Annotated in this window: 92 protein-coding genes and 1 riboswitch (1 of these 93 cut by a window edge); of the genes, 30 read left to right on the forward strand and 62 right to left on the reverse strand. The window is 73.0% G+C overall.

Annotation, left to right across the window (positions count from 1 at the left end):
* The first annotated feature begins 919 nt into the window (after positions 1-919).
* On the forward strand, positions 920-2,569 hold the full coding sequence (gene nadB / locus D3A59_RS05730; protein WP_119153949.1) for an L-aspartate oxidase: 1,650 nt from the start codon (positions 920-922) through the stop codon (positions 2,567-2,569).
* 103 nt (positions 2,570-2,672) lie between these two features.
* Here nadB and D3A59_RS05735 read toward each other — a convergent pair whose 3' ends face one another.
* From D3A59_RS05735 to D3A59_RS05770, 8 genes are all read right to left on the reverse strand, one after another.
* Positions 2,673-4,736: a bifunctional 2',3'-cyclic-nucleotide 2'-phosphodiesterase/3'-nucleotidase gene (locus D3A59_RS05735; protein WP_240635956.1), complete on the reverse strand. Its 2,064-nt coding sequence runs from the start codon at positions 4,734-4,736 to the stop codon at positions 2,673-2,675.
* 122 nt (positions 4,737-4,858) lie between these two features.
* On the reverse strand, positions 4,859-6,739 hold the full coding sequence (locus D3A59_RS05740; protein WP_119153950.1) for a bifunctional metallophosphatase/5'-nucleotidase: 1,881 nt from the start codon (positions 6,737-6,739) through the stop codon (positions 4,859-4,861).
* A gap of 65 nt (positions 6,740-6,804) precedes the next feature.
* Positions 6,805-8,016 carry a glycerophosphodiester phosphodiesterase gene (locus D3A59_RS05745; protein WP_119153951.1) on the reverse strand — a complete coding sequence of 404 codons (1,212 nt, stop codon included), beginning with the start codon at positions 8,014-8,016 and terminating at the stop codon, positions 6,805-6,807.
* A 130-nt stretch (positions 8,017-8,146) separates the two neighbouring features.
* Positions 8,147-9,781, reverse strand: a complete 1,635-nt coding sequence (locus tag D3A59_RS05750) for a Ppx/GppA phosphatase family protein (protein ID WP_119153952.1) — start codon at positions 9,779-9,781, stop codon at positions 8,147-8,149.
* A gap of 98 nt (positions 9,782-9,879) precedes the next feature.
* A complete protein-coding gene (locus D3A59_RS05755; protein ID WP_240635957.1) occupies positions 9,880-10,446 on the reverse strand; it encodes a hypothetical protein in 567 nt (188 codons plus the stop codon).
* Positions 10,447-10,620: 174 nt separating this feature from the next.
* Positions 10,621-11,487 carry a carboxylating nicotinate-nucleotide diphosphorylase gene (gene nadC / locus D3A59_RS05760; protein ID WP_119153953.1) on the reverse strand — a complete coding sequence of 289 codons (867 nt, stop codon included), beginning with the start codon at positions 11,485-11,487 and terminating at the stop codon, positions 10,621-10,623.
* Positions 11,488-11,572: 85 nt separating this feature from the next.
* Positions 11,573-12,685: a quinolinate synthase NadA gene (gene nadA / locus D3A59_RS05765; RefSeq protein ID WP_119153954.1), complete on the reverse strand. Its 1,113-nt coding sequence runs from the start codon at positions 12,683-12,685 to the stop codon at positions 11,573-11,575.
* Positions 12,686-12,861: 176 nt separating this feature from the next.
* Positions 12,862-14,139 (reverse strand): hypothetical protein, encoded by a 1,278-nt coding sequence (locus D3A59_RS05770; RefSeq protein ID WP_119153955.1) that lies wholly within the window; start codon positions 14,137-14,139, stop codon positions 12,862-12,864.
* A gap of 222 nt (positions 14,140-14,361) precedes the next feature.
* On the opposite strand from D3A59_RS05770, the gene D3A59_RS05775 reads away from it, so the two are divergent.
* Positions 14,362-15,612 carry an MFS transporter gene (locus tag D3A59_RS05775; protein ID WP_119153956.1) on the forward strand — a complete coding sequence of 417 codons (1,251 nt, stop codon included), beginning with the start codon at positions 14,362-14,364 and terminating at the stop codon, positions 15,610-15,612.
* A gap of 22 nt (positions 15,613-15,634) precedes the next feature.
* Here D3A59_RS05775 and D3A59_RS05780 read toward each other — a convergent pair whose 3' ends face one another.
* The 16 genes from D3A59_RS05780 to D3A59_RS05855 all read right to left on the reverse strand — a co-directional run bounded on the left by D3A59_RS05780 (position 15,635) and on the right by D3A59_RS05855 (position 31,453).
* Positions 15,635-16,276, reverse strand: a complete 642-nt coding sequence (locus tag D3A59_RS05780) for a histidine phosphatase family protein (RefSeq protein WP_240635958.1) — start codon at positions 16,274-16,276, stop codon at positions 15,635-15,637.
* Positions 16,269-17,105 (reverse strand): adenosylcobinamide-GDP ribazoletransferase, encoded by an 837-nt coding sequence (locus tag D3A59_RS05785; RefSeq protein ID WP_240635959.1) that lies wholly within the window; start codon positions 17,103-17,105, stop codon positions 16,269-16,271. The genes D3A59_RS05780 and D3A59_RS05785 overlap by 8 nt, the downstream gene beginning before the upstream one ends.
* 5 nt (positions 17,106-17,110) lie before the next feature.
* Complete coding sequence (cobT, locus tag D3A59_RS05790) at positions 17,111-18,175, reverse strand: nicotinate-nucleotide--dimethylbenzimidazole phosphoribosyltransferase (RefSeq protein ID WP_119153957.1); 1,065 nt, start codon at positions 18,173-18,175, stop codon at positions 17,111-17,113.
* A complete protein-coding gene (locus D3A59_RS05795; protein WP_119153958.1) occupies positions 18,172-19,626 on the reverse strand; it encodes a cobyric acid synthase in 1,455 nt (484 codons plus the stop codon). The genes cobT and D3A59_RS05795 overlap by 4 nt, the downstream gene beginning before the upstream one ends.
* Entirely contained in the window at positions 19,623-20,681 is a 1,059-nt protein-coding gene (locus tag D3A59_RS05800; RefSeq protein WP_119153959.1) for an aminotransferase class I/II-fold pyridoxal phosphate-dependent enzyme, read from the reverse strand. The genes D3A59_RS05795 and D3A59_RS05800 overlap by 4 nt, the downstream gene beginning before the upstream one ends.
* Complete coding sequence (gene cbiB, locus D3A59_RS05805; RefSeq protein ID WP_119153960.1) at positions 20,678-21,655, reverse strand: adenosylcobinamide-phosphate synthase CbiB; 978 nt, start codon at positions 21,653-21,655, stop codon at positions 20,678-20,680. Before cbiB ends, D3A59_RS05800 begins: the two co-directional genes overlap by 4 nt.
* Complete coding sequence (gene cobO / locus D3A59_RS05810; RefSeq protein ID WP_119153961.1) at positions 21,655-22,224, reverse strand: cob(I)yrinic acid a,c-diamide adenosyltransferase; 570 nt, start codon at positions 22,222-22,224, stop codon at positions 21,655-21,657. The genes cbiB and cobO overlap by 1 nt, the downstream gene beginning before the upstream one ends.
* A 27-nt stretch (positions 22,225-22,251) precedes the next feature.
* Complete coding sequence (gene bluB, locus D3A59_RS05815; RefSeq protein WP_419187236.1) at positions 22,252-22,956, reverse strand: 5,6-dimethylbenzimidazole synthase; 705 nt, start codon at positions 22,954-22,956, stop codon at positions 22,252-22,254.
* Positions 22,957-23,121: 165 nt separating this feature from the next.
* Positions 23,122-24,438 carry a cobyrinic acid a,c-diamide synthase CobB gene (locus D3A59_RS05820; protein WP_119153963.1) on the reverse strand — a complete coding sequence of 439 codons (1,317 nt, stop codon included), beginning with the start codon at positions 24,436-24,438 and terminating at the stop codon, positions 23,122-23,124.
* Positions 24,435-25,223, reverse strand: a complete 789-nt coding sequence (locus D3A59_RS05825; RefSeq protein WP_119154132.1) for an ABC transporter ATP-binding protein — start codon at positions 25,221-25,223, stop codon at positions 24,435-24,437. The genes D3A59_RS05820 and D3A59_RS05825 overlap by 4 nt, the downstream gene beginning before the upstream one ends.
* The gene (locus D3A59_RS05830; RefSeq protein ID WP_240635960.1) at positions 25,220-26,209 is read right to left on the reverse strand and encodes a FecCD family ABC transporter permease; all 990 of its coding nucleotides are present in this window, start codon (positions 26,207-26,209) and stop codon (positions 25,220-25,222) included. The genes D3A59_RS05825 and D3A59_RS05830 overlap by 4 nt, the downstream gene beginning before the upstream one ends.
* Complete coding sequence (locus D3A59_RS05835) at positions 26,206-27,111, reverse strand: ABC transporter substrate-binding protein (protein WP_119153964.1); 906 nt, start codon at positions 27,109-27,111, stop codon at positions 26,206-26,208. The genes D3A59_RS05830 and D3A59_RS05835 overlap by 4 nt, the downstream gene beginning before the upstream one ends.
* A gap of 73 nt (positions 27,112-27,184) precedes the next feature.
* On the reverse strand, positions 27,185-27,757 hold the full coding sequence (locus D3A59_RS05840) for a bifunctional adenosylcobinamide kinase/adenosylcobinamide-phosphate guanylyltransferase (protein WP_119153965.1): 573 nt from the start codon (positions 27,755-27,757) through the stop codon (positions 27,185-27,187).
* Positions 27,748-28,569, reverse strand: a complete 822-nt coding sequence (locus D3A59_RS05845) for a cobalamin-binding protein (RefSeq protein ID WP_119153966.1) — start codon at positions 28,567-28,569, stop codon at positions 27,748-27,750. Before D3A59_RS05845 ends, D3A59_RS05840 begins: the two co-directional genes overlap by 10 nt.
* 38 nt (positions 28,570-28,607) lie before the next feature.
* Complete coding sequence (locus tag D3A59_RS05850; protein ID WP_240635961.1) at positions 28,608-30,488, reverse strand: TonB-dependent receptor; 1,881 nt, start codon at positions 30,486-30,488, stop codon at positions 28,608-28,610.
* 145 nt (positions 30,489-30,633) lie between these two features.
* Positions 30,634-30,866: riboswitch (cobalamin riboswitch) on the reverse strand.
* 41 nt (positions 30,867-30,907) lie between these two features.
* Positions 30,908-31,453 carry an NUDIX hydrolase gene (locus D3A59_RS05855; RefSeq protein ID WP_119153968.1) on the reverse strand — a complete coding sequence of 182 codons (546 nt, stop codon included), beginning with the start codon at positions 31,451-31,453 and terminating at the stop codon, positions 30,908-30,910.
* Between the two features lie 126 nt (positions 31,454-31,579).
* Between D3A59_RS05855 and D3A59_RS05860 the strand changes: the two genes are divergently transcribed.
* From D3A59_RS05860 to pgeF, 3 genes are all read left to right on the forward strand, one after another.
* Positions 31,580-32,284 (forward strand): fumarylacetoacetate hydrolase family protein, encoded by a 705-nt coding sequence (locus tag D3A59_RS05860; RefSeq protein WP_119153969.1) that lies wholly within the window; start codon positions 31,580-31,582, stop codon positions 32,282-32,284.
* Between the two features lie 130 nt (positions 32,285-32,414).
* Positions 32,415-33,053 (forward strand): maleylacetoacetate isomerase, encoded by a 639-nt coding sequence (maiA, locus tag D3A59_RS05865; protein WP_119153970.1) that lies wholly within the window; start codon positions 32,415-32,417, stop codon positions 33,051-33,053.
* Between the two features lies 1 nt (position 33,054).
* Complete coding sequence (gene pgeF, locus D3A59_RS05870; RefSeq protein ID WP_170162305.1) at positions 33,055-33,846, forward strand: peptidoglycan editing factor PgeF; 792 nt, start codon at positions 33,055-33,057, stop codon at positions 33,844-33,846.
* On the opposite strand, the gene D3A59_RS05875 is transcribed toward pgeF, so the two are convergent.
* Complete coding sequence (locus D3A59_RS05875; protein ID WP_119153971.1) at positions 33,763-34,065, reverse strand: hypothetical protein; 303 nt, start codon at positions 34,063-34,065, stop codon at positions 33,763-33,765. The two genes, pgeF and D3A59_RS05875, sit on opposite strands and share 84 nt — an antisense overlap.
* Positions 34,066-34,197: 132 nt before the next feature.
* Between D3A59_RS05875 and phaC the strand changes: the two genes are divergently transcribed.
* The 3 genes from phaC (at position 34,198) to phbB (ending at position 38,004) form a co-directional block, all read left to right on the forward strand.
* Positions 34,198-35,949, forward strand: coding sequence for a class I poly(R)-hydroxyalkanoic acid synthase (phaC, locus tag D3A59_RS05880; RefSeq protein ID WP_119153972.1), 1,752 nt, complete (start codon positions 34,198-34,200; stop codon positions 35,947-35,949).
* 44 nt (positions 35,950-35,993) lie between these two features.
* Positions 35,994-37,172 carry an acetyl-CoA C-acetyltransferase gene (locus D3A59_RS05885; RefSeq protein ID WP_119153973.1) on the forward strand — a complete coding sequence of 393 codons (1,179 nt, stop codon included), beginning with the start codon at positions 35,994-35,996 and terminating at the stop codon, positions 37,170-37,172.
* A 94-nt stretch (positions 37,173-37,266) separates the two neighbouring features.
* Positions 37,267-38,004, forward strand: coding sequence for an acetoacetyl-CoA reductase (gene phbB / locus D3A59_RS05890; protein WP_119153974.1), 738 nt, complete (start codon positions 37,267-37,269; stop codon positions 38,002-38,004).
* Between the two features lie 69 nt (positions 38,005-38,073).
* Here the strand turns inward: phbB and mnmH are convergent, their stop codons facing one another.
* Both mnmH and D3A59_RS05900 read right to left on the reverse strand, forming a co-directional pair.
* Positions 38,074-39,180, reverse strand: coding sequence for a tRNA 2-selenouridine(34) synthase MnmH (gene mnmH, locus D3A59_RS05895; RefSeq protein ID WP_119153975.1), 1,107 nt, complete (start codon positions 39,178-39,180; stop codon positions 38,074-38,076).
* A 42-nt stretch (positions 39,181-39,222) separates the two neighbouring features.
* Complete coding sequence (locus D3A59_RS05900) at positions 39,223-39,873, reverse strand: arylesterase (RefSeq protein ID WP_119153976.1); 651 nt, start codon at positions 39,871-39,873, stop codon at positions 39,223-39,225.
* Here D3A59_RS05900 and D3A59_RS05905 point away from each other — a divergent pair.
* Both D3A59_RS05905 and rlmB read left to right on the forward strand, forming a co-directional pair.
* The gene (locus tag D3A59_RS05905) at positions 39,857-40,597 is read left to right on the forward strand and encodes an ABC transporter ATP-binding protein (RefSeq protein ID WP_419187237.1); all 741 of its coding nucleotides are present in this window, start codon (positions 39,857-39,859) and stop codon (positions 40,595-40,597) included. The two genes, D3A59_RS05900 and D3A59_RS05905, sit on opposite strands and share 17 nt — an antisense overlap.
* Positions 40,594-41,325, forward strand: coding sequence for a 23S rRNA (guanosine(2251)-2'-O)-methyltransferase RlmB (gene rlmB, locus D3A59_RS05910; RefSeq protein WP_119153978.1), 732 nt, complete (start codon positions 40,594-40,596; stop codon positions 41,323-41,325). Before D3A59_RS05905 ends, rlmB begins: the two co-directional genes overlap by 4 nt.
* 30 nt (positions 41,326-41,355) lie before the next feature.
* Here rlmB and D3A59_RS05915 read toward each other — a convergent pair whose 3' ends face one another.
* Positions 41,356-44,025: a PAS domain S-box protein gene (locus D3A59_RS05915; RefSeq protein WP_119153979.1), complete on the reverse strand. Its 2,670-nt coding sequence runs from the start codon at positions 44,023-44,025 to the stop codon at positions 41,356-41,358.
* A 379-nt stretch (positions 44,026-44,404) separates the two neighbouring features.
* Between D3A59_RS05915 and upp the strand changes: the two genes are divergently transcribed.
* Both upp and D3A59_RS05925 read left to right on the forward strand, forming a co-directional pair.
* Positions 44,405-45,031, forward strand: a complete 627-nt coding sequence (gene upp / locus D3A59_RS05920) for a uracil phosphoribosyltransferase (protein ID WP_119153980.1) — start codon at positions 44,405-44,407, stop codon at positions 45,029-45,031.
* A gap of 124 nt (positions 45,032-45,155) precedes the next feature.
* Positions 45,156-45,968 carry an AraC family transcriptional regulator gene (locus D3A59_RS05925; protein ID WP_119153981.1) on the forward strand — a complete coding sequence of 271 codons (813 nt, stop codon included), beginning with the start codon at positions 45,156-45,158 and terminating at the stop codon, positions 45,966-45,968.
* Here the strand turns inward: D3A59_RS05925 and D3A59_RS05930 are convergent.
* From D3A59_RS05930 to D3A59_RS05950, 5 genes are all read right to left on the reverse strand, one after another.
* Positions 45,965-46,354, reverse strand: coding sequence for a DUF2834 domain-containing protein (locus D3A59_RS05930; protein ID WP_119153982.1), 390 nt, complete (start codon positions 46,352-46,354; stop codon positions 45,965-45,967). The genes D3A59_RS05925 and D3A59_RS05930 overlap by 4 nt on opposite strands.
* Before the next feature lie 96 nt (positions 46,355-46,450).
* Positions 46,451-46,984 carry a chromate transporter gene (locus D3A59_RS05935; RefSeq protein ID WP_119153983.1) on the reverse strand — a complete coding sequence of 178 codons (534 nt, stop codon included), beginning with the start codon at positions 46,982-46,984 and terminating at the stop codon, positions 46,451-46,453.
* Positions 46,981-47,580, reverse strand: a complete 600-nt coding sequence (locus tag D3A59_RS05940) for a chromate transporter (protein ID WP_119154135.1) — start codon at positions 47,578-47,580, stop codon at positions 46,981-46,983. The genes D3A59_RS05935 and D3A59_RS05940 overlap by 4 nt, the downstream gene beginning before the upstream one ends.
* A 44-nt stretch (positions 47,581-47,624) precedes the next feature.
* A complete protein-coding gene (locus D3A59_RS05945; RefSeq protein WP_119153984.1) occupies positions 47,625-48,812 on the reverse strand; it encodes an MFS transporter in 1,188 nt (395 codons plus the stop codon).
* A gap of 43 nt (positions 48,813-48,855) precedes the next feature.
* Positions 48,856-49,863: a D-2-hydroxyacid dehydrogenase family protein gene (locus D3A59_RS05950; RefSeq protein WP_119154136.1), complete on the reverse strand. Its 1,008-nt coding sequence runs from the start codon at positions 49,861-49,863 to the stop codon at positions 48,856-48,858.
* A gap of 329 nt (positions 49,864-50,192) precedes the next feature.
* Between D3A59_RS05950 and D3A59_RS05955 the strand changes: the two genes are divergently transcribed.
* Entirely contained in the window at positions 50,193-51,215 is a 1,023-nt protein-coding gene (locus tag D3A59_RS05955; RefSeq protein ID WP_170162306.1) for a tyrosine-type recombinase/integrase, read from the forward strand.
* Positions 51,212-52,315, forward strand: a complete 1,104-nt coding sequence (locus D3A59_RS05960; protein ID WP_119153986.1) for a hypothetical protein — start codon at positions 51,212-51,214, stop codon at positions 52,313-52,315. The genes D3A59_RS05955 and D3A59_RS05960 overlap by 4 nt, the downstream gene beginning before the upstream one ends.
* Before the next feature lie 76 nt (positions 52,316-52,391).
* Here the strand turns inward: D3A59_RS05960 and ilvD are convergent, their stop codons facing one another.
* Both ilvD and D3A59_RS05970 read right to left on the reverse strand, forming a co-directional pair.
* Positions 52,392-54,239, reverse strand: a complete 1,848-nt coding sequence (gene ilvD / locus D3A59_RS05965) for a dihydroxy-acid dehydratase (RefSeq protein ID WP_119153987.1) — start codon at positions 54,237-54,239, stop codon at positions 52,392-52,394.
* Between the two features lie 63 nt (positions 54,240-54,302).
* A complete protein-coding gene (locus tag D3A59_RS05970; protein ID WP_119153988.1) occupies positions 54,303-55,433 on the reverse strand; it encodes a site-specific integrase in 1,131 nt (376 codons plus the stop codon).
* Positions 55,434-55,536: 103 nt separating this feature from the next.
* Here D3A59_RS05970 and D3A59_RS05975 point away from each other — a divergent pair, with 103 nt between their 5' ends.
* On the forward strand, positions 55,537-56,589 hold the full coding sequence (locus D3A59_RS05975) for a DNA-binding protein (RefSeq protein WP_119153989.1): 1,053 nt from the start codon (positions 55,537-55,539) through the stop codon (positions 56,587-56,589).
* A 19-nt stretch (positions 56,590-56,608) separates the two neighbouring features.
* Here the strand turns inward: D3A59_RS05975 and D3A59_RS05980 are convergent, their stop codons facing one another.
* On the reverse strand, positions 56,609-57,706 hold the full coding sequence (locus D3A59_RS05980; RefSeq protein ID WP_119153990.1) for an alpha/beta hydrolase: 1,098 nt from the start codon (positions 57,704-57,706) through the stop codon (positions 56,609-56,611).
* 81 nt (positions 57,707-57,787) lie between these two features.
* Complete coding sequence (locus D3A59_RS05985) at positions 57,788-59,647, reverse strand: RNB domain-containing ribonuclease (protein ID WP_170162307.1); 1,860 nt, start codon at positions 59,645-59,647, stop codon at positions 57,788-57,790.
* 134 nt (positions 59,648-59,781) lie between these two features.
* Between D3A59_RS05985 and D3A59_RS05990 the strand changes: the two genes are divergently transcribed.
* A complete protein-coding gene (locus D3A59_RS05990) occupies positions 59,782-60,342 on the forward strand; it encodes a 3'-5' exonuclease (RefSeq protein WP_119153992.1) in 561 nt (186 codons plus the stop codon).
* Between the two features lie 435 nt (positions 60,343-60,777).
* Positions 60,778-61,263: a universal stress protein gene (locus D3A59_RS05995; RefSeq protein ID WP_119153993.1), complete on the forward strand. Its 486-nt coding sequence runs from the start codon at positions 60,778-60,780 to the stop codon at positions 61,261-61,263.
* 23 nt (positions 61,264-61,286) lie between these two features.
* On the opposite strand, the gene D3A59_RS06000 is transcribed toward D3A59_RS05995, so the two are convergent.
* The 6 genes from D3A59_RS06000 to mltG form a co-directional block, all read right to left on the reverse strand.
* On the reverse strand, positions 61,287-61,958 hold the full coding sequence (locus tag D3A59_RS06000; protein WP_119153994.1) for an ankyrin repeat domain-containing protein: 672 nt from the start codon (positions 61,956-61,958) through the stop codon (positions 61,287-61,289).
* The gene (locus D3A59_RS06005; RefSeq protein ID WP_119153995.1) at positions 61,955-62,758 is read right to left on the reverse strand and encodes a TatD family hydrolase; all 804 of its coding nucleotides are present in this window, start codon (positions 62,756-62,758) and stop codon (positions 61,955-61,957) included. The genes D3A59_RS06000 and D3A59_RS06005 overlap by 4 nt, the downstream gene beginning before the upstream one ends.
* 100 nt (positions 62,759-62,858) lie before the next feature.
* Positions 62,859-63,254 carry a PilZ domain-containing protein gene (locus tag D3A59_RS06010; protein WP_119153996.1) on the reverse strand — a complete coding sequence of 132 codons (396 nt, stop codon included), beginning with the start codon at positions 63,252-63,254 and terminating at the stop codon, positions 62,859-62,861.
* Positions 63,251-64,246: a DNA polymerase III subunit delta' gene (holB, locus tag D3A59_RS06015; RefSeq protein ID WP_119153997.1), complete on the reverse strand. Its 996-nt coding sequence runs from the start codon at positions 64,244-64,246 to the stop codon at positions 63,251-63,253. Before holB ends, D3A59_RS06010 begins: the two co-directional genes overlap by 4 nt.
* On the reverse strand, positions 64,243-64,845 hold the full coding sequence (tmk, locus tag D3A59_RS06020; protein WP_119153998.1) for a dTMP kinase: 603 nt from the start codon (positions 64,843-64,845) through the stop codon (positions 64,243-64,245). The genes holB and tmk overlap by 4 nt, the downstream gene beginning before the upstream one ends.
* Positions 64,846-64,850: 5 nt before the next feature.
* Positions 64,851-65,840, reverse strand: a complete 990-nt coding sequence (gene mltG / locus D3A59_RS06025; protein ID WP_240635962.1) for an endolytic transglycosylase MltG — start codon at positions 65,838-65,840, stop codon at positions 64,851-64,853.
* A 100-nt stretch (positions 65,841-65,940) separates the two neighbouring features.
* On the opposite strand from mltG, the gene ygfZ reads away from it, so the two are divergent.
* From ygfZ to D3A59_RS06040, 3 genes are read left to right on the forward strand one after another with little or no spacing between them, the layout of a single operon-like run.
* Complete coding sequence (ygfZ, locus tag D3A59_RS06030; RefSeq protein ID WP_119153999.1) at positions 65,941-66,885, forward strand: CAF17-like 4Fe-4S cluster assembly/insertion protein YgfZ; 945 nt, start codon at positions 65,941-65,943, stop codon at positions 66,883-66,885.
* Between the two features lie 20 nt (positions 66,886-66,905).
* On the forward strand, positions 66,906-67,199 hold the full coding sequence (locus D3A59_RS06035; RefSeq protein ID WP_119154000.1) for a DUF4936 family protein: 294 nt from the start codon (positions 66,906-66,908) through the stop codon (positions 67,197-67,199).
* Positions 67,187-68,026: an NRDE family protein gene (locus D3A59_RS06040; RefSeq protein WP_119154001.1), complete on the forward strand. Its 840-nt coding sequence runs from the start codon at positions 67,187-67,189 to the stop codon at positions 68,024-68,026. The genes D3A59_RS06035 and D3A59_RS06040 overlap by 13 nt, the downstream gene beginning before the upstream one ends.
* 30 nt (positions 68,027-68,056) lie before the next feature.
* Here the strand turns inward: D3A59_RS06040 and D3A59_RS06045 are convergent, their stop codons facing one another.
* Positions 68,057-68,914, reverse strand: a complete 858-nt coding sequence (locus D3A59_RS06045) for a YbgC/FadM family acyl-CoA thioesterase (RefSeq protein WP_119154002.1) — start codon at positions 68,912-68,914, stop codon at positions 68,057-68,059.
* Positions 68,911-69,858 (reverse strand): alpha/beta hydrolase, encoded by a 948-nt coding sequence (locus tag D3A59_RS06050; protein WP_240635963.1) that lies wholly within the window; start codon positions 69,856-69,858, stop codon positions 68,911-68,913. The genes D3A59_RS06045 and D3A59_RS06050 overlap by 4 nt, the downstream gene beginning before the upstream one ends.
* Positions 69,859-70,038: 180 nt before the next feature.
* On the opposite strand from D3A59_RS06050, the gene D3A59_RS06055 reads away from it, so the two are divergent.
* Positions 70,039-71,175, forward strand: a complete 1,137-nt coding sequence (locus tag D3A59_RS06055) for an iron-containing alcohol dehydrogenase (protein ID WP_119154003.1) — start codon at positions 70,039-70,041, stop codon at positions 71,173-71,175.
* Positions 71,176-71,238: 63 nt separating this feature from the next.
* On the opposite strand, the gene hmuQ is transcribed toward D3A59_RS06055, so the two are convergent.
* The 3 genes from hmuQ to D3A59_RS06070 all read right to left on the reverse strand — a co-directional run bounded on the left by hmuQ (position 71,239) and on the right by D3A59_RS06070 (position 73,956).
* Entirely contained in the window at positions 71,239-71,541 is a 303-nt protein-coding gene (hmuQ, locus tag D3A59_RS06060) for a heme-degrading protein HmuQ (protein WP_119154004.1), read from the reverse strand.
* A gap of 100 nt (positions 71,542-71,641) precedes the next feature.
* Positions 71,642-72,679, reverse strand: coding sequence for an SDR family oxidoreductase (locus tag D3A59_RS06065; RefSeq protein WP_119154005.1), 1,038 nt, complete (start codon positions 72,677-72,679; stop codon positions 71,642-71,644).
* The gene (locus D3A59_RS06070; protein ID WP_119154006.1) at positions 72,676-73,956 is read right to left on the reverse strand and encodes a nucleotide sugar dehydrogenase; all 1,281 of its coding nucleotides are present in this window, start codon (positions 73,954-73,956) and stop codon (positions 72,676-72,678) included. The genes D3A59_RS06065 and D3A59_RS06070 overlap by 4 nt, the downstream gene beginning before the upstream one ends.
* Positions 73,957-74,391: 435 nt before the next feature.
* On the opposite strand from D3A59_RS06070, the gene D3A59_RS06075 reads away from it, so the two are divergent.
* The 9 genes from D3A59_RS06075 to D3A59_RS06115 all read left to right on the forward strand — a co-directional run bounded on the left by D3A59_RS06075 (position 74,392) and on the right by D3A59_RS06115 (position 96,453).
* Positions 74,392-88,152: a non-ribosomal peptide synthetase/type I polyketide synthase gene (locus D3A59_RS06075; protein WP_119154007.1), complete on the forward strand. Its 13,761-nt coding sequence runs from the start codon at positions 74,392-74,394 to the stop codon at positions 88,150-88,152.
* Between the two features lie 5 nt (positions 88,153-88,157).
* A complete protein-coding gene (locus D3A59_RS06080; protein ID WP_170162309.1) occupies positions 88,158-88,967 on the forward strand; it encodes an alpha/beta fold hydrolase in 810 nt (269 codons plus the stop codon).
* 10 nt (positions 88,968-88,977) lie between these two features.
* Entirely contained in the window at positions 88,978-89,964 is a 987-nt protein-coding gene (locus D3A59_RS06085; RefSeq protein ID WP_119154009.1) for a serine aminopeptidase domain-containing protein, read from the forward strand.
* A 37-nt stretch (positions 89,965-90,001) separates the two neighbouring features.
* Complete coding sequence (locus D3A59_RS06090) at positions 90,002-91,126, forward strand: glycosyltransferase (protein ID WP_119154010.1); 1,125 nt, start codon at positions 90,002-90,004, stop codon at positions 91,124-91,126.
* A 155-nt stretch (positions 91,127-91,281) separates the two neighbouring features.
* A complete protein-coding gene (locus D3A59_RS06095; protein WP_119154011.1) occupies positions 91,282-91,956 on the forward strand; it encodes a 4'-phosphopantetheinyl transferase family protein in 675 nt (224 codons plus the stop codon).
* Between the two features lie 409 nt (positions 91,957-92,365).
* Positions 92,366-92,998 (forward strand): serine O-acetyltransferase, encoded by a 633-nt coding sequence (locus D3A59_RS06100; RefSeq protein ID WP_119154012.1) that lies wholly within the window; start codon positions 92,366-92,368, stop codon positions 92,996-92,998.
* Between the two features lie 197 nt (positions 92,999-93,195).
* A complete protein-coding gene (locus D3A59_RS06105) occupies positions 93,196-94,509 on the forward strand; it encodes a hypothetical protein (RefSeq protein WP_119154013.1) in 1,314 nt (437 codons plus the stop codon).
* A gap of 9 nt (positions 94,510-94,518) precedes the next feature.
* Positions 94,519-95,289 (forward strand): YdcF family protein, encoded by a 771-nt coding sequence (locus D3A59_RS06110; protein WP_119154014.1) that lies wholly within the window; start codon positions 94,519-94,521, stop codon positions 95,287-95,289.
* Positions 95,290-95,376: 87 nt separating this feature from the next.
* Entirely contained in the window at positions 95,377-96,453 is a 1,077-nt protein-coding gene (locus D3A59_RS06115; protein ID WP_119154015.1) for an AI-2E family transporter, read from the forward strand.
* A gap of 13 nt (positions 96,454-96,466) precedes the next feature.
* On the opposite strand, the gene D3A59_RS06120 is transcribed toward D3A59_RS06115, so the two are convergent.
* From D3A59_RS06120 to D3A59_RS06185, 14 genes are all read right to left on the reverse strand, one after another.
* Complete coding sequence (locus D3A59_RS06120) at positions 96,467-96,958, reverse strand: GDP-mannose mannosyl hydrolase (RefSeq protein ID WP_119154016.1); 492 nt, start codon at positions 96,956-96,958, stop codon at positions 96,467-96,469.
* Between the two features lie 164 nt (positions 96,959-97,122).
* Positions 97,123-98,418 carry an O-antigen ligase family protein gene (locus tag D3A59_RS06125; protein WP_119154017.1) on the reverse strand — a complete coding sequence of 432 codons (1,296 nt, stop codon included), beginning with the start codon at positions 98,416-98,418 and terminating at the stop codon, positions 97,123-97,125.
* A gap of 12 nt (positions 98,419-98,430) precedes the next feature.
* Entirely contained in the window at positions 98,431-99,465 is a 1,035-nt protein-coding gene (locus D3A59_RS06130; RefSeq protein ID WP_157991412.1) for a polysaccharide deacetylase family protein, read from the reverse strand.
* Between the two features lie 171 nt (positions 99,466-99,636).
* Complete coding sequence (locus D3A59_RS06135; RefSeq protein WP_170162310.1) at positions 99,637-100,848, reverse strand: glycosyltransferase; 1,212 nt, start codon at positions 100,846-100,848, stop codon at positions 99,637-99,639.
* Positions 100,849-100,859: 11 nt separating this feature from the next.
* Positions 100,860-102,053 carry a glycosyltransferase gene (locus D3A59_RS06140; RefSeq protein WP_119154020.1) on the reverse strand — a complete coding sequence of 398 codons (1,194 nt, stop codon included), beginning with the start codon at positions 102,051-102,053 and terminating at the stop codon, positions 100,860-100,862.
* A complete protein-coding gene (locus D3A59_RS06145; RefSeq protein ID WP_119154021.1) occupies positions 102,037-103,218 on the reverse strand; it encodes a glycosyltransferase in 1,182 nt (393 codons plus the stop codon). Before D3A59_RS06145 ends, D3A59_RS06140 begins: the two co-directional genes overlap by 17 nt.
* The gene (locus D3A59_RS06150; protein WP_119154022.1) at positions 103,215-104,402 is read right to left on the reverse strand and encodes a glycosyltransferase family 2 protein; all 1,188 of its coding nucleotides are present in this window, start codon (positions 104,400-104,402) and stop codon (positions 103,215-103,217) included. Before D3A59_RS06150 ends, D3A59_RS06145 begins: the two co-directional genes overlap by 4 nt.
* Positions 104,399-105,904 (reverse strand): lipopolysaccharide biosynthesis protein, encoded by a 1,506-nt coding sequence (locus tag D3A59_RS06155; protein ID WP_119154023.1) that lies wholly within the window; start codon positions 105,902-105,904, stop codon positions 104,399-104,401. The genes D3A59_RS06150 and D3A59_RS06155 overlap by 4 nt, the downstream gene beginning before the upstream one ends.
* A gap of 33 nt (positions 105,905-105,937) precedes the next feature.
* Entirely contained in the window at positions 105,938-108,214 is a 2,277-nt protein-coding gene (locus D3A59_RS06160) for an XrtA/PEP-CTERM system-associated ATPase (protein ID WP_119154024.1), read from the reverse strand.
* 9 nt (positions 108,215-108,223) lie between these two features.
* On the reverse strand, positions 108,224-109,918 hold the full coding sequence (locus tag D3A59_RS06165; RefSeq protein WP_119154025.1) for a TIGR03016 family PEP-CTERM system-associated outer membrane protein: 1,695 nt from the start codon (positions 109,916-109,918) through the stop codon (positions 108,224-108,226).
* Positions 109,902-110,828 (reverse strand): XrtA-associated tyrosine autokinase, encoded by a 927-nt coding sequence (locus D3A59_RS06170; protein WP_119154026.1) that lies wholly within the window; start codon positions 110,826-110,828, stop codon positions 109,902-109,904. The genes D3A59_RS06165 and D3A59_RS06170 overlap by 17 nt, the downstream gene beginning before the upstream one ends.
* Positions 110,829-110,866: 38 nt before the next feature.
* Complete coding sequence (locus D3A59_RS06175; protein WP_119154027.1) at positions 110,867-112,495, reverse strand: XrtA system polysaccharide chain length determinant; 1,629 nt, start codon at positions 112,493-112,495, stop codon at positions 110,867-110,869.
* 218 nt (positions 112,496-112,713) lie between these two features.
* Positions 112,714-113,352: an XrtA/PEP-CTERM system exopolysaccharide export protein gene (locus D3A59_RS06180; RefSeq protein ID WP_119154028.1), complete on the reverse strand. Its 639-nt coding sequence runs from the start codon at positions 113,350-113,352 to the stop codon at positions 112,714-112,716.
* Positions 113,353-113,417: 65 nt separating this feature from the next.
* Positions 113,418-114,121, reverse strand: the 3' portion of a protein-coding gene (locus D3A59_RS06185; RefSeq protein WP_119154029.1) for a TIGR03013 family XrtA/PEP-CTERM system glycosyltransferase. 700 nt of this gene lie beyond the right edge of the window; 704 of the gene's 1,404 nt are visible here — the last part of the coding sequence; its start codon lies beyond the right edge, outside the window; its stop codon occupies positions 113,418-113,420.

A 114,121-nucleotide genomic window follows, 5' to 3' on the forward strand; every position in this document is an offset into this window, starting at 1 on the left:
CGCTGTCAAGCCACGCCCCGCCCGGCGCCCTCGCTGCCATTTGTGCAACAAAGCCTGCCAGATCCACCAGTACTCCCCTAAGTTCGACAGGCGCGTCTTCTCTAATGGTAATGGGTGCTTCGACATTTTGGCGAAAGCCATGTCGTTGAGAGAAATTATTGTTCATATAAAAACGGGATGCTGAGTTTGTTTGGGGAAATATTTTCCGCTTGTCGAATATTAAGCTAAGAGGTTAATTTGGAATTTGCATTTTTGGCCTAGCGTTAATTAGATTGCGGATCCCTTGTCGCGCTCTGCAGCCTAAAAAATTGTGAACCATTGTGAAGTGTCCCTTCTTCCCTGGGAAGACTCCCTAGTTCTAGGGGGCGAGCGTGCCTGCGTTAGGCTGCCTAAAATTTTGCGGATGGAGTTGGCATCGCAGACACCTGCTGCCGCACTTCCCCGTCTACTGGAATGTCGATGAACCGGATTTGCGCCACTGGAAACTGAGCCGGGCCTGGGCTGAAGCGGGAGCACGGGGCACCCGGTCACGGCTACGAAATGTCCAAATTTGACAGGAGGGTGGTGGGGACGGACGCTGCGCCGCCTTCGGTAAGCCAGTGCGGGCCTTACTCGATGAGCACATTCTTCTTTGACCACACCAAGCGTTGCGTGTGGCAGACGAGGCGCTTGGTCGGACTGGCGAACTGACTTCGCGCCAGGCTGTTGTGGCGCTCACCGCTCGGTGCCCCCTGCCTCCTACATCAGCATGGCCGGGCCCCAGAACCGCAGCGCCCGGCTTTTTTCCTTGCGCAACCGCTTCCCGTGATGTGGAAGGCACTGCCGGCGGTCACCGGACCGCGGCCGTAGAATGGCCGCCTTCCGTGGCCGGCGGCTCTTCCCGGGCCGGCCTCGCTTTCCAGCAGAGCGGGCGTTTTCGATGCAACAGACGCAAGATGTGAACGGGGGTGCCGAGGCACCGGTGGTGATCGTCGGGGCCGGCCTTGCCGGGCTGACGGCGGCGCTGCACCTGGCCGACCAGCGGCCGGTGATCGTGCTGGCCAAGCGCAACTTCGAGGAGGCGGCGACCGCCTGGGCGCAGGGCGGCATCGTCGGCGTGCTCGGCAGCGACGACAGCATCGAGAGCCACGTGCGCGACACGCAGGACGCCGGCGCCGGCCTCGTCGACGAGAACACCGCACGCTTCATCGCCGAGAACAGCGCACAGGCGATCGAGTGGCTGGTCGGGCGCGGCGTGCCCTTCTCGCCCGATCCGGAAGGGCCGCTCGGCCTGCACCTGACGCGCGAGGGCGGCCACGCGGTGCGGCGCATCGCGCACGCGGCCGACGCCACGGGCAAGGCGATCCACGACGTGCTGCTCGACCAGGTGCGCCGCCACCCGAACATCCAGCTGCGCGAGCGCTGGATGGCGGTGGACCTGATCACCTCGCGCCACCTGCGGCGCACCGAGGCGCCGCGCTGCTACGGCGTCTACGCGCTCGACATCGACCGCCAGCGCGTCGAGACGCTGCCCGCGGCGGCGGTGGTGCTCGCCACCGGCGGCGTCGGCAAGGTCTACCGCTACACCTCGAACCCCGACACCGCGACCGGCGACGGCATCGCGATGGCCTGGCGCGCCGGCTGCCGCGTCGGCAACATGGAGTTCATCCAGTTCCACCCGACCTGCCTCTACCACCCGCAGGAGCGCAGCTTCCTCATCACCGAGGCGCTGCGCGGCGAGGGCGGGCAGTTGAAGCTCCCCGACGGCACCCGCTTCATGGCCGCGCACGACCCGCGCGGGGAACTGGCGCCGCGCGACATCGTCGCGCGCGCGATCGACTTCGAGATCAAGAAGCACGGCATCGACCACGTGTGGCTCGACGCCACGCACCTCGGCGCCGACTTCCTGAAGGAGCACTTCCCGACCATCTACGCGCGCTGCCTGTCGCTCGGCATCGACATCACGCAGCAGCCGATTCCGGTGGTGCCGGCCGCGCACTACACCTGCGGCGGCGTCGTCACCGACCTCAACGGCCGCACCGACCTGCCCGGGCTCTACGCGGTGGGCGAGACCACCTACACCGGGCTGCACGGCGCCAACCGGCTGGCGAGCAACTCGCTGCTGGAATGCGTGGTGGTGGGCCGCACCTGCGCCGACCACATCCTCGCCAGCGCCGCGCACGCGGTGCCGCAGCCGCCGGCCTGGGACGAGAGCCAGGTCGAGGACGCCGACGAGGCGGTCGTGATCTCGCACAACTGGGACGAGCTGCGCTCGCTGATGTGGAACTACGTCGGCATCGTGCGCACCACGCGGCGGCTGGAGCGCGCGCTGCACCGCATCCTGCTGCTGCGCGGCGAGATCGAGGACTACTACGCCAACTTCCGCGTCTCGCGCGACCTGCTCGAGCTGCGCAACCTCGTCGACTGCGCGGAGCTGATCGTGCGCTCGGCGCTGGTGCGCCACGAGAGCCGCGGGCTGCACTACAGCCGCGACTTCCCGCACACGCTGCCGGTGAGCTTCCCGTCGGTGATGGTGCGCTCGGCGAGCCGCAAGTCCGGACCCGGCGACACCCAGGCGCTCTGCGGCTGAAGAGGCTCGCCGCCCGAAGGGGGCGAGCAGGCCCGCCGGGAGGGCCTGCCGACCGGAGCCGGGATCGAGGAGCGGCTTGCGGCCGCCCCTGCGGCCCAGGCCCTCACTTCGAGAGGTCGATGGCGTAGACCGCGAGGCCCTTGCCGCTGCCGTCGTCGGCGCGCAGCTGGCTGACGTTGGCGATGCCGGCGTCGAGCGCGAGCTGGAGCTTGCCCGGCGCCGAGCTGAAGACCACCGGGCCCTGCGTCGCGACCTGCGTGAAGCGCCAGCTGCGCGCGCTGCCGTTGGCGGCGCGGCTCAGCGTCTTGCGCGCCTTGATGTAGTCGATCAGCACGTCGCGGTTCGCGTCGGGGGAGATCCAGATCGTCTTGCTGCCGTCGAGGCCGGGGAAGCCGCCGCCGCCCGAGGCGCGGTAGTTGTTCGTCGCGACGACGAACTCCGCGGCCGCGTCGATCGCCACGCCCTTGTAGTTCAGCGCCTTGATGCGTGAGCCCTGCGGCTGCGTGACGTCGATCTGGTAGCTCAGGTCTGGGCTCGTGAAGACGTCGAAGTTGTAGCCGGGGAAGGTGGAGACGAGCTTCTGCTCGGCCGTGACCGTCGGGTCGATCCGGTTGTAGCGCGAGGCCGCCTTTTCCAGCCAGGCCTGGATGTCGGCGCCCGTGACCTTCACCGCGTACACCGTGTTCGGATAGAGGTAGAGGTCGGCGGCGTTGTTGATCGCGATGTTGCCCGCGGCGACGTCGGTGAAGTCGCTGCCGCCGGCGAAGCCGCTCTTGAAGGGCGCGCTCACCGACAGCACCGGCAGGCCCTTGTACTGCGGCAGGTTGGCGTCGATGTACTTCTTCACGTAGTCGGCCTGCGCCTCGTTGACCACCTGGATCGCGGTGACGTCGCCCACGTCGGCGAAGTAGGTGGACATCGGGAAGTCCGAGGTGCCGATCGGCGTCTTCACGTACTGCACGGCGGCGTCGTGCTCGGCCTGCACCAGCGGGGCGATGGCCGCGTCGGCCGCCACGTACTCCTTGCTGACCGGGTCCTGCGTCTTGCGCAGGCTCACCGCGGTCTTGGAGGTGTCGATCGTCCACTTGCCGTCCTTGACGACGAGCGAGTAGCTGATCTGGCCGATCGCCTTGCCCCAGAAGCTCGGCATCACCGCGGGCACGCCGTTGAGGCTGCCCTTGACCTTGTCCACGCCCGGCGCGTTGCAGTCGCTCGTGTTGCAGGCGGGGTTCGGGAACTCGCCGTGCGAGTGGCCCATCAGGATGCCGTCGATGCCGGGCACCTTGGAGAGGTGGAAGCTCGCGTTCTCCGTCGCCGGGGTGTAGGCGCGGGTGTCGAAGCCGCCGTGCGAGGCCGCGATCACGAGGTCGGCGCCTTCGGCGCGGGCCATCGGCACGTACTTCGCGGCGGCCTCGACCACGCCCTGCACCTCGACCTTGCCGTCGAGCCAGCGCTTGTCCCAGGACAGGATGGCCGGCGGCGTGAAGCCGAGCACCGCCACCTTGAGGTTGGTCTCGAAGTTCTTGCCGTCCTTGTCCTTCGCGCTGATCTTCTTGGTGACGATCACGTAGGGCTTGAAGAGCGGCTTGCCGTCCTTGAGGCTCGTGACGTTCGAGAGCGCGAGCGGGAACTTCGGGCCGACGCAGTCCGGCTGTGCGGCGGGCTCGGGCATGCCGGCGACGTTGAACTTCGATCCGGTGACCTGCGCCAGGTAGGGCAGGCCGTAGTTGAACTCGTGGTTGCCGATGGTGCCGGCGTCGAAGCCGATCGCGTCCATCGCCTTGTAGATCGCGAGCTTCTGGCCGCAGGCCAGCGGCGAGACGAGCGCCTGGTGGTCGGACAGCGCGGTGCCCTGGATCGTGTCGCCGTTGTCGATCAGCACCGTGTTCGGGAACTCGCTCCTCGCCTGCCGCAGCAGCGTGGCGGTGCGCTCGAAGCCGACCGCCTTGTCCTCGGCGAGCTTGAAGTAGTCGTAGCTCAGCACGTTGGCGTGCAGGTCGGTGGTCTCCAGCACCGTCACCTGCGCCGTCGCGCCGGCCGGCAGCGCCGTGGCGGCCGGGGCGGGCGCGGCTGCCGCCGCAGGCCTGTCGTCGTCGCTGCCGCAGGCGGCCAGTCCTGCCAGCAGGGCCATGGCGCCGAGGGTGCGCATGCGCGAATCGGGAATCATCGGGAGTCCTCTTCCTGTCGTTTTTCGAAGGGTGCAGCCCGGCGCGGAGCGCCCGGGCAGGGTCGGCCCGGCGGCGCCGCGCGCGGCGGCGTCACCGGGGAACGGGGCGGAGCGCGGCGCGCTCAGGGCAGGTCGGTGAAGGCCTGCGTGCTGTAGTCGGCTACCGGCAGCCTGGCGAGGGCCTGGCCGGGCTGGCGCTGGAAGTACTTCAGCAGCGCCTCGGCGTAGTCGAGGCCGACGTCGCTGCGCCGCGGCGCCTTGATCGTGGCGAGCGTGGCGTAGTAGTCGCCGCCGTCGGCGAGGAAGTTGGTCGTCGCGACGCGGTAGCTGCGCGCGGGGTCGAGCGCCTGGTAGCCGCCGTCGGCCTGCCGCAGCTGCAGGTTCGACAGGCGCGAGCCCTTGGCCGCATCGAGGTTCACGTCGAAGCGCAGCCCGCCCGCGTAGGGATAGCCGCCGGTGTTCCTCAGCGTCACGACCGCGTCGACCGCGTCCTCCAGTGCCGCCTTGATCTCCGCGCCGGTGGCGTTCAGCTGCACCAGCGTGTTCCGGAAGGGCAGCACGGTGTAGACGTCCTTGACCGTCACCGGGCCCTGCCGGATGTCGGCGCGCACGCCGCCGCCGTTCTGGATCGACAGGTCGGCGGCGAAGAACTCGCGCGCACTCTGCAGGAAGGCCTCGGCGACGATCTGCTGGATGTCGCCGCCGTGCGCGATCACGCCCGCGTCCTTGTTGCAGGCGTCGCCGAGCGAGGAGCGCGTCGGGTCGAGCTTCGTGCCCGGCACGCGGCGCAGGCACAGGTGGGCGCTCGCCTCGCCCACTGTCTGGGCGCCGAAGGCGGCCTTCTGCTGCGCGTAGGGTGCGAGCAGGGCTGCGGCGGCCGCGTCCGGCGCGGTCACGCGCAGCGCCCGGGCCGCGCCGATGTCGGCCCGCATCGCGGCGCGGTCCGCGGCATCGACCTCGGTCGCGCCGCGGCGCAGCGAGTCGCCGATCAGCAGGTGCGGCGTGCCGCTGCAGGCGGTGACGTCGCCGCGGGCGTCGAAGCTCACCTTCAGCTCGCCGACGACGTGGGAATACTGCCAGGCCTGCACGATGCAGACCCGCTTGCCGTCCTTGTCGGCGGCCTGGGTCGGGTAGGGGCCGGCGGGCGTGAGGCCGAGCTCCTTCAGCACGTCGGGGCCGAGCAGGGTGTGCGAGTCGGCGCCGACGATCACGTCCACGCCGGAGAGCTTCGGCGCGAGCGCCAGGTCGGCGTCGTAGCCGAGGTGGGTCTGCAGCACGATCTTGTCGATGCCCTGCGCGCGCAGCCGGTCGATCTCGGCCTGCGCGGCGGCCAGCTCCTCGCCGAGCACGGTGCCGGCATCCGGGCGCGAGGCGTTCTGCGTCTTGCCCGCGATCGTCAGGCCGACGATGCCGATCTTCTGCCCGCCGCGCACGAGCACGACCGAGGGCGCGACGCGGCCCTGCATCGGCGAGGCGGCGGCGAAGCGCACGTTGGCGCTGAGCACCGGGGTCTTGCAGGCGCCGGCGTGCAGGAAGTCGACGAACTTCCTCAGCCCGGCGTCGCCGTTGTCGAACTCGTGGTTGCCGAGCGTGAAGGCGTCGAAGCAGACCGTGTTCATCAGCTCGGCGTCGGCCTTGCCCTCGGTGAGGTTGAAGTGGAGGTCGCCGGTGAGGGCGTCGCCCGCGTGCAGCTTGAGCACGTGGGGCGAGGCGGCGGCGAGCTCCTTCATCGCGGCGGTGACGCGCGCGAAGCCGCCGAGCTCGGTGGTGATGCTCTCGCGCGTGCCGGCCGCGTTCCGCAGCTTCAGCGACACCGTCTCGGCGTCGAGGCGCGAGTGGTGGTCGTTGACGTGCAGCAGGGTCAGCTCCAGCGGCTGGGCGCGCGCCGCCTGGGCCTGCTGCGGGTCCTCGTCGCCGCCGCAGGCCGGCAGCGCGGCGGCCGCCAGCAGCGTGGCGGCGAGCGCGAGGAAATGCTTCTTCCGGGCCTGGAATCCGTGGTGCATGGTGTCCTCCCGGGCGCGTCGCGTCGCGTCGCGCCGTTCGTTCTCGTGTGGCGGGTCGGGCGCGCTTACTTCTGCGCGGCCACCCAGGCGTCGCGCGCGGCGACCGCGGTGTCGGGGAAGTCGCTGAACACGCCGTCCACCCCGATCGCGAAGAACTGGGCGTACTCCTTGGCCGGGTCGTTCGCATAGCTGGCAGCCAGGCGCCGGGGCTCGTTGCGGAAGGTCCAGGTGTGCACCTTCAGGCCGCGCGCATGGGCGTTCCTCACGATCGTGTCGTCGGCCACGGCGCGGAAATCCGCCTCGTTGACCTGGCCGTCCGCGTTGACGTCCACCGGATTGCCGCCGGCGTCGAGCGTGGCCTTGACCGTCACCAGGTAGCGCTTCCACGGGCCGATCGCGTCGGCATAGGTCCTGACCTCGTCCAGTCCGGCGGGGGTGAGCAGGTCGCCGAAGCTGCCGCTGCGGCCGGACTTGGTCCAGTCGTAGGGCCGGTCGTAGGGCGCGGCGTAGGTGATCGCGCCGGTCCTCGGATCGACGTCGTCGGCGTCCACCAGCTGCACGAGGCGGACCCGGGTCTTCGCGCGCAGCTTCTTCAGGTTGGCCTGCTCGAAGGACTGGATGAACACCGGCGCGTCGGCGCTGGTCCAGCCCGCCGCGGCGAGGGCCGCCAGCAGCCTGTCCTCCAGCGGCAGGCCCTGCTCCTCGTGCCAGGTGGGGTGCTTGGTCTCGGGATAGACGCCGATCGTGCGGCCCAGCGCCGCGCTGCGGCTCTTCGCCAGCGCGATCACCTCCTCGAAGGTCGGGACCTGGTAGCGGCCGTTGTGGCTCGGGTCGCGCTCGGCGAAGGCTTGCTTCGCGCGCAGCGTCCTGATCTCGGCGAGCGTGAAGTCGCTGGCGAAGAAGGCGGTGGTGTCGATGCCGTCGACCTTCAGCGTGCGGCGGCGCGAGGCGAACTCGGGCCGCTCGGCGACGTCGGTGGTCGCGTCGAGCATCGGCTCGTGGCGCGCGATCAGCACGCCGTCCTTGGTCGAGACCAGGTCCGGCTCGATGAAGTCGGCGCCCATCTCGATCGCCTTCGCGTAGGCCTCCAGCGTGTGCTCCGGCAGGTAGCCGCTGGCGCCCCGGTGGGCGATCACCAGCGGCCGGGCGGCGGGAGTGGACGCGGCGGCCACAGCGGGCGCATCGTCGTTGCCGCCGCCGCAGGCGGCCAGCACGGCCAGGGACAGCGCCGCGAGGGCGGCAGGAAGCGGGCGCGGACGGCAGCCTGGACGAAGCATCGGGGATCCTCCCTGTTTGTTCTTGGTTCCCTGATGCTCTTCCCGGCCGGTGGCAGGGCGATGACTGCGCAATGACGCCGGCGTGACAGGGCGACCCCGGCGCGGGGCAGGCTGCCGCGGGGCGGGCGGTTCAGTGCGCCGCGACGAGGGGCTCGTCCGTCGCGCAGGCCCGCGGTTGCGACCGCGTCGCGGCGGCCGGGCCGGCGCCGTCCCAGGGCTCCTCGGCCTGGCGGCGGGCGGACTTGATCACGAGCTTGAGCAGTCCGGTGCGCTCCCAGCAGGCCTTCTCCTCCTGCAGCAGGAAGAGCGTGTGGGGATGGGACTCGATCCACTCCGGCTGCAGCGAGACCGCCACCGTGCGCCCGCTGCGGCGCACCTCCAGCGTGCTGGCGGGCGGCGCGCTGCGGGCATGGCAGAGCAGCACCGCCAGGCGCAGGGCCAGCAGCTGCGCGACGAACTCGGGCCGCGCCAGCGCCTCCTCGACCTTGCGCAGCCGTCCGCGCTGCCCGAGCACCAGCAGGCCGAGCCGCTGCTGCTGCGGTTGCGAGAAGCCGTCCGCGTCCAGGTGGCTCAGCAGGTAGGCGCCGTGCCGGTGGTGGTCGTGATGCGACACCGCCATGCCCAGCTCGTGCAGCCGGGCGCCCCAGTCGAGCTCGTGGCGGGCGCCGGCGTCCGGCTCCGGCTCCAGCGAGGCATGGAGCTGCAGGGCCAGCTCCCGCACGCGCTGCGCCTGGGCCGTGTCCACCCCGAAGCGCTGCTGCAGGCGGCGCACGGTCTCGTCACGCAGGTCCGGCCCCGCGGCGGGCGAGCACGAGGCGGCGCGGCGCTCCTCGAGCTCGAAGATCACGCCCTGGCGCAGGGCTCCCTTGGTGGCCCGCAGCGCATCGAGGTCGAACTGGGTGAACAGCGCCATCAGGATCGACAGCCCGCCGCCGAGCATCATGCGGCGGTTCTCCTTGAGGCCGGCGAGCGACAGCGCGTCCGCGCTGCCGGCCTCGAGGCACTGCTCGATGCACCAGTGCAGGCCCTCGAGCGTGATGGTGCCGTCGCTGATGCGGTGGGCCGCCAGCAGCTGCGAGACCGCGCTGGCGGTGCCCGAGGAGCCCAGGGCCTCGGTCCACTGGCCGGGCGCGAAGGCTTCCGCCGCGCCTTCGAGCGCAGCCCCGGCGGCCACCCGCGCGGCGCGGAAGGCCGACTCCGTGTAGCGCCCCTCGGGGAAGAAGCGCATCGAGAGGCTGCCGCTGCCGATGGGGAAGGACTCGGCGACCAGCGGGGTCGCGCCTTCGCCGAGGATCAGCTCGGTGGAGCGCCCGCCGATGTCGATCACGAGGCGGCGCAGGCCGGGCGCCGGGCTCAGGCCCGCGACGCCGGCGTAGATCAGCCGCGCCTCCTCGCGCCCCGAGATCACCTCGATCGGGTGGCCGAGCGCCGCGGCGCCGAGCCGCAGGAACTCCTCGCGGTTGCGGGCCTCGCGCACGGTCTGAGTGGCCACGGCGCGCACCTGGTGCGGGGCGAAGCCTTCGAGCTGCCGGGCGAAGCTGCCCAGGCAGGCGATGCCGCGCAGCATCGCCTCCTCCGACAACTGGCCCTGCGCGTCCAGCCCGCAGCCCAGGCGCACGGCCTCCCTGAGGGTCTCGATGCGCTCGTAGCGTCCCGCGTCGAAGCGCGCGATCTCGAGGCGGAAGCTGTTGGAGCCGATGTCGACGGCGGCGAGCAGGTCCGGAGCGACGGTGCCGGGGCGGCGCAGCGTGGTGTCCCAAGTCATAGCCCTCCATTGTGGAGGGGCTTTGATGGCAGGCGTGTGACACCCGGCGGGAGGGGTGCCGGTCGATGCCGCGCCCGCGAGGCCGCCCGGGCCGGGGTTCAGCCCTTGGCGGGCTTGCGCTTCGTCGCGGTCTGCGCCGACGAGGCCTCGGCCTTGTCCTTGGCCTTCTTCGGGCGCCCGGTCTTCAGGGGCGGCACGGCATCGACCGCGCGCAGCAGCGCGGCGTCGTCCAAGCCCGCCAGCAGCATCAGCCCGGCGCGCAGCAGCTCGCTCTTCTTCACCGAGCGCTCCAGCTTGAGGGCGCGGGCCTTCAGCGCGGAGATCGTCTCGTACTCGGCGCGGGGAATGGTGAAGCTGTCGCGCACGAGCTTCAGCTTGGCCGGCTTCGCGGGGACCTCGCCCGAGGGCGCGGCCGGCAGCGCGGCAGCCGCCTTGCGCGGCTTCGCAGGGGGTGTCGCCACCTCGGCCAGGGCCTGCGAGGCGGCCGATGCGACCGGCGTCTTCGCCGTGGCGGCAGGCTTGCGGGCCGCCGGCTTCCTGCGGGCCAGGGCAGGCGCCGGCGCGGCGAGGGCCTCGAGGGCGACCTCGACCGGCAGGGACTCCGCCGATTCCGGTACGGCGGGCAGGGGATGGGCTTCGGGGGACGTGACGGAGGCAGCGGGCATGGCGGGACTCGGCAGGAGAAAAGGTGTAAACGGTATATATAGTTTACGACGGAAGGCCGGGCTGCGGGAGTCGCGCACGAGCGCGTGTCTTTCCTGCCACGGGCCGCTTGTCCGCACCATGAGAAGGCGGGGCCGGCGTGCAGGTGGGGCCGGCGCCGGCCGGCCCCGGTGTCCTCAGATCCGCTCGAGCACCCGCATCGAGTAGTCCACCGCGCGCACGTCCTTGGTCAGGCGCCCGATCGAGATGCGGTCCACGCCGGTGGCGGCGATCTCGCGCACCTGATCGAGCGCGACGCCGCCCGAGACCTCGAGCAGCGCGCGGCCGGCGGTGAGCGCCACCGCCTCGCGCATCTGCGCCAGCGGGAAGTCGTCGAGCAGGACGCTCGTGGCGCCGGCGTCGAGCGCCTCGCGCAGTTCGTCGAGCGACTCGACCTCGATCTGGATGTCCACGCCCGCGTCGAGCGCCTGCGCCTGGCGCAGCACCGCGGCGATGCCACCGGCCGCCGCGATGTGGTTCTCCTTGATCAGGATGCCGTGCCACAGCGCCATGCGCTGGTTGCGGCCGCCGCCGACGCGCACCGCGTACTTCTGCGCCTGGCGCAGGCCCGGCAGCGTCTTGCGGGTGTCGAGGATGGCGCAGCCGCGCGGGTTGGGCGACGCGCCGGCGATCGCGTCGACGTGGCGGCGCGTGAGCGTCGCGGTGGCGGAGAGCAGCTGCAGGAAGTTCAGCGCCGGGCGCTCGGACGCGAGCAGCGCGCGCGCCTCGCCCTCGATGAAGCACACCGGCGTGTCGGCGGCCATCAGCGCGCCCTCGTCATAGCGCCAGTCGAGCGACGCCTGGGGGTCGAGCGCCTTCACGCAGCCCTCGAACCAGTCGCGGCCGGCCAGCACCGCCTCCTCGCGCACCAGCACGCGCGCCTTCACGCGCTGGCCGGCGGGCACCAGCTGCCCGGTCCAGTCGCAGCGGCCGATGTCCTCCATCAGGGCATCGCGGATGTTGCGCTGGCGCGCTTCTTCGAGGGTTTCGTCGTGGTCAAACATGGCAGGCGGATCGGGGTGGGGATGAAAAAAGCCGCCGGACGGGCGCGTCGCGGCGGCTCGGGATTGTGGCGGAAGCGGTGCGGCGTCAGGCGGCGCCGATGTTCGGCACGAAGCCGCCGGCCGGGGCCTTCGTCGTGGCGGCGTTGGCGGCGGTGAAGTCGAGCATGCGCTCGATGCAGCCAAGCGCCTGGCTGCGGACCGGCTCCGGCACGAAGATCTCGCCCGTGCCCTGCTCGAGGCACTGCACCACGCCCTGCAGCGCGTTCATCGCCATCCACGGGCAGTGCGCGCAGCTCTTGCAGGTGGCGCTGTTGCCGGCGGTGGGCGCCTCGATCAGCGTCTTGGTCGGCGCGAGCTGGCGCATGCGGTGCAGGATGCCGTTGTCGGTGGCGACGATGAAGGTCTGGTTGGGCGAATTCACCACCGCGTTGAGCAGCATCGACGTGGAGCCGACCACGTCGGCTTGCGCGACCACGCCCTGCGGCGACTCGGGGTGCACCAGCACCAGCGCCCCCGGGTGCTCCTTCTTCAGCAGCTCGAGCTCGACGCCCTTGAACTCGTCGTGCACGATGCACTCGCCCTGCCACATCAGCATGTCCGCGCCGGTCTGGTCCTGGATGTAGCGGCCGAGGTGCCGGTCGGGCGCCCAGAGGATCTTGTGGCCCTGGTCCTTGAGGTGGTTGACGATCTGCAGCGCGCAGGAGCTCGTCACCATCCAGTCGGCGCGCGCCTTCACCGCGGCGCTGGTGTTGGCGTAGACGACGACCTTGCGGTCGGGGTGCGCGTCGCAGAAGGCGGCGAACTGGTCGGCCGGGCAGCCGAGGTCGAGCGAGCAGGTCGCGTCGAGGTCCGGCATCAGCACGCGCTTCTCGGGGCTGAGGATCTTGGCGCTCTCGCCCATGAAGCGCACGCCGGCCACCACCAGCGTCTGCGCCGGGTGCTTGCGGCCGAAGCGCGCCATCTCGAGCGAGTCGGAGACGAAGCCGCCGGTCTCGAGCGCGAGGTCCTGCAGGTCGCCGTCCACGTAGTAGTGGGCGACCAGCACGGCCTTGTTGCGCTCGAGCAGCTCGGCGGCGCGCGCCTTCCACTGCTGGCGCTCCAGCGCGCTCAGCGGCTCGGGCAACTTGGCCCAGGCACGCGCGGTGCAGCTGGCGCCGGAGGCGTCCTGGCGGGTGTAGTCGAATAGGACCTGGCTCATGGCTTGGAGTGGGGGGAAGGCGGGCGCCCCGGCGCCCCGGTGTGTCGCCCGGGGATCGGGCGGGGGCCGAAATGGTAGCCCAGGGGCGGGTGGAAGGTGGGCCGACCTCGCGCAAGTGGGGTCGGCGGTCGGGGCTTCAAGCCCCGGGGGCACGCGGGGCCGTGCGCCCGCGGGCCTCAGATCAGCGTCTTCTCGGCCTGGGCGATCGCGTGACGGGCCAGCGCGAGGTTGCTGTCGGCGCGGTCGAGCACGACGAACAGGAAGAGCTGCGGCTGCCCGCTGAGCGTGCGCAGCACCTGGTGGGCGCAGGACTGCGTCACCAGCACCTCCTCGATGCCCTCGGTGCCGCGGCCCTCGAGCGTGGCGCGGCGGTGCGCCTTGAGCACCTCGCTGAGCGTGACGGCGGCCTGGTCGAGGTCGGGCGGGCAGGTGGGCGAGGCGAGCCGGCGACCGAGCACGAGCCCGGTGGTGCTGTCGGCCACCGCGGCGCCGAGCACGCCCCGCATGCCGGTCAGGGCCTCCAGCGCGCGCAGCATCGTCGGCTGGTCGAGGGGCGCGCGCGGCGCCACGGGCTGGAGCGCGGCAGCCGCACGCGGGGCGAGGCCGGTGCGCGGCCAGGGCGCCCGGGCGAGCCTCGTGACCGGCGTGCGGCCGTCCGGACCGGCCCCGGTTCCCGTAAGGGCCGGCAGCGAGGGGCGGGACATCAGCTTCATGCGGTTCCAGCCGCGCAGCACGTGGTTCCACAGCGCCGAGGCGCCGCCGGGACGCTCGGCGCAGACCTCGACGTTCACCGAGGCCGGCCACGGCATCGAGCGCACGCGCGCCACCGTGGCGGCGTCCGCGGGGTCGAGGACGATGAGCAGGTTGGGGCAGGACCAGTCGCTGCGCTGCACCGCGTCGCGCAGCAGCGCGAGCACCTGGTCGACCGCCGCCGCGGCCAGCGGCGCGAGCATCACCACGGACAGGTGGCTGCGGCCCAGCAGCGCCAGCGGGATGCCGGCGGCGCGCAGGCTGGCGCTGCGCACCTCGACCTGCGCCACCTGCAGCGGCTCGGCGAAGCGGCGCGGCAGCGCGGTGCGCTCGACCACCGCCATCGTGGAGAGGGTGTCCTGGCGGCGCAGGTAGAGGCGCTCGAGCGGCTCGCCGGACGCGTCCGCCAGCAGCCGCACCAGCTCCTTGGCGCGGTGCCGGCCGAGATCGAACAGTGTGATGCGGCGTGTCGCGCGCGTGCCGTCCATGCCGGGGCTCGGGCCCAGCAGTTGGCGGCAGACATCGTCGGCGGTGGTGCCGCGCACGATCAGGTCGCGGCTCATCGGCGTGGTGCGCCGGTGGGCCTTCGACTCGAAGGCGCTGGCAGGGCTCTCGAGCATCACGGTATCGGCGAAGTCCGGGGGGGCCGCGGGCGGCTCGGTCGCGTGGCGCGGGTGGAGAACGCCCAACAGGGAAGTCAGCATCGGGGAAGCTCCGGTGGCTCGATGGAGGCGGGTCCAGTCTAGGCAGAGGGGAATCGGGCTCCATCCCCATGTTCGCGCGCCCGAGCCGCCCCCATCCCCTGATCAAGCGGTCCCGGCAGCCCGCGACGGCAGCAGGCCCGGCGGGGCCGCCGCCGCGACCGTTTCCAGCAAGGCACGCAGGGCTGGCCTACCATCGGGGGCTGCTTGCCTCGAAGGTTTCCCGTGACGCATCCCCCCCTGCGCCAAGACCTGCCCACCATCGGTCTCGTCGGTCTGGCCCATGCCTCCTCGCACTTCTTCCACCTGCTGCTGCCGCCGCTGTTCCCCTGGTTCATCCGCGACTTCGGGCTGAGCTACTCGGAGCTCGGCCTGCTGGTGACGCTGTTCTTCGCGATCTCGGGCCCCGGGCAGGCGATGTCGGGCTTCCTGGTGGACCGGGTCGGCGCGCGGCCGGTGCTGTTCGCGGCGATCGGCTGCTTCATCGCCGCGGCGCTCGCCGCCGCCTCCGCGCAGGGCTACGCGGGCCTGATGCTTGCGGCGGCGCTCGCGGGCCTCGGCAACGCGCCCTTCCACCCAGTGGACTTCACGATCCTCAACAAGCGCGTGTCGCCGGCGCGGCTCGGCCACGCATACTCGGTGCACGGCATCAGCGGCAACATCGGCTGGGCCGTCGCGCCGGTGGCGGTGGCCGGGCTCGCGGCGCTGACCGGCTCGTGGCGCCAGGCCTACCTCGCGATGGCCGCGGTGGCGCTGGCGGTGCTCGCACTGATGGTCTGGCAGCGCGACGCGCTGGACGACCGCGCCGGCCAGCGGGCCCAGGAGCGCGCGGGGGCGGGGCAGGGCGCTGCCGCGTCCGCGCCGCAGGAGCATGCGCTCGCCTTCCTGAAGCTGCCCTCGGTGTGGCTGTGCTTCTCGTTCTTCTTCTGGTCCACCTGCTCGCTCGCCGCGATCCAGAGCTTCGCGGGCCCGGCGCTGCAGAGCCTGTACGGGCTGCCGCTGGCCCGCGCGGCACTGGTGGTGACGGGCTTCATGCTGTTCGGCGCGGTTGGCATGGTGATCGGCGGCTTCCTGGTCGCGCGCGTGCAGCGCCTGGAGCGCATCATCGCCACCTGCCTGGTCGGCTCGGCAGCGCTGCTGGTGCTGGCGGGCATCGGCTGGCTGCCGGGCTCGGTGGCGCTCGGCGTGGCGATGCTCGCCGGCTTCGGCACCGGCCTCGCCGGGCCCTCGCGCGACATGCTGATCAAGCGCGCCGCGCCGCCGGGGGCCACCGGGCGGGTCTACGGCACCGTGTACTCGGGGCTGGACCTGGGCTTCGCGTTCGCCGCCCCGGTGTTCGGCGCGCTGCTCGACCGCGGCATCGCCGACGGGGTGTTCTACGGCTCGGCGCTGGCGCTGATCGCGGCGGTCGCGTCCGCGGGCCTGGTCGGCATCCGCCTGCAGCGCGCGCCGTCGCTGGCGAAGTCCGCCGCCTGAACGACGCGGCGGGGCGCCTGCTTCAGGATCGGGTCGCGCCGGACGTCGGCCCGTCCAGGCGCGTCAGGCGGGCGTGCGCCGGGGGCGCCGGCCAGCGATTCGCCTGCGGCGTCCTGCCTGCCGCGTGGTCCGCGCCCGTCAACCAGCGCAGTGCGTTGATCCAGCCGCCATGGCCGATCACGAGGCGGGGGCCGGGCGGTGCCGCCACGACGAAGCCCTCGACTCGCGCGAGCAGCCGCGCCAGCGACTCGCCGCCGCCGACCGCGTGATGCAGGAAATCGGCATCCCAGCCGGCGAAGTCCGCAGCGCCGATCGTCGCCCAGGCGCGGCCGTCCCAGGCACCGAAATCCATCTCGGCCAAGCTTTCATCAACATACAGGGTCCATCCCCAGCGGCGTAGCCACAGGCCGACCTCGCGACAGCGGCGCAGCGGGGAGGTCCAGACCTCGCGCGGCAGGCCGTGGCGGCGTGCGGCGCGGCGGATGCGGTGCGCGAGGCGCTTGGCGCGGCGGCGGTCCACCGCGAGGTCGGTGCGCCCGATGCAGCGGCCCGCGGCCCCCTCGGCGCGCGGGTGGCGCCAGATCCAGAATTCCGTGCCCCCGGCCGGCGTGCCGCCGCTCGCGCCGGCGCCTGCGGCGGGACGGGCCTGCTTCGCTTCAGCCACCCTGCGTCGCCCCCACCACCGCGAGCCAGCCGAGGTAGGCCGCGATCTCGCTGAGCTGCTGCGCGGCGCCGAGCGTGTCGCCGGTGTAGCCGCCGAGCCGGCGGCGGTACCAGCCCGCGCACCACGCGCCCGCCAGCAGCGTCCCGGCGGCGGCTGCCGCCATCGGCGCGAGCAGCGCGCCGCCGCCCCAGGCCCGCAGCGCCAGCGCGATCAGCGCGACCCAGCCGAGGCAGGCGATCCAGCCCGCGCCCGAGACCTGCTGCGCCATCGGCTTGGCCTTCGCGTGCTCGGCGTCGCCGGCATAGGGCAGCAGCCGCAGCAGCGCGACCGGCACCGCGCGCGACGCGGCATGCGCGAACAGCAGCGCCGGCACCACCGCGGCCGCGCCCTGCGCGACCGCGAGGCCGTGCAGCGCCGCGGCCTTGCAGCCGAGCGCGCCGACGAGGCCGAGCGCGCCGTAGCTGCCGAGCCGCGAGTCCTTCATGATCAGCAGGGCCTTCTCGCGCGACACCGCGCCGCCGAGCCCGTCGCAGGTGTCGGCGAGCCCGTCCTCGTGGAAGCCGCCGGTGAGCCAGACGCCGGCCGCGATCGCGAGCACAACCGCGACCGCCGGCGGCCACAGCAGCTGCGCGGCGGCGAACACCGCGGCCGACCACGCGCCCACCAGCAGGCCGACGGCCGGGTAGTGGCGCGCGCTCGCGTTCATCGCGGCGGGCGACCAGCCGACCCAGGCCGGCACCGGCACGCGGGTGAAGAACTGCAGCGCCAGCAGCGCCAGGCGCAGCTCGCGCAGCGGCGCCGGGCTGTGCATCGGGTCGCTCGCGGCCATCGCGCTCAGCCTTCGCGGTCGGAGACGCCGGCGGACTCGAAGCTCGCCATTTCTTCCAGCAGCCGTGCCGCCGAGTCGACCAGCGGCCACGCCAGCGCCGCGCCAGAGCCCTCGCCCAGGCGCAGGCCGAGCTCGAGCAGCGGCACGCCGCCGAGCGCCTCGAGCAGCCGCGCATGGCCGGACTCGCCCGAGCGGTGCGACCAGACGCAGTAGTCGCGCACCGCGGGCGCGAGCGCCTGCGCCACCAGCACCGCGGCGCTGGTGATGAAGCCGTCGACGACGACGACGCGGCGCTCGTGCGCGGCCTGCAGCACGGCGCCGGCCATCATCGCGATCTCGAAGCCGCCGAGCGCGGCGAGCGCGTCGAGCGGCGCGGTGGCCTGCGCGTGCAGCCGCAGCGCCTCGTCCAGCACCGCGGTCTTGCGCGCCACGCCTGCGTCGTCGAGCCCGGTGCCGCGGCCGGTGCACTGCGCGATCGGCAGGCCGGTCAGCCGCGCCATCAGCAGCGAGGCGCTCGAGGTGTTGGCGATGCCCATCTCGCCGAGCAGCAGCGCATTGCCGGGGCGCTCGCGCACCAGCTCGCGGCCGGCGAGCAGGGCCTGGGCGCACTGAGCGGCCGTCATCGCCGGCTCGCTCGCCGCGTCGCGGGTGCCGGGCGCGACCTTGCGGATCACGAGTCCCGGGCGCGGCGCGAACTCGTGCGCGACGCCGGCATCGACCACCGCAAGCGCGAGGCCGTGCTGGCGCGCGAGCACGCTCACCGCGGCGCCGCCGGCCAGCATGTTCTCGACCATCTGCCAGGTCACGTCCTGCGGGTAGGCCGATACGCCGCGCGCGGCGAGGCCGTGGTCGCCGGCGAACACCAGCAGCTGCGGCTCGCGCAGCGCCGGCGCCTCGCTGCCCTGGATCAGGCCGAGCTGCAGCGCGAGGGTTTCGAGCCGGCCGAGCGCGCCGAGCGGTTTCGTCTTGCGGTCGAGGCGGTGCTGCAGGCGCTGCGCGAGCGCGGCGTCGGCAGTGGGGACGACGTTCGGCACCAGGTCGGACAGGGGGATCGGGGCGGTCGGGTTCATCGGGGCTCCAGGAGGTTCATCAGCGTGCCGGGGGTGAAACAGGCGTCGAGCTCGTCGGCGAGGCGCTCGAACACGTCGTCGAGCGTCGGCGCGTCGCGGCCGAACAGCGCGCGCAGCACCGCGGCGTTCTCGAACAGGCCGTGCACGTAGAGGGCCAGCACGCTGCCGCGCTGCCAGCCGAGGCCCCCCGGCAGCGCCTCGGCGGTGTCGCATGCGCCGGCCGCCGCGACGGCGGTGTGCCCGTGGCGGATCTCGTAGCCCGACAGCTCGCAGCCCGACAGCGCCGCCCAGGGGCCGTGCAGCGACTCGAAGCGGGTGCGGGCCGCGCGCACCGTCTTGCGCGCCGCGAACTCCGTGCGCAGCGGCAGCACGCCGAGCCCGGCGGTGCGGCCGGCCGCGCCGCCTTCGACGCCGAGCGGGTCGTCCACCGCCTCGCCGAGCATCTGCAGCCCGCCGCAGACCGCGAGCAGCGGTCGCTGCGCGGCGGCGTGCGCGCGGACCGCCGCGTCGAGGCCGCGCTCGCGCAGCCAGGCGAGGTCGGCGCGGGTGTGCTTGCTGCCCGGTAGGATCAGCCAGTCGGCCGCCTGCACCGCGGCGGCGTCGCGCGCCCATGAGAGGCGCACGCCGGGCAGGTTGCGCAGCGGCTCGAACTCGTCGAGGTTGCTGACGTGCGGATAGGCGAGCACCGCGACGCGCAGGCCCTCGCCGCGTGGCGCGCCGTCGAACACGCCGTCCTCCTCAGGCAGGCCGTGGCCGCGGCGCATCGGCAGCACCGCGACGGTCGGCACGCCCGTCAGTTCCTCGAGCCGCTGCGGCGCCGGCGCGAGCAGCCGCGCGTCGCCGCGGAACTTGTTGAGCACGAAGCCGCGCAACTGCGTGCGCACCTGGGCGTCCATCAGCGCATGCGTGCCGTAGAGGTGCGCGAAGGCGCCGCCGCGGTCGATGTCGGTGACGAGCAGGCAGGCGGCCTCGGCGACGATGGCGGTGCGGGTGTTGACGTAGTCGCTCGCCGCGAGGTTGATCTCGGCGGGCGAGCCCGCGCCCTCGATCACCACCACCTCGTTTTCCGCCCGCAGCGCCCGCAGCGCGGCCTCGGCCGCCGGCCACAGCCGCGCGCTGCGCTCGCGCCACGGCAGCGCCGACAGCGCGGCGTCCACCTCGCCCATCAGCACCACCTGGCTGCGCGTGTCGGCCTCGGGTTTCAGCAGCACCGGGTTCATGCGCACGTCGGGCGCGACGCCGGCGGCGAGCGCCTGGAAGTACTGCGCGGCGCCGATCTCGCCGGCGCCGCTCAAGCCGGCGACGACGCGCGCGTTGTTGCTCATGTTCTGCGCCTTGTAGGGCGCGACGCGCAGCCCCTGGCGCGCGTACCAGCGGCACAGCGCGGTCGCGAGGAAGCTCTTCCCCGCGCCGCTGGTGGTGCCGAGCACCATCACGCAGCGAGCCGTCATCGTGTCTCCTCCCTCTCGTCCCAGGTCGCCAGCAGCGCGGCCTGCGCCTCGGGCGGCTGCGCCGACAGCCGCACCCAGCCGGGCAGGCCGAAGGACGCCGCGTCGCGCAGTTTCAAGCCTCGCGCACGCCAGGCCGCATGCCGGCCGGCGGCGGCCTCGACCGGGCCGGGCGGGCGGGCGAGCAGGAAGGGCGTGACGCTGTCGCGCAACTGCCAGCCGCGCGCGCGCAGCGCAGCGCAGAGCTGCTCCTTCCACCCGGCGAGCACGCGCAGGTCGGCGGCGAGCCGCTCCTGCGCCTGCGGCGTGCAGAAGCCCTCGACCATCGCCGCGCCCTCGGCGCCAAGCACCCAGGCCGGTGCGAAGCGGCGCAGCGCGTCGGCGTCGGCCTCGGCGCCGTCCGGCGCGATCGCGTAGGCGCCGCGCACCCCGGTCAGCCCGCAGGCCTTGTTCGGCGACCACAGCCGCCAGGCGCGCGACGCGGCGGCGGGCGGCGCCGCGCCGTCGAGGCGCAGCGGCGCGTAGGCGAGGTCGAGCGCCGCGACCGCGCCCGCCTCCTCGGCATGCGCGAGGAGCGCCTCCAGCTCGCCGGCCGCGAGCGCATGGCCGGTCGGGTTGCAGGGGGCGCAGATCCACAGCAGATCGCCCGGCCGCAGCGCGGGCAGCCCGGCGCCGAGCGTGCCGGACCAGGCCCGCGGCTCGGCGCCGAGCGCGCGCGCCGCGGCGGCGTACTCGCCGTAGCCCGGCTGCGGCACCCACACCCGCCGTGCGCCGCCGCACTGCCGCAGCGCCAGCGTCAGGCGCCAGATGAACTCGCCTGCGCTCCCGGCCGGCACCACCCGCGCGGCGTCCACGCCGTGCCAGCATGCGACCTGCTCGCGCAGCGCGCGGTAGCCCGGCTCCGGGTAGCGATGCCGATCCGCCCGCGCGAGCGCGTCCGCGACGGCGGGCGGGGGGCCGAGCGGGTTGGCGTTGGTCGAGAAGTCCCAGTGCAGCGGCGGGCCGTCGTCGGTGCCGCCGTGCTCGGTGACGGGGAGGGCGAGTCGGTCGAGCTTCATGCCACGAGCCGGAAGAGGGCGGAGACGAGCAGCGGCAGCGCGAAGGCGAGCAGCGCGGCGCACACCGCGCCGCGGAACACCGCGACCTCGGCGATCGTGAGCGCCGCGCGCAGGTCGTCCGACTCCGGCGCGCGGCCCGCCGCGTTGAGCGCGTAGACGCCCGGCTTGCCCAGGCGCACGCCGAGGCGCAGCGCCATCGCGCCCATCGGCCAGCCGCCGTTGGGCGAGGGCGTGCCGCGCGCCTCGCGGCGCAGCGCGGCCCAGCCCGCGGCGCCCGGGCCGATCAGCAGCGCGGTGAGGCGCGCCGGCAGCCAGGACAGCACGTCGTCGGCGCGCGCCGCGCACTTGCCGGCCCATTCCCAGTCGCCGCGGTAGCCCCACATCGCGTCGGCGGTGTTGGCGTAGCGGTAGAGCGCCGCGCCCGGCAGGCCCGCGGCCGCGAACCAGCACAGCGGCGCGATCACCGAGTCGTTCAGGTTCTCGGCCAGCGTCTCGATCGCCGCCTCGCGGATCTCGTGCGCGTCCAGCGCCGAGGTGTCGCGGCTGACGAGCCGCGACAGCCGCGCGCGCGCCGCGGGCAGCCCCTCGGCGAAGGCGTCCTCGACCGCGGCGACCTCGTCGTGCAGCATGCGCCACGCCAGCAGCGGTTTCAGCAGCAGCCCGGCCGCGAGCGCAAAGAGGACCAGCGCGGCGAGCGGGATGGGCGCGAGCCAGGCGACGACGAGCCCGAGCGCGGCCTGCAGCGCGAGCGCGGCGGCCAGCACCAGCGCCGCGCCGGCGGCCCAGGCCAGCGTGCCGAGCGCGAAGGCCGTGCCGGGGCGCGCGTGGCGCACGCGCGGACCCAGCGCGCCGAGGTAGCGCCCGATCCAGGCGACCGGGTGCCAGCGCAGCGGCGGCTCGCCGAGCGCGCGGTCCACCGCGAGCGCGACCGCGACCGCGCCGGCGGCGCCGAGCAGGGCCAGCTCTGCAGGCATCAGTCCTCGATCCCGCGCTGCGCCGGCACGCCGGCCTTGAAGTGGTGCTTCACCAGCGTCATCTCGGTCACCGTGTCGGCGAGCTCGATCAGCTCCGGCGGGCAGCCGCGGCCGGTCAGCACGACGTGCACGTGCTCCGGGCGCTCGCGCAGCGCGGCCAGCACCGCGTCGAGCGGCAGCCAGCCGTAGCGCAGCGGGTACATGATCTCGTCGAGCACGACGAGGAAGTGCTCGCCGGCGCGGATCGTCGCCTCGGCCCGTTCCCAGCCCTCGCGCGCGAGCTGCGCCGAGTGCTCCAGGTCCTTGCTCTTCCAGCTGAAGCCGTCGCCCAGGCCCTCGATCGGCACGCCGAGCTGCTCGAAGACGCGGTGCTCGCCGAAGCGCGCGCTCGGCACCTTCATGAACTGGTAGATCTTCACGGCCTTGCCGCGGCCGTGCGCGCGCAGCGCGAGGCCGAAGGCCGCGGTGCTCTTGCCCTTGCCGTCGCCGGTGTGCACGAGCACGAGGCCGCGACGCTCGCCGTCGGGGCGCTCGTAGCGGCGCTCGCTCGGAGGGGTCTCGATCTGCATGGGGGATGTCCTTTCGGTTGGGGCCGCTCAGGGGGCGCTGTGGCCCCAGCGGTTGGTGTAGAGCAGCTCGTCGAGCGGGCGCGCGCGGCGCCAGCCCTCGAGCTCGAGCATCGGCGCGTCGTAGAAGCGCTCGACCGGGCCGAGGCACAGCAGGCCCATCGGCCGCGCGCCGTCGGGCAGTTGCAGCAGCGTCGCGAGCGCGGCCGGGTCGAACATCGAGACCCAGCCCATGCCGAGGTTCTCGGCGCGCGACGCGAGCCACAGGTTCTCGATCGCGCAGGCGAGCGAGCAGACCGCCATCTCGGCGGGCAGCGTGCGGCGGCCGAACACCGTGCCGTCGTCGGGCGCGAGCACCGCGACGAGCAGCTCGGCGCACTCGCGCACGCCCTCGACCTTCAGGCGCAGGAACTCGGCGCCGCGCTCGCCGAGCGCCTCGGCGGTCTGCTGCCGCTCGGCATCGACCAGCGCGTGCAGGCCGGCGCGCAGCTCCGCATCGAGCACGCGGATAAAACGCCAGGGCTGCATCAGGCCCACCGAGGGGCCCTGGTGCGCGGCCTCCAGCAGGCGGCGCAGCACCTCCGGCTCGACGCGGGCGCCGGCGACGAAGTGCCGCATGTCGCGCCGCGCGGCGATCACGCGGTAGAGCGCGTCGCGCTCGGCGGCGTCGAAGCTCCCATCGCGCGGGGTATTCCCGGCGGGAGCCGGTTCGCAGCGCATCGATTCAGGCGGCATGGGGCACCTCGGCGTTCGGGCCAGGAGCTCGGCAGTGCCGGCCGCGGGGAAGGCCGGCCCGCCCCGGCCGGTCCCGGCCGGGCATCGTGCCACCCGGCAGGGGGCCGAAGATGGCGGGAGCTTTCTTCAACATACAAGCTGCCCCTTGAAAACCCAGCGCAAGCGTCAGCACTGCGGTGCCGGCTGGAACAGCGCCGCCACCGCATGCGGGTCGGACGGGAAGTAGTGGTGGATGTAGCTCGCGGTGGTGCGCCCGAGCCGGTAGACCGCCTCGGCGGTGCGGCCGCCGTTGGGGTTCTCGCCGCGCGCGATCGGCGCGAGCGGCGTCTCGAGCGAGGAGTAATGAAAACTGTGGCCGCGCAGCTCGCCCTCGGGCAGCGCGATGCGCTGCAGCCCGAGCGCCTGGAAGCGCTTCTTCATCGTCGCCTCGCCCGGCAGCAGCCCGGCCATCGCGTGGCGCCGGCCCTCGGCGTCGGTCAGGCCGTCGAGCAGGAACAGCAGCCCGCCGCACTCGGCCAGCAGCGGTTTTCCACTCGCCTGGTGCGCGCGCAGGTCCGCGATCAGCGAGGCGTTTGCGGCGAGCGCCGCGGCGTGCAGCTCGGGGTAGCCGCCGGGCAGCCACAGCGCGTCGCAGTCCGGCAGCCGCGCATCCGAGAGCGGCGAGAAGGGGATCAGCTCGGCGCCGAGCGCGCGCAGCACGTCGAGGTTGGCCGGGTAGGCGAAGGAGAAGGCCTCGTCGCTCGCGACCGCGATACGCACGCCGGCCAGGCGCGGCTCGATCGCGGGCAGGTCCTGCGGCTCGAAGGCGACCGGCGGCGGCAGCCAGTCCGCGCCGCCGCCTTGTCCCCACGCATCGGCCCAGGCATCGAGCCGCGCCTCGAGGTCCGGCAGCTCGGCGGCCTGCACGAGGCCGAGGTGGCGTTCGGGCAGCGCGAGCAGCGCGTCGCGCTTCAGCGCCGCGACGAGCGGCAGCCCGGCTGGCAGCGACTCGGAAACCATGCGCGCATGGCCCTCGCTGCCGACGCGGTTCGCGACGACGCCCGCGACGCGGATGTCAGAGCGGTAGCTCGCCAGGCCGTGCGCGATCGCGCCGAAGGTCTGCGCCATCGAGCCGGCGTCGATCACCGCCAGCACCGGCAGGCCGAAGGCGGCGGCGAGGTCGGCGCTGCACGGGTCGCCGTCGAACAGGCCCATCACGCCCTCGACCAGCAGCAGGTCGGCGTCCTGCGCCGCCTCGTGCAGCAGCGCGCGGCAGTGCGCGAGCCCGCCCATGAACAGGTCGAGCTGCTGCGCCGGGCGGCCGGCGGCGCGCGCGAGCAGCATCGGGTCGATGAAGTCCGGCCCGGTCTTGAAGACGCGCACGCGCAGGCCGCGCCGAGCGTGGAAGCGCGCGATCGCCGCGGTGACGCTGGTCTTGCCCTGGCCGGAGGCGGGGGCGCTGACGAGCATCGCGGGGCAGCGGGCGACGGTCCTGGGGTTCATCGAATCTCCTCCTTTGCGGTCTGCGGCAGCGCGAGCCAGCGCCCCTCGACCTCGATCAGTTCCAGCCGGTGCTCGAAGACCTGCTGCAGCGCCGCGTGCGTGGCGGGGTCGCCCGGCGCGCCGTGGTGGCGCACGCGGCCCTGCGCGACGACGAGCAGCTCGTCGGCCTGCAGCGCGATGCTGAGCTCGTGCAGCACGCTCACCACCGCGACGCCCTCGGCCGCGAGCGCGCGCACCGTCTGCAGCCAGTCGGCCTGGTGCGGCGGGTCGAGGTGCGCGAGCGGCTCGTCCATCAGCAGCACCGGCGCCTGGACCGCGAGCGCGCGCGCGAGCAGCACGCGCTGGCGCTCGCCGCCCGAGAGGCTGCCGAGCGTGCGGTCTTTCCACTCCCAGCACTGCGTCCGGCGCATCGCGGCCTCGACCGCGGCGCGGTCCGCGTCGCACGGCGCGGCGAGCCAGGCCTGGTGCGGCAGCCGGCCGAGCATCGCGACGTCGAGCGCGCTCAGGTCGTCGGCGCCGTTCTCGCCCTGGCCGAGCCATGCGAGCGTGCGGGCGCGCGCCTTCGCCGGCCAGTCGGCCAGCGGCCGCTCCATCAGCCGCACCTCGCCGTCGCAGGGCTGCAGCCCGGCGAGCGTGCGCAGCAGCGTCGACTTGCCGGCGCCGTTGGGGCCGACGATCGCGCACCAGCGGCCCGGCCGCAGCTCGAGCGCGATCTCGCCGAGCACCGGGCAGCGCTGCAGCCGCACCTCGCGGATGCGCGCGCTCAGGGCCGCTCCGGCCCTCATGCGCCGCTCCATTTCGGCCCGCGGTGCATGCGCCACAGCAGGTAGCCGCCGCCGAACACCGCGGTCAGCACGCCCACCGGCAGCTCCTGCGGCGCCAGCGCCCAGCGCGCGGCGATGTCGGCGGCGAGCAGCAGCAGGCCGCCGGCGATCGCCGAAAGCAGAAGCAGCGCGGCATGCGTGACGCGGAAGACGCTGCGCACCAGGTGCGGCGCCACCAGCCCGACGAAGGCGATCAGCCCGGCCTGCGCGACCGCCGCGCCCGTGGCGAGCGCGAGCGTGGCGACCAGCAGCACGCGCACGGCCTTCAGCCGCACGCCGAGGCTCGCCGCCGCCGACTCGCCGAGCGTGAGCGCGTCGAGCGCGCGGCTGCAGCCGATGCCGGCAGCGAGGCAGGCGGCGAGCGTCATGGCGAGCACCGCCACGCTGCTCCAGCCGAGAAAGCCCGTGGTGCCGAGCATGAAGGCCTGCATCGGGCGCAGGATGTCCGGCGCCGACAGCAGCGCGAGGTCCTTCACCGCGGCGAGCACGACGCCGACGATGACGCCGGCCAGCAGCAGCCGCAGCGTGTGCTGCACGCCGCGCGCGAGCGCGAGCGTCATCCACACCGCTAGCACCGCGCCGAGGAAGGCCGCGGCGGTGAGCCCGAGCTTCAGCGCCCAGGCGGTGGCCGCGGGCGAGGCGCCGACGGCCGCGAGCAGCAGCGCGACGCCGAGCGTCGCGCCCGAGGCGCTGCCGAGCAGGTAGGGGTCGGCCAGCGGGTTGCGGAACAGGCCCTGCGCGATCGCGCCGCCCAGGCCCAGCAGCGCGCCGGCGAGCCAGGCGCCGAGCGAGCGCGGCGCGCGGATCTCCCACAGGATCTGGCTCGCGACCGCATCGCCGCTGCTGCCGCCCCAGGGCGGCGACCAGCCGGTGCTGCCGATCGCGACGCCGAGCAGCAGCAGCGCGACGCTGCCCGCCAGCAGCAGGCCGAGGCCCACGCCCCTCACGGTTGCCGTCCCTCGGCGGGGACGAGCTCGCGCAGGCAGCGCGCGAGGATCTGCGCCGCCTCGCCCATGCGCGGGCCCGGGCGCGACAGCACGTCGACCTCGGCGTCGCGGAAGCGGCACACGCGCTGGCGGCGCAGCGCGTCGATGCGCTCCCAGCCGGGCCGCGTGGCGAGGTTGACCGCGTTGCGCGAGGACAGCATCACTACCTGCGGGTCGGCGCGCACGACGAATTCCGGGTTCAGCTTCGGGAAGGGCCCCATGGCCGCCGGCACGATGTTGCGCACCCCGAGGCGCGCGAGCGTCTGGCCGATGAAGGACGACTCGCCGGCCGCGTAGGGCGCGCTGTCGACCTCGTAGTAGGCGCGCATGCCGCGCGCCGCGGGCGGCACGCTCTGGGCCGCGGCGCCGACCTGCGCCTCGATGCGGCGCCACAGCCGCTCGCCGTCGGCGGCCGCGTCCGGGCCGCCGAGCAGCTGCGCGACCTTCACCGCCATGCGCTGCACGTCCTCGTAGGCGCGCGGCTCGAGCGCGACGACCTTGATGCCCAGCGCCTCGAGCCGGTCGATCACGCGCGAGGACAGCGCGAGCAGCACCACGTCGGGCCGCAGCGACACGATCATCTCGACGTTGGCGTCCTCGAGCCCTCCGGTGCGCGGCAGCGAGCGCACCGCGGCCGGGTGGTTCGAGTGCCGGTCCACGCCGACGAGCCGCGCGCAGCCGCCGAGCTCGCACACCGTCTCGGTGAGCGAGGGCAGCAGCGTGACGATGCGCTGCGGCGGCGCCTTCAGGCGCACGGTCGCGTTGCGGTCGTCGGTGATCCGGATCTCGGCGCGCGCCGGCAGCGTCGACGCGGCGAGCAGCGCCAGCGCCGCCAGGGCCGCGCGGAGCACCCGCTTGCTCATTGGTGCCCCCTCGCGCTGTGCGCGGTCCCGCCAAGCGGGACTTCGCGCGTCTTGGGGCGGCCCGGCGACGCGCTCACGCAGCGCCCTTCAGCATCAGCGGCTGGCCGGCGGCCATCAGCGTCACGCGCTCGCAGGCGAGCGCGGCGGTCTGGTTCAGCCGCCCGAGCGAGTCGACGAAGGCGCGCGTGTCGCGCCCCATCGGGATCACGCCGAGCCCGATCTCGTTGGACACCAGCACCAGCGGCCCGGCGCAGCGCGCGATCGCGCCGGCGAGCGTCTCCTCGCCGTCGCCCACCGGCGGCTCGCCCGGCATCACCGGCATCAGCCGGTTCGTCAGCCACAGGGTCAGGCAGTCCACCACCAGCAGCGTGTCGGCGCGGCCGAGTTGCGTCAGCGCCTCGGCGAGCGCGAGCGGCTCCTCCACCGTCTCCAGGCGCGGCACGCGCGCGGCGCGCTCGCGCTTGTGGCGCTCGATGCGCTCGCGCATCTCCTCGTCCCAGGGCTGCGCGGTGGCGATCAGCACCGCGCGGTGCGACTCGTCCTGGTCGAGCCAGGCGAGCGCAAGCTCCTCGGCGCGGCGCGACTTGCCGCTCTTCTGCCCGCCGAGGATCAGCTCGCTGCGAGCCACGTTCAATTTCATCGACATCTTTGCGCGTTCCACTCCGTCACGATGCGGTGCAGCTGCTCGACGCCGTCGGTCAGCGCCGCCGGGCCGGGCTGCAGGATGTCGGCCGACTTGATCTCGAACAGCGAGCCGGTCCGCACCGCGCTCACATCCTGCCATCCCGGCCTTGCGGCCACCTTCTCGGGCCGGAACTTCTTGCCGCACCACGAGCCGACGACGATCTCGGGGTCGCGCCGCACGATCTCGGCGCCGTCGGCGATGATGCGCTCGCGCCCCATCGGCTTCGCTGCGAGCTCCGGAAAGCAGTCGTCGCCGCCGGCGATGCCGACCAGCTCCGACACCCAGCGGATCGCGCTGATGTGCGGCTCGTCCCACTCCTCGAAGTAGACGCGCGGGCGGCGGGGCAGGGCGGCCGCGGCCTGCTTGATCTGCGCCAGCCGCGCGCGCATCGCGGCGATCTTCTCCAGCCCCTGGTCGGCCTGCCCGACGATCGCAGCCACCTGGAACAGCATCGAGAAGATCTCCTCGACGCTGCGCTGGTTGAACACCGTCACCTGGATACCCTTGCGGATCAGCTCGGCGGCGATGTCGGCCTGCAGGTCGGAGAAGCCGAACACGCAGTCCGGTTGCAGCTCGAGGATGCGGTCGACCTTGGCGCTGAGGAAGGCGCTGACCCTGGGCTTCTCGTCGCGCGCACGGCGCGGCCGCACGGTGTAGCCCGAGATGCCGACGATGCGCGCCTCCTCGCCGAGCAGGTAGAGCCACTCGGTGGTCTCCTCGGTGAGGCAGACGATGCGGCGGGGGCCGGGGGGCAGTGCGAGGAAGGCTGGCATGTCGGACCTCTCTGCTCTCCCGGCGGCCGCCGCGGCGTTCAGAAGCGCACCCGTGCCGAGGCCGTGACCGTGCGGCCCGCCTCGGGGTAGATGCCCAGCGTCGCGCCGTCGCCGCGCAGGAAAGCCTGGGTGTAGTGCTTGCGGTCGAACAGGTTCGTCACGCCAAGCGCGAATTCGGCCTGTTGCCACTGCCAAGCGTAACGGGCGTCCGCGGTGAGGTAGGACGGCATGCGGAAGCGGTTGTCGAAGTCGCCGCCCGGATGCTGCCATGACACCCAACTCAGGCCGCCGGAGAGGCGGTGGCCTGCCCCGGCTTGCCAGTCCGTGCGCAGCGCGAGAGTGCGGGCAGGCGCCAGCGGCACGTCCTGACCGGCATGCGGGCCGGCTCGGAAGCTCGAGCTGCGCAGCGCAGCGTGGCCCGACAGCGCGATCGTGCGGCCCAGCGCATGCGTTGCCTCGAGCTCCAGCCCCTGGCGGCGCGTGGCATCGAAGTTCACGTTCGCCCCGAAGCCGTTCCAGGAGTTGGGGTTGGGCTGCGTCGGATCGTAGCCGATCTCGTCGTCCAGGCTGCTGCGGTAGAGCCGCGCCTCGATGCGGCCCGCGGCATGCGCCCAGCGCGCGCCGGCCTCGACATCACGGGAGGTCTGGGGCCGCAGCTCGGTGGCCGGCAGCGTGAATCCGACCTCGTCGACATTGGGCAGGCGGAAGCTGCGCCCGAGCCGGCCGTACACGGTCAGGCCTGCCGTGAGCGGTTGGCTCAAGCCCAGCTCCCAGGCGTGCTGTCGCTCCGGCAGCTCACCAGCGAAGGTGATCTTGTCGATGCGCTCGGTGCGCCAGCCGGTGCTCAGGCGCGTCTCGCTGCCGGGCAGCGTCAGCTCGTCCCTGACGTACCAGGCATGTGTGGATTGCTCCGAGCCGAAGCTGTGTTCCCAGCGGCCGTGGTCGGTGCCGAGGACGAGCACGTTTCGCGCGCCAAGCACGCTGCCCTGCCGGCGCGCGCGCAGCGAGCGGTTCTGCGCCTCGGTCTGGTAGTTCCAGCTGCTGGCGAACTTCTTGTCACGGCGTCCGAGATCCAGCCCGAGCTCCCACGCGCCGAGGCGCGCCTCGCCGAAGAGTGTGTCGCGGGTGTTGCGGATCGAGGCCCGGTCGGTCTGCGAGCCCGCCTGGCGCGGGTCGGCCGCGTACTGCTCGGGCGTGAGCGCGCCGGGCAGACCCGTCGACAGGTCGTCGCGCGCATGGCTCGCACCGAGTCGCAGCCCGTCGCCGCGCCACTGCACGGTGGCGGAGGCGGCGTCGAATTCCGAGCGGAAGTTGTCGCGGTGGTTGTCCGAGTCGCGCTTGGCGCCCGCGACGTCGAGCGAGAATCCGGCTGCGGCGACGGTCGCATCGGCGCGCAGTTCACGCAGTTGGTGGCTGCCGGCGGCCGCGTAGGCGGAGGCCGTGTTGCGGCGCGCCTTGCCCGCGCCGGCCCGGGTCGTGATGACGATGACGCCGCCGGTGGCGCCCTCGCCGTAGAGCACCGCGCCGCTGCCGCGAAGCACCTCGATGCGGTCCACCGACTCGATCGAGATGCCCGCGAGGCGCGTGCCGCTCAGGTCGGCCTCGTTGAGCCGGATGCCGTCGAGCACGATCACCTGGTTGCTCGCCGCGGTCTCGCCGAAGCCGCGCAGGTCGAGCGCGTAGTCGCCGCCACCGTAGAAGTCCTGCCGGCCCGGAACGCCGAGCAGCCGCATGATGGCCTCGTTGATCGTGGCGGCGCCCGATTCGCGGATATCCTCCGCGGTGATGACGCTGACGCCGAGCGGCAGCGTGCGTGCCGGTTCTGCGAAGCGCGTCGCGGTCACCACGACGTCGTCGAGGCGTGCGGTGCCGGGCTGAGCCAGCGCGTTGGCGGCGGCGAAAAAGGCGACGGCGGCCACCGCAAAGTGGAGACGGAAAGGCGCGTGCGCGCTCGTGCTCGAAACGGCACGTGACTCGTGCGACAGCAGGGACTGCATAAAGGAACTACCGAGAAGGGGCCAGGCGCCTGCTTCCCCGCAGGCCCTGTCGTCTGGTCGCATCAGGGACGCGACCGCCATGTTGGCCGGTATCCGGGCTGGCGGAGCGACCCGTGTGCCCTTCCCGGATGCGAGGCATCCAGTGGGTTGAAGACACGAGCGGAAGGCGGTATGCCTTCGTCCGCTTACCGTTGCGGGGGCAGCGCAGGTTGGAGCGCGGCGCGGCCGCTGGCTCTTCCTGCTTCCCGTTTAACTGCGCCGCCGGACGGCGGCGCGAGCACCAACGCCGCGCATTGTAGGGGTTGGCGGCGCGCCCCCGGCAGCGCCGCGCGGCCCGCGCGTCAGGCGATGTCGAGCACGTGCACGCCGAAGCCACCGCGCTCGCGGTCCGCGAAGTACAGGCGCAGCGTTTCGCGCACGGTGCGGAACGCGAGCTCGTCCCAGGGGATCTCGGCCTCGCTGAAGAGCTGCGCCTCGATCGTCTCGGGACCCGGGCTCAGCCCGGTGTCGAGCATCGTCGCGCGGTAGAACAGGTGCACCTGGCCGGCGCGCACGACATTGAGCAGCGAGAACAGGCCCTCAAGCCGGACGTTGGCGCCGGCCTCCTCGACCGTCTCGCGCAGCGCGCCCTCGGCCGTGGTCTCGCCGAGCTCCATGAAGCCCGCCGGCAGCGTCCACAGGCCGCGGCGCGGCTCGATGTTGCGGCGGCACAGCAGCACGCGGTCTTCCCACACCGGCACGGTGCCGACCACGTTGAGCGGATTCTCGTAGTGCACCGTGTTGCAGCCCCGGCAGACGGCGCGTTCGCGGTTATCGTCGGCCGGCACCTGGTAGTCCACCGGGGTGCCGCAGGCCCGGCAGTGCTTGATCGGGCGGGATTGAAGCATGAGGTCCAGTGTAGCGCGGCCGTTTCGGCCGCCGCAGCACGCAAACCCCGACGGCCGCGCTGGCCCGCATGCCGCAGGACTCGCTAGCATGGGGCGCTGCGCATTCCCCCCTCCCAGGAGCTGAAATTGAGCGATGTCTTCGACGCCCCCGTCGTCCCCCGCGTGCCGGTCGCCGGCTCGGCCGACACCTTCCCCGTGCGACGCATCTACTGCGTCGGCCGCAACTACGTCGAGCATGCGATCGAGATGGGCCATACCGGCCGCGAGGCGCCGTTCTTCTTCCTGAAGCCGGCCGACGCGGTGCTGCCGGTGGCGGCGGGCGAGGAGGGCGCGATGCGCTACCCCGGCCTGACCGCCAGCCTGCATCACGAGATCGAGCTCGTCGCGGCGATCGGCAAGGGCGGCAGGAACATCCCGGCCGCGCAGGCGCTCGCGCACGTGTGGGGCTACGCCGTCGGCCTCGACATGACGCGCCGCGACCTCCAGAACGACATGAAGAAGCAGGGCCGCCCCTGGTGCATCGCCAAGGGCTTCGAGCAGTCCGCGCCGATCGGGCCGATCACCCCGGCGCAGGCCGCTCCCGGCGTGCTCGACGCACCGATCGAGCTGCTCGTCAACGGCCAGCCGCGCCAGGCGAGCCGCACGTCCAGGCTGATCTGGAGCCTCGCCGAGGTGATCGAGCACCTGTCGGCCGCCTGGGAGCTGGCGCCCGGCGACCTGATCTTCACCGGCACCCCCGAGGGGGTCGGCGCGGTGCAGCCGGGCGACAGGCTGCTCGGCCGCATCGAGGGGCTGAGCGAGCTGCGCCTGCGCGTCACGCCGCAGGAATGAGGTCAGAAACCTGAAAGATTGAAGGGGCTTTTACACATTCAATTCCCGACCGTCCAGTAGAGATGCCAAACACTGCCGCAGGCACGGGCATGCCGGATGATTCGCAGGCACAGGACTACACTTTGAATCGATGAAATTGCACAACTACTTTCGCTCCTCGGCCTCGTTCCGGGTGCGAATCGCGCTGGAACTCAAGGGGCTGCGCTACGACTACCTCCCGGTGCACCTCGTGCGCGGCGAGCAACTCAAGCCCCCGTTCAGCGAGATGTCGGCAGCGCGCCTCGTGCCGCTGCTCGAGGACGAAGGTCGGCAGCTGAGCCAGTCGCTCGCGATCATCGAGTATCTCGACGAGACCCATCCCGAACCCCCGTTGCTGCCCGCCGACGCGGCCGGGCGCGCCCGGGTGAGGGCGCTGGCGCTGGACATCGCCTGCGAGATCCATCCGCTCAACAACCTGCGGGTGCTGCGCTACCTGAAGCACGAACTGAAGGTCGACGAGGAGGCCAAGAACGCCTGGTACCGCCACTGGGTCGAGACCGGCCTGGAGTCGGTGGAGCGGCAGCTCGCGTCGCCCGAGACCGGCGAGTTCTGCCACGGCGACACGCCCGGCCTCGCCGACTGCCTGCTGGTGCCCCAGATCTTCAACGCCCAGCGCTTTGAGTGCCGGCTCGAGCACGTGCCCACCGTGATGCGCGTGTTCGAGCGCTGCATGCAGCATCCCGCCTTCATCGCGGCGCAGCCCTCGCGCTGCCCGGACGCCGAGGCCTGAGATGCATCCCGCCTGGCTGGCGCCCCGATGGTCGGTGGACGACCGCGTCGGTGCGCTGATGAGCAGCCGCGACGGCGGCGTCAGCCGCGGTCCCTATGCCGGCTTCAACCTCGGTGTCCATGTCGGTGACGATGCGGCCGACGTGGCGACCAACCGGGCGCGCTTCGCCGAGGCCCTCGGCGCGACCCCGGTGTTCCTGGACCAGGTGCATGGCCGGCGCGTCGTGCGGCTGACGCAGGGCTCGGCGGCGTCGCTGCAGGGCGTGCAAGCCGATGCCAGCGTGACCACGGAGGCCGGCGTGGCCTGCACGGTGATGGTCGCCGACTGCCTGCCCGTGCTGTTCGCGGCACCCGGCGGCCGCGGCGTCGCCGCCGCGCATGCCGGCTGGCGCGGGCTCGCGGCAGGCGTGCTCGAGGCCACCGTCGAGGCGCTCTGCGAGGCCGCCAACTGCGAGCCGAACGAGCTCGACGCGTGGCTCGGCGCCTGCATCGGCCCGGAGTCCTTCGAGGTCGGCGCCGAGGTGCTGCAGGCCTTCGGCGTGTCGCCGGGCGGGGCACCGGGCCCCGGTGCCGAGCCGCTCGCGGGCTGCTTCAGGCCCGCCCGGGCCTCGCACTGGTGGGCCGACCTGCCGGAACTCGCGCGCGAGCGCCTGCGCACCCGCGGAGTGCAGCGCATCGCCGGCGGCGAGTGGTGCACGGTCCGGGACGCCTCAAGGTTCTTTTCGTTCCGCCGCGACCGGGTGACCGGGCGCATGGCGGCCGCCGTCTGGCTGCGCCGGGAGATCGGCTCGTGAGGCGTCCTGCTGCACCGCCGCGAGCGCCAGGGCCTCGGCGGCCTTGCGCGCGCGCCGGCGCGCCGGGGTGCCGAGCAGGTACACCACCAGCGACACCGGGCCGAGCCCGTAGAGGACGAAGGTGAACACCGCGCCGAGCACCGTTCCGGTGGTGCTGGTGGCTTCGGCGAGCGCCATCATCGACGCGACATAGATCCAGACGACGGCAACGAGATACATGAGAGAAGCCCGGGGCAGCGGTGACGACAAAGGCGCAGATTGTGCCGGCCGTTACAGTCATGACGTGGTAAGACTGCGGGCTTACAAGGGATGAAACGCAAAGTGCAGAGTCACGCAGAGGAGACAGCACAAATGGACAACGCCGCCACCCGCAGCGCCTCGTCGGCCCCCGTGCCGAACGCCGGCCTGCCGTTCCAGATCCCGCTCGCAGCGCCCTTCGGCGTCGGGCTCGACCAGGGGCTCCTGAACCAGGGGCTCCTGAAGAACCCGCTCGCCGATACCCTGAGCCAGATGGCCAACGTGAAGCTGCCGCTGCAGACGCTCGCGCAGATCCAGAACGACTACCTCCAGCAGGCCTCCCAGATGTGGAACGCGGCGATGTCGGCCGACGGACCACCCCTGCCGGCCGACCGGCGCTTCTCGGCGCCGGAGTGGAAGTCCAACCCGATGGCCGCCTTCGTAGCGCAGCTCTACCTGCTGAACTCGCGCACGCTGATGCAGATGGCCGACGCGGTCGAGGCCGACGAGAAGACGCGCCAGCGCATCCGCTTCGCGGTGCAGCAGTGGGTCGACGCCGCAGCGCCGAGCAACTTCCTCGCGCTCAACCCCGAGGCGCAGCGCAAGGCGATCGAGACGCAGGGCCAGAGCCTCGCGGCCGGCATGCAGCACCTGCTCGACGACATCCGCCAGGGCCACATGTCGCAGACCGACGAGAGCGTCTTCGAGGTGGGCCGCAACGTCGCGACGACCGAGGGCGCGGTGGTGTTCGAGAACGAGCTGTTCCAGCTCATCGAGTACAAGCCGCTCACGCCCAAGGTGCACAAGCGCCCGATGCTGTTCGTGCCGCCGTGCATCAACAAGTACTACATCCTCGACCTGCAGCCCGAGAACTCGGTAATCCGCTACACGGTCGAGCAGGGCCACCGCACCTTCGTGATGAGCTGGCGCAACCCGGACGAGAGCCTCGCGCAGACCACCTGGGACGACTACATCCAGACCGGCGTGCTCGAGGCGATCGCCCGCGTGAAGGCGATCTCGGGCCAGGAGCAGATCAACACGCTCGGCTTCTGCGTCGGCGGCACGCTGCTGGCGACCGCGCTCGCGGTGCTGGCCGCCCGCGACGAGCATCCGGCGGCGAGCATGACGCTGCTGACCACCTTCCTCGACTTCGGCAACACCGGCATCCTCGACGTCTTCATCGACGAGGCCGGGGTGCGGCTGCGCGAGATGCTGATGGGTCCGGACAGCCCCGCGCACGGCGGGCTGCTGAAGGGCCAGGAGCTCGCGGCCACCTTCTCCTTCCTGCGCCCCAACGACCTGGTGTGGAACTACGTCGTCGGCAACTACCTGAAGGGCGAGACGCCGCCGCCCTTCGACCTGCTGTACTGGAACTCGGACAGCACCAACCTGCCGGGGCCGATGTACTGCTGGTACCTGCGCAACACCTACCTCGAGAACAAGCTCAAGGAGCCGGGCGCGCTGACGGTCTGCGGCGTGCCGGTGGACCTCGGCCGCATCAAGGCGCCGGTCTTCATCTACGCCTCACGCGAGGACCACATCGTGCCCTGGGAGGGCGCCTACGCGAGCACGCGCATCCTCAAGGGCGAGAAGCGCTTCGTGCTCGGCGCCTCGGGCCACATCGCCGGCGTGATCAACCCGCCCGCGAAGAAGAAGCGCAGCCACTGGGTCAACCCGGAGGTGCCCGCCACCGCCGCGGAATGGCTGGCCGGCGCCACCGAGCAGCCGGGCAGCTGGTGGCCCGAGTGGTCGGGCTGGCTCAAGCCGCTCGCGGGCGAGCAGGTCGCCGCACCGAAGACCTACGGCAACCGCGAGTACAAGGCCATCGAGCCTGCACCGGGCCGCTACGTGAAGCAGAAGGCCTGAGCCCGGGCCGTTCATCCATACCGATTTTTTCAGGAGGCAGTCCCATGACCGATATCGTGATCGTTTCCGCCGCGCGCACCGCGGTGGGCAAGTTTGGCGGCAGCCTGGCGAAGACGCCGGCGGCCGAGCTCGGTGCGACCGTGCTGCGCGAGGTGCTGCGCCGCGCGAACCTGCAGGGCGAGCAGGTCAGCGAGGTGATCCTCGGCCAGGTGCTGCAGGCCGGCACCGGCCAGAACCCCGCGCGCCAGGCCGTCATCAAGGCCGGGCTGCCGCACGGCGTGCCGGCGATGACCATCAACAAGGTCTGCGGCTCGGGCCTGAAGGCGGTGATGCTGGCCGCGCAGGCCATCCGTGACGGCGACGCCGAGATCGTGATCGCCGGCGGCCAGGAGAACATGAGCCTGAGCCCGCACGTGCTGATGGGCTCGCGCGACGGCCAGCGCATGGGCGACTGGAAGATGGTCGACACCATGATCAACGACGGCCTGTGGGACGTCTACAACCAGTACCACATGGGCATCACGGCCGAGAACGTGGCCAAGAAGTACGGCATCACGCGCGAGCAGCAGGACGCGCTGGCGCTGGCCTCGCAGCAGAAGGCCGCCGCCGCCCAGGAGGCGGGCCGCTTCAAGGACGAGATCGTCGGCGTGAGCATCCCGCAGCGCAAGGGCGACCCGATCGTCTTCGACGCCGACGAGTTCATCAACAAGAAGACCAGCGCCGAGGCGCTGGCCGGGCTGCGGCCGGCCTTCGACAAGGCGGGCTCGGTCACCGCGGGCAATGCCTCGGGCATCAACGACGGCGCCGCCGCCGTGATGGTGATGAGCGCCGAGAAGGCGAACCAGCTGGGCCTCAAGCCGCTGGCGCGCATCGCGTCCTATGCGAGCGCCGGGCTCGACCCCGCCTACATGGGCATGGGCCCGGTGCCCGCGGCGCAGAAGGCGCTGGCGCGCGCCGGCTGGAAGCCCGCCGACCTCGACCTGCTCGAGATCAACGAGGCCTTCGCGGCGCAGGCCTGCGCGGTGCACCAGGAAATGGGCTGGGACACCAGCAAGGTGAACGTCAACGGCGGCGCGATCGCGATCGGTCACCCGATCGGCGCGTCGGGCTGCCGCATCCTCGTCACGCTGCTGCACGAGATGCAGCGCCGCGACGCGAAGAAGGGCATCGCCTCGCTGTGCATCGGCGGCGGCATGGGCGTGGCGCTGACGCTGGAGCGTTGAGCGACCGACGAGAAAAGTGCCGGGCAGGGTGGGGCGGCGAGCGTTCGCGAGCCCGGTCCGGCAGCTTCATAACAGACAGACCAAGGAGAGTGAGATGACGCAGAAAGTGGCTTACGTGACGGGTGGCATGGGTGGCATCGGCACCTCGATCTGCCAGCGCCTGCACAAGGACGGCTACAAGGTGATCGCCGGCTGCGGCCCGAGCCGCGACCACGCCAAGTGGCTCGACGAGCAGAAGGCGCTGGGCTACACCTTCTACGCCTCGGTCGGCAACGTCGCGGACTGGGACTCGACCGTCGAGGCCTTCACGAAGGCCAAGGCCGAGCACGGCGTGATCGACATCCTCGTGAACAACGCCGGCATCACGCGCGATCGCATGTTCCTGAAGATGACGCGCGAGGATTGGGCCGCGGTGATCGAGACCAACCTCAACAGCATGTTCAACGTCACCAAGCAGGTGGTGCCGGACATGGTCGACAAGGGCTGGGGCCGCATCGTCAACATCTCCTCGGTCAACGGCGAGAAGGGCCAGGCCGGCCAGACCAACTACTCCGCCGCCAAGGCCGGCATGCACGGCTTCACGATGGCGCTGGCGCAGGAGCTGGCCGCCAAGGGCGTGACGGTCAACACCGTCAGCCCCGGCTACATCGGCACCGACATGGTCCGCGCGATCAAGCCGGAGGTGCTGGAGAAGATCGTCGCGACCATTCCCGTGAAGCGCCTGGGCACGCCCGAGGAGATCGCGTCGATGGTGTCGTGGGTCGCGTCCGAGGAGGCGGGTTTCGCCACCGGCGCCGACTTCTCGGTCAACGGCGGCCTGCACATGGGCTGAGGCGCCGCGCGCCTCCCGCGAAAAGCCCCGCCGGCGCGAGCCGGGCAGGGCTTTTTCCTTTTCCGTCAGTCAGGCCGCGTGGACGGCCGGCTGCGCCTCGGCACCGACGGCCGCAGGCGCGGATCCGGCCAGCAGCTCGCGCGCCGCGGCGTCGAGGTCCTCCCAGCGTCCCGAGGCGGGGCGCAGCACCGGCGCGTCCTCGTAGGCCGAGAAGTTGCGCTGCATCGACTGGCGGTAGATCGGGTCGTAGTGCTGCACGAGCAGCTGCTCGACCACCTCTGCGGTGCGGCCCTCGCGCGCGGCAAGCTGCCAGTCCTGCACCACCGCGCGGCCGCGCAGCTGCGTCAGCAGCTCGAGCCGGGCGCAGAAGGCCGCAGTGTCGCGCACGAAGCAGTCGTAGTCCTCCATCAGCAGCTCGACCCGGTGCGGCAGCGACAGCTCGACGCGCAGGCATTCGGCCGCGCGCATGCGCTCGATCAGCACCTCGGGCACCCGCAGTTCGCCGACCTTGCGGCTCTCGCTTTCAACATACACGGGTTGTGAAGGATAGAAACCACGCAAGACCGTGCGGATGCTCGACTCGAAGGCCTTCTGCGAGGGCTGGATCTCCCCCGGCAGCAGACCCAGCACCGAGCCGCGGTGGCAGGCGAGGCGCTCGAGGTCCAGCACCTGCGCACCCTGGCGCTCGAGCGCGAGGAGCAGCCGGCTCTTGCCGCTGCCGGTCTCGCCGCACAGCACGCGGAAGTGCAGCGGCCGCGGCAGCTCCTCGAGCTCGCGCAACACCTCGCGCCGGTAGGCGCGGTAGCCGCCGTCGACCAGGTGCACGCGAAAGCCGATCTGGCTCAGCACCAGTGCCATCGAGCCCGAGCGCTGACCGCCGCGCCAGCAGTAGATCAGGGGCTTCCAGTCGCGCGGCTTGTCGAGCAGCTCGCGCTCGATGTGCGCGGCGATGTTGCGCGACACGAGCGCCGCGCCGCGCTTGCGCGCCTCGAAGGCCGAGACCTGCTTGTACTCGGTGCCGACCAGCGCGCGCTCGGCGTCGTTGAGCACCGGCCAGTTGACGGCGCCGGGCAGCCGGTCCTCGGCGTACTCGCTCTCGGAGCGGGCGTCGATCACGGCGTCGAACTCGCCGAGGCGCTGCAGTGCCTCGGCGGCGGAAATCACTTGGAAGTTCATGCCCCCGATTGTCGCCGGGCGAGCGAAGGCCCCTGCACCAGGTCAGCGCAGCAGGGGCTTGAGGATGGGCCAGACGTTGTCGAGCATCAGCGGCTGGGCCTCGGCGCGCGGATGGATGCGGTCGGGCTGGAAAAAGTCGACGGCGTTGGGCACGTCGGCGACGTTCTTCAGCAGGAAGGGCACCAGCGGCACCCGGCGATCGTCGGCGACGGCGCGGTAGATGGCCTCGAAGCTGCGGGCGTAGCTGCCTCCGTAGTTGGGCGGCAGCTGCATGCCGATCAGCACCACCTTGGCGCCCGCCTGCTGCGCCGCCTGCGTCATCGCGTCGAGGTTGGCCTGCGTCTGCGCGATCGGCAGCCCGCGCAGCGCGTCGTTGCCGCCGAGCTCGATCAGCACGTGCGTCGGCCGGTGCTTCTTCAGCAGCGCCGGCAGCCGCGAGCGCCCCCCGGAGGTGGTCTCGCCGCTGACGCTCGCGTTGACGATGCGCGCGTCGATCCTCTCGCGCGCGAGCCGCCGCTCGAGCAGCGCCACCCAGCCGCTGCCGCGCTCGATGCCGTATTCGGCCGACAGGCTGTCGCCGACGATCAGGATCGTCGCCGCGGCGGCGCGTGCCGGCGGGCTCCAAAGCCCGGTGAGCGCGGCTGCGGCGCCGAGCGCGATAAAGTGCCTGCGTCCGATGAAAGAAGAACTCATGAGCGAAGAACCGATCATTGCCGTGGACCGCGTCACCAAGGAGGTGCGGGACTCCAGCGGAGTGCTGACGATTCTGCACGATGTCGATTTCACGCTCGCCGCCAGGGAATCGGCGGCGATCGTCGGCGCCTCGGGCTCCGGCAAGTCGACGCTGCTCGGCATCCTCGCCGGGCTCGACACGCCGACGCGCGGCACGGTGCGTCTCGCAGGCATCGACCTGTTCGCGCTCGACGAGGACGCGCGCGCCGCGGTGCGCGCCGAGCGCGTCGGCTTCGTGTTCCAGAGCTTCCAGCTGATGGGCAACCTGACCGCGCTCGAGAACGTGATGCTGCCGCTCGAGCTGCAGGGGCGCCCGGACGCGCGGCGTGCCGCGACCGAGATGCTCGGCCGCGTCGGCCTCGGCGAGCGCCTGGGTCACTATCCCCGCGTGCTCTCCGGCGGCGAGCAGCAGCGCGTCGCGCTCGCGCGCGCCTTCGTCGTGCAGCCGGAGGTGCTGCTGGCCGACGAGCCGACCGGCAGCCTCGATTTCGCGACCGGCGAGACGGTGATGGAGCTGATGTTCGAGCTCAACCGCGAGCTCGGCACGACGCTCGTGCTCGTCACGCACGACCGCGGCATCGCCGCGCGCTGCGACCGGCAGATCCGCATCGAGGCCGGGCGGCTCGTGTCCGGCGCACCGGAGATGGAGGCCGCGGCGGCGAGGGCTTACCATCCCGCCCCATGAGCGCCAAGATCCTGTTCGGCTTCCATGCCGTCACCGTGCGGCTGAAGACCGCGCCCCAGTCCATCACCGAGATCCATTACGACGCCACGCGCCGCGACCAGCGCATGCGGCAGTTCCTCGCGCGCGCCGAGGAGGCGGGCGCCAAGCTCGTCGAGAGCGACGACGAGCGGCTGCACAAGCTGTGCGGCACGCACCGCCACCAGGGCGTGGTCGCGCGCGCGCAGCCGGTGCCGCAGGCGCATTCGCTCGACGACCTGCTCGACTCGGTCGAGGGGCCGCCGCTGCTGCTGGTGCTCGACGGCGTGACCGACCCGCACAACCTCGGCGCCTGCCTGCGCGTGGCCGACGGGGCCGGCGCGCACGCGGTGATCGCACCGAAGGATCACGCGGTCGGCATCAACGCGACGGTGGCGAAGGTCGCCAGCGGCGCGGCCGAGACGGTGCCCTACTTCATGGTCACGAACCTCGCGCGCACGCTCAAGGAGCTCAAGGAGCGCGACATCTGGGTGGTCGGCACCTCGGACGACGCGCCCGCCACGCTCTACGAGGCGGACCTCAAGCGCGGCGTCGCGCTGGTGCTCGGCGCCGAGGGCACCGGCATGCGCCAGCTCACGCGCAAGACCTGCGACGAGCTCGTCAGCCTGCCGATGGCCGGCGCGGTCGAGAGCCTGAACGTGTCGGTGGCAAGCGGCATCTGCCTGTACGAGGCGGTGCGCCAGCGCCGCTGAGGCACCGCCCGGCGCCGGGGCCGCGCCGCCTCAGGCCCCCGGCGCCTCGTCGCCCGGCCGGTTCCAGGCCACGCTGATCCTCGTGCCGGCGTCGGGCGCGGAGCACATCTCGAGCAGCGCGCCGATCGCGTTCGCGCGCTCGCGCATGCTCACCAGCCCGAGGTGGCCGGGACGCACGAGCGTATCGAGGCCGGGCGTCCCCACCCCGTCGTCCTCGATGCTCATCGTCAGGCTCGTCTCGCCGCCGCTGACCCGGATCCACACCTGGCCGGCACGGGCATGGCGCAGCGTGTTGCTGTAGGCCTCGCGCATGATCATGAAGAAGGCGTATTCCACCTGGGGGGGCCAGCGCCTCGAGGCGTCGCCCGCCGCCCATTCCAGGCGCGTCTCCGGCTTCCTGCCGGCGAGGTAGGGCTGCAGCAGCTCGTTCTCCATCGCCGCCTGCATCCCCACCTCCTCGAGCAGCACGGGGCGCAGGTCGTTGAGAACCTGCCGGACCTTGCGGTTCGCGTCCGCGATCAGCGCGCTGGCGTTCTCCAGCCAATCGTCGGGGCTGCGCTGCTCCTTGGCGAGCCGGCGCATGCCGCTCTCGTGGATCAGCCGCAGCGCGCACAGGGTCTGGCCCAGGTCGTCGTGCAGGTGCTCGGCAATGCGGCGGGTGGTCTCCTTTTCCTGCTCGAGCAGGCGCTGCGTCAGCGCGCGCAACTCGCCCTGGTACTGCGCCCGCTCGCGTTCGGCGCGGATCCTCTCCGTCACGTCCCGCAGGATGGCGGTGAACTCGGAGCGGCCGGCCACCGAGGCATGCGAGATGGAGGCTTCGAGCTCGATCTCGTGGCCGTCGCGGTGCAGGCCCTTGAGGTGCCCGAGCTTCCCGAACAGCGGGTTCTGGCCGGTGCGCGTGAAGCGCTCGAAATTGTGGTCGTGCCTCTCTCTCGCCTTCGGGGGCAGGATGCGCTCCAGGCTCGCCCCGAGCATCTCGTCCTTGGGCATGCCGAAGATCCGCTCGGCCGCCGGGTTGAACAGGATGACCCGTCCCGCGGCGTCCAGGCTGACGATCGCGTCGCTGGCGCTTGAAACCAGCGCCGCCAGGCGGGCCTCGTTGTGCGCTAGGCGCTCCAGGCTCTCCTTTTCCCGGGTGATGTCCAGGCCCATGCCCAGCGTGCGCCCGGGCCGGCCGCCGAGGTCGGGAACGGTGCGGCCGATCACCTTCCACCAGCGGATGCGGCCGTCCGGCTGCCGCAGGCGGATCTCCTGGTTGAACTCCTCGCCGCTGCGCTCCGAGTCCTCGCAGGCCGCCAAGAAGCGCTCCCGGTCGTCCGGATGCAGGTCCTGCAGGAAATCGGAGAAGCTCGCGCGGAGACCGTTCCCGAACGCCGGGCTCAGTTCCGGCGCGGGAATGCCGCTCGCGGCGCCGAGGACGCCGTCCGGCTCCGTGCCGCCTAGGCGCAGGCGCAGGACGTCGCTCCTCAGGTCGCGTTCCCAGGCGATCATTCCGCCGGCCTGGAGCGCCAGGCGAAGGCTGCGCTCGCTGTCGGCGAGCGCCGTCTCCATCCGCTTGCGCTCCGTGATGTCCTCGATCGTGCCGACGGTGCCGGTCACGGCGCCCGCTGCATCGCGCAGCGGCGCAGCCTGGCCCCGGACGTGCCGGATCGTGCCGTCCGGCATCAGCAGCCGGTACTCCAGCTGGCACTCGCCGTGGGCGAGCAGGGCCGCATGCCATCCGCGCAGCAGCGCGGGCAGGTCTTCCGGATGCACCCGGTCCATCCAGCCGGCACCGAGCAGCTCCGCCTCGCTGGCCCCCCAGATGGCCTGCGCGCGAGGGTTGACGTACTGAACCAGGCCTCGCGTGTCGGACTGGAAGATCCCGATCGGGGCCGACACGCTCAGCGTCCTGAAGCGTTCCTCGCTCTCGCGCAGCCGCGCCTCCGCGCGGTGCTGGACCGTGACGTCGCGGGCCGCGGCGAGCACCGACTCCACGCGGCCCGCGCCGTCGAACTCGGGCACGAGCCGCACGTCGAACCAGCGGGTTCCCTGCGGCCCCTCGTGTTCGACCTTGAACTCGCGCGGGCGCATCGTCTGGAAGACCGCGGAGATCTCCTGCTGCCACAAGGCGGCCAGGGGCGCCGGCAGGCCCAGGGTGGGATCCGTGTGGGTGCGCCCGAGGAACGCCATGGGCGGCAGGCCCGTCTCGCGCTGCGTCGCATGATTGGCGTAGACGAAGCGCAGCCCGCGGTCGAATCGCTGGATGAGGTCGGTGGCGTGCTCGGCCAGGGCCATGAACGCGCGCGTGCGCTTGCGGCCCGCCTCCTGGGCCTTCCTGTGATGCGTGATGTCGCGCAGGCAGACCGACACCCCGTCCTCGTCCGGGTAGATGCTGCCTTCCAGCCAGCGATCGGAAGCCCCGGGTCCGGGCTCGACCTCGAAGACGGCGCTGCGCTGCGTCCTCAGGGCGTTGAGGAACTGCGGCGCGAACATCGGGCCGAGCGCTCCGGGAAAGTCCGTCAGCAGGTTGCGTCCCGCCAGGGACTCCGCGGGGGCGCCCAGCAGCGAGGCCGCGCCGGCGTTGGCATGGACCAGGCGGCCGGCGGCGTCGGTGGCGAGGAAGGCGTCGGTGATCCGCTCCAGGAGTCGGCTCGCCGGCGCGCCTTCCCGGGCCGGCGGGGAGGGGGTGGGGTCGATGTTGCTCGGGAAGTGCGCCATTGAAGTGGCTCCGGTGCGCCGCGACAGGCCCCGCGGCCCGGGGCGGTTCGTCGAAGCGGTGAGGACGGTTGCGCCGCGCAGGGCTCGTTCGCAGGCGGTGGAAGACGGGGCGGGCGCGAAGACGGCGGTCCTGGCTGCCCGAAGGCCCGGGCTTGCTGCCGGCGTCCGCGACGCGGGACGCGATTGTGCGGTCGCCGCTGCCCCGGCGCCATCGGATCGCGGCTGATCCGCTTGTTGCGCAAACCGGGCGGGAGGCTTCGCGCCATGCCGACAGGGACCTCAGGCAAGTTCCTACAGCGGCACGATCCCGGACCCTGGGCGCGAAGGGGGGCGGTGCGCTCGCTACACTGTGCCGATCCGATTCCCTCCCAGACACACCATGTCCGTCATCGAAGTCCGGCACCCGCTGGTGCGCCACAAGATCGGCCTGCTGCGCGAAGCCGACATTTCCACCAAGAAGTTCCGCGAGATCACGGCCGAGATCGCCCGGCTGCTCGCCTACGAGGCCACCGCCGACTTCCCGCTCGAGACCACCACCGTCGCCGGCTGGTGCGGCGAGGTGCAGGTCGAGCAGATCAAGGGCCGCAAGGTCACCGTGGTGCCGATCCTGCGCGCGGGCCTGGGCATGCTCGACGGCGTGCTCGACATGGTGCCCAACGCCAAGGTGAGCGTGGTCGGCCTGTCGCGCAACCACGAGACGCTGCAGCCCGAGCACTACTTCGAGCGCTTCGTCGGCGACCTCGACGAGCGCACCGCGCTGATCATCGACCCGATGCTCGCCACCGCCGGCTCGATGATCGCCACCGTCGATCTGCTCAAGCGCCGCGGCTGCCGCGACATCCGCGCGCTGGTGCTGGTCGCCGCGCCCGAGGGCGTGAAGGCGCTGTCCGACGCGCACCCCGACGTGCGCTGCTGGACCGCCGCGATCGACAGCCACCTCGATGCCAACGGCTACATCATCCCCGGCCTAGGGGACGCGGGCGACAAGATCTTCGGCACGAAGTAGGGCGAGTCCGCTCCCCCGAGTGCGAGGCGGCCTCCGACGGCTGCTTCGCCGCAGCCCGGGCACGCTCCTGCAGGCCCGGGCGCTTTCCGAAACGAGGCCCGGAACCCGAGCCGCCCACCCCGCCATGCATCGCTACGTTCCCGCTCCCGCGGATCTCCGTGCCTGGATCCGGGGCGGCGTCGTCATCCACCGGGGCCCGGGCCCCGGAATCTCCCGATTTCCGGCGCTCACCACCGGGATGATCACGGTGCGCCTGCGTGGCGAGGTCACCACTGCCGCACACCTGCCCCTGCCTCGGGCGGCGTTCGTGGGGCCGGGCACCCGGCCCGCGGTCTACCGGCATGTGGGGCCGCTGCATGCGGTGGGGCTCATCGTGCAAGCAGCCGCGCTGCCCTGCCTGCTCGGCACCGGGGCGGCGGCTGCGGTCGACACCTTCGTCCCGATGCTGGCGCTGTACGGGCCGCGGTGGGCGGACTGGGAGGAGCAGCTCGAACGTGCGTCCGGCGACGAGGCGCGCCTGTCGGTCCTGTTCCGCTTCGTGCGCCAGCTGGCGTCCCTTCCGGTGCATGCCGCCCGCCGTGCCCGCCTCGAAGCGTGGGAGCGTGCGGTGTGCAGGGACCTTGCAGAGGCTCCCGCCGCACTCGGGATGAGCCTGCGCCAGCTCGAACGCCGCTTCGGCACCGAGTTCGGGATGAGTCCGAAGCGCTTCCAGCGGGTCGACCGCGTGGCCGCGACGCTGTACCGGGCGATGCGGGGCCCGGTGGGCGGAGCCGAGCTCGCGCTGGCCCAGGGCTTCTACGATCAGTCGCACATGGCGCGCGACCTCCGGCAGCTGGCCGGCCATCCTCTGCAGGCGCTGATGAGCGGGCTGGGTCGCGAGGACGGGGATCACTGGCCCCTGTCGGTCGGCGCCCTCGGCGATCCCCCGCAGGGCTAAGGGCCGGGCGCGCCGCGCCCTGCCTGCTCGCGGGCAGCGGCCTGTGCCCGGGGCTGCCGCATCAGCAGGTAGAGCGGCAAGGCGAACGACAGCCCGATCGCGAAGCAGGCGAGGACGTACAGCCAGCGCCTGCGCGGTGCGCCCTCGTCGTGCCCGACCCAGACCGCGAAGGTGAGGGCCGCGAGATAGACGTCGAGGGTGATCGCCGTGGTGAGCTCGTTGGCGAAGGCGCTGCCGAAGAAGTCGGCCGGCGCGACGCTGCCGCCGGCCAGGAAGTAAGCCAGGTTGTGTTGCCAGGGCAGCACCACGCCGAGCACTGCCAGCGCGAGGATCGATGCCCGGTATGCCGACGCGGGTCGCCGCGCCGCCCTTCGTTGCGCTTCCATCGGAAATCTCCATTCAGTTGCCGGATGCGGAGGCAGCTTAGGGAGGCGCCGCGCGCGCCGCTAGGAAGAATGCGACATGCGGCGGGCGCCGCCGCGTCAGACCCAGCCGAGCGCGCCCGCCACGGCGCCGGCCGCGACCAGCCACATCGGGCTGAGCCGCGTCAGCAGGGCGGCCGCGACCGTCAGCGCGATCAGCCCCATCGCCCCGAGGGAGTCCCGGCTCGGCTCGGACAGGATCCAGCCGGTGGACAGCAGCAGCCCGACCGTCACCGGCGCGAGGCCGGCCTTGAAGGCCCGCACGCCGCGCGCCTCGGCGCGGCGCTGCCCCCAGCGCGTCACGCACAGCACCAGCGTGGTCGACGGCAGCACGCTCGCGAGCATCGTCACCGCGGCGCCCGTCAGCCCCGCGATGTTGTAGCCGAGCACCGCGACGAACAGCAGGTTCGGGCCGGGCGCGGCCTGCGCCAGCGCGATCGACGCGGTGAAGGCAGCGTCGTCGAGCCACTGCTGCTGCACGACGACATAGCGGTGCATCTCCGGCACCGTGGAGATCGCGCCGCCGATCGCGAGCAGCGACAGCAGCATGAAGTGGCCGAACAGGCCGAGCAGCTCGGCGGCGCCGAGGCTCATCGGGCGAGCCCCCGCCAGGCCAGCAGCACGCCGAGCCCGCCGAGGCCGGCGAGCACCGCCGGCAGCGGCCAGCGCAGTGCCGCGATCAGGAGCGCCGTCGCGACCGCGAGGACCGCCGCGAGCGGCGCGCCCAGGGGGCTGCGGCGCAGCGCGCCGGCGAGCTTGAAGGCGGTCGCGAGCACGAGCCCGGCGGCGACCGCGCCCATGCCGCGCAGCGCGCCCGCCACCTGCGGCAGCTCCGACAGCCGCCCGAACAGCGCGGCGAGCACGAGCACGATCGCCAGCGGCACCACGAGCATCCCGGCCAGCGCCGCGAAGGCGCCGCGCAGCCCGAAGTAGCGGTCGCCGATCATCAGCGACAGGTTCACGACGTTCGGGCCCGGCAGCACCTGCCCGACCGACAGCAGCTCGACGAACTCGTCGCGCGTCAGCCAGCGCTCGCGCTCGACCAGCTCGCGCTGCGCGATCGGCAGCACGCCGCCGAAGCCCTGCAGCGACAGCCGGTTGAAGACGCGGAACAGTTCCGCCGGCGAGCGCGGACGGGGCCGCGCGGAAGCAGGCGGCTGCGGGGCGAAAGGCTGGGGGGGAGCGGACATCGCGGCAGTGTAGCCAGCGGGGCAGGGGCCATCGGGCCCGTCTTTCAGGCGGCGGCCGGGCAGCGGCGCGCGGCCTGCCGGCTCGCCCACACGCTGGCCGCGATCGCGACGAGCAGCCAGCCGAGGCCGACCCAGTGCAGCGGCCCGTAGCCGCCGTGGCCGATCAGCCAGCCGCCGCTTGCGGCGCCCGCGGCCTGGCCGAGGTAGAGCGCCGAGGTGTTGAGCGCCATCAGCGCCGAGGACAGCGCGGGCGCCGCGTGCACGAGGCGGGCCTGCTGCGCCGAGTTGCAGGCGAAGCCGCTCAGCGCCCAGGGCACCAGCACCATCGCGAGGAGCAGCGGCGTGGCGCCGAGCGGCCACAGCAGCAGGCCGAGCGCGATGCCGCACAGCAGCACCGAGACCGCCCGCCCGGCGCCGACGCGGTCGACATGGCGCGACAGCATCATGTTGCCGCTCAGCCCGCAGACGCCGAACCACGCGAACAGCAGCCCGATCGTCGCCGGCGTCGCGTCGAGCACCTGCCGCAGGTAGGGCGCGAGGTAGGACAGCAGCGTGAACTGCCCGGCGCTCTGCAGCGCGGTCACGGCGACCATCGCCATCAGCACGGGGCTGGCGAACACGCTGCGCCACGCGCCGAGCGACAGGCCGGGCGGGCGCACGCCTTCGGGCAGCGCGCGCCACACCCACAGGGCGCCCGCGGCCGACAGCAGCGCGACGCCGGCCATCGCGCTGCGCCAGCCGAGCGTCTCGCCGATCCAGGCTGCCAGCGGCATGCCGGCCACCGACGCGAGCGACCAGCCGAGGAAGATGAAGGTCACCGCGCGGCCCCGCTGCGCGGGCGGCGTCATGAAGCCGACCGCGGCGGCGGCCTGCGGCGTGAAGACCGCGGAGGCGAGCATCGTCAGCGCGCGCACCGGCCACAGCGAGGCGTAGTCCGGCATCAGCGCGCAGATCCCGTGGCCGAGCGCGTACCACAGCAGCGTCAGGCTCAGCAGGCGGCGGCGGTCCCAGCCCGCGACCAGCCCGGCGAGCAGCGGCGCGCCGAAGCCCATCACCGCCGCGGCGATCGCGATCAGCTGGCCGGCGAGCGCCACCGACACGTCGAGCGAGCGCGCGATGTCGTTGAGCGCGCCGCTGACCACCATCACGCCGCAGCCGATGGCGAAGTTGCCGAACAGCAGCGCGCGCTGCGCGCGGGGCAGGGCGGCCCCGAAGGCCGCGTGCGTGTTCATCCGCGGCGCGGGACCGCCGCGCCGCCCCCGCTGGTCCGCCGCATCAGCGATGCACCTTCAGCGCTTCGGGGTTGACCAGATTGGTCGGGGTGCCGTTGATGAAGTTGACGACGTTGTCGAAGGCGGCGTTGAAGTACAGCTCGTAGCTGTCCTGCTCGACATAGCCGATGTGCGGCGTGCACACCGCGTTCTCCAGGCGCAGCAGCGGCTGGCCCTGCAGGATCGGCTCGCTCTCGTAGACGTCGACCGCGGCCATGCCGGGGCGGCCACGGTTGAGCGCGGTGACGAGCGCGCCGTCCTCGAGCAGCTCGGCGCGCGAGGTGTTGACGAAGAGGGCGGTCGGCTTCATGCGCTGCAGCATCGGCAGCCGCACGATGCCGCGCGTCTCCTCGCTCAGGCGCAGGTGCAGCGACAGCACGTCGCTGTTCTCGAAGAAGGCCTCGCAGGTGGGCGAGGCGGCGTAGCCGTCGGCCTCGGCACGGGCGCGCGAGGCCGGGCTGCCCCAGACGATCACCTGCATGCCGAAGGCTTTGCCGTAGCCGGCCACGAGCTGGCCGATCTTGCCGTAGCCCCAGACGCCCAGCGTCTTGCCGCGCAGCACCATGCCGAGCCCGAAGTTCGGCGGCATCGACGCCGCCTTCAGCCCGGACTGCTGCCAGGCGCCGTGCTTCAGGTTGCCGATGTACTGCGGCAGCCGCCGCATCGCCGCCATGATCAGCGCCCAGGTCAGCTCCGCCGGCGCCACCGGCGAACCCACCCCCTCGGCGACCGCGATGCCGAGCCGCGTGCAGGCCTCGACATCGATGTGGGAGCCGACGCGCCCGGTCTGCGCGATCAGCCGCAGGCGCGGCAGCTTCTCGAGCAGCTGCCGGTTGAACGAGGTGCGCTCGCGGATCAGCACCAGCACGTCCGCGTCGCGCAGCCGCACCGCGAGCTGGCCGTTGCCCTTGACGGTGTTGGTGAAGACCTTGGCGTTGTAGTTCTCGAGCTTGGACGCACAGGCGAGCTTGCGTACGGCGTCCTGATAGTCGTCCAGGATGATGATGTTCATGGCGTAGGAGGTGTGCTGCCGCACATTCTGCACTGGCTCGTGCAGCCGGGAGCCGCAGGTGCGGCGCCCGCGCGACGCCTCTCCCTGCAGAACACGGCACCGGAAGTTGCAGCATTTACATGCGAACGTAATCTACAGGAGGTAAATGGACAAACCTGAAAACACGCCGGGCTCCCCAGGAAAACGGGAGCGGCCCAGCTTGCAGGCGCCTGCGCCGCCCTGGGGAGATGCGGATGAACCGATACGAATGTAATCTACAGGTTTTGAAGAAAACAAGCGAAAGCACACGCCGCTGCCCACCCCGGAAACGTCCCATTTCAAGAATCTGGATGAACGCCCCGAGATCCCGGTCCCGGCGACCGGACGCACAAGCCGTCTTCGACCGATGGGCGACCTGGCGAAGCGCAGGCGACGCGAGGCCGCTGTCGGCGGCGTCGGTGGCCAAGTACGAGGCGATCTGGGGGCTCTGGGTGCGCTTCCTCCGCGATCGCAAGCGTTCCTGGCATGCCGCCGACGAGCAGGACGTGCACGCCTTCCTCGCCGCCTTGCAGCCGCGCGCGAGCGTGCGCGGGCTCGATACGCCCTCGCACGTCAGCCGCACCCGCTACCTGCGCGCGCTGCGCGCCGTCTACGCCCACGCCGTGCTGCAGGACTGGATCGCCGCGAATCCCGCCGAGGCCACGCCCGAGGGGGCGCGCACCGAGGAGGCGGATTCCTTCGTGCTGAATGCGGCACATCGCGCTGCGCTGCGGCGTCACCTGCCTGCGGGCGACGGCTGGCTCGCGGTGCGCGACCGTGCGCTGCTGCACCTGCTGATGGACGCGGCGCTGACCGTCGCCGAGCTCCGCACGCTGCGCGTCGCCCAGTTGCAACTCGGACCCGGTCGCCGCGCCGAGTTGCGGCTGGACGGGCCGCGCGCGGCGCAACGGCGCGCGCTCGACCTGCCCGAGGCGGCAGTGGGCGCGCTGCGACGCTGGCTACTCGTGCGCGGCACGGCGGCGCAGGACGAGCCTGTGTTCGTCTCCCGCAAGGGGCACGCGATGCTGAGCGCGCGGGCGGTGTTCCATGTCGTGAGCGCGTTCGTGCTGCGCACGCTGCACGCCTGCGGGGAGTGCGGCGCAGTCGCGCATGTCGGGCCGAACGTGCTGCGCAACAGCGCGCTGGTGCAGTGGCTGGACGAGGGCCTCGCCGCCGGCGAGGTGGCGCGCCGCGCAGGGCTCGAATCGACGCGCATGCTGCTGCGGCTCGCGCCTCATTGCCTGCCCGCCGACCGGGATGCCGGCCGGGATGCCGGCACGCCCGGGGCCGGTAACGACACGGGCGCCGCCCGCGAGGAGGAGGAGACACGATGAACCATCCGTCGGACGACCGGCTCAGCGCCGGCTGGCTCGCGCAGGTGCTGCGCGACCGCGGCATGCCGACGCCCGGCCCGCAGGAGGCGCGCCGCCTCGTCCGGGAGCTGGATGCGCAGCAGCGCCGCGAGGTGGTGCGCGCGCTGGAGCGGCTCGCGCTCGGCAGCGACGATGCCGAGGAGATGGAGTTGATGTCGCTGGCGTGGCGCAGCGTCTCGCCGGCGACGGTCCAGGCGCTGCACCGTGCCGGTGCGGACCTGGACGCGTCCGGCGCGCTGTCGATGTTCCGGCAGCACCCTGCGGCCGTCGCGGCGGTGTCGCGCGCGCTCGGCGAGGGGCCCCAGGCCGAGGCCGCCGTCGAGGAGTTGCGCGGCTACGCGGCGCCCTGGCAGCGCCCCCCGGATGCCGTGTCCGACGAGCCGGCCGGCCCCGACGAGGGGCAGGACACCGGCCCGCCCGGCCGGCACGCGCCCTCCAGGGCGCGCGAGGCGCTTGCGGAAGATGCGGACGAGGGGGAGGATGGGGACGACCGGGGAGCGGGCCGCACCGGGCAGACGCAAGCGCCGCAGCACGGCGCCGGCGCGCGTCCGCCCGCCGCCTTCTCCGCGCCCGAACCCCGGCCCGGGCGCCCCGTGCGCCCGCAGGCACGCGCCTACAGCAGCTCCGCCGCGATCGTCTTCGAGCTCGACACGCTGCGTGCGCCGGACGAGGCGGGGCCGCGGCACACGGTCTCGATCGAGGCCGCGGGCGGCCGCGGCGGCGAGGGCTACGACTGGGCCGACAAGATCATCTTCCAGTGCACGCTGCGCGAGCTGCCGCAGGTGACGGCCTGCCTGATGGGCTGGACGCGCGAGCTCGAGTTCCGCGGCCACGGCGTCGGCCAGGACAAGCGCCTCCTGATGCGCCACCAGGGCGACAGCGTCTACGTTCGGCTGCTGCAGGGGCGGCGTTCGGTGTCGCTGCCGGTGCATCGCGACGACCTGTACGCGATCGTGCTGGTGTGCCTGCGCGCGCTGTCCGCCAACGACCCGGACGTACCGATACCGGCGCTGCTGGAGGTGATCCGCCAGCTCGCGCTCGCGCGCCAGGCGGCGGGCTGACGGCGCCCCTCATGAAAAAGCCCCGCGGCGCCTTGCGGCGCCAGCGGGGCTTCTCGTCGGGGGCGCCGCGGCCGGATCAGCGCAGCTGCGACAGGTCGCGCACCGCGCCGGTGTCGGCGCTGGTGGTCAGCGCCGCATAGGCCTGCAGCGCCGCCGACACGTGGCGCACGCGGTTGGCCGGCTTGAAGGCCTGCGCGCCGCGCGCGAGCTGCTTCTCGCGGCGCGCGGCCATCTCCTCGTCGCCGATCGCGAGGCGGATCGTGCGGTTCGGGATGTCGATCTCGATCAGGTCGCCGTTCTCGACCAGCGCGATTTCGCCGCCCATCGCCGCCTCGGGGCTGACGTGGCCGATCGACAGGCCCGACGTCCCGCCCGAGAAGCGGCCGTCGGTCAGCAGCGCGCAGGCCGCGCCCAGGCCCTTGGACTTCAGGTAGCTGGTCGGGTAGAGCATCTCCTGCATGCCGGGACCGCCCTTGGGGCCCTCGTAGCGGATCACCACCACCTCGCCGGCCTTGACCTCGTCGGCGAGGATGCCCTCGACCGCGTCCTCCTGGCTCTCGTAGACACGGGCCGGGCCGGTGAACTTCAGGATCGACTCGTCGACGCCCGCAGTCTTGACGATGCAGCCCTTGGCGGCGATGTTGCCCGACAGCACCGCGAGGCCGCCGTCCTGCGAGAAGGCGTTCGCGGCGTCGCGGATCACGCCCTTGGCGCGGTCGGTGTCGAGCGTCGGGTAGCGGCGGTCCTGCGAGAACGCGACCTGCGTCGGCACGCCGCCAGGTGCGGCGCGGAAGAAGGTCTTCACCGCCTCGTCGTCGGTCCTCGTGATGTCGTGGCGCGCGATCGCCTCGCCGAGCGTGGGCGCGTGCACGGTGGCGACGTCGGTGTGCAGCAGGCCGGCGCGCTCGAGCTCGCCGAGGATGCTCATGATGCCGCCGGCACGGTGCACGTCCTCGATGTGCACGTCGTTCTTCGCGGGCGCCACCTTGCAGATGCAGGGCACGCGGCGCGAGATCCGGTCGATGTCCTTCATGGTGAAGTCGAGGCCGGCCTCGCGCGCGGCGGCCAGCAGGTGCAGCACGGTGTTGGTCGAGCCGCCCATCGCGACGTCGAGGCTGACCGCGTTCTCGAAGGCCTTGAAGTTGCCGATCGAGCGCGGCAGCACGCTCTCGTCGTCCTGCTCGTAGTAGCGGCGCGCCAGCGCAACGATCTCGCGGCCGGCGCGCAGGAATAGCTGCTTGCGGTCGGCGTGCGTCGCGACCACGGTGCCGTTGCCCGGCAGCGACAGCCCGAGCGCCTCGGTCAGGCAGTTCATCGAGTTGGCGGTGAACATGCCCGAGCACGAGCCGCAGGTGGGGCAGGCCGAGCGCTCGACCTGCTCGACCTCCTCGTCGGAGCAGCTCGAATCGGCCGCCTTGACCATCGCGTCGACCAGGTCGAGCTTGATGACCTTGTTGCCCCACTCGACCTTGCCCGCTTCCATCGGGCCGCCCGAGACGAACACGACCGGGATGTTGAGCCGCATCGCGGCCATCAGCATGCCCGGGGTGATCTTGTCGCAGTTGGAGATGCACACCAGCGCGTCGGCGCAGTGGGCGTTGACCATGTACTCGACCGAGTCGGCGATCAGCTCGCGCGAGGGGAGTGAGTACAGCATGCCGCCGTGGCCCATCGCGATGCCGTCGTCGACGGCGATGGTGTTGAACTCCTTGGCGATGCCGCCCGCGGCCTCGATCTCGCGCGCGACGAGCTGGCCCAGGTCCTTCAGGTGCACGTGCCCCGGGACGAACTGCGTGAAGCTGTTGGCGATGGCGATGATCGGCTTGCCGAAGTCGCCGTCCTTCATGCCGGTGGCACGCCACAGCGCGCGGGCACCGGCCATGTTGCGGCCGTGGGTGGAAGTGCGGGAACGGTATGCGGGCATGGTTCTCGGGCGCGGGGGCGCGCGTTCTGGGGACGAAAAGAGCGCGATTATCCGTGTTGCGCGTCAGTCGCGCTTCGGGGCTTCCTCCAGCAGGCGCGCGGCGCGCGCCTGCGCCGGGTCGGCCCGGAAATAGGTCGCGACGCCCTTCACCGACGCGTGACCGGTCATCGCCATCGTCTCGGCGAGCGACACCTCCTGCCGCGCCGCCTCGGTGACGAAGCCGCTGCGGATCGAGTGCGCGGAGAAGGGCGTCTCGATGCCGGCGAGCGCGCAGCGCTTCACGACGATGTCGCGCACCGCCGCGGGCGACAGCGGCTCGGCGACGCGGTCGCCGCGCCGGATGCGGCGGAAGATCGGCCCGGACGCGATGCCGCTCGCGCGCAGCCAGGCCTCGAGCGCGTCGGCCGCGACGCCGACCACGGGCTTCACGTTCTCGGGCCGGTCGGCGCCCGCCTGGTTGGTCTTCGAGTGCAGCAGCGTGAAGGCGTAGGCGCGCTCGCCGGTCTTGCGCACGTTCTCGCAGGTGGCCTGCGTGACCTCCGAGCGGCGGCGCCCGCCGCTGGCCCAGGCGAACAGCAGCAGCGCGCGGTCGCGCAGGCCGCGCAGCGAGTCGTCGCAGGTGGCGAGCAGCGCCTCGAGCGGCTCGCGCGTCAGCGCCGGCTTGCGTGCCGGCGCCGCGCCGCGCCGGGCGTAGGCGCGGCGGATGCGCGACAGCAGCTCGCGCAGCTGCGCGCCGTGGCAGGGATTGGGCAGGTCCTTGAGCTGGTGCAGCTTCGACAGCACGCTCAGCCGGTGCGTCAGTGTCGCGAGCGAGGGCGCGCCGGGCCCTTGCTTGTAGCCGCCCTCGACCAGCGCGGCGTCGAGCTCGGGCGGCAGCTCGCAGGCGAGGCCGTTCGGCGTCGAGCGCTCGGCATGGTCCACGACGAACTGCAGCACCACCGCCTCGGACACCGGCAGCCGGATCGGGCCGCCGTAGCGCAGCGCGTACCAGCCGGCCCAGTACTTCAGCGCGCTGCGGTAGCTGCGCAGCGTGTTCTCCGATTCGCCCTCGCGCATCAGCGCCCGCACCGCGTCCTGCGCCAGCTCCGACACCCGGGCCGGGTCGAGCGGCGCCAGGGGAGTGCTGGGGCTCACCGGCCGAAGTCCCTGCCCAGACAGGGGCGGGAAAGAAAGGGGAGCGCCTTCGTTATTCATATTTTTTATGTAATATGTATAAAATACAACAGTTCAGAAAAGAAGATCGCGATAACTATCCATTATCGTGAGTAAACGGCATGAAGCACCGGAAAGGAAGACCATGAGCCGCGGGATCACCGAGAACGACGTCTGGCAGGCCGCCGACGCACTGCTGCTGGAAGGCGCGAAGCCGACGATCGAGCGCGTGCGGCAGAAGATCGGACGCGGCTCGCCCAACACCGTCAGCCCCTTGCTCGATGCCTGGTTCGGGCAGCTCGGCGCACGGCTGCAGGGGCACTCGGCGCCTGACACCACGCACTCCTTGCCGGAGCCGGTGCAGCAGGCTGCGCAGCAGCTCTGGGCGGCGGCACTGGCGGGGGCGCGTGCCGAGCTGGAGGAGGTCCACGCCCGGCGCAGCGGAGAACTGCAGGCGCAGCGCGAGACGCTCGCCCGCGAACGCGCCGAGCTCGACGCCGAGGCCGCGCATCTCGCCGCCCGCCAGCAGGGGCTGGAGGAGGCGCTCGCGGCAACGCGCGCGCAGCTCGAGGAGGCGCAGCGCCAGCGCCACCAGCTCGAGAGCCGCCTCGCGGCGCAGCAGGCCGAAGGCGCCGCGCTGCGCGAGGAGGCCAGCGCCTCGCGCCGGCTGGCCCAGCAGCTCGCCGCGCAGCTCGAGGGCCAGCACCAGGCGCACGAGGCCGAGCGCCAGCGGCTCGAGGAGCGCGCCGCGGCTCACGAGCGGCGCTGGGCGCTCGAGCTCGACCGCACCCGCGATGCGCTCAAGCAGCTGCAGGCACGCATGAGCGCCGCCGAGGCCGATGCCGCGCGCCGCATCGCCGGGCTCGGCGCCGAGCGGGAGCGGCTCGAGGGCGCGCTGCGGGAGGCCCAGGCGGTGTCGACACGGCAGCGCCACGAGTCAGAGACCCTGGGGCTGCAGCTCGAGCAGGCCCGCGCGGCGCTCGCCGAGCACCGCGAAAGCGCCGCGCGCCGCGCCGAGGAGCTCGCGACGCAGCAGCGCCAGACGCAATCCCGGCTCGACGAGGCGCAGTCCAGACTCGACGAGACGCAGGCGCGGCTGGACGCGCGCGAGGCGGAGCATGCGGCGCTGCTGCGATCGCTCGCGGAAGCCGGCTTGCGCGGCCGCACCGCGCGGCGGCGCGGCACGTCGGAGGCTTGAGGCCGGGCCTCGCGCCGGCTCAGTCCGGGGCGGGGCGGTCGATCGCCTCCAGCCAGTCGAACACGCGGGGCCACAGCGCGCGATGGGCGCCGCGGCCGATCAGCACGCCGAGGTGCTGCAGCCCGACGCCGACGTCGCGCTCGTAGTGCAGCACCAGCCGCCGCGGCAGCGGCGCCGCGTCGAGCAGCGCCAGCACCGAGCGCGCCGGCACCATCTCGCTGTGCGGATCGACGATCGCGGCGACCGGCGCGCGCACCTGCGCCGCGCCGAGCAGCTGCCCGCCGACGGCGAGGGTGCCGCGCATGAAGCGGTCCTCGCGGTACAGCCCGTCCGCGACCTGCGCGAACAGCCGCCCGGACATCGGGAACTCGTCGAGCGTCCAGCGCAGCGCGAGCAGGTGGCTGCGCGCGACCTTGCCGCCCTCGAGCGCGGCGGCCAGCGCGTCCAGGTGCCGTTCCCAGACGAACTCCCGTGGCGAGGCCAGCAGCGCGGCCAGGTTCAGCACGCTGCCCGGAACGCGGCCGAAGGCCTGCCCGACGAGCGCCCCCGGCGGCGAGCAGGCCAGCAGCGGCGCGAAGGCCCCGGCGTCCGCGCCGAAGCGCACCGGCGCCTCGACGAGCACCAGCGACGCGAGATCCTCGGGCCGCCGCGCCGCGTGCAGCGCGGCGAGCGTGCCGCCGAGCGAATGCCCGAGCAGGTGCGGCGTGCTTCCGGTGCGCCGCGCGATCTCGTCGACGCAGGCGCCTATCGCGGCCAGCGCCTCCTCCAGGCCCCAGTGCGCCGGGGCGGACGTCCACTCCAGCAGGTGCACGACGCAGCCGCGCTGCAGCGCGTGGCGCACGACGCTGGCGGCGGGGGCGGGGTCCCAGATCCAGTGCCGCTTGATCGGTGCCGGCACGATCAGCAGCACTGGCCCGTCCCCGTCGTCCGGCAGGTAGCGCCGCAGCCGCAGGCCGGTGGTCTCGATCAGCGTCGTGCAGGGCGTCTCCAGCGGCGCGAACGAGGCGAGGTCGAGTCCGGCGCCGATGCAGCGCCGCAGCTGGTCCAGCCCGTGCAGGAACAGCGCGGCCGGGGCTGCCGGCAGCGCCGCGCCGCCGCGGTCCGCGGCCTCATCCACCGGCACGCTCCATCGTCTTCGGCGCGGTGTGCATGGATCGACCTCCTGCCAGGGAAAGGAAAAGGGGTTGAAGACGATCGCTCAGGGCAGGGGCTGCGCCGTCAGCTCGCAGGCCGGCCCCTCGTCGTTCAGCGCGAGCAGGCGCAGGCGCAGCCGGCTGCCGAGGTCGAGCTCCGCGTCCTGCCGGCACCAGAGCTCACGCGTGCCGTCCCAGGCCCAGCCCTGCGATTCGAGCGCTTGCGCGTCCAGCGCGGCCCCCACGTCCCAGCGGTCCAGCGAGGCGCGCAGTCCTCGCGCGCTGCGCGACACCACCTGCGCGTCGTGCTCGCGCTCGCCGCTGCGCCAGACCAGGCGGCGCTTGAGCCGCTCCCAGGGATGGCGGCTCGCCTGCCGCGCGGCGCGGGCGCGGTCCGACAGGTGCTCCGACAGCGCCGCATCCGCCTCGACCGCCTCGCCGAGCAGCATGCGGTGCACCAGCAGGTCCGCGTAGCGCCGGATCGGGCTGGTGAAATGGGTGTAGGCGTGGAAGCCGAGCGAGAAGTGCCGGCTCTGCCGCTCGTCGTAGGTGGCCGGGGTCATTGCGCGGCGCACGCGGAACTCGACCTGGGGCGCCACCGGCCGGCCTTCGACGCCCGCCAGCAGCGCGCGCAGCTCGGCGAGGGTCGGCACCGCGGGAGCCTCGATGCCGTGGCCGCGCAGCCATGCCAGCGTCTGCTGCCAGCGCTGCGCGTCGAGCCCCTCCTGGTGGCGGAACAGCAGCCCGGCGCCGAGCAGCGTCAGGTGCGCCGCCGCGGCGCGGTTCGCGGCGAGCATCGCCTCCTCGACCAACTCGTTGGAGCGCTCGACAGGCACCCACTCGATCGCGTGGCTACCATCCGGCCGGACCACCAACCGGGGCTCGTCGTCACGGTACTCGAACAGGCCGCGGCGCTCGCGCGCCGGCTGCTGCGTCCCGAACCATGTCCAGAGGTCCTGCAGCATCGGCCCGACCGCGGCCGGCACCTCGCCGCGTGCCACCTCGCCGTAGCTCAGCCGGGCCGCGGAGCGCATCAGCGCCTGGCAGAACGAGTAGCCAGTGAGCGCGCCCCGGCGCGAGTACTTCAGCGAGCACACCAGCGCGTAGCGCAGCACGCCGGGATTGAGCGAGCACAGCCCGTTCGACAGCTCGGGCGGCAGCATCGGCACGCTGCGGCCCGGCAGGTAGACGCTGGTGGCGCGCTCGCGCGCCTCGGCGTCGAGCGGACTGCCGGCGCGCACGTAGTGCGAGACATGCGCGATCGCGACGTGCAGCGTCCACTGCGGGCCCTCGTCGACGAGGCACAGCGCGTCGTCGAAGTCGCGCGTCGACTCGTTGTCGATGGTGACGAAGGGCAGGTGGGTGAGGTCGGCGAAACCCAGCTCGCGGGCGCGCTCGGCGGAGGGCTCCTCGCCACTGCGCGCCTGCGCCAGCGCCGCCTCGCCGAAATCGACCGGCAGCCGCCACTTGGCGATCGCGTAGCGCTGGTCGAAGTCGCGGTCGTCGCGCGGGCCGAGATTCGCCACCAGCGTCGCGTCCACGCCCGGACGGCCGATTCCTTCGCCGGGCGCGACGCGCACCTGAACGACGTCGGCAGGATCGACCGGCCGGCCCCCGGTGTCGACGCGGATCGGCACGTGGCAGGGCTCGTCGGGGCGCAGCCGGTGGCCGCCGCCGTCGGCAGGCTCGAGCTGACCGAGCCAGAAGCTTTCCGGGCGCTCCAGCACCTCGTGCACCACCGCGCCGAGCTGCTGGCGCTGCGGCGTGGCCGTCAGGCTGAAGCACACCCGGTCGCCGGGCAGCAGCGAGCGCATCTGCGGCGGCGAGACGAAGTAGTCCTCGCCGCCGTCCTGCTCGACGAAGCCGAAGCCGCGGGGATGGGCGCTGATCACGCCCTGCATCGGCGCGGGAGTCGTCTCGGTCATGGGCAGGTTTCTCCGGGAAAACGGGGGCGACGCAGGCGAGGCCGGGGCAGGGCGCGCGGCGCCCGACCGAGGTGCAGCATGCCGCATTCCCGCCGGCCGCATGGCGGCGGAGCGCCGATTGCTGGGTCGCGGACATGTCGCAATCGAGAACTCCCGCGTTCCCGCCCGCCTTGCCGGCGATGCTGGACCTGGAGGCGTCCGGATTCGGCCGGGGCAGCTACCCGATCGAGGTGGGCTTCGTGCTCCCGGACGGGGAAGCCGTCTGCAGCCTGATCCGTCCGCCGCCGCACTGGACGCACTGGGATCCGGCGGCGGAGCGCGTCCACGGCATCGCGCACGAGCGGCTGCTGGCGCAGGGCCGCCCCGTGCGGGAGGTGGCCGAGTTGCTCAACGCGCGGCTCGGCGGGCTGACCGTCTACAGCGACAACTGGGGTTTCGACTACACCTGGCTCGGCCGGCTGCACGACGAGGCGGGAATCTTCCCGGCGTACCGGCTCGAGCACCTGCGCCGCTTGCTGAGCGACGCCGAGGCCGCACGCTGGCACGAGGCGAAGCAGCAGGTCGAGGGCCGGCTGAAACTGCGGCGCCACCGCGCCAGCACCGACGCGCGGCTGCTTCAGTGCACGCTCGCCTACCTGCGCGGCCAGCACCTCGGCCCCGACCCGCTCGACGGCCGGCTCGCCGCCACGTCGTGAAGCACCGGATGCCAGGCCCCGGGCCAGCGCGCTGGGTAAGCCGTTCCGTGTCGGGCGGGGCAGGCGGCGTTGACGCGCCTGCCGTGCGCCGCATCCTCGAAGTCCGGCGTGCGCGACAGAACGAGGCGCCGCCGGTCGGAACATCAGGTTGGCAGCACAGGGAAGACCGGAGCGACTTTCACCGATCGCGGAACGCGTTTAATTTTACATAACACACATTCCAAACACTTGAGGCGAGACCAAGAACACCGAGCCTCCGGACCCGTCCGGCAACCCGGCGATCGGCCTGCACCTGCGTTCCATGGGCTCCATGTGCTCCTCGTCGCTTGCGCCGCGCCGCCGGCCTGCAATACTGTCGTCGCCCGCCTGCCGGCGCCGCTTCCACCGAGGACCGGCGCCGGGGGCTCGACGACAACATGGCTGACGGAGCACGCGATGATGAGGTACCTGATCCCTGTCGACGGTTCGCAACTGGCGCTCGACGCCGTGCACCACGCCTTGCGGCTGGTGCGCGAGGGACTGCAGGCGAGCTTCGTTCTCGCCAACGTGCAGGAGCCGGCGCACCTGTACGAGGTCATGATGACGGCCGACCCGGTGGTGCTCGAAGGCGCCAGCCGCGGCGCCGGTGTCCATGCTCTGCAGGACGCGGAGCGCCTGATGCAGGAGTCGGGACTGCCCTACGAGACCGAGGTCGCGTCGGGCGACGTGGCGCACACGCTGGTCGACATCGCCGAGCGCTTCGGCTGCGACGGCATCATCATGGGCGCGCGCGGCCGCGGTGCGCTGCGCAGCGTGCTGATCGGCTCGGTGTCGTCCGCAGTGCTGCAGGCGAGCACGATCCCGGTGACGATCGTGCACCATGTCGACGAGGAAGCGCCGCCGCCCGACGACGGCATCGACGGGGACCTGCCGGCGGCCTGAGGCCTGCAGCGGCGTGCGCCGGCTCAGGGTTGCCGGCGCGCGGCGCGGCGGCGCTTGAGGTCCTCGAACCCCTCGGCCAGCGCGTTGCGGCTCGCCATCCGCGCGAAGTCGGCCGCATCCATGCCGCGCGCGTTGCGCCGCTCCGGCACCGCGCCGGCCTTCAGCAGCAGGCGCACCGCGCTCTCCGAGCCGTAGCCGGCGGCCATCATCAGCGGCGTCGTGCCGTTCGGCGATTCGGCATCGACCCGCACGCCGCGCGCGAGCAGCAGCTCGACGATGCGCGGGTCGCCGTTGGACGCCGCGTAATGCAGCGGCGTCCAGCCGGCGTGGTCGGGCTCGGCGCCGAGGTCGAGGAGCCGCAGCACCATGTCGAGGTTCCCCTTGAGCGCCGCGATCATCAGCGCCGTCTCGCCGGCCCGGTTGCGCCGCCGCACGTCGATGCGGCCGTCGTCGAGCAGCAGCTCGATCGACTTCGGCGACTCCTCCTGCAGCGCCGTCACGAGCGCGAGGCGCCCCTGCGAGTCCAGCGCGTTCGGATCGACCCCTTTCTCCAGGAGTCGCCGCAGCTGGCCCGGGTTGTCGCGCACCGCGGCGCCGACCAGCTCGTCGATGTCGGCGGCCTGCGTGACCGATAGCAACGCGAAGAGGCACAGCCCGGCGAGGCCCCCGCGCAGCCGGAGCCTGGCGCGTCTCACGCGGCCGCTCCCGCGGCGTCGCGCGGCGGCACGCCGAACAGCCGCTCGAAGTTGCGGCTGGTGATCTCGCCGATCTCCTCGGGCGCGAGCCCCTTGAGCTCGGCGAGCTGCTTCGCGACATAGGGAACGTAGGCCGGCGTGTTGGTCTTGCCGCGGTACGGCACCGGCGCCAGGTAGGGACTGTCGGTCTCGATCAGGCAGCGGTCCAGCGGCACCTCGCGCGCCACCTCGCGCAGCTCCTCGGCGTTGCGGAAGGTCAGGATGCCCGAGAAGGAGATGTGGAAGCCGAGCTCGAGCGCGGCGCGCGCCACCTCGCGCGTCTCGGTGAAGCAATGGAACACGCCCCCCGCCTCGCCGCCCTGCTCCTCGCGCAGCAGCCGCAGCGTGTCCTCCGAGGCGCTGCGGGTGTGGATGATCAGCGGCTTGCCGCTCGCGCGCGCCGCACGGATATGCACGCGGAAGCGCTCGCGCTGCCACTCCATCTGCTCGACCGTGCGGCCCTCGAGCCGGTAGTAGTCGAGCCCGGTCTCGCCGATCGCGACCACGCGCGGCCGCGCCGCCAGCGCGACCAGCTCGTCGACGTCCGGCTCGCGCACGTCCTCGTTGTCCGGGTGCACGCCGACGCTGGCCCAGAGGTTGTCGTGGGCCTGCGCGAGCGCGTGCACCGCCGGGAATTCCTCCATCGTCGTGCAGATGCACAGCGCGCGGTCGACGCGCGCCTCGGCCATCGCGGCGCGCACGGCGTCGAACTGCTGGGCGAGGCCGGGAAACGTCAGGTGGCAATGGGAGTCGACGTACATGGTGCGGTGGCGCTGGGAGTCTTCGAGGGTGGAAATGGCGAATGCCGTGCCGCGGCCCGTCGCGGGCCGCGAGGCACGGCAGCGGGACGCCGGCGCGTCGTCAGATCGTCTGCGTGGGCTTCGCGGAGGAGATCGCGGTGCCGAGCATCTGCTCGATCTTGATCTTCAGCACGCGCGACTTGTCGTCGTTCGGGAAGCGCACGCCCACGCCCTGCGTGCGCCCGCCCGAGGCGTTCGGCGGCGTGATCCAGGCGACCTTGCCCGCCACCGGGTAGCGCTGCGGGTCGTCCGGCAGCGACAGCAGCAGGTAGACGTCGTCGCCGAGCCGGTACTCGCGCGTGGTCGGCACGAACAGCCCGCCGTCGGTGAAGGCGGGGATGTAGGCGGCGTAAAGGGCAGGCTTCTCGCGGAACGCGAGCTGGATCACGCTGGGCCGGGGGGCGGCCACCGCGGGCGCGGGGCCGGCAGCGGCGGGTCGGCTGGTCGGGTCGCTCATCGCGGGGAGTGTAAGGCGCGGCGTGCCTGCGTCACAAGCGCCTCGGTCATCAGCCCCGCGTTCCACGGATGATCCGCGTGCCGCGCGGTCTCGCGCAGCTCGCGGGCCCACTCGGTCAGCCGCTCGTGCGAGGGGTGCAGGCCGGCGAAGGCGGCAGCGTCGAAGTAGCGGGTCGGCGCGCCGACCGCGACGCACAGCGCGTCGTGGCAGAGCTTCTGCAGCGTGTCGAGCAGCAGCGGCGGCGTCCAGCCGCTGAAGGCGGCGCCCTGCCCGCGCGCCACCTGCTGCGGCAGCCCCTGCCACAGCCGGGCGTCGATGCCCTGTCGCGACAGCTCCAGCGCGGTGAGCGGCTGCTGGCCGGCCGCGGCGAGCAGCACCGCCGCATCGGCCACGCCCTGCTGCGCGAGCCAGGCCTCGGCGGCCGGCCGCTGCGGCGGCGCGAGGCGCACCGTCTGGCAGCGGCTGCGGATGGTGGGCAGCAGCGCCTGCGGCGCGCCGGTGCCGAGGACGAAGCGCGCCTGTCCCGGCGGCTCCTCCAGCGTCTTGAGCAGCGTGTTGGCGGCGATCGCGTTCATGCGGTCGGCCGGGAAGACCAGCACCACCTTGGCGCGGCCGCGCGAGGAGGTCTGCTGCGCGAAGGCGACCGCCTCGCGCAGCGCGTCGACCTTGATCTCGCGGCTCGGCTTGGTCTTGCTGGCGCGGCTTTCCGAGTCGCCCGCCTCGGCGGTCTCCCAGCCGAGCCCGGCGCGCAGCGCCTCCGGCAGCAGCACGAGCAGGTCCGGGTGCGTGTGCGCATGCACGAGGCGGCAGCTCGCGCATTCGCCGCAGGGCGTGAGGGACCCGTTCGACTCGCACAGCCAGGCCTGGGCGAGCGCGAGCGCGAGCTCGAACTGGCCGATGCCTTCCGGGCCGCTGAGCAGCACCGCGTGGCCGCGCTGCGTCGCGAGCAGCCGCTCGAGCGGCTCGCGCAGCCAGGGCAGCAGCGGGCTCACAGCCCCCGCTCCCGCAGCGCCGCCTCGACCTGGCGCCACACCGCGTCGCGCTCGCCCGAGGCGTCGATGCGGGCGAAGCGCGAGGGCTGTGCCTGCGCGCGCGCCGCGTAGCCCGCGGCGACGCGGCGGAAGAACTCGAGCGGCTGCTGCTCGAAGCGGTCGGGCACGCGCGCACCCGCCAGCCGCCCGGCGGCGATCTCGGGCGGCAGGTCGAACCACAGCGTCAGGTCCGGCTGGCGGCCCTGCTGCACCCAGCCCTCGAGCGTCTCGAGCACGCCGAGGTCGAAGCCGCGTCCGCCGCCCTGGTAGGCGAAGGTGGCGTCGGTGAAGCGGTCGCAGACCACGGCCGCGCCGCGCGCGAGCGCCGGCTCGATCAGCTGGCGCAGGTGGTCGCGGCGCCCCGCGAAGATCAGCAGCGCCTCGGTGAGCGCATCCATCGGGCGGTGCAGCACCAGTTCGCGCAGCGTCTCGGCGAGCTCGGTGCCGCCCGGCTCGCGGCTCAGCACCACCTCGCGGCCCGCGGTGCGCAGCCGCTCGGCCACTGCCGCGATATGGGTGGACTTGCCGGCCCCGTCGATGCCTTCGAAGGTGATGAACATGGATGTCAGCGGCCTCGCTGGTACTGGTTGACCGCGCGGTTGTGCTCGGCGAGCGTCTCGCTGAAGACGCTGCTGCCGTCGCCGCGCGAGACGAAGTAGAGCGCCTTCGTGCGCTCGGGCTGCACGGCCGCGCGCAGCGAGGCCTTGCCGGGGATCGAGATCGGCGTCGGCGGCAGGCCGCGGCGCAGGTAGGTGTTGTAGGGGTTGTCCTCGGCCTGCAGGTCGCGCTTGCGCAGGTTGCCGTCGAAGCCGGCGCCGAGCCCGTAGATCACGGTCGGGTCGGTCTGCAGCGGCATGCCCAGGCGCAGCCGGTTCACGAACACGCCGGCGACGCGCGCGCGGTCGCCTTCCTGCCCGGTCTCCTTCTCGACGATCGACGCGAGGATCAGCGCCTCGGCGGGCGACTTCAGCGGCAGCGTCTCGTCGCGCGTCGCCCAGGCCTGCTCGAGGTTGCGCTGCATCGCGCGGTGCGCGCGCCGCAGCACATCGAGGTCGCTGCTGCCGCGGCTGTAGGCGTAGGTGTCGGGGAAGAACTGGCCTTCCGGATGCCGGCCCGGCAGATCGAGTGCGGCCATCAGCTCCGCGTCGCTCATCTTCGCCGACAGCGGCTGCAGCCCCTCGGCGCGCGCGAGCTCGGCGCGCACCTGGCGGAAGTTCCAGCCCTCGATCAGCCGCAGCGTGACCAGCGTCTCGTCGCCCTGCACCATCTTCGTCAGCAGCTCGCGCGGCGTGACGCCGGGCCGGATCTCGTAGCTACCGGCACGGATGCGCCGCGCCTGGCCCGACCAGCGGAACCACTCGTAGAGCAGCGTCGGCGAGGTCTGCACGCCCGCCTGCACCCAGCCCTGCGCGATGCTGCGCGGCGTGCTGCCGGGCCCGACCGAGTATTCGACCGTCGGGGCGGCGAGATCCAGCGGCCGGTGCAGCCACCACAGCGCGGCGCCCCCGAGCAGCAAGGCCAGCATCACAAGCAGGGTCAGCAGACGTCTGAGCATCGTCGGAAGCGGCGGATGACGGATTCGGGAACGGCGGGCCGGCGGGGAGGAACTTCTCCCGGCGTCCCGGTGGCGAAAGGCCGGGGATGATAATGGAGCAATGAGTAATCCCACACCAGACACCGCACTCCAGGGGGCCGTCGCACTCACCCATCTGGGCGTGATCGCCGCCGATGGCGAGGATGCCGCGAAGTTCCTGCACGGCCAGCTGACCAACGATTTCCTGAAGCTCCCGCCCGGCGAGGCGAGGCTGGCGGGCTTCTGTACGGCCAAGGGCCGCCTGATGGCGAGCTTCATCGGCTGGAAGCCGGCGGCCGACCGCGTGCTGCTGGTGTGCAGCGCGGACCTGCTGCCGCCCACGCTCAAGCGTCTGTCGATGTTCGTGCTGCGCGCGAAGGCACGGCTGAGCGACGCGAGTGCCGCGCTGCGCCTCGTCGGCCTCGCCGGCCCGGCGGCGCAGACCTGGCTCGGCGCGGACGCGCCCGCGGCGCCCTGGCAGGTGCGCGAGCGCGATGGCGCGAGCGTGCTGCGCCTGCCGGGTGCCGCCGGCGTGGCACGCTACCTGTGGTGCGCGCCGGCGCAGCAGCCGTCGCCCGAGGTGGAGTTGCCCGCGCTGCCGCTGCCGGCCTGGCAGTGGCTGGAGGTGCGCAGCGGCGTGCCGACCGTGGTCGCCGCGACCGTCGAGCAGTTCGTGCCGCAGATGGTCAACCTCGAGGTCGTGGGCGGCGTGAACTTCCAGAAGGGCTGCTATCCGGGCCAGGAGGTGGTCGCGCGCAGCCAGTACCGCGGCACGCTCAAGCGCCGCGGCTTCATCGTCCACGGCGACGTACCGCTCGCGCCCGGCCAGGAGATCTTCCACAGCGCCGATCCCGGCCAGCCCGGCGGCCTCGTCGCCAATGCGGCACCGGCCCCGGACGGCGGCTGGTCGGCCTTCGCCGAGCTGAAGATCGCGGCCACCGAGGGCGGAACGCTCCATGCTGGCGCAGCGGACGGGCCGCTGCTGCGGCTCGAGCCCCTGCCCTACGAACTGCCGGCACAGGCCTGAGCGCTGCCCTTCCCTGCGACATGCGGCGGCTGTTCATCTATTACCGCGTCCTGCCGGAACGGGCCGGCGAGACGCTGGTGGCGCTGCAGGCCCTGCAGCAGCAGGCCTGCGCCCGGTTTGCGGGCCTGCAGGCGGAGCTGCTGCGGCGTCCCGAGGAAAAGGACGGCCTGCAGACCTGGATGGAGACCTATTCCCATCCTGACGGGGTGCCGGCGTCGGCGGAGTCCTGGCTTTGCGACGAGGCCTTGCGCGCCGGTGTCTTGGGGATCCAGGGAAACATGTATGTTGAAGTATTTGTTCCATGTGCCTCGTAGCCCTGGCCCTTGACGTTCACCCGCGCTTCCCGCTCGTGCTGGCGTCGAACCGCGACGAGTTCTTCGAGCGGCCCGCCGCGCTGCTGGACTGGTGGACGCCCGAAGGCGCCAGCCGCCCGGTGCTCGGCGGCCGCGACCTGAGGAACGGCGGCACCTGGATGGCGCTGAGCGCCGGGGGCCGCCTCGCGCTCGTCACCAACGTGCGCAACCCCGCCGACAACGACGCCGCCGCGCCCTCGCGCGGCGAGATCGTCACCGATTGGCTGGCCGGCGCCCACTCCCTCGACGCCTTCGGCCCCCGGCTGCTCGCGCGCGGCTACAACGGCGTCAACCTGCTGGCCGCCGATCTCGCCGCGAACCCGGGCTGGACCTGGATGTCGAACCGCGCCGGGCCGCCGCAGCGGCTCGCGCACGGCGTGCACGGCCTCTCCAATGCCCGGCTCGACACGCCCTGGCCGAAGGTGGAGCGGCTGAAAGGCCGCCTGCAGGAGGCGCTCGCCACGGCGCGCTCGGCCGACGCGCTCGCCGAATCGCTGTTCCACGCCCTCGCCGACCGCACCGTCCCGGCAGACTCGGAGCTGCCATCGACCGGCGTGCCGACCGAGTGGGAGCGCTGGCTCGCCCCGGCCTTCATCCGCACGCCCGACGCTCGCTACGGCACGCGCTGCTCGACGCTGCTGATCGCCGAGCGCATGGCCGACGGCGCTCTCTTCACCCGGCTGATCGAGCGCAGCCACGCGCCGGGCGACGGTCTGCCGGCGACCGAGCGGCGCGTCGAGCTGCCGGACTGGCCGCCGCGCCCCCCTGCCCTGCCCGGCCGGCGCTGAGCGGTCGCGCCCGCAGAGCCGCGCTGGCGCCTACAGCGGCGCCACCATCTCGATGTGGTCGATGCCCGCCTCCTCGAACTCGGGCCCGCGCCGCGCGAAGCCGGCCCGCGCATAGAAGGACGCGGCCGAGGTCTGCGCGTGCAGCAGCACCTCCCGGTCGCCGCGCGCCCTCGCCGCCTGCATCAGCGCGTCGAGCACCGCGCGGCCGATGCCGCCGCCTCGCATGCTGCGGTGCACCGCCATGCGGCCGATCTTCGCGACGCCAGGCACATGCTCGAGCAGCCGGCCGGTCGCGAGCGGCTGGCCCAGGCGGTTGTAGGCCACCGCGTGCAGGCAGTCGGTGTCGGCCTCGTCCCACTCCAGCTCGGCCGGGATGCGCTGCTCGCCGATGAACACCGCGGTGCGGATCGCGTGCGCGTCCTCGCCGAGCTCGGACCAGAGGCCGGTGCGCACCTGCACCATCGCCGCGCCGGACTCGTAGCCGGTGAGGAGCTCCCGCAGCGGCTGCGGCAGCGGCGCCGATTTCTGCGTCGCCGGGTCGGCATGGACGTAGACCAGCTCCCCGCTCACGAGCAGCTCGTCCTGGCGGAACACCCCGGCCGAGAAGCGCAGCGACGAGTTGCCGAGGTGCGCGCACTTCAGCCCCACCTCGAGCAGGTCGTCGTAGCGCGCCGACGCGTGGTACTCGAGCGTCGCCTTCTTCACGTAGAGGTCGCCGCCGAAGCGCTCGAAGGCCTCGGGGTAAGGCAGCGCCAGCGCGCGCCAGTAGTCGGCGATCGCGGTGTCGAGGTACATCAGGTAGTGCCCGTTGAAGACGATCTTCTGGGCGTCCACCTCGGCGTAGCGCACGCGCAGGCGCGCCAGGAATCGGAAATCGCTGCGTTTCATGCTTGCAGGTGCTCCTTGAGTGCGTCGGCGGCGCTCGCCTGGGCCGTGCGGGCCTCGGGAATCGCGCGGCCCATCTTGATGAAGTCGTGCGTGACGCCGCGCCAGATCTCGAGCTGCACCGGCACGCCGGCCATGCGCAGCTTGTCGGCGTAGGCCACGCCCTCGTCGACCAGCGGGTCGCACTCGGCGAGGCCGACCCAGGCAGGCGCGACGCCTTCCACGTCGTCGGCCTCCAGCGGCGCGAAGCGCCAGTCGCGGCGGTGCGGGTGGTCGATGTAGTGGCCGAAGAACCAGTCGATGCTCGCCGCGTCGAGCAGGAAGCCCTGCGCGAAGAGGCGGTGCGAGGCGGTGTCCTGGTGCGCGGTGGTGCCGGGCGTGATCAGCAACTGCAGCGCGAGCGGCAGCCCGGCGTCGCGCGCGAGGATCGCGCAGACCGCCGCGAGCGTGCCGCCGGCGCTGTCGCCGCCCACTGCGAGCCGGCTGCCGTCGAGCCCGAGCGAGGCGGCCTCGCGCGCGAGCCACTGCAAGGCCGCCCAGGCGTCGTCCACCGCGGTCGGAAAGCGATGCTCGGGCGCGAGCCGATACTCGACCGACACCACCGCACAGCCGCTGCGCAGCGCGAGTTGCCGGCACAGGCTGTCGTGCGTCTCCAGCCCGCCGATCGTGAAGCCGCCGCCGTGCAGGTAGAGCAGCACCGGCAGTCGGTCCTCCGAGTCCGCATAGAGCCGTGCCGGCAGCCCGGCCCCCGGCACCGGGAGCCGGAAGTCCTGCACGCGCGCCAGCGGCGCGCGCGGCAGGTCCAGCACCTCGGCGCCCGCCTGGTAGGCCGCCCTCGCCTGCTGCGGCGTCAACGCGTGGAAGGGCGGGCGGTTGGCGCGGCGGATGCGGTCGAGCACGCCGCTCATCTGCGGCGTCAGCAGCGCGGTGGCGCGGGAGCGGCTCATCGGCTGGCGGCGCGCAGGACGTGCGCGGGGCGAGGCAGGCTGGCGGCCCGGAACGGATGGCTCATGCAGGGATTCTTTACTGGCAGCGCACGCTGCCCGGGCCGCGAGTTTGCCATGTGGCGCGCGCCGTGCCGGCCGAGCAGAATCGACCGCAACCCACACCGCATGGAGACCCCGCCGATGGCGCTCATCCTCTACCTCACCCGCATCCAGTTCGACTTCGGCGCGGTGCGCCAGCTGCCCGCCGAGTGCGAGCTCGCTGGCATGCGCCGCCCGCTCGTCGTCACCGACGCCGGCGTGCGCGCCGCGGGCGTGCTGCAGCCGGCGCTCGACGCGCTCGCGGGGCTGCCGGTGGCGGTGTTCGACCGCACGCCGTCGAACCCGACCGAGGCCGCGGTGCGCGAGGCGGTGCAGGTCTACCGCGAGCAGCGCTGCGACGGACTGGTCGCCGTCGGCGGCGGCTCCAGCATCGACCTCGCCAAGGGCGTGGCGATCGCGGCGACGCACGAGGGGCCGCTGAAGACCTACGCGACGATTGAGGGCGGCAGCCCGCGCATCACGGCGGCCGTCGCGCCGGTGATCGCGGTGCCGACCACCGCCGGCACCGGCAGCGAGGTGGCGCGCGGCGCAATCGTGATCGTCGACGACGGCCGCAAGCTCGGCTTCCACAACTGGCTGCTGATGCCGAAGGCCGCGATCTGCGACCCGGAGCTGACGCTCGGGCTGCCGCCGGCGCTCACCGCCGCGACCGGCATGGACGCGATCGCGCACTGCATGGAGACCTTCATGTCCGCGGCCTTCAACCCGCCGGCGGACGGCATCGCGCTCGACGGGCTCGAGCGCGGCTGGGCGCACATCGAGCGCGCGATGCGCGACGGCGGCGACCGCGAGGCGCGCCGCCAGATGATGAGCGCCAGCATGCAGGGCGCGCTCGCCTTCCAGAAGGGACTGGGCTGCGTGCACAGCTTGAGCCACAGCCTCGGCGGGGCCGATCCGCGCCTGCACCACGGCACGCTCAACGCGCTGTTCCTGCCTGCGGTGGTGGCCTTCAACGCCGGGGCCGAGTCGGTGCAGCGCGAAAGGCGCCTGGAGCGCATGGCGCACGCGATGGGACTGACCGCGCCCGAGGAGCTGCCTTTCGCGCTACGCGCGATGAACGCCCGGCTCGGCCTGCCGACGGGGCTGGCGGCGCTCGGCGTCACCGAGGCGCTGTTCGATCGGGTGATCGAGGGCGCGCTCGCCGACCACTGCCACGGCACCAATCCGCGGCTGGCGAGCGCCGACGACTACCGCGCGATGCTGCGCGCGTCGATGTGAGACGGGGGTGAGGATGCGCCCGCGCGCCGGCGGCCTTGGTGCCGGCGGCGGGAGCAGCGGGCTTCAGAGCACCGCGTCGAACAGCTCGAGCTGCGGCGGGCCCAGGTAGAGGTCGCGCTGCTGGCCGGCGTTGGCGTGCGCCATGCGGAAGGCCTCCGAGCGCGTCCAGGCCTCGAAGGCCTCGCGCGAGTCCCACACCGAGTGCGACGCGAACAGCGTGTGCTCCGCGGTGCTCGCGCCCTGCAGCAGGTGGAACTCGCGGAAGCCGGGGACGCCCTTCAGGTGGCTGTCCCGGGTCTTCCAGACCTCGATGAAGTCGGCCTCGCGGCCGGGGGCGATGCGAAAGCGGTTCATCGCGACGAACATGGCGGCACTCCTCGCTGGGTGGGGGACGGCGGGCCAGTATGCCGGCTGGGCGCACGACCTGCCGGCCGTGCACCCCCGAGGCCCGTGCGGGGAATCCGCTTCAGCCGGCGCGGCGCGCCTGGGCCACGTACCAGGGCATCGCCTCCTGCAGCCCCTGCGCGACGCGGTGCGTCGGCTCGTAGCCGAGCAGGCTGCGCGCCTTGCCGACGTCGGCGAGCGAGTGGCGCACGTCGCCGGCGCGGAAGTCGGCGTGCTGCGGCTCGCCGACCGCGAGGCCCGGGCACTCGCGCTCCAGCGCCCCGGCGATCGCCTCGTGCAGGGTCTTGAGCGTGGTGCGGTCGCCGACCGCGACGTTGTAGACCTGGTTCACCGCCTGTGCGTCCTCGACCAGCGCCGCGCGCAGGTTGGCCTGCACCGCGTTGGCGACGAAGCAGAAGTCGCGCGAGGTCTCGCCATCGCCGTTGATCACGCAGCGCTCGCCCTTGAGCATCGACGCGGTCCAGCGCGGGATCACCGCGGCGTAGGCGCCGTTGGGGTCCTGGCGCGGCCCGAAGACGTTGAAGTAGCGCAGGCCCACCGTCTGCAGCCCGTAGCAGCGCCCGAAGACGTCGGCGTACAGCTCGTTGAGGTACTTGGTCACCGCGTAGGGCGACAGCGGCCGCCCGATCACGTCCTCGACCTTCGGCAGCGTCGGCGAGTCGCCGTAGGTCGAGCTCGACGCGGCGTAGACGAGGCGCTTCACTCCCGCGTCCTTCGCCGCCACCAGCATGTTCAGGAAACCGGTGGCGTTGGCACGGTGCGTCGCGAGCGGGTCGGCGATCGAGCGCGGCACCGAGCCGAGCGCCGCCTGGTGCAGCACCACGTCGACGCCCTCGCAGGCGGCGCGGCAGGTCGCGGGGTCGGCGATGTCGCCCTCGACGAAGCGGTGCCGGCTCCAGGCCTCCTCGCCCACCAGCGCGCGCACCTCGTCGAGGTTCGCCTGGTGCCCGGTGGCGAAGTTGTCGAGGCTCGTAACCGTCTGGCCGGCGCGCAGCAGCTGCTCCAGCAGGTGCGAGCCGATGAAGCCGGCGCTGCCGGTGACGAGCCAGTGGCGCGGCGTGGCGCGCACCCGCGCCAGGATGTCCTGCAGCCCGCTCACAGGCGCCACACCTTCAGGCCGCGATCGCGCAGCGCCTGCGCGTCCGCCGTGCACTTGACGTCGACGTACAGGCCCCCGGCCGACAGCTTCGCGACGATCTCGTCCACGCCGTGCGCCAGCAGCTGGCGGTGCGGCACCGCGGCGACGATCGCGTTGGCGCGCGGCAGGTGCTCCCACTGCACCAGCTCGACGCCGTACTCGTGGTAGGCCTCGCGCGGCGACGCGAGCGGGTCGTGCACGTGCACCGTGACGCCGTAGCTCTCCAGCTCGCGGATCACGTCGATGACGCGCGAGTTGCGCAGGTCCGGGCAGTTCTCCTTGAAGGTCAGGCCCAGCACGATCACGTGCGAGCCCTTGACCGGGAAGCCCGACTGGATCATCTGCTTGACGGTCTGCTCGGCGATGTACTTGCCCATGCCGTCGTTGATGCGGCGGCCGGCCAGGATCACCTGCGGGTTGTAGCCCAGGCGCTCGGCCTTGTGCGTCAGGTAGTAGGGATCGACGCCGATGCAGTGGCCGCCGACCAGGCCCGGGCGGAAGGGCAGGAAGTTCCACTTGGTGCCCGCGGCCTCGAGCACCTCGGTGGTGTCGATGCCGATGCGGTGGAAGATCAGCGCCAGCTCGTTGACCAGCGCGATGTTCAGGTCGCGCTGCGTGTTCTCGATCACCTTGGCCGCCTCGGCGACCTTGATGCTGGTGGCGCGGTGCACGCCGGCCTCGATCACGCTGCCGTACAGCTTCGCGACGCGCTCGAGCGTGTCCGGCGTGTCGCCCGACACCACCTTGGTGATGGTGGTGAGCGTGTGCTGCTTGTCGCCGGGGTTGATGCGCTCGGGCGAGTAGCCGACGAAGAAGTCCTTCTTCCACTTCATGCCCGACTCGCGCTCGATGATCGGGATGCAGACCTCCTCGGTCGCGCCCGGGTACACGGTCGACTCGAACACCACGACCGCGCCGCGCTTGAGGTTGCGGCCCACGGTCGTGCTCGCGCCGACCAGCGGCGAGAAGTCGGGGATGTGCGCGTCGTCCACCGGCGTCGGCACCGCGACGACGACGTAGTCGGCCTTCTTCAGCGCGCTCGCGTCGGTGGTGGGCTCCAGCAGGTTTGCCGCCTGCAGCGATTCGCTGCTGACCTCGCCGGTGGGGTCCTCATGGCGGCGATAGGCCTCGATCTTGGATTCGGACAGGTCGAAACCGATGGTGCGGAATTTCTTGCCGAATTCCACCGCCAGCGGCAGTCCCACATAACCCAGTCCCACTACAGCGACAGTTTCCATCAATTGCTCTCCCGGACGGCGGACCGCCTTCGTTTGGTTTGTCCAGCGACCCCGAGATCCTCCGGAACCCCGCCATATGCCCCCATCCCCGAGGCAGGGGACGGCAAGGAGTTTCCGTTTGAATGGAAAATGCACCTGTCCGATGCCCGATTCCTGCAAACCGGGGGGCACGCGTTTACCGAAACTGCGCGATTCGCGATAAATGCGGCAGGGCCCCGGGCAATCCCCCGTTCGGGGCCCCCTTTTCGCCGCATCCGGCATTGACAGCGCCCGTCCCCGGGCGCAGCAGCCGCGGTTTCAAGCCGCACTCCAGCGCACGGCGTGCCCGCCCCCCTCGTTTCCGGTCCGCCCAGCCGGGGGGCAGCCAGTGCATGGGCACTTGTCAACAATCCCTGCACCGTCAACACCCGGGCCCCTGCGCCTTTTCGATTTGAGATGGACGAAAAGCGTTCCGAATCCCCCGAACGGGGGGCCGCAGCCGCCTCCGGCCAAAACCCTCGTCCAACTACTACTGGGAAGCGCGCCGCGCTTTCCCCGGCCGTCATCTCTGGAGAATCTGTGCGAGCTGACCTGAACCAAGCCGACCTCACGTATTGGCAGTCGATCTTCCCGCTTCCCTGGCCGGTATTGGAACTGCCGCGAGACCTTTCGCGGACCGCGGGGCAGGCGCCGGCGATGCAGCGTCAGGAACTGCGCCTCGAGTCCGCCCTCGCCGCCGCGCTGCGCGAGTATTCGCAGCAATGCGGCAGCGATCTTTTCACCACGCTCTGCGCGGCGTATGCCGCCACGCTCGCGCGGCTCTCGGGCGCGGGCGAGGTGGTGATCGCCGTTCCCGCCGCCGATCTGCCGGCCGCAGCCGCCGGCGGATCGGCGGCGGGCGAAGCGGCGCTGCTGCCGCTGCGCCTCGCGGTCGACCTCGACGCGGCCCCGGCCGCGCTGCTCGCGTCCGCCGCACGCACGCTGCACGAGGCCGCCGCGCACCGGGGCTGCGACATCGCCGCGATCCGCGAGGCCGTGCTCGGCCCGCAGGGCGGAGCACCCTTGGCGCATGTCGCCTTCGGGATGTCGCCCCGGCCCGCGGAGGACGGCCGCGAGGCCTTCGAGCTCGCGCTGCAGGCGCTGCCCGAGGACGAGGGGATCCGCCTGGTGCTGGACCATGACGCCGCGATGTTCGGGCCGGAGAGCGCACGTCGCTGGCTGCTGCTCTACCGCCAGCTGCTCGAGGGCCTCGCATCCGCTGCGGACCAGCCCGTCGCCGCGCTGCTCGCGCCGGTCGACGAGGAGCGGCAGATGCTCGCGCGCTTCAACGCGAGCGGCGGGGACTTCGACCGGCTCGCGCGCCTCGAGGCGATCTTCGACGCTCAGTCCGAACGCACCCCGGACGCGACCGCGCTGGTGGCGGGCGGCGAGCGTCTCAGCTACCGCGAGCTGCAGCAGCGCGCCTTCGGCGTCGCCGCCGAGCTGCACCGCCGCGGCGTGCAGCCGGGCGACCTCGTCGGCCTGAGCTGCGGCCGCAACGCGCGCATGCTCGTCGGCCTCTACGGCATCCTGAAGGCCGGCGCCGGCTACGTGCCCCTCGACCCCGCCTTCCCGGCCGAGCGGCTCGACTTCATGACCGAGGACGCGGGACTCGAGCTGGTGCTGTCGGACCGCTCGGTCGACGGCGGCTGGGCGCCGCAGGGCGCCGAGCGGCTGCTGCTCGACGAGCTGGCGCCCGCCGACGGCTTCGAGCCCGATGCCGCCGCGCACAGCGAGCTGCCGGCCTACGTGATCTACACCTCGGGCTCCACCGGGAAACCGAAGGGCGTGCGCGTGCCGCACCGCAGCGTCGTCAACTTCCTGCAGAGCGTGGGCGCGGAGCCGGGCCTGGCGCCCGCCGACCGGCTGCTGGCGGTGACGACGCTGTCCTTCGACATCGCGGTGCTCGAGCTGATGCTGCCGCTGACGCGCGGCGCGCAGGTCGTGATCGCGCCGCGCGAGGACACGAACAACGGCGCCGCGCTCGCGCGCCTGATCGCCGAGCACGGCATCGGCGTGATGCAGGCGACGCCGAGCACCTGGTACCTGCTGCTGGAGGCCGGCTGGCAGGCGCCAGCGGGCTTCCGCGCGCTGTGCGGCGGCGAGCCGCTGCCGCCGGCGCTGGCCGAGCGGCTGCTCGCGCAGGGCGTCGAGCTGTGGAACATGTACGGCCCGACCGAGACCACGGTCTGGTCGAGCGCGCACCGCGTCGACTCGCCCACCGCGCCGATCCCGATCGGCCGGCCGCTGCTGAACACGCAGTTCCACGTGCTCGACGCCGCGATGCGGCCGCTGCCGCTCGGCGCGGTGGGCGAGCTGTGGATCGGCGGCGACGGCGTCACGCTCGGCTACCTGAACCGGCCCGAGCTCACGGAGAGCCGCTTCGTCGCCGACCCGTTCTCGCAGGCCCCCGGCGCCCTGCTCTACCGCACCGGCGACCTCGGCCGCTGGCGCGCCGACGGGCGGCTGGAGTGCCTCGGCCGCATCGACAACCAGATCAAGCTGCGCGGCTACCGCATCGAGCTCGGCGAGATCGAGTTCCAGCTCGCGCAGCACCCCGAGGTGCGCGCCGCGGTGACGATGGTGCGCGAGGACCGCCCGGGCGACGTGCGCCTGGTCGCCTACCTGCAGCCGCGCGACGCGATGCCCGCGGTCGGCGCGCTGCGCGAGCACCTCGCGGCGAGCCTGCCGCCCTACATGATCCCGCAACACTTCGTGCCGCTGGCCGCGATCCCGCTGCTGCCCAACGGCAAGATCGACCGCAAGTCGCTGCCGGTGCCGGGCAGCGCGCGGCCCGAGCTCGCCACGCCCTACCAGTCGCCGGTCGGCGAGCTGGAGAGCGCCTGCTGCGAGATCTTCGCCCGCGTGCTCGGGCTCGACCGGGTCGGGCGCCACGACAACTTCTTCGAGCTCGGCGGCACCTCGCTGAGTGCGATGCAGGTGGTCGAGGCGCTGTCCGAGGTGGCGGGCCGGCGCGTGAGCGCCCCCACCATCTTCGCCCACCCGGCGCCCGCGGCGCTGGTCGCGGCGCTCTCCGGCGACGCGGCCGCCCCGGCACGCCGCCGCCGCGCGCGCGCCACGTCCGAGGACGAGCACGCGATCGCCGTGATCGGCATGGCCGGGCGCTTCCCCGGCGCCTCGACCGTCGAGGGCTTCTGGGACAACCTGATCGCCGGCCGCGAGACCGTCACGCGCTTCAGCCTCGACACGCTCGACCCGGCGGTGCCCGAGGCGCTGCGCGCCGACCCGAACTACGTCTGGGCGCGCGGCGTGATCGAGGACGTCGAGATGTTCGACGCGTCCTTCTTCGGCATCCCGGCGCGCGAGGCCGAGGCGATGGACCCGCAGCACCGCGTCGTGCTCGAGCTCGCCTGGGAGTGCCTGGAGCGCGCCGGCTACGCGCCCGACCGCGTCGACTGCCCGGTCGGCGTGTTCGCCGGCGCCTACACGCCGTCCTACCTGCAGAACAGCGTGCTGACGCATCCCGAGGTCGTCGAGCGCCTGGGCGAGTTCCAGGTGATGATCTGCAACGACAAGGACTACGTCGCCACGCGCGTCGCGCACAAGCTCAACCTCAAGGGCCCGGCGATCGCGGTCAACACCGCCTGCTCCACCTCGCTCGTGGCCGTCGCGCAGGCGGTGGACAGCCTGCGGCTCGGCCGCTGCGACATGGCGCTGGCCGGCGCCTCCACCGTCACCTCGCCGCCGCGCAGCGGCTACCTCTACCAGGAAGGCGCGATGCTGTCGGACGACGGCTGCACCCGCACCTTCGACGCCGACGCGAAGGGCACCGTGTTCTGCGACGGCGCGGCGCTGGTGCTGCTCAAGCGCCTCTCCGACGCGATCGAGGACGGCGACCCGATTTACGCGGTGATCCGCGGCGCGGCGACCAACAACGACGGCGGCCACAAGGCGAGCTTCACCGCGCCGAGCATCGACGGCCAGGCCGAGGTGATCGCCGCGGCGCACGAGGACGCCGGGATCGACCCGCGCACCATCTCCTACGTCGAGGCGCACGGCACCGCGACGCCGCTCGGCGACCCGGTCGAGATCGAGGGCCTGACGCGCGCCTTCCGCCGCGCCACGCCCGACACCGGCTTCTGCCGCATCGGCTCGGTCAAGAGCAACGTCGGCCACCTGGTCACCGCGGCCGGCACCGCGGGCCTGATCAAGACCGCGCTCGCGCTCAGCCACGAGCAGATCCCCGCGACGCTGCACTTCAAGCGGCCGAACCCGAAGATCGACATCGGCAACACCCCCTTCGTCGTCAACGCCGAGCTCACGCCCTGGCCGCGCGGCGAGGCGCCGCGCCGCGCCGGCGTCAGCAGCTTCGGCGTCGGCGGCACCAACGCGCACGTGGTGCTCGAGGAGCCGCCGCTGCCCGAGCCCTCGTCGCCGGCGGCCGGCCCGCAGCTGCTGCGGCTGTCGGCGAGGACGCCCACCGCGCTCGAGACGATGGCGCGCCAGCTCGCCGACCACCTGGAGGCCCACCCGCAGCTCAACCTCGCCGACGTCGCGCACACGCTGCGCGTCGGCCGCAGCGCTTTCGCGCACCGCTTGTGCGTGGCCGGCGACTCGGTCGGGCGCGTCGTGCAGGCGCTGCGCAGCGCCGACGACCCGCAGCGCACCGCGCGCGCGCTCGGCGCGGCGGTGCCGCCGCTGGTCTGGCTCTTCCCGGGCCAGGGCGCGCAGTACGCCGGCATGGGCCGCGGGCTGTACGAATCCGACTCGGCCTTCCGCGCCGCCTTCGACGAGGCGCTCGCCGCGCTGCAGCTCTGGCTGGAGTTCGATCTGCGCGCACGCATGTTCGGCGACGAGCCGGACGCGCTGGTCGCCACCGGCACCACGCAGCCGGCCACCTTCTGCCTGGAGTACGCGCTGGCGCAGGCCTGGATGGCACGCGGCGTGCGGCCGGCAGCACTCGTCGGCCACAGCGTCGGCGAGTTCGCCGCCGCGGTGATCGCCGGCGTGATGTCGCTCGGCGACGCGGCGCGCCTCGTGGCAAGGCGAGGCGCAATGATGCAGGCCCTGCCCGGCGGCAGCATGCTGTCGGTGCGCCTGCCGCGCGAGAAGGTGCTCGAGCTGCTGCCCGAGGGCCTGTCGCTCGCGGCCGAGAACGGCCCCAGCGCCTGCGTCGCCGCCGGCCCGACGCTGCTGGTGCAGGCCTGGCGCGAGAAGCTGGAGGCCGAGGGCGTGATGGCGCGCGAGCTGCAGACCTCGCACGCCTTCCACTCGACGATGATGGACCCGGTGGTCGAGCCCTTCGAGGCCGAGGTGCGCACCGTCGCGCTGTCCGCGCCGCAGATCCCTATCGTCTCGACGCTGACCGGCGACTGGATGCGCCCCGAGGACGCCACCGACCCGCACTACTGGGCGCGCCACCTGCGCGAGCCGGTGCTGTTCTCGACCGCGCTGCGCCGCGTGCAGGAGCGCCACGACGCGGCCTTCCTCGAGCTCGGCCCGCGCGGCACGCTCGCGACGCTCGCGCGCCAGCACGCCGCGCGCGGCAAGGGCGCGCCGGTCGCGGTCGCGAGCCTCGGCGACGCGCCGCAGGACGAGGCGATCCGCCTCGCGCTGGCGCAGGGCCAGCTGTGGACGCTCGGCATCGAGCTGACGGCCCCGCCCGCCGAGCCGGGCGAGCGCCGCTGCCGCGTGCTGCTGCCGACCTACCCGTTCGAGCGCAAGCGCCACTGGATCGACGCCGCGCCCGCCACGGCGCGCACCCCGGCCCCGGCGGCCAAGCCCGCGCCCGCCCTCGCACCGCCCGCTGCGGCCGCGCCACCGCAGCCGGAGACCGCGCCGGCCGCAGCCGTGGCATCGCGCCAGTCGCGCTTCGTGACGCGACTGCGCGAGCTGTTCGAGGACGTCTCGGGGCTCGATCTCGCCGAGGCCGACCCGGCCGCGAGCTTCATCGAGCTCGGCCTCGACTCGCTGACGCTGACCCAGGCGGCGCTGCAGGTGCGCCGGCAGTTCGACGTGCAGATCACCTTCCGCCAGCTGATGGAGAAGGTGCCGAACCTCGGCGCGCTCGCCGCCTTCCTCGACGCCAACACGCCGCCCGACCCGGTGCCAGCACCGGCACCGGCCGCACCGCTGCTCGCGCCCGCCGTGCCGGGTGCCGCGACCGCGCCGGCCGCGGCCCTGCCCGCCACGGCCGCCGTGCCGCCCGCCACAGGCGCTGCGCCCGACACGAACGCGCTGCTGCAGCAGCTGATCCAGCAGCAGATGCAGCTGATGGCGCAGCAGCTCTCGATGCTGAGCGGCCTGCCGGTGGCGGTGCCGGCGGTCGCGCAGCCGGCCGTCGCGAGCGCCCTGCCCGCGCCGGCCGCGCCGCAGCCGGTCTCCGCGCCCGCGCCGCGCCCCGAGCTGACGCTCGCGCAGCGCCGCTGGCTCGACGACTTCGTCGCGCGCTACGGCGTGCGCACCGGGCGCTCGCTCGCCTTCGCCCGCAAGCACCGCCGCCTGCTCGCCGACCCGCGCCCGGTGGCGGGGTTCGATCCGCTGTGGAAGGAGCTGCTGCACCCGGTGGTCGTGAACCGCTCGAGCGGCGCGCGGCTGTGGGACCTCGACGGCAACGAGTACATCGACCTGCTGGCCTCCTTCGGCGCGAACCTGCTCGGCTACCAGCCCAGCGAGGTGGTGGACGCGATGACCGGCCAGCTGCTGGCCGGCATCGAGGTCGGCCCGCAGCACCCGCTGGCCGCGGAGCTGGCGCAGCTCGTCTCGGAGTTCACCGGCCTGGAGCGCGTCGCCTTCTGCGGCAGCGGCGCCGAGGCGGTGGCGGGCGCGCTGCGCCTGGCGCGCGCCGTGAGCGGCCGCCGCACCGTCGCTGTGTTCGCGAACGCCTGGCACGGCCTGTCCGACGAGGCAGTGGTGCACGCGAGCGAGCCGCAGCCGGCCGCGCCGGCGCTTGCCGCCGCCGCGGGCGAGGTGACGCTGGTGCTCGAGTTCGGCAGCGAGGCGGCGCTGAGGCTGCTGCGCGAGCGCGGCCACGAGCTCGCGGCGATCCTGGTCGAGCCGATCCCGGGGCAGACCGGCGTGATGCGCCCCCACGAGTTCGTGCGCGCGCTGCGCCGCATCGCCGACGAGGCCGGCTGCGCGCTGGTCTTCGACGAGGTGCTGACCGGTTTCCGTGTCGCGCCCGGCGGCGCCCAGGAGTTCTACGGCGTGCGCGCCGACATCGCCGCCTATGGCCGCGCCCTCGGCGGCGGCATGCCGCTGGCCGCGATCGCCGGCGCCCCGCGCTGGCTCGACGCGCTCGACGGCGGCAGCTGGCAGTCGGGCGACGCGGGCGGCTTCGCCGGCCCCTTCGTGCGCCACCCGCTCGCGCTCGCCGCGGCCCGCGCGACGCTGCTGCACCTCAAGCGCGGCGGCCGCGAGCTCTACCGCCTGCTCAACGAGCGCACGCAGCGCCTGGTCGAGCGGCTCAACACCGCCTTCGCGGTGCGCGGCGCGCCGGTGCGCGCGGTGCACCACGCCTCGCTGTGGCGGCTGCAGTGGGACGCGAACCAGCCCTTCGCGGGCCTGTTCTACGCGCTCGCGCGCTTCCACGGCCTGCACCTCTACGAGCCCTTTGGCCACTTCGTCACCGAGGCGATGGGCGAGGCCGAGCTCGACCGGATCTTCGAGGTGTTCACGAAGTCGCTCGACGAGCTGATGCTGCAGGGCTTCGTCACGCCGCGCGAGGGCAGCACGCCGCCGCCGAGCGGCGGCCGCGACCGCAGCGCCCACCCGACCGAGGGCCCGCTGTCGCCCGGCCAGACCGAGCACTGGCTGGCCGCCGGCTTCGACGGCTCGGTGCGCCGCGCGCTCAACGAGTCCTGCTACCTGAGCCTCGCCGGCCCGGTCGACCTCGTCGCGCTGCGCGCCGCGCTGCAGGACGTGCTGGCGCGCCACGAGGCCTTCCGCGTCTACTTCAGCACCGAGGAGCCGCGCCAGATGCTCGCCGCGCCGGGCCCGGTGGCGGTGACCGAGCTGGACCTGAGCGGCGAGCCCGACGCCGAGGCCGCGCTGCGCGACTTCTGCCGCGAGGCGAGCACGCGCGACTTCGCGCTCGACCGCGCCCCGCTCGCCGAGGTCAGCCTGCTGCGCCTCGCCGACGGCCGCGCCGTCGTGCACATCGTCGCGAGCCACCTGATCTGCGACGGCTGGGGCTTCAGCGTCTTCACCGGCGAGATCGCCGCGGCCTACCGCGCGCGCAGCACCGGCATGCCGCCGGCGCTGCCGAGCGCCGAGTCGCCGCTCGCCTTCGCCGCGCAGGAGCTCGAGCGCATGGACGGCGCAGCCGGCCAGGAGTCGCTCGCGTACTGGCAGCGCCTGCTGAAGGACCCGCCCGCGCCGCTCGCGCTCGGCGACCGCACCCCGCCGGCGCAGCGCACCTACGTCGGCGACACGCTGAAGGCACGCATCGACGGCGCGCACTGGAGCGGGCTGCGCGCGCAGCTGCGCCAGGCCGCCGCCACGCCGATGCAGTGGCTGCTGACGGCGCTGACGCTGACGCTCTACCGCAGGAGCGGCCAGCGCGAATTCCTCGTCAGCATCCCCTGCGCGAGCCAGAGCCTGGAGCGCCACGGCCCGCTGATCGCCGACGGCGTGCTCGACCTGCCGCTGCGGCTCGGCTGCGGCGAGACCGACACCGCCGCGGACGTGCTGGCGCGCGTGCGCACCCGGCTCATGGACGCGCTCGAGCACCCGGTCGCGACGCAGGGCGGCATCGCCCGCGCGCTCGGCATCCGCAGCAGCGGCGACCGCCCGCCGCTGACCGGCATCTTCTTCAACCTGAACCCGAAGGCCGACCTCTCCGGCTTCGCGCCGCTCGCGGCGACGCTGCACCAGGGCCCCAAGCGCGGGCTGCTCAACCAGCTCTTCTTCGACTTCCACGAGCACGAGGACGCGCTGACGCTCGACCTGCACTACAGCACCGAGTTCTTCAGCCCGAAGTGCGTGCAGGAGCTGGTCGAGGCGCTGCGCGAGACGGTGCTGACGCTCGGCGGTGTGCTCGACGCGCCGGTGGGCCGCGCCACGGCGCCGTCCGCCCCCGCCGTAGCTGCCGAAGCCGCCGTGTCCGCCCCGGCGGGCGCCGGCACCGCGCCGGCCGAGGCCGCGGCGGCCGTGGACGCGCGGCTGTGGCAGTGGAACGCCACCGCGACGCCGCTGGAGGCGCGTCCGCGCGTCGAGCAGTGGATCGCGCGGCAGGCTGCGCGCACCCCGGCGCAGCCGGCGGTGAGCGCGCGCGGCACGACGCTCAGCTACGCCGAGCTCGAGGCCCGCGCCAACCGCTACGCGAACCTGCTGCGCTCGCGCGGCGTGGACGCCGGCATGCGCGTCGGCCTGTGCCTCTCCCGCGGTCCCGAGCTGCTGCCGGCGCTGCTGGGCGTGCTGAAGACGGGCGCGGCCTACGTGCCGCTCGACCCCGGCTTCCCGCGCGAGCGGCTGCAGTACATGGCCGAGGACGCCGCGGTGAAGCTCGTCGTCACCGAGGTGCAGCATGCCGAGCTGGCGGGCGTGCCTCGCGAGCAGCAGCTGCGCGTCGACGAGGACGCGGCCGAGATCGCGGCGATGCCCGACACGGCGCCCGAGGCCTCGCCCGACTGGCCGGCCGACGCCACCACCTACGTGATCTACACCTCCGGCTCCACCGGAAAGCCGAAGGGCGTGGTGCTGCCGCAGCGCGCGGTGTGCAACTTCCTCGCCAGCATGCAGCGCTCGCCGGGCATCCGGTCCGACGACCGGCTGCTCGCGGTGACGACGCTGTCCTTCGACATCGCGGTGCTCGAGCTGATGCTGCCGCTGACGGTCGGCGCGCAGGTCGTGATCGCGCAGCGCGAGGAGACGATGGACGGCGAGGTGCTCGCGCGCCTGATCGCCGGGCACGGCATCACGATGATGCAGGCCACCCCGACCACCTGGCACCTGCTGCTCGACGCCGGCTGGAAGGCGCCCAAGCACTTCCGCGCGCTGTGCGGCGGCGAGCCGCTGCCGCCCTCGCTCGCCGAGCGGCTGCTGGCGCAGGGTGTGGAGCTGTGGAACATGTACGGCCCGACCGAGACCACCGTGTGGTCGACGCTCGCGCGCATCACCGACGCGCAGCAGCGCATCACGGTGGGCCGCCCGATCGACAACACCCAGGTCTGGATCCTCGACGAGAAGCTGCAGCCATGCCCGGTCGGCGCCGAGGGCGAGATCTGCATCGGCGGCACCGGCGTCGCCACCGGCTACCACAACCGCCCCGAGCTGACCGCCGAGCGCTTCGTGGCCGATCCGCTGAGCATGGAGCCCGGCGCGCGCATCTACCGCACCGGCGACCTCGGCCGCTGGCGCGAGGACGGCCGCATCGAGCACCTGGGCCGGCTGGACTTCCAGGTCAAGATCCGCGGCTACCGCATCGAGCTCGGCGAGATCGAGGCGCGGCTCGCGGCGCTGCCGGGCGTCGCGCGCACCGTCGTGACGGCGCGCGAGGACCAGCCCGGCGACGTGCGCCTGGTGGCCTACTTCGTGCCGCAGGCCGGCCAGGCCCCGGAGCCGGCGGCGCTGCGCGAGGCGCTGCGCGGCGTGCTGCCCGACTACATGCTGCCGCAGTTCGTGGTGCCGCTGGACGCGATGCCGCTGCTGCCCAACGGCAAGATCGACCGCAAGGCGCTGCCCGCGCCGAGCGCGCCGGCGTTGCCGGCCGCCGGCAGCGAGCCGAAGCTGATGCCGCGCAACGAGATCGAGCGCACGGTGGCCGCGGCGATGCAGGCGGTGCTGAAGCTGCCGCAGGTGGGCGCGCAGGACGACTTCTTCGCGCTCGGCGGCCACTCGCTGCTGGCGGCGCGCCTCGTGGGCCAGATCAACCGCGAGCTCGGCGTGCAGCTGAGCCTGCGCACGCTGTTCGAGGCGCCCACCGTCGAGCGGCTGGCCAGCGTCGTCGTGCAGCTGCGCGACGGCGACGCCCCGCGGCGCGCGCCGATCGTGCGCCGCGAGCGCCAGGACGTCGCGCCGCTGACCGTGATGCAGGAGCGCATCCGCTTCATCGAGGAGATGCACCCGGGCACGCTGAGCTACAACATGCCCTCGTGCCACCGCCTGCGCGGCCCGATGGACCTCGCGGCGCTCGACCGCGCTTTCGGCGAGACGATGCGCCGCCAGGGGATGCTTCGCACCTCGATCGTGCGCGGCCCCCAGGGCCCGGTGCAGCGCGTCGACGACGCGCTCGCCTTCAGCCTGCTGCCGCTGGTGGACCTCAGCGCGCTGCCCGAGGGCGAGCGCGAGGAGGAGCTGATGCGCCAGCTCGACCCGCTGCTCGACCGCAGTCTCGCGCTGGAGCAGGGGCCGCTGTTCGTCGCGCGGCTGTTCCGCCTCGCCGACGAGCACCACGTGCTGTTCTTCATGCCCCACCACATCGTGTGGGACGGCTCGTCCTTCGACATCTTCCAGGCCGAGATGGCCGCGCTGTACGAGGCCTTCGCGGCCGGGCGCCCGTCGCCGCTGCCGGCGCTGCCGGTGAGCTACGGCGACTTCGCGCAGTGGCACCGCGAGTGGCTCGCGAGCGAGGAGATCGCGCAGCAGCTGAAGTACTGGAAGTCGCAGTTCGCGCTCGCGCCGCTGCCCTCGGCGCCGCCGACCGACCTGCCGCGCGGGCGCTCCAACACCGGCCGCGGCGGCTGCGAGTACCTGCCGATGCCGGCCGACCAGGCCGAGCGCCTGCGCGAGCTCGCGAAGCAGACCGGCAGCACGCTCTCCATCGTCGCGCTGTCGGTCTACGCGGCGCTGATGTCGCAGTGGCTGCGCGAGCCGATGCCCTCGATCGGCATGCCGGTGCGCGGCCGCCCGGCGCCCGAGCTCGACCCGGTGATGGGCTTCTTCAACAACATGGTGCCGATGCGCATGCCGGTGGACACGACGCTGTCGTGCCTCGACTGGATCGGCGCGGTGCGCCACAAGCTCACCGAGGTGTTCGCGAACCAGGACGTGCCCTTCGAGCTGCTGGCCACCGAGCTCGGCGGCCAGCGCAAGGGCGTGCTCTACCAGGTGATGTTCACCTTCCAGGACATCCGCCTGCGCCCGGCGCAGTGGGGCTCTCTCGCGCACGAGCCGGTGACGCTGATGTACCGCGGCGCGACCGAGGACCTGAACCTGTGGATGCACGAGCACCGCGACGGCATCCTCGGCGGCCTGCAGTACAACGCCGACCTCTACATGTCGGCGACGGTGGCGGGGCTGCGCGACCGCCTCGCGGCGATGTTCGAGCGCCTGCTCGAGAACCCGGGCCAGACGGTGGGCGAGCTGCTCGCGTCGACGCAGCCCGAGCCGCAGCCCGCCAGCGCCGGCACGGTGCGCGCGACGGCGAGCGACGACTTCCTCGACGCGATCGCCGAGCGCGCCCGGCGCGCGCCGCACGGCACCGCGCTGCACGACGGCGCGCGCACGCTCGCCCGCGGCGAGCTCGAGCGCCGCATGCAGGCCTGCGAGACGCTGCTGGCGGCCCGCGCGGTGCCCGCCGGCGCCTGCGTCGCGCTCGCGATCGACGATCCGCTGGCGCAGATCGTCGCCGGGCTCGCGGTGCTGCGCTCGGGCCGCCGCTGCATCCCGCTCGACGCGCCCGCCTCGGCCGCGAGCCTGCGCGCCGCGGGCGTCGACGCGCTGATCGCCGACGCGCCGGCCCTTGCGCTGGTGCCCGCCGGCATCGCGACGATCGGCGCGCACGAGCTGCCCGGCTGCGCGTCGATCACCGAGCCCGCCAGGGCCGTGCCGGCCGCCGCGCCCGCGGCGGTCGGCCGCGCCGAGCTGGCGCGCCAGGTCGCCGAGCTGTCGCAGGAGCTGCAGCTGTTCGAGACCGACCGCGTGCTCAGCCTCGACGGCCGCTCGCGCGCGCTGCAGCTGCTCGAGGCCTGCGTCGCGCTGGCCGCCGGCGCCGCGCTGGTGCTCGCACCCGCCGCGCTGATGGAGCAGCCCGGCGAGCTGCTGACGCGCATCCGCGCCGAGCGCATCGGCGCCCTGCACGCGCCGGCACGCTGCTGGCAGCGCCTGCTCGCGGCCGCCGGCAACGAGCCGCTGCAGCTCGTCGCGGTGCTCGACGTCACCGAGTCCGACCCGGACCTCGTCGCCGCGCTGTTCGAGTCGGGCTGCACGGTGCTGTCGGTCTACCGCGCCCCGGCGCTGCAGACCCCGGTCGCCGCCGGCTGGCTGTCCGGCGCGCAGGACAGCGCGCTGTTCGGCCGCCCGCTGCTGCCCGAGGCGATGTGCATCGGCGACCGCCCGGGCGAGCCGGCGCCGGCCGGCGTCTCGGCGCCGCTGTGGGTGTCCGCCGGCGGCGACTGGGCCGACAGCGGCTCGCTGTGCCGCTGGCGCCCCGACGGCATGCTGCAGTACCTGGGCGAGTCGGGCGAGGCGGTGCACGTCAACGGCTGCCGCGTCGACCTGACGGTGCTGGAGGCGCAGCTGCGCGGCATCCCGGGCGTGGCGGCGGCCGCCGCCGTGCTGCGCGAGGAGCCGGCCGAGCACCGCGTGCTGACGCTGCTGGTGCAGCCGCGCCAGCCCGGCGCCGACATCGCCCCCGCGGTGCTCGACGCGCTGCGCCAGGTGCAGCCGCGCCTCGCGGCGGCCTGCCGCGTCGTGCCGGTCGCGGCGATCGAGCACGGCGCGGACGGGCGCCCCGACCCGGTGCGCTCGGCGCCGCTCGCGGCCCCGGCGGCGCCGGTGGCGGACGCCTCGACCGCGTCCCGTGCCGCGACTGTCCAGCCTGCCGCGGCGCCCCTGCCCGCGCCGACCGCGCCGGCCGCGCCCGCTGTGTCCGCCTCGGTGGCTGCGCCCGCATCGGCGACCGCCGTGGCCGACCCCGCGATGCCGGCCACGCCGACCGAGCGGGTGCTGGCCGAGGTCTGGTCCGAGCTGCTGGGCCTGCAGGGCGTGCGCCGCCACGACAACTTCTTCGAGCTTGGCGGCACCTCGCTGCTGGCGATGCAGGTCGCGATGCGGCTGGAGCAGCGGCTCGGCCAGCAGGTCTCGGCGCGGCGCTTCGTGTTCGAGACCCTGGCGCAGCTCGCCGCCGCCTACGACGAGGCCGCCGGCGCGGCGCCGCAGCCGGCCGCCGAGGCCGGGCCGCCGCAGCAAGGACAGCAAGGACAGGAAGAGGCTGCTGCGCCGCAGGCGGCGGGCGGCGTGCTCGGGCGTCTGGCCCGCATGGTGTTCCGGGGGTGATGTCGATGGAACTGTCGATCCGAAATTTCGGTGCGCCCGGGCGCGCGATGGTCGGCGTGATGCAGCACGCGCGGGCGGGCGCCGCGCGGCGCAGCGCCTTCCTGCTGTGCCGTCCCTACGGGCAGGAGGCGATCCGCACCAGCCCGATGTACCGCGCCATCTCCGACCGCCTCGCCCGCGAGGGCTGCGACGTGCTGCGCTTCGACTACCACGGCAGCGGCGACTCGGCCGGCGACGAGTCGGCCCAGTCGCTGTCGCTGTGGGTCGAGGACACGATGGCCGCGCACGAGCTGCTGCTGGCCGAGGACCCGCAGCGCGCGGTGCACTGGTTCGGCCTGGGCCTCGGCGCCAACATCGCGCTGCGCGCGGCGGCGCGCGCGCGCCGGGTGCCGCGGCACCTGGTGCTGTGGGACCCGGTGCTCGACGGGCCGCGCTACATGCAGGCGCTGTGCGACTCGCACCGCACCGAGCTGTCGCGCGAGCTCGGGCTGGAGTGGCACCAGCTGGTGCGGCGCGGCCGCGAGCGCGAGCCGGCGCTGCCCGGCACCGTGCTCGGCTTCCCGTTCGGCGAGAAGCTCTGCGAGGAGCTGCGCCACCTGCGCGAGCTGCCGCTCGCCGCCGCGGCGCGCCGCGGCGTGCGGCTGAGCTGCGCGGTCCCCGAGGACGACCGTCCCCGGCTCGAAGGTGCGCTGGACGCCTCGCGGCTGACGCTGCACTCCCTCGAAACCCGCACGAACTGGATGTCCACCGAGGCGATGGGCACCGCGATCGTGCCGCAGGAGGTGATGCGTTCCCTCCTGTCCACCCTGGAGTGAGGACTGAGCGATGAACGAACAGACCGTGATCTTCGGCCCGCAGCAGCACCTGGTGGGAACGCTCACGTTCTCCGACGGTGTCCCGGGACTGCCGCCGGGCGAGCCGCCGCCGATCGTGGCCGTGCTGACCAACGCCGGCGTGATCCCGCGCGTGGGCCCGCACCGCATGAACGTGCGGCTGGCGCGCTGGCTGGCCGGCCTCGGCATCCCGTCGATCCGCTTCGACCTCAGCGGCCTCGGCGACAGCGCCCGGCCCGACACGACGCTGCCGGCGATGGAGCAGTTCGTCGCCGACACGCGCGCCGCGATGGACCTCGCGGCCGCGCAGTTCGGCTGCAACCGCTTCCTGATGCTCGGCTTCTGCTCGGGCGGGGACATCGCGCAGCTCGTCGCGACGGAGGACGAGCGGCTGCGCGCGATCATGCTCTACGACTCCTACGTCTACCCGACGCGGCTGGCGAAGCTGCGCGGGCTGGTGCACCGCACGCGCCGCCACGGCCTCGTCTCCACCGCGCAGCGCCTCTCTCGCTACCTGAAGCGCACCCGGGCCGCGGGCGGCGGCGCCGACGGCACCGGCACGCCGATGATCTTCGGCCGCACCCGCATGCCGCCGCGCGACGAGTTCGGCCAGCGCATCCGCACGCTCACCGAGCGCGGCGTCGAGGTCTACTTCGTCTACTCGGGCGGCGAGCCGGACTTCTACAACCACCGCCGCCAGTTCCGCGAGATGTACGAGCCCTACGGCTTCGTCGGCCGCGTCGCCTACGACTACCTGCCCCAGGCCGACCACACGCTCACGCAGCCCCATGCGCAGCAGGCGCTCGCCGCGCTGGTGCAGCGCTGGGTGCTGGGCCGGGTGCTGGTGAAGGCGGCCTCCGCGCCGCCGGAGGTGCCGCGCCCGCAGCCGAGGAAGGCCGCCGTGCTGCCCGGCCCGGAGGCCGCCGCACCCCGGCCCGTGACGCTGCCGGCCCTGGCCGCCGCGGAGCAGGAGGCCTGAGCGGCCGCTGCCCCGGATTCAAGAACGGATTTCCCACATGAACGAGAGAATCGGCATCTTCCTGCCCTCATTGTTTGCAGGCGGCGCGGAGCGCGTCACCCTGACGCTGGCCAACGGCATGGCCGAGCAGGGACACAAGGTGGACCTGCTGCTCGCGCAGGCCGAAGGCGCCTTCCTGAAGGACGTGAGCCCGGCGGTGAACCTCGTCGACCTGCGGGCGCCGCGCCTGATCAGGAGCACGCCCCGGCTCGCGAGCTACCTGCGCAGCGTGCGGCCGGCGGCGCTGCTGTCGGTGATGAACGACGCCAACCTCGTCGCCATCGCCGCGCGGCGCCTCGCCGGCGTGCCGACCCGGCTGGTGGTCGCCGAGCACACCACGCCCTCGGTGATGAAGCCGAAGAACTTCCGCAGCCGCTTCATCCCCGCGCTGATGCGCCTGTGCTACGGGCAGGCCGACAAGGTGGTGGCCGTCTCGGAGGGCGTGGCCCGCGACCTGATGGCCTCGACCGGGCTGCCCGCGGACAAGCTGGAGGTCGTCTACAACCCGGTCGTCTCGCCGGCGCTGATCGAGCGCTCGCACGAGCCCGTCGAGCATCCCTGGTTCGCCCCCGGGCAGCCCCCGGTGCTGATGGCGGCCGGGCGCCTGCACGAGACCAAGGACTTCCCGAACCTGCTGCGCGCCTTCGCCCGGCTGCGCTCGGGCCGGCCGGCGCGGCTGATGATCCTCGGCGAGGGCGAGCTGCGCCCCGAGCTCGAGGCGCTGGTGCGGCAGCTGAGGCTCGAGCAGGACGTCTCGCTGCCGGGCTTCGTCTCCAACCCCTGCGCGTGGATCCGGCGCGCCGCGGTCTTCGTGCTGTCCTCGCGCCAGGAAGGCCTGCCGACGGCAATGATCGAGGCGATGGCCTGCGGCACGCCCGTGGTCAGCACCGACTGCCCGTCCGGCCCGGCCGAGATCCTGGAGAAGGGGCGCTGGGGGCGCCTAGCGCCGGTCGGGGAGCCGAGGGCGCTGGCCGACGCGATCGCCGCGACCCTCGACAGCCCCTCGCACCCCAACGTCGCGGCGCGCGCGGCCGACTTCACGGTGGACAAGGCGATCGCAGGCTACCTGCGGGTGCTGCAGATCGAGCAGCCGAGCCCGCAAGGCCGCTTCGCCCTGCCCTGAAGGGGCCGGCGGCTGCGGCGCGGGCCGGCAGCGGGACGGGCGGGCGGCGCCCCCGGGCGGGGGGTGTGCGCACTCCGCCGCCGCCCTACTCTGCGGGCACGGCGCAGCGCAGCGCCTCCACCCCGTCCCCGTCCTTCGCGCATGGCGCGCGCCGCATGACCGAACTCGTCCCGCCCCCCGCCCCGATCCCGCTGCGCCTGTGGTGCGTCCGCCTCGACCGCGAGCCGCCGGCCGCCGCGCTGCAGAACCTGTCGCACGAGGAGCTCGAACGCGCCGCGCGCTTCGTGTTCGAGCGCGACCGGCGCCGCCACCTCGCCGCGCACTGCGCGCTGCGCGAGATCCTGGCGCGCGCCACCGGCCGCGAGGCGGCGTGGCTGCGCTTCGAGAGCGGGCCGCACGGCAAGCCGGCGCTGGCGCCCGCCGCGAGCCGCTGCAGCTTCAACATGAGTCACAGCGAGGACCTCGCGCTGATCGCGGTCGCGCCCCGCGGCGAGCTCGGCGTCGACGTGGAAGTGCTGCGCGAGGTGCCCGACGCGCTGCCGCTCGCCGAGCGCCACTTCACCGCGCGCGAGCGGCAGGAACTGCTCCGGGCGCCAGCGGGAGCGGCGCGCCACCTCGCCTTCCTGCGGGGCTGGACGCGCAAGGAGGCCTGCCTGAAGGCGCTGGGCACCGGCCTGAGCCTGGAGGCGGCCGGCTTCGAGACCGGGCTCGCGCCCGAGGCCCGCCGGGTCCGCATCCGCGACCTCGACGGCCGGCCGGTCGAGGTGCACGTGCAGTCCCTCGGCGATGTCCAGGGCGCGGTCGGCGCGCTCGCCTGCGTCGTCACATAGCAAGGGGCGGCCATTCCGGCAACCCGTCCCCCGGCGGACAGGACAGGAATTTCCCGCAATTCATCCCCGGCGCCGCGCCCGCCGCACCGGGGTTAATCGCTCCTGCCTCGCGTTCTTTTCGAAGCCATCCTGCCCCCTCGGGGACGCATTTCGCCGCGAGCTCCCGCAGCAGACATGCAAAATTTCCCTGGCAGGCCGTCAACCGTTCAATCCAGGGGTTCCCGGATATTCTCACGATGATAACTTACTGCATCTGTTGGAATGCAGAGGCGTTCCCCTGACGACAGCAATACCGGTTCCTGATGGTCGGTTCTCGGGCCCGGCATTCTCGCGCGATCATGAGGGAACGCGCTTTTCATCGAATGCGGAACGGGCACCACGTCGGCCTGGAAATCAAGGATGGAGTCCCATGAATTTTTCGGAGTACAAGTTCCTGATCACCTCGGACCTCTACCGCATCAGTCCGAAGAAGACGAATCTCCCCACCCTGCTCAAGGCGCTTGTTTTCGGCGAGTCCTACAAGTACATATTCTGGATGCGCACCTGCAACTACACCAGGAGCCATCCGCTGCTCAAGCTGCTGGCCTATCCGGTGGCCCGCCTGATGCTTCACCGACTGACCTACAAACTCGGCATCTGGATTCCGCCCGGGACGAATATCGGCAGCGGCTTCTATATCGGGCATTTCGGTGGAATCATCATCAATCCCGAATGCGTGATCGGGAAGAACTGCAACCTCTCTCACGGCGTGACCCTGGGGCAGGCGAACCGGGGCAGGAACAAGGGGACCCCCGTGCTGGGCGACAACGTGTATATCGGACCGGGTGCCAAGATCGTCGGCGCGGTCAGGATCGGCAACAACGTCGCGATCGGCGCCAACTCGGTGGTGACCAGGGACGTGCCGAACGATGCGGTCGTCGCCGGTAATCCGGCCCGGGTGATCTCCCTGAAGGGTTCGGCCGGCTATGTCAACAACACGGACTACGAGGAACCGGGGGTGCTCGTCACCGCGCCCGCGCAGCACGCCCCCGAGAGCGCCTGACACCCGGACGGCGTCCCGGCGACGCCCCCCTGAAACGTGCCGACGCGGCACGAGCCCCTGGCGCTCCGTCCGCGGGGCGCCCCCCTCGGCCGCGTGCCCCCGGGCGAGGGATGGCCGCCCGCAGGCCCCCTCCCTACGCTGAAGGAACGGACGCACGCGGTGTCGCGTCCGCTTTCACCGGGCCAGGCCCGCGCTGCATGACCTCGCTCGCACTGTCTCGTTCCCTGCGGATCGTCCGGCTCGCCGCGCTGGCCGGCTGCCTCGCGGCGCCCGCGGTGTCGGGCGCGGCCGAGGAACCCGGGCTCGCCTCGCCGGCGCAGACCTGCGCGGCCGTCACCGCCTCGCGCTGGCAGCCCCCGTCGGGCCGCCACCTCGCGGCGATGCCGCCCGCGGCGCGCCCGGACAAGGGCATCCCGCACATCGACCGCGTGCACGGCAGCTGCATCGTGCGCGTCACCGACCATGCCCAGGAGCCGCCGCGCGGCGGGATCGGCAGCGAGTCCGCGCGGCGAGCGGCCTTCAACGCAGACGAGTCCCGGCTGCTGCTGCTCGCACAGGACGGCCGTTGGCACCTGTACGACGCGCAGTCGCTCGCGCACCGGGCCGAGCTGCCGGCCCTCGGCGCCGACGCCGAGCCGCAGTGGCACCCGAAGCGGCCCGAGCTGCTGCACCACCTGCCGCCGCGCGGCACCGCGCTGCAGCTGCTGGAGCTCGACCTGCGCAGCGGGCGCAGCCGCGTCGCGGCCGATTTCGCGACCCGCGTGAAGCGCCTGTGGCCGACCGCCCGCGCGCTCGCCACCGCCGGCGGCTCGCCCTCGCTCGACGGCCGCTACTGGGCCTTCCTGGTCGAGGACGCGGCGCGCGGCGGACTCGGCGTGTTCACCTGGGACCTGCAGGAGGACCGCATCCTGGCCCACCTCGACCTGGCGGCACAGCGCAGGGACCGGCCCGGGCAGCTCGGCATGAGCCCCTCGGGCAGCCACGTCGTGCTGTCCTGGCACGACGGCGCGACCGCCTTCACGCGCGAGCTCGCCCAGCCGCGCCGGCTGCCCGGCAGTGCCGCGTCCTTCGACCTCGCGCTGGCTGCCGACGGCGAGGACGCCTACGTCGCGGTGGATGCGGCCGCGAGCGGCGCCCCGCTATTCATGCTGCGCCTGCGCAGCGGCGAGCGCACCGAGCTCTTCGCGACGCAGGCGAGCGGCACCGGCACCGCGCTGCAGGTCTCGGGGCTCGCCCACCGGCGCCCGGGCTGGGTGCTGGTGTCGACCCATGCCGACCACGGCAAGGGCGGCCGCCAGTGGCTGCACCGCCGGCTGATGGCGGTCGAGCTGAAGGCGGGCGGGCGCATCACGCACCTCGCCTTCCACCGGCACCGCGACGCGCGGCGGCGCGGCGAGCCGCACGCCACCGTCAACCGCGACTTCACGCGCGTGCTGTTCAACTCCGGCTGGGGCGGCCCCGATGCCGACGCCTACCTGGTCGTGCTGCCGCGCGACGCGCTGTCGCGCTGAACCGCCCCGATGCTCGGACGCGCCGTCGACCTGCTGCTGCCGCTGCCGCTGTACCTGCTGGGCCTGCTCGGCTGGCTCAGCGCGCGCAGCTACTGGCGCCCGCCCGGGCGCAGGCTGCACCGGCTGCGGCCCCTGCTGCTCGCCGTCACCGCCTGGGTCTGGGTGGTGACGATGCCGGTGACCGGCGACTGGCTGCACCGCCGGCTCGAGGGTCCCCCCGTGCCGCCTGCCGAGCGGGCGGTGGAGCGCGACCCGCGCTCGCTGGTGATCGTGCTCGGCAGCGGGCAGATGCGCTCGGGCGGCGGCAGCCCCCACCCGCGGCTGGACGTGCACGGCTGGGAGCGCACCGTCGAGGGCATCGCGCTGTGGAAGCGCACCGGGGGCACGCTGCTGTTCTGCGGCGGCCCGGCCGGCCCGGGTGCCTCGCTCGCCGGCCTGATGCGGCAGGTCGCGCTCGACATGGGCGTGCCGCCGGAGGCGATCCGCACCGTCGAGACCTCCGCCAACACGCGGCAGGACCTGCAGCACGCGCTCGAGTTGCTCGCCGAGCGGCCCGGCCCGACCTGGCTCGTGACGAGCGCGCTGCACATGCCGCGCGCGCAGGCGGTAGCGCGCCGCCTGGGCCTTTCGGTGCAGTCCTTCCCGGTGGACTACCGCCAGATCGCGGAGCCCACCTGGCGCGGCTGGCTGCCGAACAACGGCGGGCCGCAGCGCCTGGCGGCGGCGCTGCACGAGGTGGTCGGCCGCCTCGTCTACCGGCTGCGCGGCTGGTCGGACTGACGCACCGGGGGGCGGCGGTGCCCCACGGGCACGGCATCTCGCGTACGCTCCGGTTCCGCCGCGACCCTCCCTGATCCCGCCAGAACCATGAATCCACGCAATCCCCTCGAGACCTCCAGCTTCGAGCACAAGGCCCTGCTGCTGCTGCTGGTCGCGGTATCCCTCGCCTTCGCCTGGATCCTGCGGCCCTTCTTCGGGGCGATCTTCTGGGCGGTGGTGCTGGCCATCCTCTTCACGCCGATGTACCGCCGCATGCTGCCCTCGTCGAAGCACCGGCCGACGCTGGCGGCGCTGGCGACCCTGGTCGTGATCCTGCTGATCGTCGTGCTGCCGGTGACGCTCATCACCGCGCTGCTGATCCAGGAGGTGGCCTCCTTCTTCCAGCGCATCCAGTCCGGGGAGCTGAACTTCTCGCAGTACCTGCAGCAGATCGTCAGGAGCCTGCCCGACTGGCTCTCGCAGCTGCTCAACCGCTTCGGCATCGGCAACCTCGACGCGCTGCAGCAGAAGATCGCGACCAACCTCGCCCAGAGCAGCCAGGCCATCGCGGCACGCGTCTTCAACATCGGGCAGAACACCTTCGACCTGCTGGTCAACTTCTTCATCGTGCTCTACCTGGTGTTCTTCCTGCTGCGCGACGGCGCCGCGCTGTCGCGGCGCATCCTCGACGCGGTGCCGCTGAGGCCGGAGCACAAGCGCGACCTGCTCGGCAAGTTCGCCACCGTCATCCGCGCCACCGTGAAGGGCAACATCCTCGTCGCGGTCGCCCAGGGCGCGCTCGGCGGCATCGCCTTCGCCGTTCTCGGCGTGCACGGCGCGGTGCTGTGGGCGGTGATGATGGCCTTCCTGTCGCTGCTGCCGGCGATCGGCGCGGCGCTGATCTGGCTGCCGGTGGCGCTGTACTTCCTGGTGACGGGCTTCGTCTGGCAGGGCGTGGCGCTGATCGCCTACGGCGTGATCGTGATCGGGCTGGTCGACAACCTGCTGCGCCCGATCCTCGTCGGCAAGGACACCAAGATGCCCGACTACCTGGTGCTGATGTCGACGCTCGGCGGCATGGCGCTGTTCGGCCTCAACGGCTTCGTGATCGGCCCGGTCGTCGCGGCGATGTTCATCGCGGTCTGGGACATCTTCGCGCCGGCGAATCCGCCGGTGCAGCGCTGAGGCGCCCCGGCCCTCACGGCACGCGCGTCATGCGCAGGCGCGCGTCGAAGTAGGCGCGGGTGTGCTCGTGCACCTGCGGCGAGGCGAGCAGCTCGCCGATCGGGAACCAGCGCAGCTCGCTGTGCTGGGCGTCGGCGGCGAGCCCCGCCCCCGTGTCGAGCCGCAGCTGGTAGGCCAGCACCACGTAGTGGGTGCCGATGCCGTCGACGCCGGCGAAGTTGTCCTCGTAGAGGTGCTCGAAGACGCCGAGGAACTCCGGCGCCGGGCCGCCGCCGGCCAGGCCGAGCTCCGCCTCGACGATGCGGCACAGCGCGGCGTCGACGCGCTCGCCCTTGAGGATGCGCCCGCCGGGGACGAACCAGCGGTCCTGCGCCGGCCGGTTGCGCCGCATGCCGAGCAGCACCTCGTCGCGCTCATTGCGGCACACCAGGTCGATCGAGACCAGCGGCGCATGGGTCACGACGGAGAGGAAGAGGTCGGTGGACAGGCGGGAGGCGTCGTTCATGGCGAAGGCGGGCAGTCGGTGTGGCCGTCATGATGCCAGTAGCGCCGCCCGCGCCGGCTCCGCGGCCGGGCGGAACGCCCGCGACCATCGTGGCCGGAATGACCGAGGGCGCCGTCCGCGAGGCGGGCGGCGCCCTCCCGGGCCGGACGGCCCGCTTCGGAGCGTCAGAGCGCCGGGACCGGCCGGCGCAGGCCCGGCACCTGCGCCGCGGGCTTCGTCGCAGGGGCGGCCGTCGATTCGCGCACCAGGCTGTAGTAGCGCGCGACGAGCGCCGTGAGGATCCAGAAGTTGCCCATCACGTCGTGGTCGAGGAAGCGGCTGCCGTAGACGTTGCTGAGCATCACCGCGAACACCGACATCGTGTAGCCGATGCCGAGCATCCTCGAGGTCTCGCTGCCGTCCACCGTGCGCACCTGCCGGCCCAGCCTCAGCAGCCCGAGCAGCAGCACGCCGGTCGCGATCAGCCCGAAGGGCCCGGCCTCGGCGGTGATCAGCACGTAGAAGTTGTGCGCGTCCTTGCCGGCGTACTGCGGCACGTAGTGGCCGATCTCGCGCTTGAAGTGGTTCAGGCCGCTGCCCCAGGGCCGCTCGGCCAGCATCTCGGCCGCGCCCTGCCACAGCACGAAGCGGCTGGCCGTGCTCTCGTCGTAGCGCACCGGCTCGACGTAGCCCGCGTCGGCGCCGCCGCTCTTCTGCGTCATCTGCAGGCGCGTCACCGCGGTGTCCGGCGCCCAGACCTGGTAGTTCAGCACCGCCACGCCGATCAGTAGCGACACGAACAGGTTGCGCCGCACCGCCAGCAGCAGCGCGAGCAGCGCGAGGATGACGTAGGCCTGGCGCGAGTAGGTGAAGAACACGACGAAGGTGCCGAGCGCGAAGCAGCCCGCCGCGACGAGGCGCAGCACCGGGCGCGACTTGCAGAACAGCGCGATCGCGGCGAACAGCGGCAGGAAGATGGCGAAGAACATCGCCGCGCGGTTGGCGTTGGCCGGGAAGTCGCCGAACGGCGCCGACACGCGGCGCGACTCGTCGTACACCGACAGGCCGTAGGCGGCCGCCTGCTGCAGGCCCTGCAGCGAGGCGAGGAAGGTCACCAGCAGCACCGTCGCGAACAGCACCCAGACCGTCTTCAGGTCCTGCGCGGAGTGGTAGACGAGGAAGAACAGCAACATGTAGAACACGCTGTTCTTCAGCATCGTCAGGTCCTCGAGCAGCGCCGAGGAGTCCCGCATCGCGCCGACCAGGAAGGCCCAGCCGAGCATCGCGAAGAACAGCAGGAACTGCCGCTTTAGCGGCGTCGGGCCCTTCGCGCGCGAGCCGACGGCCAGCAGCGTCAGCAGCGACAGCGCGAAGAGGATGTTGATGACGTTCAGGCCCTTGAGCGTGAACTCGAAGCCGAAGGTCTCGTGGGTCGGCAGGTAGACGATGATCGCGATCAGCAGCACGCGCAGCAGGAACATGGAATCTCCTCGTCAGCAGGCCTGGCGGGGCAGCGCCAGGCCGGTGCGCATCGCCGAGCCGAGCGCGCGCTTGAAGTCGGACACCGCGTTGTCGGGCATGCCGACGCGGCGCAGCTGCAGCACGTCGCTGCGTCCGTTGTTGATGCCCTTGATCGTGGTGACCGCGTGCCGGAATCCGGCCGCGCGGGCGGCGGCGACGGTGGAGGCGGACATCTTCCCGCCCGGGTAGGCGAAGCCGTCCACCGGCGCCTGGCACAGCTCCTCGAGCACGCGGCGCGACTCGAGCATCTCGGCCTCGGCCTCGGCCTGGGACATCAGCGACAGGTTCGGATGGTTCACGGTATGCGCGCCGATCTCGACGCCGCGGCCGTGCATCGCGCGGACCTGCGCCGGGCTCATGCGCGGCGCGAGGAAGACCGGATCGCGGGTGGTGCCGTACACCCGCTCGATGCGCGACACGATCTCCAGGGCCTCGCGGATCGGCAGCGACCACAGCCCGTCGAGCACCTGGCGGATCGTGGCCTCGCGCTGCCATCTCGACAGCGACAGCCGGCGCCCGGGCCCGGGCAGGCCGATGCGGGCGGTATCGACCGCGGCCTCGGAGGTGCTCGCGAGCGAGGCGCGCACCCGGTCGTACCACAGGCCCTCGCCCTCGGCCAGGCCGCCCGAGGCCACGTAGACCGTGAACGGCACCTGGTGCGCCTCGAGGATCGGCAGCGCCAGCTCCATGTTGTCGAGGTAGCCGTCGTCGAAGGTCACCGACACCGCGCGCGGCGGCAGCGGGTCGCCGCGCGCGATGCGCTCGATGCCCTCCCGCAGGCTCAGCACGTTGAAGTTGCGCCGCAGGTAGGCGATCTGCGACGCGAAGTGCGCGCGCCGCACGCACATGCCCAGCCCGAAGGGCGCGTCCGCGAGGTCGTTGACGACGCGGTGGTACATCAGGATGGTCCAGCCATCCCCCCTGAGCCGTCGGTCGTAGATGCCGGCGAAATCGAGCACCGGCGACACCGTGGTGCGCAACACCGACTTGGCCAGATTCAGCAGCATGATCTTTCCCCCTTGGTCTCTTGGTCTGCGGCACTCGGGCCGTCCTTGCCGCCGCATCCCGCGAGTGCGACGGCTTTTCGCTGCGAAGAAACGACACTCCTGCGGCCCGCCGCCCCCGGCGGGCGGGATCCTTCGCTTCGTGACGCTTGCGCCTTTCCTCCTCGACGCGCCTCAGCCCCCCGTGGACGACGGGCTGTGCAGCGGCAGGGGATCCTGCGCCGTCACGCCGTACAACTCCGACAGCTGCGCCGCCACCGCGGCGATCGAGGCGCGCGCCAGCACCGTGCGGCGCCCCTCGAGCCCCATGCGGCGCATTGCGGCCGCGGGCGTGGCCGCCGCAGCGCGCAGCGCGGCCTCGAGCCCGGCCGCGTCGCCCGGCTCGAACAGCCAGCCGTTGACGCCGTGGCGCACGAAGTCCTCGGTGCCGCTGACGCGCGAGCCGAGCATCGGCAGGCCGGCCGCCATCGTCTCCAGCAGCGTGTTCGACAGCCCCTCGCTCAGCGAGGGCAGCAGGCCGAAGTCGGCGATGCCGAGGTAGCGCGCGACGTCGTCGTCCGGCCCGATGAACTTCACCTGCGAGGCGATGCCCAGCTCGCGGCAGCGCGCCTCCAGCCGCTCGCCCTCGCCGCCCTCCCCGACCACCACCAGCGCGGCGTCGCGGCGTTCGCCGAAGACCCGTGCCCAGGCCTCGACGAGCGGCATCAGCCCCTTGACCGGCTCGAGCCGGCCGATGAACACGCCCACCAGCGCGGCGTCGCCGCAGATCTCGCGGCGCCGGGCCTCGTCGCGCTGCACGGCGGTGAAGCGCGCGGTGTCGACGCCGTTGGGGATGCAGCTCACCTTGGCGGCCTCGAAGCCGCTCTCCACGAGCAGCGAGGCGATGCGCGAGCTGATCGCCTGGTAGTAGCTGGCGCACTTGAGCGCCGCCTTCGTCAGGCGCGTCTTCAGGTCCGCCCGCCCGGAGACGACGGCGCCGCCCGAGCCCGCCGCGGCGCCGGAGAGCTTCACGATCACCGGCTTGCCCAGCAGCCAGCCCATCACCGAGCTCACCGCGGCCATCGGCCCGGCGATGTGCGCATGGATGGCGCTGTAGTGCCGGCGCTCGCGCCACAGCAGCCAGACGAGCTGCGCCAGGATGCACACGGTGCCCATCAGCGGCGCGTGCGGATAGTCGATGCGGTGCACCTCGATCCCGTCGACGTTGTCGCGCTGGAGCTGGGGGCCCCAGGGCACCATCGGGACGATCAGGGACACGCCGATGCCCTGCTGGCACAGGTGCCGGCCGAGCGTCCTGACCTGCATCTCGGCGCCCCCTCCGCCGGTGGAGGGGAAGACGCTCTCGAGCACCATCATCACTGCATTGCCGGGCGTTCTTGGGGTCATCAACTTCATTCCTATCCCGTGGTTCTGGCCAGAGAAGCGGCCGGGAACGGCCGCTGGTCGAGGGCAGCGTCGTAGCGACGCTCGATTGCACGCACCATCGAGGCGACGCCGTGGCTCTGCTGGACGCGGGCGCGGGCCGCCGCGGCCAGACGCAGCCGCAGCGGGCCGTCGCAGGCGAGCGTGGCCATCGCGCGCGCCAGCGCACCGGCGTCCCGCGCGTCGAACAGCAAGCCGGTGCGCTCGTGCTCGATCAGCTCGGCGTTGCCGCCGCCGCGCGACGCGATCACCGGCAGTCCCGAGGCCATCGCCTCGAGGACCACGCCCGATGTCGCCTCGCGCAGCGAGGGCCGCACCAGGAAGTTCGCCGCCGCCCGCAGGTCCGCGAGGTCCGCGCGCTCGCCGAGCAGGCACACGCGCTGCCGCAGGCCGAGCGCGGCGATCTCGCGCTCGAGCCACGGGCGCAGCGGCCCGTCGCCGGCGATCGCCAGCCGCAGCTCCGGCCGCGCGCCCTGGAGCTGCTGCATCGCGCGCAGCAGCGTCGGCAGGTTCGCCGGCTCGGCCAGCCGCCCGGCGAACAGCGCCAGCGGCGTGGTCGGGCACAGGCCGAGCTCCTGGCGCACGCGCTGGCGCGCCTGCGGCGGCGGCGGGGCCGGGACCACGCCGTCGCAGACCAGCTCGACCGCCTCGACCGGCAGGCCCATCCTCGTGCCCGCAAGCCGGGCGGCTGCGAGCGAGTTGGCGACGATGCCGCGCGACTGCGCGGACACCCAGCGCTTGAGGCGCCACTGCCAGGGCGAGTAGTCCTCGCAGCCGCCGCGCAGCGAGCTCAGCAGCACCGGGCGCCGCACCGCGGGCACGAAGCGCCGCGCCACCGCGCCCCACAGCTCGCCGGGCAGGGCGAAGCCGTGCATCACGTCGTAGCGGCCGGCGCGCAGCGTGCGCACCAGGCGCAGCAGGAAGTCGGGGTCGACGCGGCCGTGCCTGGGCAGCCGCAAGCCCGGCACGCCGGCGTCGTCGAGCTCGCGCGCCAGATCCGGCGCGGGCTGGCAGGCATGCAGCACGGTCGGCTCGAAGCGCCGCCGGTCGAGGCCGCGCGCGAGGTGCACGATCTGCCGCTGCGCGCCGTCGGACATCGCCTCGTCGGCGAGCAGCAGCACGCGCGTGCGCTGACGGGGGGCGGGGCGGATTTCAGGCAAAGGCTTCATAGAGCTTGCGTGCCTCCTTGGCCACGTCGAATTCCGACTCGACCTTCTCGCGCGCGGCGCGCGCGAGCTCGGCCCCGAGGGCCGGCCGGGTCAGCAGTTGCTCGAGCGCCTGGGCGAGACGCCCGGCATCGGCGGGAGGCACCAGCAGGCCGCTGACGCCCTCCTCCACGAGCTCCGGGATGCCGGAGACGCGGGTCGAGACCACCGGCGCGCCGCAGGCCATCGCCTCCATCAGCGCCACCGGGATGCCGTCGCGGTCGCCGTTGGCCTTGACCACCGACGGCAGCACGAAGACGCTGGTGCGGTAGAGCTCGCGCCGCACCTCCTCCTGGGGCCGCGCGCCGAGCAGGTGCACGCAGTGGCCGAGCCCGGCCTCGTCGATCTGGCGGCGCAGCTGCTCGCGCAGCGGGCCGTCGCCGATCACCCGGCACTCGAACTTCAGGCCCCGGGCGACGAGCAGCGCGCAGGCCTCGATCAGGTAGCGGAAGCCCTTGATCTCGTCGAAGCGGCCGACCGCCAGCAGCGTCGCGGGCGCGCGGCCGGCGGGCTTGAACTCGATCTCGCGCGGCGACACGCCGCAGTGGATCACGCGCATGCGCTCGGTCGCGTCGGGGCTGACGCGCTGCGCGAGGTAGCGGCGGTTGAACTCGGAGATCGTCACGCCGAAGGCGGCGTGGCGCATCTTGTCCTCGAGCAGGTGGTGCTCGAGGAAGATGTCGTGCGCGTGCGCGGTGAAGCTGAACGGGATGCCCAGCCGCCGCGACACCAGCAGCGCGGCGGTGGACGGATAGGTCGCCCAGTGCGCGTGGATGTGGTCGGGCGCGAGCGCCTGCACGTCGCCGAGCAGCCCGAGCGTGCGCCACCACACCACCACGCTCTTGGCGAGCGCCTCCGGGTGGCGGCCGAGCTTGCGGCAGATGTGGACCAGCTCGCGCGCGGCCTGCACCGGGCGGCGCAGCAGCGTGGCGAGCGCGCGGCCCGGCGAGCGCGGATAGATCACGCGGTCGAGCAAGGCCCGCGCGTCGGACTGCACCATCGACTGCTGCGGGGCCTTGAGCGACACGATGCGCACGTCGACGCCGAGCCGCAGCAGTTCATGCACCTCGCGCACGATGAAGGTCTCCGACCAGGCCGGAAACAGTGACACGAAGTAGACCACCCTCATTGCTTCCCTTTCGCGGTGGATGCGGCCGGCGTACTGCCCGGCGCCGCGGACTTGGAGCGCCACAGGTGGGCGTTCTTGTTGACGAGGAACTCGCGCAGGCCCAGCAGCACGTAGCCGTTGAGCAGCAGGAAGGCGCCGGCGAGCCTGACGGCGCGCGAGCGCCCGGCGCGCTCCCACTTGCGGCCGATCAGCGGCAGCGCGTAGAAGCCGAGCTGCAGCGCGAACGCGAGCACGTAGAAGGCGCCGCTGCCGAGCAGCGCGAGGTTGGCGAGCAGCAGCAGCGCCATCAGGAACGGCGCGGCCAGGCGCAGCACCTTGTGCGAGACGAACTGCAGGAACAGCGGGTTGCACCACGGCAGCAGCAGCTCCGGGCGCATCGCCAGCAGCTGGAAGTTGCCGGCGAGCGTGCGCACCTTGCGCAGCCGCTCCTGCTGCGGCGACTGCGAGGGCCGGTCGTAGGCCTGCGCGCGCGACTCGAACACGACGCGGCGGCCCTGCATCGCGGCCTGCATCGGGATCAGCACGTCGTCGAGGATGGTCTCCGGCGGGATCGGGCGGAAGCACTCGCGGCGCAGCGCGTAGAGCGCGCCGGTGACGCCCACCACCGAGCCGAAGCGCGCCTCCTGCTGGCGGATGAACTTCTCGTAGCGCCAGTAGGCGTCCACGCCCTGCGCGAAGGGGCTGAACTCCTCGTCGACGAAGACCAGCTCGCCGCTGGCGGCGCCGACCGACGCGTCGGCGAGGTTCTCGACCAGGCAGCGCACCGCCTCGCGATTGAGCGGCTGGCGCGCGTCGTTGAAGACGATCACGTCCTCGCGGCAGGCCGCCACCGCGTCGTTGAGGCAGGCGGCCTTGCCGCGCCGCTGCGGGAAGGCCAGCAGCGTGATGCGCGGATCGCCCATCGACTCGATCAGCTCCTGGGTGCCGTCGGTCGAGCCGTCGGAGGCGACGACGATGCGCAGGCGCTGCGCCGGGTAGTCCTGCGCGAGGCAGCTCTGCAGCTTGGACTGCAGGCGGTGGGCCTCGTTGTGCGCGACGATCACGATCGCGACCATCGGGTGCTGCGGCGCGCGCGCCACCGGCCGCGACCGCAGGCGGGCCAGCAGCCAGATCGCCAGCGGATAGCCGACGTAGGTGTACACCAGCACCAGAAGGGCCGACCAGAATACTGCTACTGCACTCATGCCTGCTCCGTACCGATGAGCCTTGCGCCAGACGGTTGGCGCCACTTGCGCCAGGCGCCCGAGACCATGTCGCGCGCCTGCGTGTCGAACAGCAGCACCAGCGCCGCGTAGACGAGCAGGCAGGCGATGCCGCGCACCACCAGGGTGGTGAAGTTGCCGCCGACGCGGATTGCGTCGACCGCGAAGTAGGTGGCCAGGCCGATCGCGCCGAACTTCAGCGCCGGCCCGAGCGGCAGCGGCACCGGCAGGCGGCGGCGCCCGAGCACCATCGCCGAGGCGAGCAGCGCCGCGTAGCTCGCGAGCGTCGCGGCCGCCGCGCCGGTGAGGCCCCACAGCGGGATCCACCACAGGTTCAGGCCGATGTTCAGCGCCGCGCACAGGCCCATCAGCAGCGCCACGCTCTTCGTGCGCTTCTCGATGTAGAGCCCGGCGCCGACCACCATCACCAGGCCGTCGAGCGCCATGCCGCCGATCACCCAGGGCGCCAGCGGCGCGCCCTGCAGGTACTTGGCCGAGGCCAGCACCGCGATCAGCTCGCCGGCCACCGCGCTCAGGCCCGCGATCACGAGCGCCGAGGCCATCATGTAGACGTGCATGAAGCGGCCGAGGAAGGCGAGCGTCTCGTCGCGGCCCTTCTCCTCCCAGATGCGCAGGTACATCGGCAGCACCGCGGTGGCGAAGGAGGCGATGAAGACGGTGCGCACGTAGTCGCACAGGTTGTAGGCGGCCGAGTAGATGCCCAGCGGCTCGGCGCCGAGCATCGACTGGATCACGTAGCGGTCGCCCATCTGCAGCACCACCGACGCGATCTCGATGCCGATCATCGGCAGCCCGAAGGCCAGCATCGCGCGGTAGAGCTCGGGCGAGAACTGCGAGGGCCGCGGCGCCGCGGTGCGCCGCCACATCCAGGCGGCGAGCAGCACGGTCGCGACGATCTCGCCGACGAGCGTGGCGCCGTAGAAGCCCCACAGGTCGCGCGAGACGAAGAACAGCACGCCCAGCAGCAGCGCGAGGTTGCTGTAGCGGCGCACGACGTTGTAGATGGTGAGCGCGCGGCTCTCCTCCTGCGCGCGCAGCTGGTTGACGAGCGAGCTGTCGACGACGCGGATGAAGATCAGCCCGGCCGACAGCATCATCAGCGGCGCGATGCGCGCGTCGTTCCACCAGGCGGCGGGCACCAGCGCCGCGACCGCGGCGAAGACCAGCGCCGCGGCCAGCCCGATGCTGCCCATGCCGTAGACCACGGTGGACTCGTAGGACTGCATCGTCACCGGCCGCTTGCCGGCGCGGATCTCGCTGTAGAAGCGCAGCGCCGCATGCTGCACGCCGAGCTTGGCCAGGCCGAAGCCGAGCGACAGCGCGGTGCCGATGAGGTTCATCACGCCGTACTCGTCGACGCTGAGCAGGCGCGTCAGCACGGGAAAGGACACCAGGCTGGCGATCGTCACCAGCAGGTTCCCGGCCGAGTAGTTGGAAACGTGGACTGCGAGGCGCTGGAGCATGATGAGGGAAAAAGGCGAGCGGCGCGCCGCCGCTCAGCCGTTGGTGGGACTCGTCGTCGGGTCGGCGGCGCGAAGCTCGCTGCCGGCGGGGGCGACGACCTGGCACGCGCTCGTGCGCAGCAGCGTCGAGTAGGCGGGCATCGCGAACTCGGCGGGCTCCGCCGCGCGGCCCGCAGCGCGCGGCGCGGCCAGCTTCGGCAGCGTGCGCATCAGGTGCAGCGCGACGCGGCGAGCCGCGCCGCCGTCGCGGCGCAGGCCCTCGGGGTCGCGCGGCGAGGCCGGCTCGGCGAAGGCCGACTCGAAGGCGCGCGCCAGCGGCTCCGCCTCGCAGGCGACCGCGACGCCGGGCGCCTCCTCCGCCGGCACCGGCACGGTGCCCGCGGGGCAGACCACCACGCGCGGCATGCCGAGCACGCGCGCCTCCTCGAGCAGATCGCCCTGCGGCGCGCCGATCAGGCAGCGCGCCTGGCGCAGCATGCCCAGCCGCTCCAGGTAGCGCGTGGCCGGCACCAGCTGCACGCCCGCGTCGAGCAGCGCCGGCTCCAGCCGGTGCGCCGACAGCGCCGCGAGCGTGCGCGGCTCGGCGATCCAGCGCAGGTCCAGGCCGGCGCCGAGCCGCGCGAGCGCCGCGACGAAGTCCGGCAGCCCGGCCTGCGCCGGGTCGTCCTGCTCGAACTGGAGCGTCACCAGCACCATGCCCGCGGGCGCGTCCGTCCCGGATTCCTCGGGCAGCGGCGCGCCGGGCAGCACCTGCTGCAGCGCCTCCTCGAGCAGGCTGCCGACCCAGTGGGCGCGGTTGGCGGGAATGCCCTCGCGGCACAGCGTGTAGTGCGCGGTGAGCTCGCTGGTGTAGAGCTGGCTGGCGAGCCGGTCCATCATCACCGCGTTGCCCTCGGCGGCCGAGTCGGCGGCGCCGTGGCGCAGGCCGGCCTCCAGCCGCACCAGCGGCAGGCCGCGGCGGCTGGCCACCAGGCTGCAGGCGAGCACCGCGTCGCTCTGGCCGAGCAGCAGCACCGCCGCGGGCTCGAACTCGTCGAGCGCCGCCGCGAAGCGCTGCTGCAGCGTGTTGGCGCCCTGCGCGAAGCCCTGCGTCGCGACGCCGAGATGGATGTCGAGCGCGCTGCCCGGCAGCAGCCGGCGCACATCCTCGTCGGCCGAGACGCCCTCCTGCGCGCCCGGATTGAGCGCGATGACCGGCGGCAGCCCCGGCTCGGCGGCCAGCACCTGCGCCAGCGCGCCGAGCTTGAGCCAGGCGGTGGGCGTGTCGACGACGCACAGCAGCGGCTGCACCGTGCCGTCGAGCGGGCGGTGCACGTGGCGCACCACCGCCGCCTCGAGCGGCGCGGCAGGCGCCGCGGGCGCCACAGGTGCGGGACGGGCTGCCGCCGGCGCGGGCGGCGGCAGCGCCGCGGCGGCGGGACGGGCCGGTGCAGGCGCAGGCGCCGCGCTCGCCTCGGCCGGCACCGGGGGCGCCGCCGGCAGGACCGAGGAGTCGCCGACCTCGCCGCGCAGCTCGCGCGCCGTCTGCTCGACCAGCGCGGCGCTGACCGCCTCGCCGCCGCCGAGGAAGGCCGCCAGCATCAGCCGGTTGCACAGCACGTTGATGCGGCGCGGGATGCCGCAGGTCCAGCGCTGGATCTCGTCGAAGGCCTCCGGCTCGAAGGCCGGGTTGCTGCCGCTCCAGCCGACGTGGCGCAGCCGGTGCTCGACGTAGGCGCGCGTCTCGCTGACGTCGAGCGGGCCGAGGTGGCAGGAGGCGATGATGCGCTGGCGCAGCTGCTCGAGCGCGCGCGACTCGATGATGCCGCGCAGCTCGGGCTGGCCGACCAGGAAGCTCTGCAGCAGCGCATGCGTGCCGAACTGGAAGTTCGACAGCATGCGCAGCTCCTCGATCGCCTCGAGGTTCAGGTTCTGCGCCTCGTCCACGACCAGCAGCGCGCGCCGCTCGCTGACCGCAAGCGTCGTGAGGAAGCCCTCGATCGCCGCGATCAGCTGCGCCTTCGACTCGCCCTTCGGCGGCACGCCGAAGGCGGTGAGGATGGCGCGCAGCAGGTCCACCGACTCCAGCCGCGTGCTGACGACCTGCGCCGCGACGACGCGGCCCGGGTCGAGCCCTTCGAGCAGCGTGCGCACCAGCGTCGTCTTGCCCGCCCCGATGTCGCCGGTGACGACGATGAAGCCCTCGCCCTGGTAGACGCCGAACTTCAGGTAGGCGAGCGCATTGCTGTGCCCGCGGCTGCCGAAGTAGAAGCTCGGGTCCGGGTTGAGCTGGAACGGCGGGCCGGAGAGGCCGAAGAAGGATTCGTACATCTTGGATCCTCAGAAGCGTTGGCTCAGGCCGACGAACACGGCGTTCTCGCGCGCGTCCGCCCTCACGGTCGAATCGAGCATCTGGCGGCGCACGCCGACGGTGACCGCCGCGCGCTGCGACAGCGAATGGGTCAGGCTCAGCTGCAGCGTCTTCTCGGTGGTCTGGCCGGCGACCGTCACCCCCTCGATGCGCGAGGCGCGCGCGCGCGCGCCGAGCGTGGTCTGCGGGGCGACGCGGTGGCGCACGTCGACGCCGATGCCGCGCTGCTTGTTGTCGAGCTGCAGCGTCGACGGCAGCGGGGTCGAGAGCCCGTCCTCGTCGCGCAGCTGCTCCAGGCGCAGCGACTGCACCGTCACCGACGCGGTGGTGCGCCGCCCGAGCAGCGCGAAGCTCGCGCTGCTGCCGGTCTGCAGCTGCGCCCGGTCCGAATAGACCTCCACCGGGCGCTCGAGGATCTCCGGCAGGTTCAGGCTGTCGATCATCGAGCGCACCAGCGCGCGGCGCTGCACCGGGTCGGGGTGGCGCGTGGTCAGGATCGCGTCGAGCAGCGTCGCGACGTCGGTGCTCTGCGGCGACAGCACCTGCGACGCCGGCAGCGCGGTCGGTTCGCGGAAGGAGCGGAACTGCAGCGCCCACAGCGGCGAGCGGTGCGTGAACTGGGCCTCCCAGCCGGTGCCGAAGAAGCGCTTCTCGACGCTGGCGCGCAGGTTCGTGCGCTCGGTCGGCAGCCACAGCCCGCGCAGGCCGTAGACGCTCTCCTCGGACTCGATGCCCGAGAAGCGGGCGCGCTCGCGGCCGGCGACCAGGCCGAGCTGGATCTGCGGCCCGAAGCCGAAGGAGACGATGCCGCGCGCGGCGTTCGTCGACAGCACCTCCCCGGTGCCGCTGTAGCGCGCGTCGAACTGCTGCAGCTCGCCGGCGAGGCCGAGCCGCGGCGACTGCTGCGCCAGGCGCAGGAAGTTGCGCTGCTCGAAGGCGTCGCGGCGCGGGTCGGTCGGGTCGTACTCGCCGCCGCGGCGCGTCCAGGCGTTGTCGCTGCGCGCCTGCATCGACACCGAGGGCGAGAAGCGGTGGTCGAGGTAGGGGCTCAGGCGCAGCCGCGTGGTCGTGATGCGGTTGACCGAGGTGCTCAGGTCGGGCCGGCCCAGGAAGGGGTCGGCCGAGGTCTGCTCGGCCACCAGCCGCGCGTCCAGGTAGGCCCAGCGGTCGATCAGCGTCGAGTTCAGCTGCGCGCGCGCGTCGGGCAGCACGCGGCCATCGCGCGTGTCCTGCAGGTACTGCAGCACGTGCACGCCGATGTCGGCGTCGAGCTCGGTGCGCAGTCCCCGCCCGGTGACGCGCAGCCGCGGCGTGAGGTCGAGCACCTGGTCGCTCTCGCCGCCGGGCGAGCTGTAGCCGCTGTTGTCGGTGCCGATCACGGTCGCGTTCAGCCGCGGCTCGATCACCCAGGCGGGCTGCGGCGCCGGCGCCGGTGCGGCGGCCTGGGCCTGCGGCGGCATCGGCAGCTGGTTCGGCGCCGGCGGCTGCGGCACCTGCCCGGGGGCCGGGGCCTGCTGCGGCTGCTGGACCTGCGTGCGCGACTGGCTCCACGCGGTCGTGCCGGGCGTCAGCGCCAGCAGCGCGGCGGTGGCGATGGAGAGGCGGCGCAGGCCCGCGGGCCTGCGCGCTCGGACGGGGCCGCGGCGCTCAATAACCATAGCCATAGCCGTAGCCGTAGCTGTTGACGAGGGCCGGGCCGCTGCACTTGTTCAGCACCGACATCACCACCGGGCAGCTCTCCACCGCCTCGAAGGCCTGCGTCACCGCGCTCTGCGGCGTCTGGTCGGCGGCGACCGCCATCAGCACCTGGCCCATGCGGCTGGCGAGCACGCGGCATTCGGTGGTCGGCAGCAGCGGCGGCGCATCGAAGACGACGACGCGGTCCGGATAGCGCGTCGCGAGCTCGTCGAGCAGCTGGTCCATCGCGGCGCTGGCGAGCAGCTCGGTCGAGTTGACGCAGGGCGTCCCCGCCGGCAGCACCGAGAGCTTCGGGATGTTGGTCTTGAGCATCACGTCGGCGACGTCGATCGACGGGTCCTGCAGCACGTCGAGCAGGCCGCGGCCGGGCGTCAGGCCCAGGCGCGCGATCAGCGAGGAGCGCAGCACGTCGGCGTCCACCAGCAGCACGGTGGTGTCGAGCTCGGCCGCGAGGCTCAGCGCCAGGTTGATCGAGATGAAGGTCTTGCCCTCCCCGGGCAGCGCGCTGGTGACGAGCACCAGGTTGGAGCGCGGCGCCGCCTCGCTGCCGTCGCCCGGATAGGCGTGGCGCAGCAGCGGGCGCTTGACGACGCGCATCTCGTCGGCGAGCTCCGAGCGCGGGTCGCCCGGCAGCACGAAGCCGGCCTGGCGCAGCGCGTCGAGGTCGAGCTCGACCGACTGCGAGCTGCGAGCGCCGGCCGCGGGCGCACCCTCGCGCGGGCCGCGGCCGCGTACCGTGCGGCGTTCCTTGCGCGGGGCCTTCGCGGCCGCCTCGCCGGGCTGCGCGGCGCCCTCGCCGCCTGCCCCCCAGGGCACGTCCACGCCCGCCTTGCGCAGTTCCTCGAGCCGCCGTGCCGCCTGTTCGATGATGTTCATGGTTCTTCCTTTTTTCGCTGCGTCAGTCAGTGAGTGGGTCAGAGGCGCGCCTGGATCGCCAGCCAGCCCAGCAGGGCGGCGCCGCCGACGAAGAACAGGCCCAGGGCCCCGGCGAACTGCCGGTGGTCGCGGCGCGTCTGCACCTGCATGTCCGGGCTCATGACCATCGAGATGCGACCGAGCACCGGGCGCCCGGTCAGCTCGCGCAGCCGGCGCTCGCTGGTGAAGGCGGGGCGCAGCCAGGCGACGCCCCAGGCCGCGAGCAGGCCGACGACCAGCGCCAGCACGACCGAGAACAGCGCGAAGGTCTTGCGGGTCGGGGCCACCGGCGTCGGCTCGGCGCGCGGCGGCTCGACGACACGGAAATCGGCCATGTGCGAGGTCTCGTCGAGCTTCAGGCCGAGCTGCGCGGACTCGCGGCGGCGCACCAGCTCCTCGTGGTTGCGCTTGAGCACGTCGTAGTCGCGGTTGAGGCTGGCGAGCTCGGCCTCGATCTCGGGCATGCGCGCGCCGAGGGTCTGGGCCTGCTGCAGGCGCGCCTGCTGCGCACCGAGCCGGGTGCGCAGCGATGCGACGTTGGCCTCGGCGTCGGCGAGCGCGGTGCGCACGCGCTGGAACACCGGGTCGGCGGCGGCAGCACCACCGCGCGAGCGGTCGGTCATCGCCTGGCGCACGTAGCGGGTGCGCTCGGCCTCGAGCGAGGCGATCGAGCGGCGCAGGTGCGCGACGTCGGGATGCTGGTCGGTGAAGCGGCTCAGCAGCTCGTTGAGCTGGCGGCGCTCGGCGTCGATGCGCGACTCGATCTCGTTGAGGCGCGGCGAGGCGTTCGCGCTGCGCAGCGAGTCGGCCGTCACCTGCGGCTCGACGGCCGCCAGCTCGCGGCGCAGCGCGTTGCGCGACTGCTCGGCCGCGCCCAGCTCCACCTGCAGGCGGCTGATCTCCTCGGACAGCAGCGCCATGCGCGAGAAGTGGTCGCCGCTCGACGCGCCCGAGGTGCCGAAGTTGCGGACCTTGAATTCCTTGAGACGGTTCTCGGCCTCGGTGAGCTTGCGCTCGTGAGAGGCGATCTGCTCGTCGATGAAGCGGCTGGCCTCCTTCGAGTCGCGGGTCTTGGTGTCGGTGATCGACGCGGAGAACAGCGCCAGCAGGCGCTCGACCAGGCGCTCGGCGCGCTGCGGGTCGCTGTCCTGGTAGCTGATCGCGTAGAGATGGGTCCCGCTGTTCTCGTTGCCGTTGCCGGTCGGGGCGCCGGTGCTGCTGGGCGTGATCTTGATCTTGCGCATCAGCCCCGTCACCGCCGCGGCGCGCTCGGCCTCGGTCAGCGGCTCGCCGTCGTCCTTCTGCAGCAGCCCGAGCGAGGGGTCGGCCAGCAGCTTCTCTGCGTTCGGGCGCGAGACCAGCGTGCGGGCGAGCATCTCGACCTGCTGGTTGAGGTCGGGCTGCTGCGCCAGCCCCTGCATCAGCGGCTTGAGCACGGTCTGCGTGTTGACGTAGACGCGGGCGCTGGCCTGGTACTGGTCCTTCATCAGGGCCACGGCCAGGCCGCAGACCACGAGCACGGCCCAGGCCGCGGCCAGGCCGATCCAGCGCTTGCTCCACAGCCCGCGCAGCACCTGGTTGAACTGCTCCATCGATGGATGGTTTCGAATGTCAGCGGCGATCATCATCAGCCTCTTTGGTGTTGGGGTTCCCGCGGCCGCCGTCTCCCTCCGGTGCAGGCGGCGTCCGCGTATCGACCCATTCGTAGGAATTCACCGCGACGGGGCAGCGAAACAGGCCGGACAGGCATGGCACGAGCAGCAGTGCCCTCGCGGGCACCGCCTTCCTCCACGGTCCGGGATTCGTCATGCTCCGGCTCTCTCGGTGCTGCTGGGATGCCGGAGGGTCAGAACCAGCTCTGCGGAACGATGATCACGTCGCCGGGGCGCACCGCCACGTTGGCGGACACGTCACCGCGCTTGAGCAGGTCCTTCAGGCGCACGCGGTAGTGCTTGCCGCCCTCGGAGTTGCGCACCAGCACGGCGCCGTTGCCGTTGGCGAAGTCGGTCAGGCCGCCGGCCTGGATCATCACGTCGAGGATCGTCATGTCCTGGCGGTAGGGCACGGCCTGCGGGCGCGCGGCCTCGCCGACGATGCGGATCTGCTCGGACAGCGCGCCCTGGAAGCCGGTGACGACCACCGTCACCACCGGGTCGCGCACGACCTTGGCGAGGCGGGACTCGATCTCGCGCGCCAGCTGCGCCGGGCTGCGGCCGGCGGCCACCAGGTCCTCGGCCAGCGGCGTGGAGATGCGGCCGTCCGGGCGCACCGACACGGTGGTCGAGAGCTCGGGATGGCGCCAGACGAAGACGCTCAGGTTGTCGAGCGAGCCGATCTTGTACTGGTGGTCCGAGGACTGGACCGCCTTCGGCGCGGCCGGGTAGTTCTCCATCGGTGCCGCGCACGCGGCCAGCAGCGCGGCGATGCAGGCCGAGACGGTCAGAGGAACGACACGGCGCGAAAGCTCGGGAAGGGATCTTTTCATGGCATTTCCTTTCACCCCGCAGGGCTCACCAGAGAGAGAGAAGAAAACCGGAGACGACGCCTTGCTCAGCGCGCCCCCTCGCGAAACAGCACCACGCTAACCGTCTCGATCAGCACGAGCAGGTCGAGGAACAGCGAGTTGTTCTTCACGTAGTAGAGGTCGTACTGGTGCTTCTGACGGGCGTCCTCGACCGAGGCGCCATAGCTGTAGCGCACCTGCGCCCAGCCGGTGACGCCCGGCTTGACGCTGTGGCGCACGTCGTAGAACGGGATCTGCTCGCGCAGCTGCTCCACGAAGGCCGGCCGCTCGGGGCGCGGCCCGACCATGCTCATCTCGCCGCGCAGCACGCTGAACAGCTGCGGCAGCTCGTCGATGCGGGACTTGCGGATGAAGGCGCCGACGCGCGTCACCCGGGTGTCGCCCTGGGTCGCCCAGCGCGCCACGCCGTCCTTCTCGGCATCGGTGCGCATGCTGCGGAACTTCAGGCACATGAAGCTGCGCCCGCCGAGGCCGACGCGCTCCTGCCGGTAGATCACCGGGCCCGGGCTGTCGAGCCGGATCGCGAGCGCGGTCAGCAGCATCACCGGCGCGGCCAGCAACAGCAGCGTCGCCGAGCTGACGATGTCGAAGGCGCGCTTGGCGGCCTGGCGCGCGCGGCCCTGCACGAAGCCGTCGCCGTAGATCAGCCAGCTCGCCTTGAGGCCGTCGATCGGCACGATGGCGCGCGTGAGCTCGTAGAAGCCCGCCATGTCGAGCACCGGCGTGCCCT

The sequence above is a fragment of the Caldimonas tepidiphila genome (assembly GCF_003569765.1).
In the GTDB taxonomy this organism is placed as follows: Bacteria; Pseudomonadota; Gammaproteobacteria; order Burkholderiales; family Burkholderiaceae_C; genus Caldimonas; species Caldimonas tepidiphila.

Coding starts and splice junctions, on each gene's coding strand:
- D3A59_RS06005 (WP_119153995.1), bottom strand. CDS start 62,758: ATGTACGTCGACTCCCATTGCCACCTGACGTTTCCCGGCCTCGCCCAG.
- D3A59_RS05925 (WP_119153981.1), top strand. CDS start 45,156: ATGCATCGCTACGTTCCCGCTCCCGCGGATCTCCGTGCCTGGATCCGG.
- hmuQ (WP_119154004.1), bottom strand. CDS start 71,541: ATGTTCGTCGCGATGAACCGCTTTCGCATCGCCCCCGGCCGCGAGGCC.
- D3A59_RS05875 (WP_119153971.1), bottom strand. CDS start 34,065: ATGTATCTCGTTGCCGTCGTCTGGATCTATGTCGCGTCGATGATGGCG.
- rlmB (WP_119153978.1), top strand. CDS start 40,594: ATGAGCGCCAAGATCCTGTTCGGCTTCCATGCCGTCACCGTGCGGCTG.
- D3A59_RS06120 (WP_119154016.1), bottom strand. CDS start 96,958: ATGAACGACGCCTCCCGCCTGTCCACCGACCTCTTCCTCTCCGTCGTG.
- D3A59_RS06160 (WP_119154024.1), bottom strand. CDS start 108,214: ATGTACGAATCCTTCTTCGGCCTCTCCGGCCCGCCGTTCCAGCTCAAC.
- nadC (WP_119153953.1), bottom strand. CDS start 11,487: ATGTTTGACCACGACGAAACCCTCGAAGAAGCGCGCCAGCGCAACATC.
- D3A59_RS05770 (WP_119153955.1), bottom strand. CDS start 14,139: ATGCTGACTTCCCTGTTGGGCGTTCTCCACCCGCGCCACGCGACCGAG.
- D3A59_RS05750 (WP_119153952.1), bottom strand. CDS start 9,781: ATGACTTGGGACACCACGCTGCGCCGCCCCGGCACCGTCGCTCCGGAC.
- D3A59_RS05935 (WP_119153983.1), bottom strand. CDS start 46,984: ATGAGCCTCGGCGCCGCCGAGCTGCTCGGCCTGTTCGGCCACTTCATG.
- D3A59_RS05945 (WP_119153984.1), bottom strand. CDS start 48,812: ATGAACACGCACGCGGCCTTCGGGGCCGCCCTGCCCCGCGCGCAGCGC.
- D3A59_RS06110 (WP_119154014.1), top strand. CDS start 94,519: ATGCTCGGACGCGCCGTCGACCTGCTGCTGCCGCTGCCGCTGTACCTG.
- D3A59_RS06100 (WP_119154012.1), top strand. CDS start 92,366: ATGAATTTTTCGGAGTACAAGTTCCTGATCACCTCGGACCTCTACCGC.
- D3A59_RS06095 (WP_119154011.1), top strand. CDS start 91,282: ATGACCGAACTCGTCCCGCCCCCCGCCCCGATCCCGCTGCGCCTGTGG.
- D3A59_RS05820 (WP_119153963.1), bottom strand. CDS start 24,438: ATGAACCCCAGGACCGTCGCCCGCTGCCCCGCGATGCTCGTCAGCGCC.
- D3A59_RS06050 (WP_240635963.1), bottom strand. CDS start 69,858: ATGAGCCGCTCCCGCGCCACCGCGCTGCTGACGCCGCAGATGAGCGGC.
- nadA (WP_119153954.1), bottom strand. CDS start 12,685: ATGAGCCAGGTCCTATTCGACTACACCCGCCAGGACGCCTCCGGCGCC.
- D3A59_RS05995 (WP_119153993.1), top strand. CDS start 60,778: ATGATGAGGTACCTGATCCCTGTCGACGGTTCGCAACTGGCGCTCGAC.
- D3A59_RS06105 (WP_119154013.1), top strand. CDS start 93,196: ATGACCTCGCTCGCACTGTCTCGTTCCCTGCGGATCGTCCGGCTCGCC.
- D3A59_RS05970 (WP_119153988.1), bottom strand. CDS start 55,433: ATGAATAACGAAGGCGCTCCCCTTTCTTTCCCGCCCCTGTCTGGGCAG.
- ygfZ (WP_119153999.1), top strand. CDS start 65,941: ATGAGTAATCCCACACCAGACACCGCACTCCAGGGGGCCGTCGCACTC.
- tmk (WP_119153998.1), bottom strand. CDS start 64,845: ATGTTCATCACCTTCGAAGGCATCGACGGGGCCGGCAAGTCCACCCAT.
- D3A59_RS05990 (WP_119153992.1), top strand. CDS start 59,782: ATGTCGCAATCGAGAACTCCCGCGTTCCCGCCCGCCTTGCCGGCGATG.
- D3A59_RS06090 (WP_119154010.1), top strand. CDS start 90,002: ATGAACGAGAGAATCGGCATCTTCCTGCCCTCATTGTTTGCAGGCGGC.
- maiA (WP_119153970.1), top strand. CDS start 32,415: ATGAAATTGCACAACTACTTTCGCTCCTCGGCCTCGTTCCGGGTGCGA.
- D3A59_RS06145 (WP_119154021.1), bottom strand. CDS start 103,218: ATGAGGGTGGTCTACTTCGTGTCACTGTTTCCGGCCTGGTCGGAGACC.
- D3A59_RS05795 (WP_119153958.1), bottom strand. CDS start 19,626: ATGACGGCTCGCTGCGTGATGGTGCTCGGCACCACCAGCGGCGCGGGG.
- D3A59_RS05785 (WP_240635959.1), bottom strand. CDS start 17,105: ATGGCCGCGAGCGACCCGATGCACAGCCCGGCGCCGCTGCGCGAGCTG.
- nadB (WP_119153949.1), top strand. CDS start 920: ATGCAACAGACGCAAGATGTGAACGGGGGTGCCGAGGCACCGGTGGTG.
- D3A59_RS06180 (WP_119154028.1), bottom strand. CDS start 113,352: ATGAAAAGATCCCTTCCCGAGCTTTCGCGCCGTGTCGTTCCTCTGACC.
- D3A59_RS06045 (WP_119154002.1), bottom strand. CDS start 68,914: ATGAAACGCAGCGATTTCCGATTCCTGGCGCGCCTGCGCGTGCGCTAC.
- mnmH (WP_119153975.1), bottom strand. CDS start 39,180: ATGAACTTCCAAGTGATTTCCGCCGCCGAGGCACTGCAGCGCCTCGGC.
- phbB (WP_119153974.1), top strand. CDS start 37,267: ATGACGCAGAAAGTGGCTTACGTGACGGGTGGCATGGGTGGCATCGGC.
- D3A59_RS06035 (WP_119154000.1), top strand. CDS start 66,906: ATGCGGCGGCTGTTCATCTATTACCGCGTCCTGCCGGAACGGGCCGGC.
- D3A59_RS06140 (WP_119154020.1), bottom strand. CDS start 102,053: ATGAAGCCTTTGCCTGAAATCCGCCCCGCCCCCCGTCAGCGCACGCGC.
- D3A59_RS05975 (WP_119153989.1), top strand. CDS start 55,537: ATGAGCCGCGGGATCACCGAGAACGACGTCTGGCAGGCCGCCGACGCA.
- D3A59_RS05735 (WP_240635956.1), bottom strand. CDS start 4,736: ATGATTCCCGATTCGCGCATGCGCACCCTCGGCGCCATGGCCCTGCTG.
- D3A59_RS06085 (WP_119154009.1), top strand. CDS start 88,978: ATGAACGAACAGACCGTGATCTTCGGCCCGCAGCAGCACCTGGTGGGA.
- phaC (WP_119153972.1), top strand. CDS start 34,198: ATGGACAACGCCGCCACCCGCAGCGCCTCGTCGGCCCCCGTGCCGAAC.
- D3A59_RS06170 (WP_119154026.1), bottom strand. CDS start 110,828: ATGAACATCATCGAACAGGCGGCACGGCGGCTCGAGGAACTGCGCAAG.
- D3A59_RS05840 (WP_119153965.1), bottom strand. CDS start 27,757: ATGTCGATGAAATTGAACGTGGCTCGCAGCGAGCTGATCCTCGGCGGG.
- D3A59_RS05955 (WP_170162306.1), top strand. CDS start 50,193: ATGAACGCCCCGAGATCCCGGTCCCGGCGACCGGACGCACAAGCCGTC.
- D3A59_RS06175 (WP_119154027.1), bottom strand. CDS start 112,495: ATGATGATCGCCGCTGACATTCGAAACCATCCATCGATGGAGCAGTTC.
- D3A59_RS05745 (WP_119153951.1), bottom strand. CDS start 8,016: ATGCTTCGTCCAGGCTGCCGTCCGCGCCCGCTTCCTGCCGCCCTCGCG.
- D3A59_RS05855 (WP_119153968.1), bottom strand. CDS start 31,453: ATGCTTCAATCCCGCCCGATCAAGCACTGCCGGGCCTGCGGCACCCCG.
- cbiB (WP_119153960.1), bottom strand. CDS start 21,655: ATGCCTGCAGAGCTGGCCCTGCTCGGCGCCGCCGGCGCGGTCGCGGTC.
- D3A59_RS05950 (WP_119154136.1), bottom strand. CDS start 49,863: ATGAACATCATCATCCTGGACGACTATCAGGACGCCGTACGCAAGCTC.
- D3A59_RS06075 (WP_119154007.1), top strand. CDS start 74,392: ATGGACGAAAAGCGTTCCGAATCCCCCGAACGGGGGGCCGCAGCCGCC.
- ilvD (WP_119153987.1), bottom strand. CDS start 54,239: ATGCCCGCATACCGTTCCCGCACTTCCACCCACGGCCGCAACATGGCC.
- D3A59_RS05755 (WP_240635957.1), bottom strand. CDS start 10,446: ATGCCCGCTGCCTCCGTCACGTCCCCCGAAGCCCATCCCCTGCCCGCC.
- D3A59_RS05825 (WP_119154132.1), bottom strand. CDS start 25,223: ATGAGGGCCGGAGCGGCCCTGAGCGCGCGCATCCGCGAGGTGCGGCTG.
- mltG (WP_240635962.1), bottom strand. CDS start 65,840: ATGCTCAGACGTCTGCTGACCCTGCTTGTGATGCTGGCCTTGCTGCTC.
- D3A59_RS06150 (WP_119154022.1), bottom strand. CDS start 104,402: ATGAGTGCAGTAGCAGTATTCTGGTCGGCCCTTCTGGTGCTGGTGTAC.
- D3A59_RS06125 (WP_119154017.1), bottom strand. CDS start 98,418: ATGTTCCTGCTGCGCGTGCTGCTGATCGCGATCATCGTCTACCTGCCG.
- D3A59_RS05930 (WP_119153982.1), bottom strand. CDS start 46,354: ATGGAAGCGCAACGAAGGGCGGCGCGGCGACCCGCGTCGGCATACCGG.
- D3A59_RS06080 (WP_170162309.1), top strand. CDS start 88,158: ATGGAACTGTCGATCCGAAATTTCGGTGCGCCCGGGCGCGCGATGGTC.
- D3A59_RS05985 (WP_170162307.1), bottom strand. CDS start 59,647: ATGACCGAGACGACTCCCGCGCCGATGCAGGGCGTGATCAGCGCCCAT.
- D3A59_RS06130 (WP_157991412.1), bottom strand. CDS start 99,465: ATGCTGCTGAATCTGGCCAAGTCGGTGTTGCGCACCACGGTGTCGCCG.
- D3A59_RS06055 (WP_119154003.1), top strand. CDS start 70,039: ATGGCGCTCATCCTCTACCTCACCCGCATCCAGTTCGACTTCGGCGCG.
- D3A59_RS06040 (WP_119154001.1), top strand. CDS start 67,187: ATGTGCCTCGTAGCCCTGGCCCTTGACGTTCACCCGCGCTTCCCGCTC.
- D3A59_RS05835 (WP_119153964.1), bottom strand. CDS start 27,111: ATGAGCAAGCGGGTGCTCCGCGCGGCCCTGGCGGCGCTGGCGCTGCTC.
- D3A59_RS05900 (WP_119153976.1), bottom strand. CDS start 39,873: ATGAGTTCTTCTTTCATCGGACGCAGGCACTTTATCGCGCTCGGCGCC.
- D3A59_RS06010 (WP_119153996.1), bottom strand. CDS start 63,254: ATGAGCGACCCGACCAGCCGACCCGCCGCTGCCGGCCCCGCGCCCGCG.
- cobO (WP_119153961.1), bottom strand. CDS start 22,224: ATGCAGATCGAGACCCCTCCGAGCGAGCGCCGCTACGAGCGCCCCGAC.
- bluB (WP_419187236.1), bottom strand. CDS start 22,956: ATGCCGCCTGAATCGATGCGCTGCGAACCGGCTCCCGCCGGGAATACC.
- D3A59_RS06115 (WP_119154015.1), top strand. CDS start 95,377: ATGAATCCACGCAATCCCCTCGAGACCTCCAGCTTCGAGCACAAGGCC.
- upp (WP_119153980.1), top strand. CDS start 44,405: ATGTCCGTCATCGAAGTCCGGCACCCGCTGGTGCGCCACAAGATCGGC.
- D3A59_RS05885 (WP_119153973.1), top strand. CDS start 35,994: ATGACCGATATCGTGATCGTTTCCGCCGCGCGCACCGCGGTGGGCAAG.
- D3A59_RS05960 (WP_119153986.1), top strand. CDS start 51,212: ATGAACCATCCGTCGGACGACCGGCTCAGCGCCGGCTGGCTCGCGCAG.
- D3A59_RS06135 (WP_170162310.1), bottom strand. CDS start 100,848: ATGACCCCAAGAACGCCCGGCAATGCAGTGATGATGGTGCTCGAGAGC.
- D3A59_RS06070 (WP_119154006.1), bottom strand. CDS start 73,956: ATGGAAACTGTCGCTGTAGTGGGACTGGGTTATGTGGGACTGCCGCTG.
- D3A59_RS05800 (WP_119153959.1), bottom strand. CDS start 20,681: ATGAAGCTCGACCGACTCGCCCTCCCCGTCACCGAGCACGGCGGCACC.
- D3A59_RS05915 (WP_119153979.1), bottom strand. CDS start 44,025: ATGGCGCACTTCCCGAGCAACATCGACCCCACCCCCTCCCCGCCGGCC.
- D3A59_RS05940 (WP_119154135.1), bottom strand. CDS start 47,580: ATGTCCGCTCCCCCCCAGCCTTTCGCCCCGCAGCCGCCTGCTTCCGCG.
- cobT (WP_119153957.1), bottom strand. CDS start 18,175: ATGAACCCGACCGCCCCGATCCCCCTGTCCGACCTGGTGCCGAACGTC.
- D3A59_RS05845 (WP_119153966.1), bottom strand. CDS start 28,569: ATGCCAGCCTTCCTCGCACTGCCCCCCGGCCCCCGCCGCATCGTCTGC.
- D3A59_RS05740 (WP_119153950.1), bottom strand. CDS start 6,739: ATGCACCACGGATTCCAGGCCCGGAAGAAGCATTTCCTCGCGCTCGCC.
- D3A59_RS06155 (WP_119154023.1), bottom strand. CDS start 105,904: ATGCTCCAGCGCCTCGCAGTCCACGTTTCCAACTACTCGGCCGGGAAC.
- pgeF (WP_170162305.1), top strand. CDS start 33,055: ATGCATCCCGCCTGGCTGGCGCCCCGATGGTCGGTGGACGACCGCGTC.
- D3A59_RS06165 (WP_119154025.1), bottom strand. CDS start 109,918: ATGGCTATGGTTATTGAGCGCCGCGGCCCCGTCCGAGCGCGCAGGCCC.
- D3A59_RS05905 (WP_419187237.1), top strand. CDS start 39,857: ATGAAAGAAGAACTCATGAGCGAAGAACCGATCATTGCCGTGGACCGC.